Consider the following 115,343-nt stretch of genomic DNA (forward strand, 5'->3'; position numbering starts at 1 on the left):
TCCCGGTCAGTGGAGGCGCATTATAGGGAGTTCCTGACAGCCTGCAACCCCTAATTTGAAAAAACTTTTCAACCGCTGAATCTTTAGTCAAAACGCTGCTAAATTGACAGTTTTTCCAGTGTTGGGAAGCCATAACCCTGCAAAACGGGCAATAAAGCATCAGTGTCTGCGTTCAGCGCCATGCAATATGCAATGTTCTCATCCGTAGAAGAAATGATATTTTCCTGCGAAGAGATAAGCCAAGCCGTCCGACGCGCAATTGCAGCCCCGGAATCGACCATGCGCGTCCCTTCCGGCAACACTTGCGCCAACTCTTCAGCTAATAGAGGGAAATGCGTGCAGCCCAAGACAATGGTATCTGGCGGTTCACGCATCATTAGCCACGGATGAAGGATTTTCTTTAATGCTTCCGCCGCAACCACGCCACCATGCAACTTACTTTCTGCTAGCTCCACCAGCTCAGAGGAACCCAGTAACTCAATTTTGCAATCAGTGGCAAAGCGTTTAATCAAATCCAGGGTATAAGAAGCATGAACCGTGCCGCGTGTGGCCAGTAGGCCAACAACACCATTACGGGTTAGCCGCACTGCAGGTTTGATAGCGGGAACAACACCAACGACCGGGAACGCAAAACGTTCACGCAATGCAGGAAGGGAGACGGTGCTGGCGGTGTTACAGGCGATAACCACTATTGCTAATGGATGGCGCTGCTGCACTGCCGTGACAATTTCCAGAACGCGCTCAACAATAAACTCGCCTGACTTCTCCCCATAAGGGAAAGCGACGTTGTCGAAAGCATATATATAGTGGAGATCCGGCAACAGCTGCCGAATCTCTTGATAAACAGATAGCCCGCCAACACCTGAATCAAAAATCAGCGCTGTCGGGCGAGGAGAAGAATCAGCCTTAGAAGTTATAACTTCCTGTGAGGTAATACTCTCGTCCAGCGGTTTTATAGCCATAAGCCGTTTCGTATTCTTTATCGAACAGGTTAGCAATTCTACCACGAACTGTTAGATGAGAAGTAACCGGATAAGCAGCAGAGACGTCGACTGTGCTGTAACTCGATAATTCACGCTGAGTCGAGTTATACATCGAGGTGCTATTGTCGTAGCGTTTGCTGTAATACTGGTAAGAAACGTCCATATCAACATTGAACATTGTCCAATCCAACTGATACTTGGCCTGCTGTTTAGAGCGGCGAGCTAACACTTCATTATTTAGGTCATTACGTGGGTCAATGTATTGCAACGTGATCTGGTGGTTAAACATCCCGGTATCAAAGTTTCCGGTCAATTCAACACCTTTTATAGTGGCAGAATTCACATTGTAATATTGCCCTTTATACGTCACTGGGTCAGAAGTGTAATCAATCAGATTTTCAATTTTGTTGTGGTAAGCAGACAAACGCCAGTCAACTGGCCCTGTCAGCCCTTCCAGACCGGCTTCCCATTGGCGCGACTCTTCCGGTTTCAGATCACTGTTTGACATAATATCGAAGCGCTGCGAACCATATTGCTGACCCAATGAAGGGGCCAGGAAGCCAGTGCCGTAAGATACTGTCACACGGTAGTCAGGAACAAACTCCCAGCCCGCGGCTGTTTGCCACGTTTCGTGCCAGCCAAATTGCTCATCTTTATCTTCACGGCCAGAAGCTTCTAATGTCACATTGCCGAGCTTTTGCTGGCCGCTCAGATATAAACCGGTGTTATCCCGCTTATAGGTGTCGGAGATAGTCTGGCTAGATGAGGTTAGGCGCTGTTGTTGCCAATCCACCCCTGCGCTCAGCGTCGCACTTTCAAAACTGTAGGTGTTGCCCCATTGCACATTGCGCTGATCCATATTGTCCAGCGTGGTAGCAACTCCATAGCGGCCATACTGGCTACTGAAGTTATAGTCTTTATATTTCTGATAGCTACCGATTAATTGGGAAGAGTAGGCTCCCGACACATAACGTAGCCCGGCATCATAAGTATGATTATAAAGTCGCTCTTCATCGCCGCTGTAGGCCGGAGAAGAGAGGCTGCCCACATCATAATCCGTGTTATTGGTGTAGCCATATCCTCTAACAAAGCCGGATATCTCTTGGTTGAATTGATGTTCCAGACCGGCCCAGAAATTTTTATTACGAAAACCGTCCCGATCACTATCAATAGGGTTTGGCGAGTTAGGTTTGATGTTATAGCCGTTAGTGGTTTGATACCCACCCGCCAGCGTCGCCAAAGTATCACCAAAACGTTGGCGAACACTGCCATCATATTGCTGGTAGCCTTTAGAACCGACGCCAGCATTAATCTGTGCACCTTCTTGGTCAGTTTGGGTAATCACGTTAATAACGCCACCAATCGCCCCAGAACCATAGACGGCAGAACGCGGCCCACGAATATATTCAACTCGCTGCACTAAAGAGATAGGAATCTGATTGAAGTCGACGCTGTTGACGATACCGGTGCGGGCCAGAGGAATGCCATCAATCAATACCAGTACATGCCGAGCTTCAGTACCACGGATGTACATAGAAGAACCCTGACCTAATCCCCCGTTTTGGGCGATATCCACGCCAGGCAACCGGCGCATAACTTCATTGAGGCTTTTTGCCTGCCAGCGGTCGATATCATCACGGGTGACGACATCGGTCGGCGCCAATACCGTGGAAACCGGTTGTTTGAAACGGCTGGCGGTAACAACCATTTCATCTTTATTACCTGTGGTGGTGTTGTCCTGCGCCCATCCAGAAAATGCCGTCACAGAAAGGGCTGTGAGCAGCGTATATTTTTTAATTGTCATTAGAAAAGCATCCAAACTCAAATAGCGGATGCCGCAGTGCCATGGCCGGTAGTACGCGACGACCACGAATATTGCGACGTATACCGGCAGGTCTTCGGGCTTGGGATCTCTGATATCGACTTTAATTACCGCAGTAAATAATACTGAGATGAATAAATAACATGAAACAGAGCGGGCGATGACTTCCCGTCCTTATGGACAGTGTCTGGATGAAACCTATCGCCGTGACTTCCCCTTACCGCTGCGCGTCAGCTCCGGATTTACACCGGATTCCCTTTTAACTCTTAGGTGTTTAAGTAACAGCATGAGGCCGGACCGCAATGCTACGATCAAGTAAAATGGATGTCTAGACTTCTACTCTTGTAACGAGGGATATCGCCAATAAATTTCATGGTGCAGGAAGGGGATAAACACGACAAAACTGGACATCACTTCCACTTTCCCTACAATCCGCAGGAATAAACCTCTTTTATAATGTCCAGACGAGAAGAAACATGACTCCCGACATCCTGCCGACTGACGGCTATGACCACCAACTGGCGGAAAAATCGGCCCGTCTTCAGGCGATGATGTCGCCGTTTCAGGCCCCCGCCCCCGAAATATTCCGCTCTCCAGTTGAACATTACCGCATGAGAGCCGAGTTTCGTGTTTGGCATGATGAAGACGACCTGTACCACATCATGTTTGATCAACAGACTAAGCAGCGAATTCGGGTTGAACAATTCCCAGTCGCCAGTGTGTTAATTAATCGTCTGATGAGCGCATTGATGGCCGCCATCAGGGCCGAGCCTATTTTGCGCCGTAAGCTATTCCAGATTGATTACTTATCTACCTTGAGCGGCAAACTGATTGCATCTTTGCTGTACCATCGCCAATTGGATGAAGAGTGGCAGCAGAAAGCGCTGGAGCTACGTGATCAGCTGCGCGAGCAAGGTTTTGATCTGCAACTGATTGGCCGGGCATCAAAAACTAAAATCATGCTGGACCACGACTATATTGATGAAGTGTTGCCCGTCGCCGGTCGTGAGATGATTTATCGTCAGGTTGAGAATAGTTTTACCCAACCTAATGCTGCGGTGAATATTCATATGCTGGAATGGGCCATTGATGTCACCCAACATGCCAGCGGTGATTTGCTGGAGCTGTACTGTGGCAATGGTAATTTCTCACTGGCATTAGCACGCAATTTCGACCGTGTGCTGGCAACAGAAATTGCCAAGCCGTCAGTGGCGGCCGCGCAATACAATATTGCCGCGAACAATATCGATAATGTGCAAATTATTCGGATGTCCGCGGAAGAGTTTACTCAGGCAATGCAAGGTGTGCGTGAGTTTAACCGCCTGAAAGGCATTGATTTGAGCAGTTATAACTGTGAGACCATTTTCGTTGATCCGCCGCGCAGTGGGCTGGATGACGAAACCGTCAAACTGGTACAAGATTACCCGCGCATCCTTTATATCTCTTGTAACCCAGAGACACTGTGCGCCAATCTTGAACAACTGCAGCACACCCATAAAATCAGCCGGTTAGCGCTATTTGATCAGTTCCCTTATACCCATCATATGGAGTGTGGGGTTTTACTGGAAAAACGAGACTAACAACCCGCAAAAACTATAGGCAAATAAAAGGGCAACGCCATGTTGCCCTTACTATTTCATTGCCAAACTCACTCAATCTGCTGTCGCGAAAATTGACGGCCGACAGTTATTGCGGCTGCTGGTTATCACTATCTGAGTCAGTATCGGTATCAATTTCTGTCTGTGCTGATTTGCGGGTTTTCAGCTTGAATAAAATCCAGAACACCAGCACCACACTCAGGATAGAGGGAACGAAATTGGAACCAATCACCGGATGCTCAACACGTACAATCGCGCTATACAATAAAATGCCGAGTAAGAAACATGCTGAAGCCAGCACTGGCAGACCTTGTGGCATGGCAAAATTGAGATAGCGCTGGTGCAAGCAATAGACCGCCAAAATAAGTGTCAGTAGCGGAAAGACTGAAAAAGGCACAAATGAGCTGAATATCGCATTAAATGAACCATTTATTGCCAAACCAGTAATCAATGCCAACAGTAGGGTGCCGGTTTCACGGCGGGATTGTTCCATCATTTTCCTTACCTTATTAAGCGCGGGACACTGCGAGCTTTTCCTGCTCGCGACGATACCAATAATAGGCACCCTTGGAGATCATCCGCAGTTGTAAGACCAAGCGTTCTTCTAACTGTCGCCGCTGTTCAATATCCACGTCCAGCACTTCTGCACCGGCACTGAAGACAATTGTGACCATGGCCTCAGCTTGAGCTTCGGTGAAGCTACGTGGCATGTGATTTTCCAGCTCTAGGTAGTCGGCCAGCTCAGCAATAAAATGCTGAATTTCGCGCGCCACTGCAGCACGGAATGCAGCAGAAGTCCCGGAGCGCTCCCGCAGCAATAAGCGGAAAGCATTCGGATTATTGCCGATAAATTCCATAAATGTAGAGACAGATGTGCGGATAACACTGCCGCCCTTGGCAATCCGCTGACGTGCCTGGCGCATAAGTTGGCGCAGCATCAGGCCGCTTTCATCAACCATAGTGAGGCCAAGCTCGTCTACATCACGGAAATGCCGGTAAAAAGAAGTCGGTGCGATACCTGCTTCACGGGAGACTTCCCGCAAACTCAGGCTGGCAAAACTCCGCTCAGCACTCAGTTGGCTGAACGCCGCTTCGATAAGGGAACGACGAGTCCGCTCTTTTTGTTGTGCTCTGACGCCCATAATCGTACCCAAGGGATATCCAATTTCTCAATCTAAGACATATAGTCAGCAATATACCAAACTTTATAGTAACAACCGTTATACAAACGTATCATCCCAATACGGAATTGCCGCTTTACAGCACACATCACGGTGATTTACCCATTGTTTATTGGGTTATACTTGGGATGATGTTAATGTACCGTTGTAATTTTGTATAATAATAGGTCTCTCCTACATGCAACAGCACTTCCATTTTGATGCCATAGTTATTGGCTCGGGTCCTGGCGGTGAAGGTGCCGCTATGGGGTTGGTCAAGCAAGGTGCCCGCGTTGCCGTCATTGAACGGTACAATAATGTGGGCGGTGGATGTACCCATTGGGGCACCATCCCATCCAAAGCTTTGCGCCACGCCGTTAGCCGTATTATCGAGTTCAATCAAAACCCACTCTATAGCGACAATGCCAGAACCATCAGCTCTTCTTTTGCTGATATCTTAAACCATGCGGATCGCGTTATTAATCAGCAGACTCGCATGCGCCAAGGCTTTTACGATCGCAATCACTGCCAGATGTTTTCCGGCGATGCCAGCTTCATTGATGCTCATACTATCAATGTGCGTTATGCCGATGGTACCAGCGATACATTGCAGGCTGATAACATCGTCATTGCCACCGGCTCACGCCCCTATCGCCCGGCAAACGTTGATTTTAACCACGAACGAATTTACGACAGTGATACCATTTTGCAACTCAGCCACGAACCACAGCACGTTATTATCTATGGTGCTGGGGTTATTGGTTGTGAATATGCCTCAATTTTCCGTGGGTTGAGTGTCAAAGTGGATTTGATCAATACCCGCGATAGGCTGCTGGCTTTCCTTGATCAGGAAATGTCCGATGCCCTCTCTTATCACTTCTGGAATAACGGCGTGGTTATCCGCCACAACGAAGAGTTTGAGCAAATTGAAGGAACCGTTGACGGCGTCATCGTACATCTGAAATCAGGCAAAAAAGTCAAAGCAGACTGTTTGTTGTATGCCAATGGCCGCACCGGTAATACCAGTGAATTAGGGCTGGAAAATATTGGGCTGGAAGCAGATAGCCGTGGCCTGTTGAAGGTCAACAGTATGTATCAGACAGCACTGCCCCATGTGTATGCGGTTGGTGATGTGATTGGTTACCCGAGTTTGGCCTCTGCGGCCTATGATCAGGGGCGAATTGCCGCGCAAGCGATGATAAAAGGCGAAGCGCAAGTTCATCTGATTGAAGATATCCCGACCGGCATTTATACCATTCCGGAAATCAGTTCTGTCGGTAAAACCGAACAGGATCTGACCGCGATGAAAGTCCCTTACGAAGTGGGTCGGGCCCAGTTTAAGCACCTCGCCCGCGCACAAATCGTTGGGATGGATACCGGTAGTTTAAAAATCCTGTTCCATCGGGAAACCAAACAAATCTTGGGCATTCATTGCTTTGGCGAACGTGCGGCTGAAATTATCCACATTGGGCAAGCCATCATGGAACAGAAAGGTGAAGGCAATACTATCGAATATTTCGTTAATACTACCTTCAACTACCCAACCATGGCGGAAGCCTATCGTGTGGCGGCGCTCAATGGTTTAAACCGCCTGTTCTGACTTTTCGTTTATCACTTCTGCGCTCATGCGTGGTTGCATGTGCTCACGTATCGCCTCGGCGAGTTGCTCATAGCGGCCACGCAATGGGGAACCGGGGCGATACACCAAAGCAATGGTGCGCTTAGGTACCGGCTTGTAGCATTCCAGATAGCAAACGCCATCACGATTTCTTTCGTTCGGCACGGCCAGTGAAGGCAATAGCGTGATACCGCTACCTGCGGCAACCATGTTGCGCAGTGTTTCTAAACTGGTGGCACGGAAATGCGTGTCTTCCTCAGCACCGGCCTGGAAGCAAAAACCCATCGCTTGATCACGTAAACAGTGGCCATCTTCCAGCATCAGCAATTTCTCACCAGCCAGTTCGTGCATTTGCACTTTTTCACGCGAAGCCCATGGATGGTCGCTATAAATCGCCAGTTGCATCGGCTCGTCAAACAGCGGAACTTCAATAAAAGCCTCAGTCTCTTTGACCAGTGCCAGAATGGCGCAGTCGAGTTTGCCACTATCCAATTGAGCCAAAAGATTTTGGGTCTGCGCTTCATGCAGGTACATTTCCAGTTTTGGGAATGTCTGATGCAGCATAGGAATGATTTGCGGCAATAAATAAGGCCCAACCGTAGGAATAAGCCCGATATGCAGCGGGCCAGACATACTCTCGCCCTGCAAACTGGCCATCTCTTTAAGGACTTTCACTTCTCGCAATACTGTTCTGGCCTGTTCCACCAGCAATAGCCCAGCTTGCGTAAACAGAACTTTCCGGCTGGTGCGCTCCAATAACATCACGCCCAACTCATCTTCTAATTTACGAATCTGACCACTTAATGTGGGTTGGCTGACATGACAAGAGTCGGCGGCGCGCCTGAAGTGCCTGAATTCAGCCAGCGCCACTAGGTATTCTAAATCACGAATATTCATCGGTGCTCCGCTTTATGATAGTCATTGACGATAGATAAGATAGCAACCAGTGATTAGAACTATCAAGTGATAAAATGAATAATGTGTCCCAACGAAAAGATACTCAGAAAAATTTAAATATTTTATTTTTTAATTAAGGAGTTACAGATGTTTACTAACCAAGAAGGTAAAAAAATCCCACAGGTGACTTTCCATACCCGTCAGGGCGACCAGTGGGTTGATGTAACTACCGACGAATTGTTCAACAACAAAACTGTGATTGTATTTTCACTGCCGGGTGCCTTTACCCCGACCTGTTCTTCCAGCCACCTGCCACGTTATAACGAATTGACTGGAGTGTTCAAACAACAGGGTGTTGATAGCATTCTCTGTGTGTCAGTTAATGACACCTTCGTCATGAACGCTTGGAAAGCTGATCAGCATGCCGAAAATATTACTTTCATTCCAGATGGTAACGGTGAATTCACCAAAGCCATGGATATGTTGGTAGAGAAAGCTGATCTGGGCTTTGGTCCTCGTTCATGGCGTTACTCCATGCTGGTACGTAACGGCGTGGTCGAAAAAATGTTTGTTGAGCCAAACAAACCAGGTGACCCGTTTGAAGTTTCTGACGCCGATACCATGCTGAAATATCTGGCCCCTGATTTTAAAGTACAAGAATCGGTTTCTGTCTTTACCAAACCGGGTTGTCCGTTCTGCGCCAAAGCAAAACAGATGCTGCAAGATCGCGGTATTCAGTATGAAGAAATCGTACTGGGCAAAGACGCAACCACCGTCAGTCTGCGTGCAGTAACAGGCCGTGGGACTGTGCCACAAGTGTTTATTGGTGGCCGTCACATTGGCGGTAGTGATGATTTAGAGAATTATTTGTCTGCCTAATGACATGAATAAATATGTGCATCAATAAAAACGACGATAACGTGAAGTAACTTGGTAGGCTCCGGCCTACCCTTTTTTTCTGTTAGGAGCAGACATGAAAACCTTAAACGTTGATGTCGCCGTGATTGGCGGCGGTACTGCCGGGCTTGGCGCTTATCGCGCTGCCAAACTATCGACCCCAAGTGTGGTGATGATTGAAGGTGGCGAATACGGTACCACCTGTGCTCGCGTCGGTTGCATGCCATCCAAACTGCTGATTGCGGCGGCTGAAGCTGTGCATCAGATTGAAAAAGCCCCCGGATTTGGTATCCACCTGCAAGGTGAAATTCTCATTAATGGCCGTGAAGTCATGGACCGCGTTAAGCGCGAACGTGACCGTTTTGTTGGCTTTGTTTTGGAAGGCGTAGATAACATTCCAGCCGCAGATAAAATTCAGGGTTATGCACGTTTTATTGATGACAATACCCTGCAAGTTGATGATCACACTCGCATTGTCGCGCAACGCATTGTTATTGCGACCGGTTCTCGTCCAACCTGGCCTGCGCCTTGGAATGAACTGGGTGATAGGCTGATTGTTAATGATGATGTTTTCAACTGGGACGATTTACCAGAATCTGTGGCGGTGTTTGGCCCTGGTGTTATCGGGCTAGAGCTTGGTCAGGCGCTGCACCGACTTGGTGTTCAGGTCAAAATGTTTGGTGTCGGGGGTGGTGTTGGCCCACTGACGGACAGCATTGTGCGCAGCTACGCCGCGAAAACATTGGGTGAAGAGTTCTATCTGAATCCCGATGTGAAAGTTGAAGTGATGCAGCGTGAAGGGGATAAGGTCTTTATTCGTTATCTGGATGAGGCCGGTAAACCACAAGAAATCATGGTGGATTATGTTTTAGCCGCCACAGGCCGTCGCCCTAATGTCGATAAATTGGGTCTGGAAAATACCTCCCTCGTGCTTGACGAGCGCGGTGTTCCATCAGCCGATCGGCTGACGATGCAAACCAGCGTGCCACATATCTTTATCGCCGGTGACGCCAGTAACCAGTTGCCATTACTGCATGAAGCCAGTGATCAGGCTCGTATTGCTGGTGTGAATGCTGGCGGATTCCCTGAAGTGGTGCCCGGTTTACGTCGCAGCCCGATTTCAGTGGTTTTCTCCGATCCGCAAATCGCCATGGTGGGCTCCACCTTCCGCGAATTGTCACAGAAATTCAGTGCATGCGGTTGTTTTGAAATCGGTGAAGTCTCTTTTGAGAATCAGGGCCGTTCACGTGTGATGCTGAAAAATAAAGGTATCTTAAGAGTTTACGGTGAGCAAGGTACCGGACGTTTCCTCGGTGCCGAGATGATGGGGCCAAGTGCTGAACATATTGCGCACCTATTAGCTTGGGCACATCAGCAGCAAATGACCATCGACCAGATGCTGGATATGCCATTCTATCACCCAGTCATCGAGGAAGGTTTGCGTACTGCCCTGCGTGACTTGCAGTCTAAATTGAGATTGGGTACCGACGAGGCTGAGCGCTGTCTGCGCTGCCCGGGTGAATAATAGCTCTCGCTCCTCGTTTCTCATTGATTAAGCCGGGCTTTATGCCCGGTTTTTTTATCTGCTATTTTTGCGTGCCACTTCCACAGATTTCATCGCCTCACTTGGCAAATAAGCCAGCAATGTTCACTGTCTGCCAATACCCACCGCACTAAGCACCCTTACCAGCTCAAGAATTACTCTTGATGTGATATCAATAATGATACTAAAATGGCGGCATTATGAAAGACATGGACAGTCGGGTTGCACGAATGAAAACCAATCCTACAGGGGTCAAATTCCGTGAGTTAGTCAAAATTTGTAATTTCTATTTTGGCTTTCCCAGACATTACTCCAGCAGCCATCATGTTTACAGCACCCCTAGGCAAGGTGACCCGCGGATCAACATTCAAAAGGACAGCAGCGGAATGGCTAAGTTTTACCAAGTAAAACAGGTCATTGCTGCTTTGGCTAAACTTGAGGATATAGCTCATGGTTAATATTGAACATTATACTTACCGTATTACTTGGTCAGCAGAAGATGCAGAATTTGTTGGCTTATGTGCGGAGTTCCCCAGTTTATCGTGGCTGGCAGGATCGCGTGTTGAAGCCCTGACCGGGATCACCGCGCTCGTGGCAGATATCTTGAATGATATGCAAACTCATGGTGAAACCCCGCCGGTCCCGTTGGCAGAAAAGCACTATAGCGGGAAGTTGGTGCTGCGCATGCCACCGGATCAGCATCGTCGTCTGGCGATTAGTGCCTCGGAAGAAGGGGTCAGTCTAAACCGTTATCTATGTGCTCGATTGGCGGTCTGAATAAACCGTCGGCATAAAACTAATAGGGTGAAATATTCATCCACCCTATTAGTCTGTAGCCGCTATCAATGACGCTTACTTTTAATATTAAAGCCAACAGGTAGAGTTAATGTTATCTGCCCCTGAGGGATAAGCTCTGCGGGCGGCTTGGGCAATGGTTGGGCGCGTTTAATCGCCGCCAGAGCCTCCGCATCTAAAATACTGACTCCACTGCTATTAATCAGCTTAGCTGACAACACATATCCATCCTGATTAACCACAAAACGAATCGTGGCGGTGCCTTCCTGACGTTTTTTTCTGGCATCAAATGGGTAGCGCTTAAATTTTGCCAGATGCCCCTGTAAACGGCCTCTCCAGTTCATTTTTAGATTTTGAATATGTAATGAATCACTATTAGCAGCTGCAGCAACTTGGTGACTCTCCCCAGACAAGGGGGTGCTAGTGGCTGCCGCCGGAGGTGTTGAGTGGCTGTGATTATCTGGCATGGACTCAATGACGGCTTGGCGCGGCTCCCTTACCTTCGATTGCAACGGTTTGACTTTAGCTGGCTGCTTTTTAGTGGCGACTACTTTTTTTTCAACAATCAATGAAGCATTAGGTAGCTCCGGTAACGTAATGAAATCATTAACTTCCTCTGGCTGAGCTTCAAACTGCTCTGCCATCGGTTCGTTGAAAGCTTGGGTAATACCCACCGCCGGTTTTTGCTCCAAAATGGGAGTAAATTCTGACTCGGCCGACAATACGACCATAATGGCGATAGGAGAGCCATTGGTATTATCAATGGGTACAAATGTGGTACTCAGCAACCAAATGAGATAAAGATGGAAACCGCCCGTGAGTAAGGCACTGCCCCACCACAGCATCACTGCACCCTTATTTTGTTGTTTTTTCATGAATTAATTCACTGTATTCCTTTATTTTTAATGAGTTAACTCAACATGACTATTCTTCTGCGAAGGCGACATACAAGCGGTCAGTGAGGGGTTTAAACAGATAATTAAGTAACGAGCGTTCCCCGGTGCGGATAAAAATATCAACTGACATACCGGGCCGGATTGCCAATTGATTTTGTGTATTGTCGAGTGCCACAGTTAAGGGATAGTAAGGTTCTAGAGTATGTGGATGCTGTATGCGGTCAGCGCCGATCCGTAATACAGAGCCTTGTAATCTCGGGGTATTACTTTGATTAAAAGCGGAGAAATTGAGATCAACCGGTAGCCCAACCGTGACCTTATCAATTAATGAGACTGGAAGTTGCGCTTCAGCCAAGAGTGCTTGGCCATTGGGCACCAGCTCCATGATGGTTTGCCCGGTGCTCACAACCCCCCCAATAGTGTGTTGAGCCAGTGCAATCACCGAGCCACTCACTGGCGCGAAAATGCGGGTATTATTCAATTCATACTCTGCGACCGCCAAACGCTGGGCCAACTCCTGAGTAGTATGTTGCGCTTTAGCTAACTGTTCACGATTCTCACTTTTAAACTGTTCACGTCGTTGTAAAATATGCTGTTCTATTTCGCTAATCTGCTTATGTAACTCCAAGATATCACTGGAATTTGCCTCTATATTGGCACGCAGTGAGATTGACTGGCGCTCCATATCCAGTAGCTGGCTTTGGGATGCATGGCCATTTTTCGCCAATAGCTGTACCCCCTGTAATTGCCGTTGGAACAAGTCAAATTGGCGCTGGTTATGGCCCCGAATCGTTTGTAGCCCATCCAACCGGCTCTCGTGGCGGGTTATTTGCGCGGATAACCGGGCAACCTCACTCAACTGGGCTTGCCGACGATGCTGAAAAAGCTGTTGTTGCAAAGCAATATTTCGCTCAGCCAAAGGCTTTTCGGGGTGCTGGAGTAATTCCGATGGGAAAATAATGGTAGGCAGGCCATGTTGCTCAGCCGTCAAACGGGATTCCTGAGCAAGGGCATTCAAATACTGCTGCTGGAGATTATCCCGGTGGCTGCGTATCGCGGTATCATCCAAGGTAATAAGCAATTGCCCTTCGATAACTTCATCACCTTCAGCAATATGTAATTGCTGGATGCGCCCGCCTTGTAATGGTTGGATAACTTTACGGTTTTCAGCAACCACAATATGCCCGATAACGGCAATCCCTTTGTCCAAAGGGGCTAACCCGGCCCAAAGCAGAGAACCAATGAAGCCCCCTAAAACCAATAATCCGCCAAGGCTAAGATAGCGCCCACTGTTGGTCTGTAATTGCGGTGGTTTTTGCAGTTGATGGTTTATATTCTTTATTGGGTAACCATCTGATTCAGATGACATCTGTTATCTCTCCATCCATGGGTGTATTAGTTAATGCCACTATTTTTGTGATGCCGTGCGAATTTGAGCCACGCCATATTGCGGCCCACTCCCCCAAGGTTTTTTATTGTTCGCTGTTTTCATTTCAGCATTAACCGTCGATTTATCCTGGCCCTTAATGTTTTGTAAAACGGTCTGCGTGCGATCAAACCATTCCATCCGCCCATTATTGAGGAACAATAAATAGTCGCTCCCTGACAAGAGTTCGGGCTTATGCGTAATCATCACTATGGTGCAGCCCTGCTGTTTGAGCCGAATGATGCTTTCGAGTAAGGCTTTTTCACCTTCTTTATCTAAACTGGCATTCGGTTCATCCAGCACAATCAGTCGTGGCACTCCATACATAGCCCGTGCCAGAGCAATACGCTGACGCTGTCCGCCAGATAATTCAGCTCCTTCATCCCCAAGCTGGGTATCGTAGCCTTGTGGCATATACAGGATTAAGTCGTGTACTCCGGCCATCTGCGCCGCCGCCGTCACTTTTGCCGAATCGATCGGGCCAAAACGCGCAATATTTTCAGCAATTGAGCCACGGAATAGCTGAATATCTTGTGGCAAATAACCAATAAATGCCCCCAAGCGGGTTTTATCCCATTGGGAGAGATCCGCGCTATCTAACCGCACCGAGCCACTAAGCGCCGGTTTACACGCCACCAACAGCTGTGCCAAGGTAGACTTTCCACTGCCTGATGGGCCTAAAACGCCCAATACATCACCGGGCTGCAATTCAAAATTGATGGAAGATAAGACGGGAATATGGGTACCCGGTTTGCAGACGGTAAGCTGCGTCACACTGAGTTTCCCCGTTGGGGCAGATAACGCCATCCCGGTCTGTATTGGGGGGTGCTGAGCTAATAAAGATGTCAGGCGCTGATAAGACAGCCGTGCATGGCTCCACTGTTTCCAAACTGCAATGATTTGATCAATTGGGCCCAATACTCGACCAATTAAAATTGAGCCGGCGATCATCACTCCCGCGGTAATTGCACCGTCAATAACCAGTAATGCCCCCAGACCTAACATCATTGATTGCAAGGCTTGGCGGCTAGATTTGGATACCGCGGTAACCTGACTACTTTTGTCACTGGCGATATTTTGCTGATAGAGGAAGTGTGAATGCTGCTCTAGCCAGCGCTCGCGTAATGCAGTTAGCATGCCCATCGCTTCGATAGCATCGGCGTTACGTAAATTCGCATTAGCCTGTTGCGTGGCTTGTGATGTGACGGTTGATGCTTCTTTCAATGGTTTTTTACATACCCACTGGTTCAGCCAAGCCAGGAAAATCAATACACAAGCCCCCACTGTCGCCAGTGCACCTAACCAAGGATGGAGTATAAAAATCACCAATAAATAGAGAGGGAACCAAGGGGCATCAAAAAAAGCAAATAAGGCATTGCCCGTAGCAAACTGGCGCAAGGAAGTGAGGTCATTTAATGCTTGAGCCGCCGAGGTTTTATGACCTTTAAGTTGGGAGGCAAATGCAGCATTAAACACCCGTTGATTAAGTTGCATATCAATGCGAGTGCCTAAACGGATCACAATCGCACTGCGCACCCACTCTAATAGGCCAATAAATACAAATATGCCCAGCACCAGAATAGTGAGCATCAATAATGTCATGGTATTCGCAGAAGCCAGAACGCGATCATAGACTTGCAGCATATAAATGGCAGGAGCTAGCATCAGCAAATTGATTACCGCAGTAAATAGACCTAAACCCCAAAGGCTTTTTTTATGCTCAGCTAGCACGGAGAGGATAGTGAATGAGGCTGGGATAACTTTGGGTATTTTATATGATTTCATGGCATCCATTTCCATGCTGAAAGCAGCGTTATCATCTGAGTGGATATTCTTCTGTTTCTCGACGCAATGCTTATTGCACCCAACATCAATACTGAAATATAAGTTATCGAAAAGAATGGCGAGGGTATTTTTTATTCAGCCCCAAAATTATTTTCTGATGCCATTTATTAAGCAGCGAGTAATGCTTCGCTTCCCTCAGTAACACCAACAGTATCAATCACAGGAGAGTTAACCGGGGCGACATAAAACTGATTAGCTATAGCCATATCTTTAAGTGGTGTATCCACATCAACTCCTTGGGCTTTTAATTTCGCTAATATGGGCTCTGCATCCCCCCTTAGTAAACTATATACCCCAAGAGATTTCCCACTCGGGCAATGAGGATGTGTCTGCGAATGAAAAAACATATAGAACGAATATTCAATATCATCGGTATTATCTAACCCATTAAATGATAACTGGGTGTTATGAAGCTGGAAATATATTTTATCCCCGCCCGGCGAGTTATCTAACTCACCCTGAGGAATAGGTATAATTTTATCGCCAAATGCCAAACTCCCACTTATACCGGGAATTAGGTGTTGATCAAAATCACTCCCTACTTCAATTTTTGTTTTATATCCCGTCACCATGGCGACATTAACACTTCCCGGCTGTTCACTCTCTTTTACAAATGCGTATACATCACCAGATCCTTCGGCATTATATACTCCGGTTTGAAAAAAATAATCATCACTTGAATCATTGGACATCGATTGTATCATATCGCCAAAATTAGCCGTCCATTTATGCGTGTAGGAAGATATAGATTCATTTTCAATTCCCGCTTGATATCTTATTTCAACTACCATAATAGTATCCTTCTGATTGTCTATTAATATATAATTCAGCGTTGGGTTATATCTATTCTCAGGAGAAATAATAAATCATTTGGAACCACCGCCAGTAAAACAAACTAGAGCAACCAGAGGAAAGGCGGTGGTGATATTTCATTTATATAACCAAAGCATTATTATTTAATCTCTGACATTAAGCGGCCATTAATATTTCGGCACCGTCATATGAGCCGATAGTATCAATGATAGGTGCGTCAGCCATAACATCACTGCTAGCATCAAACTGGCTAGCGATAGCCATATCTTTAAGCGGGGTATCTACATCAATCCCTTTGGCTTTGAGGATATCGAGGAATGGCGTGGCATCGCCGCGCATAAAGCCGTAGGTGGCTTTATGCATCTCGCCTTGTTGGTTCTCTTCTTTAGTTTTGCTGGGATCAAATTCACCAGTAATGTCTAACCCACTGAATTTCAAGTGGGGATCTGCAAGCTGCTTACCTATACCATCAGTATTATTCTCCAATTTATCACCCAATACCAAACTGTCCATTTTCCCGGAGAAAGTATGTTGTGGCATAAAGGAGTATTTTAATTCCCCTTCCACAATCATCGCCTTATCTGCGCCATGGGAACTGGATACTGCATATTGAGTACCATTAAAAGTATCTCCTCCAGCGAAACTTCCATATTGTTTGGCACTTGATGTGGTTATATCACCATTCTCGGTAGCCCATTGCTGGCTGGCAGAAGAGATGGACTCATTAGCATAATTGCCATAATATTTGATAGTAACTGTCATAATAATATCCTTTTAATTAAAAATTACTCCGTGACTCATCATTGAATCACAGTGACCACAGGTGAAAATAATAACCTCACCTGAATTCTTTAAACTTAAAGCATAAAATTCAAAAACACATCATAATTAATATTTATTTAGTAGGTTTAAAATCTATATTCAATACCGCCCTGAATAGTACGACCACGATTAGGTGTCAGTGAAAGTGAATCACCATAATTAACAATATAAGCACGATTAGTTATATTTTCTATTGTTCCACGCAAAGTTAAATCATTCGTTACTTTATAACTAGCATGAATATCAAATAACGTATACTTCGGCCAATCAGCTACATAGGCAGTATTCGGATAACCATCTTTATTCGTCACCGACTTATCTTGATGTCCTTTGTTATAACGGATAGTAGTGCCGAAATCCAGCTTTTGATCAAATATTCTGCCACCCAAAACCAAACTACCTCTATCACCCGGCAAATAAGCTGAAGAACCAAATAAATTACTGGCCTTGTAGCATTCTATCTTATTATTTGCATCATTATCATCAATGGGATATGAACGAACCTTCCAAGAAGCATCCCTAATAATGCCATGCCTTTGCACTCCACCTAACCAAGCTTTTTTTGAACAAACACTATTAACACCAATCATTCTGGTATAATTTACCGTCGTATAAAATAAACCCGCATCATAACTTAATTGATACTCTAGCCCACGAAAATGTGTTGCTAACAAATTATTAATATAGGTTGCATTCGCAAAAGACTCACCACTAAATTTGGGCTTTTGTTTAGATAACTCAAGATTAATATAATTAGTTACCCGGGTATCAAAGTAGGCGAGCTTAGCAACCAGACGGTCTTCATTGATAAACAGACCTGTATGCTGAATATTTAGGCCGGCCTCCCAAGCTTTAGCGTTCTCTGCCGCCAACAAAGGGTTAGGTAAAATCCAACCATGGCCATGTGCACTACCGGTGGCCAGCATTTCAGTCATCGCCGGCGGTCGCCAGGATTTACCGTAGTGACCAAAAAACTCCAACCAAGGAACCCCGGGCTTAATGCCGATACCTGCGGTGGGTGAAAACTGTCTTGCACGGCGATTAACATCCCATGCCATCGTTAGCGGTGAATTAGAAGAACACCGGGTACTGACATGCTCGGACTGCTCATGCACGCTTGAGTCACAAGGATTTTCACGGGTATAAGGGTGGCGAAACCCATTCAGTGGCATCCAGGTATTACCTTGTATGCGAAATTGGTCATGCCGCAGCCCCCCCTCCAACCGCAGCCAATCATTATAATCATAATTCAGTTGGGCAAAGGTGCTGGTAATAGCGCGCAGCCCTGCTGGCGTCAGCCCATTAACCCTTTTATCCACTGGAGTTATAACATCAAGGTAGTCATTAGTCGTACGCCCGCGGGAACGGTCACTAAACCACTCAAGGCCATATTTAATACGTAATTGATAGTGATCAGCAGCAGTCAATAAACTGGTATTTTGTAGTTGTAAACCTTGGGTCGTCAGGCGGGTTTGGGTCCAATATTGTTTGCGGAAAATGGCATTCGCGTTGTGGGTATCGGTGTAATCATCAGTGTCTACGTAATAGATTTTGGCGCTGGCGTCCAACCAGGCAATATGCTCCGGCTTTAGGCTATAATCCAAGCCAATATTACGATTCATTACATCGCTAGTACTGTTACTTAACCAACCATATGTGAAAATATGTGGTGTGGCTCTATCATATAAAAGAGTAAACATACCAGCATTGGGACTCTGTACTTGTGTTTGTAAATAACTGAGGACTAGCCGTTGATCGGTAGCTAAATTCCAACCTATTTTTGCTAACCGGGAGTGCATTTTATAGTGCGTAAACGCGATTTTATTATTCTTAATATCATGGTCAAATTTACTCTCTTTCGTCCCCATGCGTATTTCACCAAGGTAGCCTTTATTCCCCGGCCAATAGTCTTTTAAGTTACGCTCACTGGCGGCTATTAATATATCGCCATCTTCATTACCTAATGCCAGCATGGCACTACCAATAAATTGAGTACCATTATCACCGGTTATAGCACGGATTTTGCCGCCAATTTCTTTTCCCTGTTCAAGGAAGTCGCTGGCATTAATGGTATTAAAGGTTGCAATTCCACCAATGACTCCCGCCCCCCCTATACCGCTGGAGACACCTTTTTCAATGACCACATTACCCAATATTTCCGGATCGATATACATCACCCCATGGCGCTGGCCATGACCACTTTTCATAAAGTTCTGCCGCATGCCATCGATATTCATATTGATACGACCGTAATCTTGTATTCCACGGATATTAACCGAAAGTGCAGGGTCGTTCTGGCTAACACTGGAGTAAACTCCCGGCGTTTGTTCCAGTATATCGGCGGCATGGCGGGCTGGCCGGTGGTCCATTTGTTCGCGCGATATCTCGCTCACTGAGCGAGGTTTATCATAGATCCAATCACCATCATGAGGAGGGCTTGCCCCTTCCACTTTGAGCTCATCTAACACCATGTCATGCTCATTAGATGATTCAGCATTTACGCGCTCTGAATAACCCTGCGCACTGAGGGCCAAAAATAGACTTAAGGCCATTTTATTCATTGGTCTTATTATTGTATCTTTATCTCTAACTATATTATCCATTTATGAGATTTCATCCTTATTAATATAAAAATAATATATATATTAATCATTAGCCGTAGCTTAATGGCCTTTGAAATAAAATTCAGCAATAGGAACATCGCCAAATAATAGAAGTTATCCGGTGAGTGATATTGTGTTATTTTCTATAAATTAAATAAGTTACTGCATCAAATAAATGGAACATTACATTGGAAATAAAGTGCACTACTTTATTAGAGGGCAAGGTAATTTGTTTCAGTAAAATACATCGCTATTTCAGTTAAATTGATTCATTTAATTTTTTAATGCTAGTAGAGGTTTTACTATAGCGCCATTATTTGATAATAATTATCATAATCATTTCTGGTTATAAACTCAACGGCATATTAAAAATAAAACAGCATGTTATTGAGTGCATTGGTTTTATAAGAGAAATAAGTAATAAATAGTAGTTGGCGTTAAATGAATTAAAATTCCCACATAAAGTCGGTAGAAATAAAATATTGTCGAGTAGCTATAACGCAAAACGGGCCACAATAAATGTGGCCCGCTCCCAGTATTAATGAATTACATTAATACTCTGCAAATTAAAATAACCGCGTTTTAGCTTCAGCAATGGCCGATGCCACTTGCTGCGGCGAAACACCGCCTTTAGCGACCCGCTTATCCAGACAAGATTGCAATGCCAGAATCGGATACACATCATCATTGATGACCGCACTGAATTTCTGCAAATCACTCAGCGATAAAGCCTCTAATGCTTTGCCCTGACGAATAGCCTCAACAACCGCCTCACCCACAATATGGTGAGCTTCACGGAAAGGCACACCTTTAGCAACCAGATAGTCAGCCAACTCTGTCGCATTGGCATAACCTTGCTCAGCCGCTTCTTTACAGCGCGGGCGTTTTACTTGAATGCCATCCAGCACCAGCGCTGCCATATGCAGGCAATCAAGCCAGGTATCGAGTGCATCAAACAGCCCTTCTTTGTCTTCCTGCATGTCTTTGTTATAAGCCAGAGGCAAGCCTTTCAGCGTCATCATCATCCCAGTCAATGCGCCCTGTACCCGACCACATTTCCCACGGATTAATTCCAATGCATCTGGATTTTTCTTTTGCGGCATCAGGGAAGAGCCCGACGTAACGCGATCAGATAAGTCGACAAAAGCGGCTTCACCACTGTTGAAGAAGATCAGGTCTTCGGCAAAGCGGGATAAATGCACCATGCCGATGCTGGCATTAGACAGCAATTCCAGCACATGGTCGCGGTCGGAAACACTATCCAGACTGTTACGTGTTGCCGAAGCAAAACCTAACCAGCCCGCCAGTTGTTCACGATCGATGGCATAAGCTGTTCCTGCCAGCGCACCACTGCCTAACGGACTGACATCCAAACGTTTTAGTGTGTCTTGCAGGCGGCTTTCATCGCGGGAAAGCATTTCAGCATAGGCCAGACACCAGTGTGCGAAGGTGACAGGTTGTGCCCGTTGCAAGTGGGTATAGCCTGGCATGACGGCATCTTGGTTAGCTTCAGCAGTGATAACCAGCGCCTGCTGCAACTGCTGCACCGCGGTTTTCAATTCCGTTATCTGGAACTTACACCACAATTTCAGATCCGTTGCCACTTGGTCATTACGGCTACGCCCGGTATGCAGCTTTTTGCCTAAATCGCCCACTTTTTCAATCAGTTTGGTTTCAACCCAGCTGTGGATATCTTCCGCATCGCTGGCCAAAATAGCTTGTGGATCGGCCTGCACTTCTTCCAACAAAACAGAGAGTGCCTGCTCAAGTTGTTGCTGTTCTGAATCGGTCAAAACGCCAACTGTGACCAGTGCTTTCGACCAGGCAACAGAACCGATAATATCCTGTTCAGCCAGTCGGTAATCAAACCGCAGGGAATCATTAAACTGCTTAAAACGCTGATCTGCCGCCTGACTGAACCGTCCGCCCCACAATGCCATAATTTTGCTTCCCTAGATTGTGAATATACCCATCATCTTTAGGGATGATTGGCATTGAAATTGTGTTGATATAGAAAATCATAATATACCCAAAGTTGTTGGAGTTGCAGCAAAGCCGCAACTTCAAATACAGCGGGTATTAAGCCAGAATACGGGTACCAATCGGCACGCCATTAAACAGGGCTGGCAGCTGATCGGCATGACGCCAACTGGCGATATCTACCGGACGACCTAATGAACGTGCCGCATCCAGCGCCGCATTCACTTTAACCACCATACCGTCAGTAATGATGCCCTGAGCAATTAATTGCTCGGCTTTTTGCGCCGTCATCTCCGCTATCCGTTGGCCCTTGCCATCCAGAATGCCACTGACATCTGACAGTAAAATCAAATCTGCGCCCAGCGTGGCAGCCAATGCTGTTGCGGCCTGATCCGCATTCACATTCATTAATTTGCCATCAATAGTGATACCAATAGAGCTGATGATTGGCATGTAATCCGCAGCCAGCAAGGTTTGCACCAAAGCCGGAGAACCCGGTAATGCTTTACCGACATGCCCCAGTTCGGCATCTAATGGCGTAACTTCTACGGTATTGCCATCGCCCAGACACAAACCGACAGCATTGATTTGGTGTTTTACCGCCCAAGCCAGCAGGGTTTTGTTAGCCGTACCGGCCAATGCACCGGTAATGATATCAATCTGATCGGCTGGGGTAACACGCAGGCCGTTTTTCTTCACTACCGGCAAAGCGAGTTTTTTCATCAAATCATCAACCAGGCAACCACCACCGTGCATAATCACCAGCGGGCGCTCATGTTTCTCACGATAGGTCACCAATGCAGTAAACAGGCGTTCCAGCGCTTCTTCGCTGTCCAGCAACACGCCACCTAATTTAATGACTAATGGGTTCATTATGTTTCGCCTCGATGTACCCGTCGTCTTTCAAGTTGCAGGGTTGTTGGCTGCCATCATTCACTCAACTCATTGAGTTCATTCTGTTATCGCCTACCTGCAACTCGAAATCTATTGGGTATAATTAGATTATATTTCTGTATTTTCTGGTTCTGGCTCGGTGCTTTACCCTCTGGCCGCCTACAACAGCGACTGGGTTTCCGCAAAGCCAAAACGTATATTCATGCATTGGACAGCCTGTGCTGCCGCACCTTTTAGCAGGTTATCTTCTGTCGCGACAATAATTAAATGTTCGCCCTGTACAGAGAAACCAATATCACAGAAAGGTAAACCCACCACCGCTTTCAGTGCTGGCACGCCTTGCTGATATAACCGCACCAGTGGCTTATCCTGATATGCATTGTGATAGGCCTCGGCGATATCTTGTGCTGTCACTCCGGCTTTCAAACGGCAGGTGATGGTCGCCAAAATGCCCCGGGCAAAATTCCCCAAATGCGGCGTAAAAATGACCGGCGTGCCAAGGTGAGCAACAATTTCCGGCTGATGACGATGATTAAACAAGCCGTACGGTTGCAAACTCACTTCGCAGAAGCTGTTGCCGATACTGGCTTTACGTCCCGCGCCACTCACACCACTGACCGCGTTAATCACCGGCCATTGTGCTTCATTGAGCAAATCGCCATCGACCAATGGCTTAAGTGCCAATTGTGATGCGGTTGGGTAGCAACCCGGTACGGCAATCAATTGCGCCTGTTTAATCTCTTCGGCCTGCCATTCAGCCAGCCCATAAACCGCTTTATCCAGCCAATCGGCATGTTGATGCTCGAAACCATAATATTGGCGGTAAAACGCTGTGTCCTGAACCCGGAATGCCCCCGAGAGATCAAACACCACGCAGCCTGCTGCCAGGAATTGTGGGGCTAAATCATGGCTAACTTCATGGGCAGTGGCGAGGAAGACAACATCAACACCTTTTGCCGCCTGAGCCACATCCACCAAGGGTTGCAGCGGAAGATCGATAATGCCTTTTAGTTGCGGATGCAGATCAGAAAGTAATTTTCCTGCATCTGCACTTTGCGCTGAAACCGTTAAACCGGTTATGTTCATATGTGGGTGACGATTCAGGTAAGCCGTAAGCTCCGCTCCGGCATAACCACTGGCACCAACAATCAGCGTATTCAACATGGGTTTAGTTTACCTTCTGACTAAATTGTATTTATGCGTTTAAAGACATAAATACTCAAAACCGTTATCCGGGTTCTCAGCAAGGTTTTACTGTTCCCCCACGTGATTGAGCATTGACATTTTCGTAAAATTAAGGGCGCTTTTGGGTTCCCTTACGCTCAAGCTTAATGTATTTTTATTCATAATTACTGCATGAATATTGATACTATCCTAACCAAAGGCTGTCAACAGTGAAGATGAAATTACCTCCATTTATTGAGCTGTATCGGGCATTAATCGCCACACCATCGATCAGCGCAACCGATAGTGCTCTCGACCAAAGTAATGAGTCGCTAATCAACTTGTTGGCCGGATGGTTTGCTGATCTGGGTTTTCGTGTCGAAATCCAGCCTGTACCTGATACTCGCCACAAATTTAATCTGCTCGCCTCTATTGGTGAAGGTCAGGGTGGATTGCTGCTGGCGGGCCACACCGATACCGTCCCCTATGATGAAGGGCGCTGGACGCGCGACCCATTCACCCTGACTGAGCATGACAATAAGTTGTATGGTTTGGGTACCGCGGATATGAAAGGGTTTTTTGCCTTTATTCTGGATACGGTACGCGATATTGATGCCAGTAAACTGAGTAAGCCGCTGTATATTCTGGCAACTGCCGATGAAGAGACCACCATGGCAGGCGCGCGTTATTTTGCCGCGTCTACCCAGTTGCGCCCCGACTTCGCCATTATTGGTGAGCCAACATCACTGCAACCGGTGCGGGCGCACAAAGGGCATATTTCCAACGCCATCCGTATTACCGGCCAGTCTGGTCACTCCAGTGATCCCGCGCGTGGTGTGAATGCCATTGATTTGATGCATGAATCTATCACCCAGTTGATGAAACTGCGCACCACCCTACAAGAGCGTTATAACAACCCGGCGTTTGCCATTCCTTATCCGACGATGAATTTCGGTCATATTAATGGCGGTGATGCCGCAAACCGTATCTGTGCTTGCTGTGAATTGCATATGGATATCCGCCCGCTGCCGGGCCTGACATTAAGTGATCTGGATGAGTTAATGACTGAAGCGTTGGCACCAGTGAGTGAGCGCTGGCCGGGCCGCTTGAGTATTGATGAGCTGCACCCGCCGATCCCAGGTTATGAGTGCCCAACCGATCACCATATGGTGGGCGTTATCGAGAAATTACTCGGTGAGCGCACCGCGGTGGTTAACTACTGCACCGAAGCGCCGTTTATCCAGCAAGTTTGCCCAACATTGGTATTGGGCCCTGGGTCTATCAATCAAGCCCATCAGCCGGATGAATTTATCGATATGGCCTTTATCGAGCCAACCCGCGAGCTAATTGGTCAGTTAGTTGATCATTTCTGTCAGCAGAAATAACCCTAATGGGGTAGTCGGATCAAAATTACCGATTAGCCAGACTGATAACCTGACCTCGGTAATTAAATTTCAACAATATCCCTAAAATTGATGTTTTTTTGCTAAAAATAGTGTCAATTGGGGTATGGAATTGAACGCGGCGAGTGGAAATGTCCATCTCAGCCTTTTGAGTGAAATTAATTTACAAAAAAAACCATAAAAGTTTATACCCAAAGTCATTGGCGTTGCAGATAGGCAGCAAGTGAACAAATCCCGATGAGCTGACACTGGTCAGTGATTCGGGTGAGTGAGCGCCGCTAACAACCCTGCGGCGTCAAGGGCGAAGGGGATATGGGTCAGGGGTCATATGAACGAACAATATTCCGCAATGCGAAGTAACGTCAGTATGCTCGGTAAACTACTCGGGGATACCATCAAGGAAGCGCTAGGCGAACACATTCTTGATCGGGTAGAAACCATCCGTAAATTATCTAAATCTTCGCGTGCTGGTAATGAAGCGAGCCGTCAGGAGCTACTGACGACGCTGCAAAATCTGTCCAACGACGAGCTGCTACCGGTAGCCCGTGCTTTTAGCCAATTCCTCAATCTGACGAATACGGCAGAGCAATACCACAGTATTTCGCCACACGGTGAAGCGGCAAGTAATCCGGAAGCTCTGGCCCAACTGTTCACCCGCTTAAAAGAGAAAAATTTGAGCGAAAAGGACATGCGCAGTGCGGTTGACGAATTATCCATTGAGCTGGTGTTGACCGCTCACCCAACCGAAATCACTCGCCGCACCCTGATCCACAAACTGGTTGAAGTGAATACTTGCCTGAGCCAACTGGATCACAACGATTTAGCCGATTACGAACGCAACAAGATCATGCGTCGTTTGCGTCAGTTAGTTGCACAATCATGGCATACCGACGAAATTCGTAAAATTCGCCCTTCCCCAGTCGATGAAGCTAAATGGGGCTTTGCGGTAGTTGAAAATAGTCTGTGGGAAGGTGTGCCCGCATTCCTGCGTGAGTTTAACGAGCAGTTGCAAAACTCCCTCGATTACCGCTTGCCTGTCGAGGCGGTGCCGATTCGTTTCACCTCATGGATGGGCGGCGACCGCGACGGTAACCCCAATGTCACCGCAGAGATCACTCGCCATGTGCTGTTACTGAGCCGCTGGAAAGCGACCGATTTGTTCCTGCGTGATATTCAAGTGCTGGTGTCCGAGCTTTCTATGTCGGAATGTACGCCGGAATTGCGTGAACTGGCCGGTGGCGAAGAGGTGCTTGAACCTTATCGCGAGCTGATGAAGCGCGTGCGCACCCAGTTGACCAATACTCAGGCCTATCTGGAAAGCCGTCTGAAAGGCGAGCGCGTATTGCCGCCAACTGACTTGCTGGTCAGCAATGATCAACTGTGGGACCCGCTCTATGCGTGCTATCAGTCCCTGAAAACCTGTGGCATGGAAATCATCGCCAACGGCCAATTGCTGGACACTCTGCGCCGTGTACGCTGTTTTGGTGTGCCATTGGTGCGTATCGATGTGCGTCAGGAAAGTACCCGTCATACCGATGCTATTGCTGAACTGACTCGCTATCTGGGCCTTGGCGATTATGAAAGCTGGTCTGAAGCAGATAAACAAGCCTTCCTGATCCGCGAGCTGAACTCCAAACGCCCATTGGTTCCACTGAAATGGGAACCTAGCGCCGACACGCAAGAAGTGCTGGAAACCTGCCGGGTTATCGCCGAAGCGCCGCAAGGCTCTATCGCCGCTTATGTTATCTCCATGGCCAAAGTGCCGTCGGACGTGCTGGCGGTGCATTTGCTGCTGAAAGAAGCCGGTTGTCCATTCACTCTGCCCGTCGCGCCACTGTTCGAAACGCTTGATGACCTCAACAATGCCGACGACGTGATGACCCAGTTGCTGAGTATCGACTGGTATCGCGGCCTGATCCAAGGCAAGCAAATGGTGATGATTGGCTATTCTGACTCGGCGAAAGATGCCGGCGTGATGGCCGCCTCTTGGGCGCAATATCGCGCGCAGGATGCATTAATCAAAACCTGTGAGAAAGCGGGTATCTCCCTGACGCTGTTCCATGGCCGTGGCGGTTCGATTGGCCGCGGTGGAGCACCGGCGCACGCCGCTCTGCTCTCTCAGCCTCCGGGTAGCCTGAAAGGCGGCTTACGTGTTACTGAACAGGGCGAGATGATTCGCTTCAAGTTTGGCCTGCCGGAAGTCACTATCAGTAGCCTGGCGCTGTATGCCGGTGCCATTCTGGAAGCGAATTTGTTACCACCGCCAGAGCCGAAAAAAGAATGGGTTGAGGTGATGGATTTGCTGTCTGATGCATCCTGCGATATGTATCGCGGCTACGTGCGTGAGAATCCCGAGTTTGTTCCTTACTTCCGCGCGGCAACACCGGAGCTGGAGTTAGGTAAATTGCCATTGGGTTCACGCCCGGCAAAACGCCGCCCAGACGGTGGCGTAGAGAGTCTGCGTGCCATCCCATGGATTTTCGCCTGGACGCAAAACCGTCTGATGCTACCCGCTTGGCTGGGTGCCGGTGCCGGTTTGCAGAAAGCGATCGATGCTGGTAAGAAAGAGGCATTAGCCACTATGTGCCGTGATTGGCCATTCTTCTCTACCCGCATTGGTATGCTGGAGATGGTATTTGCGAAAGCCGATTTATGGCTGGCTGAATATTACGATCAGCGCCTGGTGGATAAATCTTTGTGGCCGTTAGGCCAGCAATTACGCGACCAATTAGAAGCGGATATTAAAGTGGTGTTGGCCATTGCCAACGATGATCACTTAATGGCTGATTTGCCGTGGATTGCAGAGTCTATCGCGTTGCGTAACGTGTACACCGACCCATTAAACGTGTTGCAAGCCGAGCTGTTACACCGCTCGCGTCAGCAAGAACACCCAGATGCCCGTGTTGAGCAGGCTTTGATGGTGACGATTGCTGGTGTTGCCGCCGGGATGCGGAATACAGGTTAGAGGTGATACAAGGGGGAGGAAACTCCCCTTTTTCATGGGGTTAAGGTTTCGGTTGCTAATCGTTCAGTGATCAACTTATCTCCACAACCTCAACCGAGTTAAGGCCCATAAGCGTGGGCCTTAACAATCCGCGCTTTTCGCGAGCATCCTTGCTTGCCCACTCACTCTACCCTCCATCCTTGTCGGCAATATTCCTGATTGCACTTAACATCAAAGCCCAAAAACCAAGGTTTTGACCTTAATATTTAAAAGCACATTTGAGCAGCCGAGTGAAGAGTGTAGGCAAGGCAATCCGCCATGGACGGCGGATTGAGGCGTCACGCGGAGGGACCCGCGTAAAGCCGTCCGTTAGCCGAAACGATGAGTTGAGGGCCACCCACGAAGTGGGCGAGCGATACGTGCGCAAGCGCGGGATTGTTAAGGGTGTGCGCTCACACACCCTTGACCGGTTGGGGCGGCGGAGATTAAGTGAGTCGTGAAGCTTTAACAACCGAACCCGATCACTAAATCCATGGAAGACAAAACCAACCTCATCCCCCTAAAAACTAAGGCCTCACCCCGAGGGTATGGCAAATCGCATAACTCAACTCTGCGCGGTTCAAGGTATAGAAATGGAAATCCTTCACCCCTTCACGGCTTAGAATCTTCACCATGTCCATCGCAACAGATGCCCCGACCATTTTGCGCGTCTCAGGGTCGTCATCCAGCCCTTCAAAAATGCTGGTCATCCAATTAGGCACTCGCACATTGGTCATGGTGGCAAAGCGCTGAAGCTGCTTAAAATTAGACACCGGTAAAATACCCGGGACAATCTCAACATCAATACCCGTCGCCACACAGCGGTCGCGAAAACGCAGGTAACTTTCCACATCAAAGAAGAACTGGGTGATAGCGCGGTTAGCGCCAGCATCAATTTTACGCTTCAGGTTAATCAAGTCTGCCTGCGCGCTTTTGGCTTCAGGATGCACTTCCGGGTAAGCCGCAACAGAGATATCAAAATCCCCCACGTCTTTCAGCAAGGTCACCAAATCAGCAGCATACATTTCTGGTTTGCCACTGTTCGGTGGTAGGTCACCACGCAAAGCAACAATATGGCGAATACCGCTATTCCAGTAGTCAGTGGCGATATCACGTAACTGAGTCGGAGAAGCATCAACACAGGTCAGGTGCGGCGCAGCTTCAAGGCCGGTACGCTCTTTAATCCCTTTGATGATACTGTGAGTGCGGTCGCGCTCACCCGAGTTAGCGCCATAAGTTACTGAGACAAACTTCGGCTTCAGAGTGCTCAAACGGTCAATTGAGCTCCACAGAGTGTCTTCCATCTCGCTGGTACGCGGCGGGAAAAATTCAAAAGAAACATTAATCTGACCTTGCAGCTCTGCCAGACTTTGATTCAGCGCTTCCCGCTGGTTTGCGTGAAAAAAACTCATACCCTGTTACTCCATTGCCTATGATTGTCGCTTCGACGACTTATGTTATCTGTCACTGTCCAATTATGAGCGTCTATACGTTTAGACGTCTAAATAGAAAATGACCGAAGTTGGCGAAAGAGTCAACTTTTAAATAAGTTTAGAGCGATGATTAATCTTCACGCGCAATACGCGGAAAATTCATGTAGAGGATAACGGGATATTGTGCCTCCCCTACGTCAGGCAGAGGAGGCAAGTAACAGCAGATTACAGCAGTTGAGACAGACGATTTAAATCCGACTGAATGGCTCCAGCGGTGACATCACGACCCGCCCCTGGGCCACGAATGACCAACGGATTATCGCGATACCAACGGCTCTCAATGGCGAATACGTTATCGCAAGGTAGCAAGGAGGCCAATGGATGGTCAGCGCGAACCGCTTCAACGCCCACCCGCGCCTTACCATTGGCATCAAAGCGGGCGACGTAACGTAATACCAGCCCCATCTCATTCGCTGCTTCTAAGCGCTGAATCATTTGCTGATTCAATGCTTCGCCATTTTCAAAGAATTGATCCACTGAGCCGACATCTGCACCCGCAGGTACCAATGACTCCACTCGCACTTGATTCGGTTCGATGTCATAACCGGCTTCACGGGCTAAGATAACCAGCTTGCGCATGACATCCTGACCCGAGAGATCCACGCGCGGATCGGGCTCCGTCAGACCTTGCTGCCAGGCTTGATCCACCAGCTCGGTAAAGGGCACCGTGCCGTCAAATTGCAGGAACAACCAAGACAGCGTCCCGGAGAAAATACCGCTAATGGCCAAGATGCTGTCGCCACTATCACGCAAGTCACGCACGGTGTGGTTCACCGGTAAACCGGCACCGACCGTGGCGTTATACAGCCAATGGCGACCGGTTTTGGCAAAAGCATCACGGATTTGGCGATAGTTATTGCTGCTTGAAGCACCGGCTAATTTATTGGCACTGATCACATGGAAGCCGTAACTGGCGAAATCCAGATATTGCTCGGCAAGTGACTCGCTGGCGGTGACATCCAACACCACCAAATCATCAAACGGGTGCGCGCGCATCCACAAGAACAGTGATTCTTCATCCTGCTCTTTGGCTTCATCATCATAAAATGCCAGTGTCCGGCTAGCATCCAGCCCGTCATAACTCAGCAGGCTACGACGGCTGTCGACAACCCCGGCTAGCACGAATTCGAAACCACTGCGGGCCGAAATATTTTTTTGCTCACGGGCAAACAGCTCCAGCCAACGAGCACCAATGTTACCTTTGCCAAACAGCATCAAACCAATGCGTTTTTCGGCGCGGAACAGCGACTGATGCAGCCCTTGAATCAAGTGCTCAGTCGGCCCAAGACGCAGCACGGCAACCATGCTGATACCGTCTTCCGCCTGCCAGATAAATTCAACCGGCTGATCTTTCAACTGTTGATAAAAACGGTGGCTGTGTAGCGGGTTTTTACTCACTCCTGCACCAACCAATGCTACCAGAGCCAACCCCTCACGCAGAGATAATTTCCCCGGCAGCGTGGCGTCTTCCAGCACTCTGAGCGCACTGTTAACCACTTCTGAGGTATAGCAAAGTTGCAATAGATTGCGGTCAGGATGGATACCGGTCGCCAGCGGTTTGATTTGCGCACGTTTGAGGAGCAAATCAATTTCTTTCTGTGCCAGCGAGAAATCGTGGTGGCTGGCAATCTGTAATTCGATCAGGCAAACATCATCATGGCTGGTGACAATCTTGGCACCAGACCCGGAGGCCAGTACCCGCTCAATGCGCGTTGAACCTTGCTCCGGCTGATAGCTACAGCGCAGTTGTAAATCAATATCGCTGCCTGAAACCGGCTGTAACGTGCGGGTATGCAGTACCGGGGCCGCCAGCCGGGCTAATTCACTGGCTTCATCCAGCCGCAGTAATGGCAGTAAACAGGCGTCTTTCACTTTACGTGGGTCAGCGCTATATACCCCAGCAACATCACTCCAGATGGTGACGCGCTCGACACCCGCCAGCGCACCAACTTGGGTCGCTGAGTAGTCACTGCCGTTGCGCCCCAACAACACGGTTTCACCGGTGTTATTGCGCGAAATAAAGCCAGTCACCACCAAGCGCTGATGCGGGTGTTGTGCCATCAATTGCTGCAACAACGGGTAAGAGCGGCCTTCATCAATTTGTGGTTGCGCTGCACGTTCCGCGCGCAGGAAGCTGCGGGCATCAAGCCAAGTAGCATCCATATCCAGCTTGTTCAGTACCGCAGCCATCAAACGGGCCGACCAAATCTCGCCATGACCAACCACTTCGGCATAAATAGCATCGTCAACTTTGTTATCCAGCAGACCAGCCAGGCGCTCCAAGTCATGGATAAATTCGCTGATCAGCGGCTCGGCTATTTCTGGTGACAATAAGCCACTAATCAAGTCGTGTTGATAACGACGCAAATTTTGCTGCACCTGATGGGCAGAAAGACGGTCACTTTGACTCAGTTTCAACCAACTAATCAGCTGGTTAGTTGTACTACCTGCCGCAGACACCACCATGAGATCGCCGGGGTGACTGTAGTTAGCCATAATATTGGCCACCCGCAGGTAACACTTCACATCTGCAAGGCTACTACCACCAAATTTATGTAGCTGACGACCAGTAACCGCTGCTGCTACCGCTGTTGCATTCATGCTTACCTCGTTCCCGCCAACTGGAAGGCATTTTCCAAATCGGCAATCAAATCTTCGCTGTCTTCAATACCCGCGGAAATACGCAATAAGCTATCAGTAATGCCTGCGGCAATACGCGCTTCTGCTGCCATGCCGGCATGGGTCATGGTCGCTGCATGGGATATCAGACTTTCGACACCGCCCAAAGACTCTGCCAGAGTAAATAACTCAAGGGCTGAGAGGAAACGGCGCAGTAGCTGCTCATCACCATCGATCTCAAAACTGAGCATCGCACCAAAACCTGATTGCTGACGGCAAGCAATTTCGTGGCCGGGATGTTGTGGCAGGGAAGGATGATACAGCTTTTTCACTAAAGGCTGCTGCTGTAAATAGCGAACAATGTCATCCGCATTACGCTGCTGTTGAGCCATACGTGGCGATAAAGTGCGTAAACCACGTAATAACAAATAGCTATCAAATGCCGCGCCAGTCACACCGATATTATTCGCCCACCACGCCAGCTCAACGGCTAACTCAGGATCTTTGGCAATTACCGCGCCGGCAACCACATCAGAATGCCCATTGAGATATTTGGTACAGGAATGCACGACCAGATCCGCACCTAAAGAGAGAGGCTGCTGCAACGCGGGGCTGAGGAAAGTATTATCACAGACGGTCAGAGCGCCGACGGCGTGAGCAGCTTTACAGATTGCCGCGATATCGACCACCCGCAACAGTGGGTTACTGGGAGTTTCAATTAACACCAGCTTGGGTTTTTCAGCTAATGCTTGGCTCAAGGCGACTTCATCGCCTTGGTCAACAAACAACACCCGATAAGCACCGCGCTTACTGAGGCTATCGAATAAACGGTAGCTGCCGCCGTAGCAGTCGTGCGGAGCAACCAGCAGGTCACCCGGCTTAAGAAATGTGGTGCAAACCAAATGAATCGCTGACATCCCACTGCTGGTCATTACCGCACCAGCGCCCCCCTCCAGTTCAGCCAGCGCGCGCTGCACCACATCACGCGTCGGATTACCGCGACGTGAATAGTCATGGGCGCGTGGCTGATTAAAGTCGATAAAATTATAGGTACTGGAGAGGTGAATCGGGGGGACAACGCAGCCGTATTGCTCGTCATCGTTTAACCCGCTACGGACTGCTATTGTTGCCTGTTTACGCGTCATATGGATTACCACCAGCCGGGATCGAGAAAATGTTACGCCAGAGTAGACGCACAAATTACGGACGTCAATACATCTGGACATCTAAACTTCTTTGCGTATAGATTGAGCAATTGAATAATAACCGCTAAAATTATATGAGTTTTAGCTATCTCAATGATGTCAGTCAGGTTTCGGTGGGGTTTTGTTTAACCACAGAAAATGGCTTAGACCCAATAGATTTCAAGTTGCAGGTAGGAAACAACAGAATAAACTCAAGGAGTTGAGGTAACTCAATGACTTGAGTGAATGAGGGCAAGTAACCCCCTGCGGCTTGAAAGATGACGGGGATAGAAAGGCAATAGCTATCAATAAATAGTAAAAAGGGTTATTTCAGTGACCTTAGTCTAGTAAAATTGACATTTATTTAGTGAGAACAGCGAAGATCGGGCATAATTGGCCGGTTTTCAGAATTTTGTATTTTTCCGACAAATTTAAGGTGTCCCATGGCTGAGTGGAACGGCGAGTATGTCAGCCCTTACGCTGAACACGGTAAGAAAAGCGAACAGGTCAAAAAAATTACGGTATCCATTCCGCTGAAGGTTTTAAAAATCCTCACCGATGAACGGACCCGTCGTCAGGTCAACAACCTGCGACACGCCACCAACAGTGAATTGTTGTGTGAAGCTTTTCTGCATGCATTTACCGGTCAGCCGCTGCCGAACGACGAAGATCTGCGTAAAGAGCGCAGTGATGAAATCCCGGAAGCCGCGAAGATTTTAATGCGTGAGTTGGGTGTTGATCCCGATACCTGGGAATATTGATTCTCGGCAACAACTCGGTTCATCAGTCAACGTGAAGCGAGCTGTAGAAATAAAAAAGGCGCCTAGGGCGCCTTTGACTTATTTAAAGCTGTATTATCTGTGCATATTACTTTCTTATACAAACCGCCAGTCACAAGAATATTCTCATAATATGAAAATAGAGAATTTCCTTATAATTTGACTCACTCTATTTTAATAAAAACTCGGTCTCTCAATTATTATTTTACTCATACGGTTTATTAGGATATAAAGACTTTTCTAATGATTTATCCTTACTGATTAAAAATTAACTCTCGATTGATAAATGGATTTAAAATATGAATGCTAGCCATGCTAAACCCTCCTCTGCATTTACCGCTGCCTCTTGGCTAGCGCTATTAGGTGGTTTTGTTATATTTCTGGTAGGTCTATGGAATGCCGATATGCAATTAAATGAGCGGGGTTACTACTTTGCAGTATTAATACTCGGCCTATTCTCCGCCGTTTCTTTGCAAAAAACAGTACGTGATAAGTTAGAAGGCATGACAACCACTTCAATTTACTACAGTTTATGCTGGGTTGCTTTTATTCTGGCAGTTCTATTGATGTGTGTAGGCCTATGGAATGCAACACTGGCATTGAGTGAAAAAGGCTTTTACGGCGTGACTTTCTTTATGAGTCTGTTTGGTGCTATTGCAGTACAAAAGAATACCCGCGATAGTGCTAACGTCGCCGATTCTGAATCTGTTTCAGTGTTCAATAAAATAAAGGAACCCTTGAAATCTGAGGATTAATCTTTCCTAACTATTGATGACCAGTGGTTAAACTTGATATTCATGTTTAACCATTTTTTCATCCTGTGGACAATCAGATCCTGGAGTGTTTTATATTAAGTACGTCAGAGTAATAATATTATTCCCAGATAAGTCATGAAGAGCGTGCATTAATCATTATTGTTAATTTATCAGCATTACTCATGATGCTATTAAATATACGTTTTATGTTTTCATACTATCTGGTATATCAGTGACACATGATAGTCTTAGAAAACAAAAAAGGCGCCTAGGGCGCCTTTTTCGTCTGACGGGCAATAATTACTTCTTAGCACCCGGCACGCTGAAACGCTTGTTGAAGCGGTCAACACGGCCACCGGTAGCAACATCACGCTGCTTGCCAGTGTAGAACGGGTGGCATTCGCCGCACACGTCCAGATTCAGGTCATGACCAACAGTTGAGTTGATCTTGATAACGTTACCGCAAGAGCAAGAAGCAGTAACTTGTTCGTATTTAGGGTGGATACCTTGTTTCATGGAAAACCTCTATATTTAGGCCGTGTCGCTATCCAGCCCTGTTCCGCCAGACACCACACGATTGATAAATAATTAATTTTATTGATAACTAACTATCGCTGGTAAAATAAGCAACGGCTGTTAACAGAGTTTGATATCGAATTATATCAAAGGCGGCGAATCATACAGAATTTGACCAAACCGCGCAATCGAATCCGCACATTTTGCAGTACGCAGTGTAAACTATCCAATCTTTTTTTATTCAAGCCCATTTCTTTATTCAGGATAACAACACATGTTGGTTGTTCAAGTGGCATTACCCGTACCGCTGAGCCGCACCTTTGATTACCGTTTAGACAGCGCCATGGCCTGCCCGGTAGTGGGTGCTCGCGTCAGTGTGCCATTTGGTAAACGCAAAGCCATCGGGATTGTCGTGGGGATCAGTGATACCAGCGCATTCCCCCTTGAACAACTCAAAACTGTTGATGCCGTTTTAGATAGTCACAGCTTATTTTCACCCAGCCTGTGGCGCATTCTGTGTTGGGCTACCGAGTATTATCACTATCCCATCGGCGAAGTGCTGTTCCATGCCCTGCCCATTTTACTGCGCCAAGGGAAACCTGCGCAATTGGCCCCTTTGTGGCAATGGTTCGTCACTGAGCAGGGGCGGGCCACACCGCCAGAAAGTTTAAAACGCGCACCAAAACAGCAGCAAGCTCTTGCCGCATTATTACAAAAACCAGTCTATCGCCATCAAGTGAATGAGATGGCATTAACCGAAAGCGCATTGCAAGCATTGCGCAGTAAAGGGCTGATTGACCTGCGAGCACAGGAAGTGGCGACCACCGACTGGCGCATTGGCTTCTCGGTGTTAGGTGAGCGTCTGCGACTCAATACCGAGCAGGCCACCGCCGTTGGAGCCATCCGCAGTGAAGATGACCAGTTTGCCGCCTGGCTACTGGCGGGAGTCACTGGTTCCGGTAAAACCGAAGTCTATCTCAGCGTATTGGAAAATATTCTGGCTCAAGGGCGTCAAGCCTTGGTTTTGGTGCCTGAAATTGGCCTGACACCACAGACTATTGCCCGTTTTCGCGAACGGTTCAGTGCGCCGGTTGAAGTGCTCCATTCCGGCTTAAACGACAGCGAGCGTTTATCAGTCTGGCTACGGGCGCGTAATGGCGAGGCCGCCATCATCATTGGCACCCGCTCCGCTCTGTTTACGCCGTTTTCCCGGCTGGGGGTCATTATTATTGATGAAGAGCATGATAGCTCTTATAAGCAGCAGGAAGGCTGGCGTTACCATGCCAGGGATTTAGCCGTATTCCGCGCCCGTGAAGAAAATATTCCTATCGTGATGGGCACGGCGACGCCCGCACTGGAAACATTGCATAACGTGCAAATGGGGAAATATCGCCAGTTAACCCTGTCAAAACGCGCGGGAAATGCCAAACCGGCGGCGCAGCACTTGTTGGATCTAAAAGGCTTACCGCTAAAAGTCGGGCTTTCTCAGCCGCTGCTAAAACGCATGAAAACCCATTTGCAGGCTGACAACCAGGTGATTTTATTCCTCAACCGCCGAGGTTATGCGCCAGCCCTGTTGTGTCATGAATGTGGCTGGATTGCTGAATGCCAGCGCTGTGATCACTATTACACGCTCCATCAGAATCATCGCCAGTTGCGCTGCCACCATTGCGACAGTCAGCGACCGGTACCGCAACAATGCCCGAAATGTGGCTCCACGCATCTGGTCTCGGTGGGTGTTGGTACCGAACAGTTAGAAAATGAACTTGCCCCGCTGTTCCCTGATACTCCGATCACCCGCATCGACCGTGATACCACCAGCCGCAAAGGCTCACTGGAGCAGCACCTTGCGGATGTTCATCAGGGGGGGGCGCGCATCTTGATTGGTACCCAGATGCTGGCAAAAGGTCATCACTTCCCTGATGTCACACTGGTGGCATTATTGGATGTTGACGGCGCACTGTTCTCGGCAGATTTCCGCTCAGCGGAGCGTTTTGCTCAACTTTATACCCAAGTGTCTGGCCGTGCAGGGCGTGCAGGTAAGCAAGGAGAAGTGATTTTACAAACTCATCATCCTGAGCATCCGCTGCTGCAAATTCTGCTACAGCAGGGCTACGATGCCTTTGCCAAGCAAGCATTGGCTGAGCGTAAAAGTGTATTTTTACCGCCTTATACCAGCCATATCATCGTGCGCAGTGAAGACCACGATAACCAGCAATCGGCGCTGTTCCTGCAACAATTACGTAATTTGCTGGAGGCCAGCCCGCTGAAAGATGATGCATTATGGATTATGGGGCCGGTTCCAGCCTTGCAAGCTAAACGCGGTGGTCGCTTTCGCTGGCAATTATTGTTGCAGCATCCTTCTCGGCAATTACTGCAACGGCTGATTAAAACTTCTCAGCCACTTATCAATACATTGCCGCAAGCGCGAAAAGTTAAGTGGACGTTAGATGTCGATCCAATCGACAGCTAAATACCCGGCTTACTTGAAGTTGTTACTGCGGTTATTGACGTAATTTATTGTTTGATTTGCCACTCAAAGCAATCGTTTACCCTGCTTTGTGCGAGCCAGTTCGAAAAAACCTACTTATGTCACACTTTTAATGCAAATTAGGTAACAAATTGCCCTCACTATCTGTATAGAATGACGGAAAGTCTGTTTTTAACCGAAACCACACTGCCATGAAAGGATATGAGCGCGCTTACCGGACATACCGGTTTACGTGTGACAACCCGTTAATATCCTGAGCCATTGGCCACGGGATATCTCAAGCATTAGTGCTGGCTCGGAGCCAGAGCAAGGAGAAGGGCGTTGGAACATAAGAAAGAATTCACGATGGCCACCATGAAAGACGTTGCCGAGATGGCCGGTGTTTCTACTGCGACGGTATCGCGCGCATTGATGAACCCTGAAAAAGTTTCAACAGTGACCCGGCAAAAAGTGGAGCAAGCGGTTCTGGCTGTGGGTTACTCTCCTCATGCTTTATCTCGCAATATCAAACGTAACGAATCGCGCACTATTCTGGTTATCGTCCCGGATATCAGTGACCCATTCTTTGCCGATATCATTCAGGGCATTGAACATGCTGCCGCCCAGCAAGGTTATCTGATATTAATTGGCGATTGTGCCCAACAAACGCAGCAAGAGCGTACCTTCGTTAATTTGATTATCACTAAGCAAATTGATGGCATGTTGCTGTTGGGCTCTAACTTGCCCTTTGATGCCAGCAAAGAAGAACAGCGCAATTTACCGCCGATGGTCATGGCAAATGAGTTTGCTCCCGAACTGGAACTGCCAACAGTACATATCGATAATCTAACCGCCGCCTTTGATGCCGTGCATTATCTGCATGAATTAGGGCACAAACGTATCGCCTGTATTGCCGGGCCAGAGAGTATGCCGCTATGTCATTATCGGCTACAGGGCTATATTCAGGCGCTGCGTCGCAATGGTATTGCCGTCGACAGCGACTATATTATGCGCGGGGACTTTAGCTACGAAGCCGGTGCTGAAACTTTTGCCGCACTGATGGAACTCCCTCATCCACCGACAGCAATATTTTGTCACAATGATGTGATGGCGATAGGTGCGATGTGGCAAGCGAAGAGAATGGGGCTACGTGTCCCGCAAGATGTCTCGGTAGTCGGCTTTGATGACCTAAAATTGTCACAGTATTGCGATCCCCCCTTGACCACGGTGGCACAACCACGTTATCAAATTGGTCAGCAAGCCATGTTACTATTACTTGAGCAGTTACAAGGGCATTCAGTACAAAGTGGCTCCCGCTTGTTAGACACCGAATTAATCGTCAGGGAAAGTACTGCTGCGCCTAAACGCTAGGCAAATATTCAGGGGTTCAGTAACATGACGGACTTATTCCATCATCACGACGCAGCGAAACGATAGTGGCACAAAGAGATTATGTAAGCCGAGGGCGCTCAGGAGCGCGGCGCAAAAGCACCAGCCGAAAAAAACGCAGTGCTCCAGCAGTATCCAAAACCGTGATGGCACTGGCCGTCGCGCTATTAGTGGTATTTGTTGGTGGCCTTTATTTCATCACCCACAATAAGCCGGGTGAGCTTCCGTTACTGCCTAGCCATGACCCACGCACGGGTAACGGGTTACCGCCTAAACCGGAAGAGCGCTGGCGTTATATTAAAGAGTTGGAAAATCGTCAAATTGGCGTGCCGACTCCAACAGAGCCGTCTGCCGGTGGTGAAGTGAATTCCAAGACGCAGCTGACCAACGAGCAGCGCCAATTGCTTGAGCAGATGCAGGCGGATATGCGCCAGCAGCCGACGCAATTATCAGAAGTGCCGTATAACCAAGGGATGCAGGTGCCGCGCTCGGCCGTGACCATCAAACCGCCGGTCACTGATATGCAGCAGCAGCCACTAACGCCACCGCGTCAAACAACCGCGCCGGTACAGCAGCAGGCTCCGACACCACCGCGTACACAGCAGTCTACTGCTCCGGTAACTCCGGCCGTAACACCGCCGAAACCGGAAAAAGAGAAAGAAAAAGCGCAACGTTGGATGGTGCAATGTGGTTCATTCAAAGCCGTTGATCAGGCCGAGTCTATTCGCGCTCAATTGGCATTTGAAGGTATTGAAAGCCGCGTAACTGCCGGTGGCGGCTGGAATCGCGTGGTACTCGGCCCTTACAGTACCAAGGCTGCCGCAGATAAAGCCTTACAGCGTTTGAAAGGCGCTGGTCAATCAGGATGCATTCCCCTCGCTGTGGGGGGTTGAAAAGTAGTAATCCTCCCCCATTTATAATCTCAATATACCTCATACTGTTTTTCTGAAAGACAGTATGGGGACTCATTCAGTCTGCAACGAGGGTCCGCTCGTGACAACAATTGTAAGTGTACGCCGTAATGGTCATGTCGTTATCGGTGGTGATGGCCAGGTCACTCTGGGTAATACCGTAATGAAAGGTAATGCCAAAAAAGTACGTCGCCTTTATAACAATAAAGTCATTGCTGGCTTTGCTGGCGGTACGGCTGATGCCTTTACGCTGTTTGAGCTGTTTGAGCGCAAACTGGAGATGCACCAGGGCCATCTGACCAAAGCTGCCGTCGAGTTAGCCAAAGATTGGCGAACTGACCGCATGCTACGCAAGCTTGAGGCACTGTTAGCTGTGGCTGACGAAACTGCCTCTCTTATCATCACCGGTAATGGTGATGTGGTGCAGCCTGAAGATGATTTGATTGCTATCGGTTCTGGCGGGCCTTACGCCCAATCTGCGGCGCGTGCGCTGCTAGAAAACACCGAGCTGGGTGCCCGAGATATCGTTGAGAAATCTCTGAGCATTGCGGGGGATATTTGTATCTATACCAACCGCTTCCAAACCATTGAAGAATTAACGTACTAAACGTTATTAACATACAAAGCGTAAGGATAGAGTGACATGTCTGAAATGACCCCACGCGAAATCGTCAGCGAACTTGATAGCTACATCATCGGTCAGGATAAAGCTAAACGTGCAGTGGCAATTGCCCTGCGTAACCGCTGGCGTCGGATGCAGCTTAACGAAGAGCTGCGTCATGAAGTTACCCCGAAAAACATTCTGATGATCGGTCCAACCGGTGTGGGTAAAACTGAAATTGCCCGCCGCTTGGCTAAACTGGCTAATGCACCGTTCATCAAAGTTGAAGCCACCAAGTTCACCGAAGTTGGCTATGTTGGTAAAGAAGTGGATTCTATTATCCGCGATCTGACCGATGCAGCGGTGAAAATGGTTCGCCATCAATCAATTGAAAAAATGCGTTATCGGGCTGAAGAATTAGCCGAAGAGCGCATTCTGGATGTGCTGATCCCGCCGGCCAAGAATAACTGGGGCCAGCCAGATGAAACTCAAGAGCCATCCGCTACCCGTCAGGCTTTCCGCAAGAAACTGCGCGAAGGTCAACTGGATGACAAAGAGATTGAAATCGATCTGGCTGCCGCACCAGTAGGTGTTGAAATCATGGCACCTCCGGGCATGGAAGAGATGACTAACCAGTTGCAATCCATGTTCCAGAATATTGCTGGTCAGAAGCAAAAACCGCGTAAAATCAAAATCAAAGATGCATTCAAACTGCTGATTGAGGAAGAAGGCGCGAAGCTGGTTAATCCTGAAGAGCTGAAACAGCAGGCGATTGATGCGGTTGAGCAACACGGGATCGTGTTCATCGATGAAATTGATAAAATCTGTAAACGCGGCCAGACTTCAGGTCCGGATGTGTCCCGCGAAGGGGTACAGCGCGACTTGCTGCCACTGGTAGAAGGGTGCACGGTATCAACCAAACACGGCATGGTAAAAACTGACCATATCCTGTTTATTGCTTCCGGCGCATTCCAGGTCTCTAGCCCGTCAGACCTTATCCCGGAACTGCAAGGCCGCTTGCCAATCCGGGTAGAATTACAGGCGCTGACTACCGATGATTTCGAGCGCATTCTGACTGAGCCAAGTGCCTCACTGACCGAGCAGTACAAAGCATTGATGGCGACTGAAGGGGTGACCGTTGAGTTCTCCCGCGAAGGTATCCGTAAAATCGCGGAAGCGGCATGGCAGGTTAACGAGCGTACCGAAAACATTGGTGCTCGCCGCTTGCACACCGTACTGGAACGTCTGATGGAAGATATCTCTTATGACGCCAGCGAAAGTAATGGTCAATCCATTACTATTGATGCTGAATATGTTGGTAAGCATCTGGACGAGTTGGTAGCAGATGAAGATCTGAGTCGTTTTATCCTATAATTCGCTTTATAAGCCTATGCTGGATAAAATGGTTCGCCAAAATAATATTGAGTGGGAGGCATCGCCTCCCACTGTTATTTTTATCGTATGATTTTTGTAACTCGCCGATAATGGGCGAACCAGACTCCTAAGACCCAAAGTCATTGGAGTTGCGGGTAGGCAGCCACTGATGAGCTAGCCCCCTGCGGCTTCAAGAACTAAGGGTATATAATAAAATGAAGCGGAAAATGAGCCAATCAACCAACACCAGCCAGACCCAGGCTTGGCTGGAAAGCCTGCGGCCACGAACCCTGCCACTGGCTTTTGCCTCTATCGTTACCGGTTCAGCTCTAGCTGTCTGGCTCGATAGTTTTAAGCCCGCCGTCGCATTGCTCGCCCTATTAACTGCTGGCTTGCTACAAATTCTGTCAAACCTTGCCAATGATTATGGCGATGCCATTAAGGGCAGTGATACCGAAGAGCGTATCGGGCCACTACGCGGTATGCAAAAAGGGATGATTACTCGCCACCAGATGAAAATCGCGCTAATCATCACTGTTAGCCTCACTGTCATTTCTGGCATTGCGCTGATCGCCGTGGCCTGTGAGAAACCCAGCGATGTTTTAGGCTTTTTACTGCTAGGGCTGATGGCTATTGTGGCGGCAATCACCTATACCGTGGGTAGCAAACCCTATGGTTACATGGGGTTGGGTGATATTTCCGTATTGGTATTCTTTGGCTGGTTGAGTGTTGCCGGGACTTACTATCTTCAGGCCGGGCACTTTGACAGCATCGTTATGCTCCCTGCCACCGCCTGTGGTTTACTGGCTACTGCCGTTTTAAATATTAATAATTTGCGCGATATCGAAAACGACGCAGCCAATGGTAAAAATACACTGGCAGTGCGTTTAGGTCCGGTCGTTGCCCGTTATTACCATGCCCTGTTAATCGCCGCAGCTATCTTCTGTCTGGCACTATTCAGCATGCTGAATCTACATACCTGGAGAGGGTGGATTTTTATTCTGGCCGTTCCACTGCTGGTCAAACATGCCCTATTTGTGCTGCGTGAACCTACGGCTGCGGGTATGCGCCCAATGCTCGAGCATATGGTTAAAGCCGCTTTACTGACCAATATCCTGTTTGCTGTCGGCCTGATACTCAGTTAATCCTGCCTCCTTCATTCTCCGGGCGACTGGCAATAAAGTCAGCTCGGAGAAATTTAACAATTGATGATTTTGCCAACAGTAGCCAGAAAGGGATATACTTAACATCCCAGCCGCAACCAGACGTTAATCCTATGAAATATGATACTTCCGATCTCTGTGATATCTATCATGAAGAGGTAAATGTGGTAGAACCACTGTTCTCCAATTTTGGCGGACGTACTTCATTTGGTGGCAAGATAACCACTGTAAAATGTTTCGAAGATAACGGCTTGTTGTTTGACCTGCTCGAAGAAAATGGTCTAGGCCGTGTTTTAGTCGTCGATGGTGGCGGTTCAGTGCGCCGTGCATTAATTAATGCTGAATTGGCCGATCTGGCATTGAAAAACGAGTGGGAAGGCATTGTGGTTTACGGTGCTGTCCGCCAGGTTGATGAACTGGCCGAGTTGGATATCGGTATTCAGGCAATGGCCGCAATCCCAGTGGGTGCTGCTGATGAAGGCATTGGTGAGAGTGATATCCGCGTTAACTTTGGCGGTGTGACATTCTTCTCTGGTGACCATTTGTACGCAGACAACACGGGCATTATTCTGTCAGAAGAGCCTTTAGATATTGAATAATATCTATCTAACTGACTAATAAGAAAGGGCGATATTGATATCGCCCTTCTGCTTTTTACCCTAAGTAAGAATCACTTGAAATCACTACATTACAAATTTCTTTAAATAACAGAACGTTATTATATAGCCAAAGTAATTGGAGTTGCGGGTAGGCAGCAAACATACTCATACCGATGAGCTTACTCAAGTAAGTGATTCGGATGAGTATGTGCAGCTAACAACCCTGCGGCTTCAAGTATGAAGGGTATAAGAAATCAGACTTCTTCCATCTTTCCCAACAAAGCCCGCAGACGATCCTGCCAGACATGCTGCTCTTGCTTCAGTTGCTCATTTTCGCGCACCAGCGCTTCACGGCCACCTGCTGCTTCCTGAACTTCTTGGGACAGGGTGTTATTTTTCTCTTTCAGCTCTTCAATTTCCATCTGTAACAGAGTGATGGTATCAATCGCCTGCTGAACTTTAACTTCCAATTTCTCAAATACTTCAAATGACATTCTTCGGTCCCCTTATGGTAGCAAGGCGTACATCTCTTGGTCGCAGTCATCATGCTTAGCTTCAGTGATTATATTAATCAAAACAGCCACTCGCGGATGAAACTGCTGTGAATACTTATCGCGCTTTGTTTGTCGAACTATTGGTCTATCGAACAGGTAACAAGCGCAGGTTTTAGCGCGTCCCTCAAGAGAGGCGGCGCAGCTTAATAAAAACGATGACCTTGTAAAGCGATTGTATGTAGCCAGCCCCCCCCTGTCTAGCGCCATACCGGTCCAAACCACACTCTGTAGCAATTTCGTGTCAGGAACTATCAGTAAAAACTGAAAAACTCTAATAACCAATCCTGTAAAGTTATACATGCCCTTAACAACTGAGAAAGAAAGTACTGGTCTGATCACACTTTCAAAGTCCCTTAACAGCCGCGAATAACGCGAAATCGCTCATTTTTATGACACACCACACACATTTTGATTTCGCTATTTCTCGTTTGTGCTCGTTAACGATAAATTTACATCACTCCCTTCGCAGTCCGAAGGGCAAAAATAAGAAATACCCTATAAATCTCTGTCTCTAGGACATCTACTATGAGCCAAACCGCTAGTTCGACCTTGAAGGGCCAATGTATCGCGGAATTTCTCGGTACAGCTCTACTCATCTTTTTTGGTGTGGGTTGTGTTGCTGCGTTAAAGTTGGCAGGCGCCAGTTTTGGGCAGTGGGAAATTAGTATCATTTGGGGCCTGGGTGTTGCCATGGCCATCTACCTAACAGCAGCAATTTCAGGTGCTCACCTGAATCCGGCGGTGACCATTGCATTGTGGTTATTTGCTTGTTTCGATCGCCGGAAAGTTATCCCCTACATTGTGGCGCAGATTGCAGGTGCATTTTGTGCGGCGGCATTAGTGTACGGCCTCTACTACAACCTGTTCGTCGATTTTGAACAAACTCATCAGATAGCTCGCGGCAGCGTTGAGAGTCTGAATCTGGCCGGTATTTTCTCTACTTATCCAAATCCACATATTTCTGTTTTCCAGGCTTTCCTGGTTGAAACCGTTATTACCGCTATTTTGATGTGCCTGATTCTGGCGCTGACTGACGATGGTAACGGTATCCCACGCGGCCCACTGGCACCGCTGCTTATTGGTATTCTGATCGCCGTTATCGGTGGTTCAATGGGGCCACTAACCGGGTTCGCCTTAAACCCAGCGCGTGATTTTGGTCCAAAACTCTTTGCTTATTTCGCAGGCTGGGGCGAAATCGCCTTCACTGGCGGGCGTGATATTCCTTACTTCTTAGTACCTATCTTTGGGCCTATCGTCGGCGCACTGGTCGGTGCATTCGGCTATCGAGCTCTGATTGGCCGCCATTTGCCATGTGATGTGTGTGTTATCGATGATGATGAAACCACGGTAACGACCACAGAACGCAAAGCGTAAATAATAGATACTTAATAAATATGCCCGATAGATTTCATGGTGCAGGAAGGCGGCAAATGAGGGAACTCGGATGAGCTTAATCAGTCAGTCGGGTGAACAAATACAGCCAGCACACCAGCAACGGGAAAGATGGCGGGTATAAACGGCAACTTAAAAGTAGGCTAATTATGACAACTGAAAATACTACTCAAAAGAAATATATTGTCGCGCTTGACCAAGGAACCACCAGTTCCAGAGCTGTAGTGCTGGACCATGATGCTAATATCGTGAGTGTTTCTCAGCGCGAATTCACCCAAATTTACCCGAAAGCCGGTTGGGTTGAGCATGACCCGATGGAAATCTGGGCAACCCAAAGCTCAACACTGGTCGAAGTGCTGGCCAAAGCCGGTATCAGTTCTGATGAAATCGCCGGTATCGGTATTACCAACCAACGTGAAACGACCATTGTTTGGGATAAAGCGACCGGCAAGCCGGTGTATAACGCGATTGTCTGGCAATGCCGTCGTACCGCTGAAATCTGCGAAAAGCTGAAAAAAGAGGGGCTGGAAGAGTATATCCGCCATAACACCGGATTGGTGGTTGACCCTTACTTCTCTGGCACCAAAGTTAAATGGATTCTCGATAATGTAGAGGGTGCACGTGACCGTGCTGAGCGCGGTGAGTTGCTGTTTGGTACCGTAGACACTTGGCTGGTGTGGAACATGACACAGGGCCGTGTACACGTAACGGATTACACCAACGCATCACGCACCATGATGTTTAATATCCGCACCAAAGAGTGGGATGAGCGCATGCTGAAAGCGCTGAATATTCCGCGCTCCATGCTGCCTGAAGTTCGCCCCTCTTCTGAGATTTACGGCCAAACCAACATTGGTGGTAAAGGCGGTACACGTATTCCAATCGCCGGTATCGCTGGTGACCAACAAGCAGCGCTGTTCGGCCAGTTGTGTGTACAACCGGGGATGGCGAAAAACACTTACGGTACTGGCTGCTTCTTGTTAATGAACACCGGGACTGAAGTGGTTCAATCCAAAAATGGCCTCTTAACCACCATCGCCTGTGGCCCTCGCGGCGAAGTGAACTATGCACTGGAAGGTGCCGTGTTTATTGGCGGGGCATCTATCCAATGGCTGCGCGATGAACTGAAACTGATCAGCGACTCATTCGACTCTGAATATTTCGCCACCAAAGTTAAAGACAGCAATGGCGTATATGTAGTGCCAGCCTTCACCGGTCTGGGTGCTCCATATTGGGACCCGTATGCCCGTGGCGCTATTTTTGGCCTGACCCGTGGTGTGAACAGCAACCATATTATCCGTGCAACACTTGAGTCCATTGCTTATCAAACTCGTGATGTATTGGATGCGATGCAAGCAGATTCCGGCGAACGCCTGAAGGCACTGCGTGTTGACGGTGGTGCGGTAGCGAACAACTTCCTGATGCAGTTCCAGGCCGATATTCTGGGGACTCGTGTTGAGCGCCCAGCAGTGCGTGAAAGCACCGCGTTGGGTGCCGCATTCCTTGCGGGCCTAGCGACAGGTTTCTGGAATGATCTGGACGAAGTACAAAGCAAAGCCACCATTGAGCGCGAATTCCGCCCAGGGATCGAAACCACGGAACGTGACGTGCGCTACAAAGGCTGGAAGAAAGCAGTGGCTCGCGCCCAAGCATGGGAAGAGCACGACGAGTAACAGTTCGCCTGTTTTGTACTGAACGTCTCTTTTACCGCTAACGCGCCATCACCCCCCGATGGCGCGTTTTTTATTCGTGATCCCCTCTGCTCATTCTTCAATGTGTTAGAATTCGCGCTCATATCCCGTTCTTCCATTGTGCAATCAACAGGTCTAACCATGAAACGTGAATTAGCCATCGAGTTTTCCCGTGTCACTGAAGCTGCCGCGCTGGCAGGTTATAAGTGGCTGGGTCGGGGCGATAAAAATGCTGCCGACGGCGCGGCTGTACGAGCCATGCGTATTATGCTTAATCAAGTGAATATTGATGGGCAGATTGTTATTGGTGAAGGTGAGATCGATGAAGCGCCGATGCTGTTTATCGGTGAGCATGTCGGTACCGGTCAAGGCGATGCTGTTGATATCGCGGTTGACCCCATTGAAGGCACTCGCATGACCGCTATGGGGCAAGCCAATGCACTGGCCGTATTGGCAGTGGGAGACAAAGGCACATTTTTACATGCGCCGGATATGTATATGGAAAAACTGGTGGTTGGCCCTGGCGCAAAAGGAGCCATTGATCTTAACCTGCCACTGGAACTCAATTTGCGCAATATCGCCATCAAGCTGAATAAACCCTTGACCGATTTAACCGTTATCACGCTGGCAAAGCCGCGCCATGACGGTATCATCGCCGAAATGCAGCAACTTGGCGTAAAAGTGTTCGCTATCCCAGACGGTGATGTCGCGGCCTCTATTTTGACCTGTATGCCAGAAAGTGAAGTGGATGTGATGTACTGCATCGGCGGCGCACCTGAAGGGGTAATTTCAGCGGCGGTGATCCGTGCACTGGATGGCGACATGCAAGGCCGTTTATTACCGCGCCATCAAGTAAAAGGCGATAACGAAGACAACCGCCGTATCGGTGAACAAGAATTAGTGCGCTGCAAATCTATGGGCATTGAGGCAGGCAAAGTGTTGCTGCTGGGTGATATGGCCCGTAATGACAATGTGATTTTCTCTGCCACCGGGATTACCAAAGGCGATTTGCTGGAAGGTATTTACCGCAAAGGGAACATGGCGACCACCGAGACACTGCTAATCCGCGGTAAATCTCGCACCATCCGCCGTATTCGCTCCACCCATTTCCTTGACCGCAAAGACCCGGCGCTGCATGAATTCTTGCTGTAATCCGGCTCGCACACATTACTGCCATTAATTAAAAACGGGCATCACATTCAAGCGATGCCCGTTTTTATTCTCGGATTCTGATCAATTAAGCACGGTGTTCTTGCGGTTGCATCCGATGAGATAATGGCCACCAGCACAACAAAATCAACACCGCCATAGCAAACATCAGCAGCCCCAAACTGAACTGCCCGGTTTGTGGCAACATGGCTGACAACCAAGTCGCTAAACCTGACCCGACATTCTGCAAACCGCCAACTAAAGCCCCGGCAGCTCCCGCCAGATAAGGGAAAGGCTCCATAGCACCGGTGGTGGCCAGCGGGAACAACATCCCAGCGCCGAAGAAGAACAGCGCCGCCGGTATCACCAATGTCCAAATATTCATAATGCCAAACCAGCCTGGTATCCACATCATTAACCCAGCCAATAAGCAGCTAATCACTGAGTGCCACATCAGGCTATGGAAGGTTTTGCCATCACGACCGGCATACCATGCGCCAAAGAATGCAGCAGGAATTGGCAGAATAAATAAAATACTGACCGTGACCCCACTCAACCCCAGCACCCCGCCCATCAGCACGCCAGCGCTGGCTTCAAAGACCGCAATCCCTGCCAGCGCCCCAATCAGCATCACCAAATAGCAGCTAAAAGCGCGGTCAGATAGCAGCAAACGGAAGCTGGCTAACATTCGCCGTTTCTCAGTTTGCTGTGGCCGGGTTTCTGGCAACCAGCGGAACATACAAAATGCTACTCCGCCACATAAAAAGAGCAGAAACGCATAGCATGCACGCCAACCAAACAGACTGGCCAGTACCCCACCGATAACCGGGGCCATTAATGGGCTAACCAAAATCCCCATATTTAACATGCTATTGGCATAGCGTAGCGCAGTACCTGCATATAAATCTCGCGGCATGGTTCGCGCCATTACCCCCGCAACCCCGGTGCCCATTCCCTGCAAAGCACTGGCGGCCACCAGCATCGTCAAACTACTCGATAGCCAGGCTCCCAATGCGCCCAGCATAAATATCATCATACCCGCCAAAATAACCGGACGACGTCCAACTCGGTCAGAGAGCGGGCCATAGATTAATTGCGAGAAGCCATAGGTCAGCAAATATGCCGCCATCACGCGCTGTACCACACCAGTACGAACTGATAAATCACGGGCGATATCCGCGATAACCGGCACATAAATGGTTTGCGCCATTTGACCAACCGCAACCAACAGAATCAACATAACCAGCAGGTGGAAATTCTCTATTTTTCTCATTATCTTAACTAATTTGTTAGCCGGACTACGTGCCACACTTAAGCGCTAAAAAGCCGTATTTTGCGACACACCTCACTGTTGGCGCATAAGCTAACAAATTTAGATTTTTTAGCGAGTCAGCATGACATATTGCCAAATAGCTAACTGGCAGAGAAAAACACCAAATACGTAAACTAAAGTGTCCAGATTGACAGATGGCATCAAGGAACTCGGGGATAACATTTAATCGATAATACTTTTCAACGAGATCCCCTAAAATACCGTCTGCGCTTTTGGCATCACTGAATAACAGGGACCATCATTATGGCTGAATGGGTTAGTGGCAAGATTACTCACGTCGAACACTGGACCGACGCGTTGTTTAGTATTCGGGTCAATGCGCCCGTCGATCCCTTTACTGCTGGCCAATTTGCCAAGTTGGCATTAGATATTAATGGTGAGCGGGTGCAGCGGGCCTACTCCTATGTCAATGCGCCGAGCGACGATAATCTGGAGTTTTATCTGGTAACAGTACCAGAGGGGAAACTCAGTCCACGGCTGGACCAACTGGCTGTGGGTAGCGAAGTGATGGTCACCAAACAGGCCGCTGGCTTCTTTGTGCTGGAAGAGATACCAGATTGCGATACGTTATGGATGCTGGCAACCGGCACCGCAATTGGGCCTTATCTGTCTATCTTGCAAGAAGGGCGCGATTTAGAGCGCTTCAAAAATATCGTGCTGGTTCATGCTGCCCGCTTTGCCCGTGATCTCAGTTATCTGCCACTCATGCAACAACTTGAGCAACGTTATAATGGCAAGCTGCGTATCCAGACGGTGGTGAGCCGCGAAGAATCCCCCGGCTCATTAACTGGCCGAGTTCCCGCGCTGATTGAGAACGGCTCACTGGAAGCGGCTGTCGGCTTGAAAATTGATGCACAAGACAGCCATGTAATGCTGTGCGGTAACCCGCAGATGGTGCGTGATACTCAGCAACTGCTGAAAGAGCAGCGTGGGATGCGTAAGCATTTGCGCCGCAAGCCGGGGCATATGACTAGCGAGCAGTATTGGTAACAGGCAGTATTGGCAACAAAGCGTAGCAAATATTAAAGGGCGCAATCGCGCCCTCTTATTTTACCGCTGCGCCGTCTTTATTGTGCTTTCTCGGCAATAAACTTCACTGGCACCGCTTCTGGGCCAAAACGGTTATCACCATCAGTCCCTAGAAATGCTCCACAGTCGATAAACATCATGACAATGATAAGCGTGGGAATAAACCGCCCCACCCCCCATTGCCAAATAGGGGCCAACATCAGCCAGTTACCGGCCATCAGCATCCAGGCCAATACGACCAATAGCGCCCACCAACCTGCTTTATTACGATCCTGAAGCCGTTTGACCACCACTGCCGCCGTAGGCCACAGCAAAAAAACGATAGAAAAAGCAGCGGTTTGAATGGGTATCAAGTCCTTCCCTGCCAGAGTAAAAATAACCAGCATTGCCAGTAGCCACAAGCCAATCCAGATCCAAAAATCTCGTCGCCCGATACGGCCTCTAAACGAGAAACACCATTGCTGTATTGTCATCGATGACTCAATCCATATACCTGATATAATTTTGCCAAAGTGTAACCTAACACCCCAACTAACCTATAATCTTTGCAGTGAATTTTGACAATCACCATCGATTACCGCTTTAATCCCCCTATACACTTCGAACCACGGCGTAAGTCATGAGAAATGAAATAACCGCAATGCTGACAATACTGCTGCTGGTCGCAACGGTGAGTCGCGCTCATGCCGATCCCACCGATGGCAGTGCTCAACCAACAGAAGAGACGCAGCCGACGGCCCCTTATTTGCTCTCCGGTGCACCCACTTTTGATTTAACACTGGTGAAATTTCGTGAGCGCTATAATCATGCCAATCCGACACTTCCCATCAGTGAGTTTCATGCTATCACCGTCAAAGATGATGCCCCGCCGCTGACTCGTGCGGCCAGTAAAATTAATGAAAACCTTTATGCTTCAACCGCCTTGGAGAAGGGCACCGGTAAGATTAAGACCATCCAGATTACTTACTTGCCGATCAAAGGAAATGAAGAAAAAGCCGCTCGACGAGTCGCCGTCAATTACATGGCAGCACTAATGCGCCAGTTTGAACCGACACTGACCGTCGAACAAAGCCTCGACAATGTGCAGCAACTGCTGACGCAAGGCAAAGGCTCGTCTTTCTATGCCCATTCTGTCGGCGCAATTCGCTATGTTGTAGCAGATAACGGCGAAAAAGGGCTTACCTTCGCTGTTGAACCGATTAAGCTGTCACTATCTGACGCATAATCTCGCCGCAATTAATGACGAAAAGCAAAGCCATTGCCGCTAATCATCTCTATACTGTTGGACAGGTAAACTGCCTGTCGGGCAGTCATTATTATTGACCCTCGTGTCCCCTTGTTGGAGGAAGAAACATGCGTCATCCATTAGTTATGGGTAACTGGAAACTGAACGGTAGCACTCACATGGTTAACGAGCTTATCGCTGGCCTGCGTAAAGAACTGAGCACCGTTGAAGGTTGTGGCGTGGCTATTGCCCCACCCGCTATCTACCTGAGCCAAGCTAAACATGCATTAGCGGGCAGCCGTATCGCTCTGGGCGCACAGAATGTTGATGTGAATCTGTCTGGCGCATTTACCGGCGAAACCTCTGCTGAAATGCTGAAAGATATTGGCGCGCAATACATCATTATTGGCCACTCTGAGCGTCGTACTTATCACAAAGAAAGTGATGAATTCATCGCGAAGAAATTCGGCGTGTTGAAAGAAGCGGGTCTGATCCCTGTATTGTGTATCGGTGAATCTGAAGCCGAAAACGAAGCAGGCCAAACTGAAGCTGTTTGCGCTAAACAACTGGATGCCGTGCTGAACACCTTGGGTGTAAAAGCATTCGAAGGCGCAGTTATCGCTTATGAGCCAATCTGGGCTATCGGTACCGGTAAATCAGCAACTCCAGCACAAGCTCAAGCCGTTCACAAATTCATCCGTGACCATATTGCTAAGCAAGATGCTGCTGTTGCTGCACAAGTTATCATTCAGTACGGCGGTTCTGTTAATGATAAAAATGCAGCAGAACTGTTCACCCAGCCGGATATCGACGGCGCGCTGGTTGGCGGTGCATCACTGAAAGCGGATGCTTTCGCTGTTATCGTGAAAGCTGCTGCAAAAGCTAAAAAAGCCTAATTTTTGCTTTTAAGTTGCTTATAAAGCCGGGGTTATTGCTCCGGCTTTATATATATGTCTTTCGGCCTGCCTTTCCATACATCAATCCCCCCAGCCCCCACTGAACCGATGAATTTATTTATCTCAACGCTCTTTTCTGCCACCTGATCCACGTTACAGCTAAAATGCGTTCTCTTTTGAGTATCAAGAAAATGAATAACATTGCTGTCTTTAAACTTAATTAGATTACAAGCATGCCCTTGTGTCGCACCTGGTAGCATACGCATTATTGCTGGGCGGCGAATGGCGAGAAGAGTATTGAGTTCATCACTTTTTTTATAATGGCTTAATTGATCGATCAACTCCTCCGTGGATATCCCTTCATGGAGGCGTGTGACCATATTGGCGGCAACAGTGGCTCCCCGCAAATTAGATAGTGCGATCACGGGCATGTTGTTTTCTAATGAATCAATAACAGCGGTGGCACAAGACACACAATTTTGTTGACCAAAACCATGAATCCCAAATAAAGCAAGTAACGCAGCCAAAGGCCGCAATAATAGAGGAGCTTTACCATTACGATTGACGTTTTCTAACAAATAATTCTCTACATAGCTATTTTTACTATTCATTTCCTTGCTCTCTACGTATTTATTTACATTACTTACGTAGTTGCTTAGTTTTACACCAGAGAGAATCTTTTCATTTTCTATTACTACCGGCGGTTTATAGCTCTCAATACTACTCAAATACTCAGATCCTAATAATTCATATGAAGAACCAAGTGGCTCAACTATTTTGCACTCCGTCTGCGTAGTATATCTATCCGGTAATTCGTCTAATAAAGGCTGTTTATCATCACTTTCAAGAATTGAATTTAAGCTGCTATTGCTATTACCGATTTGCATATCCCTCTCCCTATAAAATTATCAACTCAATCAATCGAGATAAACAAATAGCGCATTTAGCTCTGTCTGCCGAATCAGGGAGTTCTTATCTATAAGAATGAGAGAAATAGTGAAAGTAATGAGAGTATTGGTGTAATCAATAAAGGTATTTAATTTGTAAAACAAAACGCCCGTAAGCATTAACCTACGGGCGCTGAGTTAACTCTTAATTAATTTTAACGCTTACTGATTTCATCAAACACACCACCGGTAGCAAAGTGCACCTGCTGTGCTTTAGTCCAACCACCAAACACTTCATCAATGGTAAACAACTTCAGTTGCGGGAATTCATTGGCAAACTTGGCAGCAACCGCGGGATCACGTGGGCGATAGTAATTCTTCGCAGCAATGGTCTGGCCTTCAGGTGAGTAGAGATATTTCAAATAAGCATCTGCCACTTCACGAGTACCGCGCTTATCGACCACTTTATCTACTACGGATACCGTCGGCTCAGCCAAAATAGAGACACTTGGCGTGATTATCTCAAATTGGTCTTTACCTACTTCATTGACAGCCAACAGAGCTTCATTTTCCCAGGCAATCAATACATCACCAATGCCACGTTCAACAAAGGTATTGGTCGCGCCACGTGCGCCGGAATCCAGTACCTCGACATTTTTGTACAGTGTTTTGACAAACTCTTGTGCCTTGGCCTGATCGTTATTGTTATGCTCTAGCGCATAACCCCACGCCGCTAAATAATTCCAGCGCGCCCCACCAGATGTTTTTGGATTCGGAGTAATAACCGAGACTCCCGGTTTCACTAAATCTGACCAATCATGAATTTGCTTCGGATTTCCTTTACGTACCAGGAATACGATCGTTGAGGTGTAAGGCGCGGAGTTATCCGGCAGGCGCTTGATCCAATTTTTATCAATACGACCACGCTCAGCAATAGCATCGACGTCATAAGCCAGAGCCAGAGTCACAACATCAGCTTCAATACCATTAATAACCGAGGTCGCCTGTTTACCAGAACCGCCATGTGATTGACGCACTGTCACCTTATCGCCGGTCTGCTCTTGCCAGTGCTTACTAAATGCCTGGTTATATTCTTGATAAAATTCACGAGTTGGATCATATGACACATTCAACAATTGAATATCTTTTGCCATGGCACCTGATGCCAGCAGCAGTAATGACAGACCTACACCCCATTTACGCATCGACCCGCTCCCCAGATTTATTGTTATTAATCTAATGTTATTAACCTAAATTCTAATCAACCCAATTGGTTGGCTTGATACAGAGCGTGCCAGAAACTTTTCACGCAATTAAAGAATAAAAAAGTTTTGATTATATCAATACGAAATATACCGGGAATTAAATGCAAAAAGCCCCCGCGAGCGGAGGCTTTCTTTTCAGGCTATTTCCTGTTTTAGAACAGTTTTTTCGCCGTGTCGTACCAATCTTCTTTAAATTTACTTTTCTTGTTCTCTGGTGCGATACAAACAGAGATTAATTCATGCACCATTTTCTCGTTCTGTACGCCGACGCAGAAACCGCCATGCTTATAGTCATGATCCTGCAATAGCAGGTCAACCGCATAAGCCCCCATGCGGGAGGCCAGAATACGGTCATAGGCGACTGGAGCACCGCCGCGCTGGATATGGCCCAATACGGTACCACGGGTTTCACGGCCCGTTTCTTTCTCGATATATTTAGCCAGCTCGTCGATATCATCCAGTTTTTCAGTGATGGCAACGATAGCGTGCTTCTTGCCTTTGGCAATACCGGCTTTGATTTCTTCAACCAAATCATCACGTTTGAATTCAACTTCAGGGATAGCAATAAATTCACAACCCCCGGCAATGGCCGCCGCCAGAGTCAAATCACCGCAATAACGGCCCATCACTTCAACGATAGAAATACGTTGATGTGAAGAGGAGGTATCACGCAAGCGGTCAATAGCTTCAACCACAGTACTTAAAGCGGTGAAGAAACCGATAGTGTAGTCAGTACCGGCCACATCGTTATCGATAGTACCTGGTAAACCGATGCAGTGAATGCCGCCTTCTTTGGTCAGCAAGTCTGCACCGGCATAAGAACCGTCACCACCGATAACCACCAGGCCATCGATACCACGGTCTTTCATATTCTGGAGCGCAACTTTGCGTTTTTCCGGATCACGGAATTCAGGGAAACGCGCAGAACCTAAGAAGGTACCGCCGCGGTTAATCATATCGGACACACTATAGCGGTCCAGCTTTCTCATACGGTTTTCGTACAAGCCAAGATAGCCATCTTCAATACCGTAAACTTCTAATCCTGCTGACAAAGCTGCACGAACAACCCCACGAATGGCTGCGTTCATACCAGGCGCGTCACCGCCGCTTGTGAGTACACCGATTTTCTTGACCATGACTACCTCTGAACTTGTAGATGCGATTTTTTAAAATTCTTTATTTGCCGATTATGTCTTGCACAGGTGAACAGTACAGAAAATCAGCTTTATGAGCTTAATATCGAATATTATAGCAAAAACACCAAGCTGAATTGATTCAAGTCATGCCATTTGGCGGTATTTTCTTCATAGCCTAACCATTGTGTAACCACAATTTACCTGCCGCTAATGCCACAATAGTTAATGTAGCAATAATCGATGAAGAAATTATAACTCCCAATGCGCATGACGCTCTTTTGGCACCACAGAGCTGGGATCTTGATGGATAAGTACATCTGCGCCGGGGAAGCGATGCAACAATGCCCGCTCGACCTGCTCCGCTAAAACATGCGCTTCCATCAATGGCAGCATATCTTCCATTTCGAGATGAAGCTGAATAAAGCGGGTCGGCCCCGACTGGCGGGTTCGTAAGTCATGGGCGCCAATGACACCCGGCCATGACATCACGATATCGATAATTTCCTGCCGCTCATCATCAGGTAATGCCCGGTCCAGCAAAGCTTGCACCGCCTCATACCCCATCCGCAATGCGCTGTAGAGGATATAAACACCGATACCCAAAGCGAACAGTGCATCCGCACGATGAAAACCATACCAACTCAATGCCAATGCAATAAGAATAGCACCATTCATCATGACATCAGATTGATAGTGCAACATATCGGCCCGAATAGCCTGACTTTGCGTTTTTCGTACCACCCAGCGCTGAAATGTGACTAATATCAGTGTACTGAATAATGCGACTAACGTTACCCAGATACCTATACTAGGATCTTGCAACGGCTCCGGCGAAGCTAAATGCTGGAAACCGGTCAAGAACAAGAATAGCGCCGAGCCAGAGATAAACATACTTTGCGCCAATGCCGCCAAGGATTCAGCTTTACCATGACCAAAAGTATGTTCTTCATCAGCAGGCTGCAGGGAGTAGCGCACCACAAAAAGGTTTGTCAGAGAGGCTGCCAGATCCACCAGCGAGTCAACTAACGCTGCCAACAAACTTACCGACCCGGTATGCCACCAGGCAAAAATTTTAATAATCAGTAAGATTGATGCCAGCGCAGTGGCACTCAGTGCAGCGGCTTTAACCAGTCGCCCATATTGCGGATCCATAACTCATCCCAAATGATATTTAAGGATGATCAGTATAACGGAAATGGGCAAAAAAAAGCCCCGCCATCATGGCGGGGAAAGACAGGGATGGTGTCTATGGCAAGGAAAACAGGGTATTACTTGGTACTACTGGGTATTACTTGGTACTACTACTTCTGGGCAGAAGCGGGTTGTTCTACTGCTGGTGCTGGCGCCTGCTGCATTTTCTCAATGCGCTGCTGGTGCTTTTGGTTCAGGACAGCTTTTTGCTCTGGAGTGAGCAAGTTAAACATTTGGTTACGGACTTTGGCCATTTCGACCTGACGATCAATTTGGTCTTTGGACATTTTCTCGGCTTGTGCTCTTACCGCGGCTTCATCGAATTTATCGGCGGTAACCAGCTTATGCATGGCTTCTCGGTCTGCCATGTCCATACGAGGTTGGCCTTGACGAGACTGGCGCATTAAGTCGCGCATTTGCTGGCGTTGCTGTTCAGTCAGATTGACGCCATCAAACATGTTATGGTGACCGCGACCGTCTTTCTTGTTCATCATCGTACCGTCACCGTGGCACCAGCCATCAGTGGTTCCGGTTTTATCAGCGGCGAACGCGGCGTGGGAGCCGAGAACTAACATTGACGCCATGATTAACGTTGATACTTTAGTTACTTTGCGCATCATTAAACTCCTGGGTTCTATCTGCTAAGCGATTTGCTGCTATGCGATTCAATGAGAAGCAGTCTATCGGTCCGGCTGCAAACTAGCGTCAGTGGGATGTAAAACTGGAGTCAGGGCATGTAAAGCTAAGTAAAGTCATGGAATACCGGCAATTGATAACGTATTTTGCGTCAAGAGGAGAAACAATCATGCATAAAATCCTATTAGTCGATGATGACCGTGAACTGACGTCGCTGTTGAAAGAATTACTGGAAATGGAAGGTTTTAATGTGGTTGTTGCTCACGATGGTGAGCAGGCATTAAACTTGCTGGATAACTCTATCGACTTGTTATTACTCGATATTATGATGCCACGTAAAAATGGTATCGAAACATTGAAAGAATTACGCCAACACCACCAGACCCCGGTGATTATGCTTACTGCCCGTGGCAGTGAACTGGATCGGGTACTGGGTTTGGAGTTGGGTGCCGATGATTATCTGGCCAAACCCTTTAATGATCGTGAGCTTGTCGCACGTATCCGTGCCATTTTGCGCCGCTCGAACTGGAGTGAGCAGCAACAAAATATTGACCAAGGCGCGCCAACACTGGAGGTTGATTGCCTGCAATTGAATCCGGGCCGCCAGGAAGCGAGCTTTGAAGGCCAGTCGCTAGAATTAACCGGAACTGAATTTACCTTGCTCTACCTACTGGCCCAACACCTTGGTCAAGTGGTATCGCGAGAACACCTCAGCCAGGAAGTGCTGGGGAAACGATTGACACCTTTTGACCGTGCCATTGATATGCACATTTCAAACCTGCGCCGTAAGTTGCCGGACCGCAAAGACGGGTTACCTTGGTTTAAAACCCTGCGTGGTCGCGGGTATCTGATGGTTTCTGAAACATGATTAACAGTTTAACGGCGCGAATTTTTGCTATTTTTTGGTTTACCTTAGCACTGGTATTAATGCTGGTGCTGATGGTGCCCAAACTCGATTCGCGCCAAATGACGACCTTGCTCGAAAGTGAACAGCGCCAAGGAACGATGCTGGAGCAACATATCGAAGCTGAGCTGGCAAGTGACCCGGCCAATGACCTTATGTGGTGGCGTAGGCTGTATCGCGCTATCGAAAAATGGGCACCGCCGGGCCAGCATTTAGTGTTAGTGACCACAGAGGGCCGCGTTATTGGTGCTCAACGTCACGAAATGCAAGTTGTGCGTAATTTCATCGGTCAGTCAGATAACTCAGACCAGCCGAAAAAGAAAAAGTATGGCCGCATCGAGATGGTCGGCCCTTTCTCCATCCGTGATGGGGAAGATAATTACCAACTTTATCTGATTCGCCCAGCCAGTAGTCCACAGTCTGATTTTATCAACCTGATGTTTGACCGGCCGCTGCTGCTATTGATTGCCACGATGCTGATCAGTGCTCCCCTGCTGTTATGGCTGGCATGGAGTCTGGCGAAACCAGCGCGTAAGCTGAAAAATGCTGCTGATGATGTGGCCCGGGGCAATTTAAAACCGCACCCAGAGCTGGAGTCCGGGCCACAAGAATTTTTGGCCACCGGGGCCAGTTTCAACCAGATGATCGGCGCTCTCGATAGGATGGTGGTCGCCCAACAACGGCTGATTTCTGATATTTCCCATGAACTACGTACCCCGCTGACGCGCCTGCAACTGGCTACCGCGCTACTGCGCCGCCGCCATGGCGAGGGGAAAGAGCTGGAACGTATCGAAATGGAAGCGCAGCGTTTAGATAGTATGATCAATGACTTACTGGTGCTATCTCGCAGTCAGCATAAAAGTGAGTTACACCGTGAGCCGATTAAAGCTAATGATTTGTGGTCTGATGTGCTGGAAAACGCGCAGTTCGAAGCCGATCAAATGGGTAAAACACTGGAGGTGACCGCACCACCGGGGCCATGGACGTTATTTGGCAACCCTGCGGCCCTCGACAGTGCGCTGGAGAATATCGTGCGTAATGCACTGCGTTATTCTCACCATCACATTGCCGTGGCATTCAGCTCGGATAATCAGGGTATTACTATCACTGTGGATGATGATGGCCCGGGAGTCAGCCCAGAAGATCGTGAACAGATATTCCGGCCGTTCTACCGTACGGATGAAGCGCGTGATCGTGAATCCGGTGGAACAGGCCTGGGGTTGGCGATTGTCGAAACTGCGGTTAATCAGCACCGTGGATGGGTACGAGCCGAAGATAGCCCATTAGGTGGTTTACGCTTGATAATCTGGTTGCCGCTGCACCCACTCAAATAGCTATCGCCCCTTTGCACTTGAAGCTGTGAGGTTGTTAGCCAAGTGCAAAGGGGATGACCGCCTCGAGTTGCCCGATCATGTTGGATCGGGCAGATCCCCGGCTTTCAAAATTTTTTCAGCTACTCGTCCTGCTTTGCCAATACCACGGCTTCTTGTTCCAATAACCGTTTCTTGCGCTCAATGCCCCAACGATAACCTGACAATGATCCATCCTGACGAATGACTCGGTGGCAAGGAATAGCGACGGCCAATATATTGGCGGCACAAGCGCCAGCAACAGCCCGTACCGCTTTTGGTGAGCCGACCTGCGTCGCAATCTCGGCATAGCTGGCAGTCTTACCCACCGGTATTGCACGTAACGCCTGCCATACTCGTTGCTGAAAGGCGGTACCGCGGATATCCAATGGCAAATCAAGCCCGATCTGAGGGGCTTCGACCAGCCCCACCACTTGAGCAAACCATTGCTCAAACTCGGCATCACCACCAATTAACTCGGCATGAGGAAATTTGTCCTGTAATTGCTGCACCAGTGGCAGCGGGTCATCGCCCAGCAAAATAGCACAGATCCCCTGCTCACTTTTTGCCACTAAAATGGCTCCAAGGGCGCTCTCACCAACTGCAAAATGCAGTCTGACATCACGCCCACCTTTACGATAGCGGGTCGGCGTCATCCCTAATAATTGATTCGATTGCTCATAAAAACGGCCATTAGAGTTATAACCGGCGTCATAAATTGCGTCAGTCACCGAACCTTGCCCCGCTAATTGTGTGCGAACTCGCGCACTGCGAGTGGCAACGGCATACGCCTTGGGGGTAAGCCCGGTGAAGGCTTTAAATAACCGATGGAAATGGAAAGCGCTAAGGCCCAGCTTTGCTGCCAACTCTTCAAGCTTAAATGGTGTTTCAGCTTGCTCAATTAAGCGGCATGCCTGGCTGATTTTTTCGGCATGCTGCTGCTCTTGGGATAACTCAGTGGGGCGGCACCGCTTGCAAGGACGATAGCCCGCAAGCTCGGCGGCATGGTTATCAGCAAAGAATTCAATATGTTCGGCTTTAGCCTGACGGGAGGAGCAAGAGGGTCGGCAATACACTCCGGTGGTTTTCACTGCATAAACAAACTGACCATCAGCCGCCTTATCGCGATTAATCACAGCGATAAAACGCGAGTTTTGCGTAATGTCTAACCATCCTTTCGCTGATTTCATGATGAATACCCCTTTGATACTGACTGTAGCGGCCAGCATATAAAACCACCGCTGCTTGTGCTCTCCGCTCCTTGCTTTTAAATTTTTGTTTTACGGCTCAACCGCTGCACTGCGCGGGGGTTTCTGATATCCTGCGCCCCTTATTATTGGGGGACATATGCTTAATATCGTTTTATTTGAACCCGAGATCCCGCCGAATACCGGCAATATTATCCGGTTATGTGCCAATACCGGTTGCCAGCTCCACCTGATTAAACCTTTAGGTTTCACTTGGGATGACAAACGCTTACGCCGTGCGGGTCTTGATTACCATGAGTTTGCTAACATTAAGCATCACCATGATTATCAGGCTTTTCTTGACAGTGAAAACCTCGATGGCGCGCAATCGACCGGCCCACAATCAGCCCGTTTATTTGCACTGACGACCAAAGGGACACCCGCTCACAGCGCCGTCAGCTATCAGGTTAATGACTATCTGCTGTTTGGCCCCGAAACTCGTGGCTTACCGCCCTTTGTGCTAGATGCATTACCGGCTCAACAGAAAATCAGAATTCCAATGCAAGCCGATAGCCGCAGCATGAATCTGTCAAATGCAGTATCGGTGGTGGTGTATGAAGCTTGGCGACAATTGGGTTATCCGGGTGCGTTACTGAAAGAGTAGCAAGAAAGCAGCAGCCGGGTTAGGAAGCTGCCCATATAAAATATGGGCCAAGTCATTGGAGTTGCAGGTAGGTGGCAAGTGAACCAGTCCCGATGAGCTTACACGAGTAAGTGATTCGGGTGAGCGAACGTAGCCAACCCCTGCGGCTTCAAGGACGAAGGGGTTCAGATACCATCGCCATATTCAAAACCGTGGCTCATCCCATTGAAATGCTGGTCCATATCCAGCGACGGTTTATCGCTCTCCGGCTTGCCAACAATGCGGGCGGGAACACCGGCGGCAGTCGTGTGAGCAGGTACGGCTTGCAACACTACTGACCCAGCACCAATTTTGGCACCGCGTCCAACTTCAATGTTCCCCAAGATTTTCGCACCAGCGCCAATCATCACACCTTCGCGGATCTTCGGATGGCGATCACCACTGGTTTTGCCAGTCCCACCCAAGGTAACGGATTGCAGGATGGAAACATCATTTTCAACCACCGCAGTTTCACCAATCACGATGCCAGTGGCATGGTCTAGCATGATGCCGCAACCAATAGTTGCCGCAGGGTGAATATCCACTCCAAAAGCGACAGAGACTTGATTTTGCAGGTAAATAGCCAGCGCTTTGCGGTCTTGCGCCCACAACCAATGACCAATGCGGTAGGCCTGTAAAGCATGGAAGCCCTTCAGGTACAGTAATGGCGTGGAATATTTGTCAACCGCGGGGTCACGCAACCGTACAGCCAGAATATCGCGCGCAGCAGAGACGATCATCTGTGCATCAGCACGATAGGCATCTTCAACCACTTCACGGATAGCAATAGCGGGCATGATGGGATTAGCTAACTTATTCGCCAGAATATAGCTCAGCGCACTGCCTAAATTTTCATGCTTCAATAATGTCGCGTGAAAAAAACTCGCCAGCATCGGTTCACACTCTGCCAGTGCTCTAGCTTCTGATTTAATGCTACTCCAGACCAGCTCTAACTCTTCTGACGACATTGCATACTCCTGCCCATAAACGAGCCGCTTTGGGGAACGACCAAAGCAACTCATACCCTCTTCATGGGAGCGGCCCCCCATGACATTGGGTATATCATTATTATTTTATTGCAGCTAACCCGCCCAATCTATCAAATGCCGCTTTTCTCATCTTTTTTGGTCCGACCCAATAAAGTCAGCGCCGCTTCACGGGCATTTTTGTGGCAATACAACACCTGATAAATTTGTTCGGTTATTGGCATCTCGACACCATGGCGCTGCGCTAATGCCAGAACTTCCTTGGTATTGCGGTAACCTTCAACCACCTGACCAATTTTGTCCTGCGCTTCTTGTACGCCCAATCCCTGGCCTAGCATGATACCAAACCGGCGATTACGGGATTGATTATCCGTGCAGGTTAGCACCAAATCACCTAATCCTGCCATGCCCATAAAAGTGGAGGGATCCGCACCTAATGCCGCACCCAGACGAGACATTTCAGCCAAGCCACGGGTTATCAAGGCAGTACGAGCATTTGCGCCAAAACCAATGCCATCAGACATCCCGGCACCAATCGCAATCACGTTTTTAACCGCGCCGCCCAGCTGCACCCCGATAAAATCAGGATTACTGTAAACCCGGAAGCTTTTGCCACAGTGCAATAACTGTTGTAGATCTTCGCTAAATTGCACATCAGTTGATGCCAGCGCAATTGCCGTGGGTAGACCCGCAGCCAGCTCTTTGGCAAATGTTGGGCCGGAAATCACCGCCAGCGGGATGGTCTCTCCCAGAACTTCTCGCGCCACATCTGCAAGTAAGCGGCCAGTTTCTGCCTCAAGTCCTTTAGTTGCCCAAACAATGCGCGCATCTGGGCGTAAATGAGGTTTTAACTGGTTTAATACCGCGCCGAAAACATGGCTTGGCACGACCACCAGCACATCACGACTGGCTGCCAGCGCACGGGTGAGATCAGTTTCCAGTAACAGAGTATCCGGGAAAGGAACATCGGGCAGGAAGGCTTGGTTACAACGGTCTTGTTGTAGAACCTGAATGTGCTTAGGGTCATGACCCCATAACACGACTTGATGGCCATTACGCGCCAGCGTAATGGCTAATGCGGTGCCGTAAGATCCGGCACCGATTACAGTCATTGAAGCATGGGTGGTGTTCATCAGGCATCCTGACGTTGTTCAGCACCTTCGCCTTCAGCCTGCTGTTGCAGATAGTTCATGAACAGGGCATCAAAGTTAACCGGTGCCAGATTCAGCTGTGGGAAAGTACCGCGAGAAACCAAGCTAGTGATGCATTCGCGCGCATACGGGAACAAAATGTTCGGGCAGTATGCACCTAAGCAATGCGCCAGTTGGGTGCCTTCGATACCAGCAACAGAGAAGATACCGCCCTGCTGAACTTCACACAGAAATGCAGTTTCTTCGCCCAAAGAAGCCGTTACCGTCACACGCAGTACCACTTCATACACATCTTCAGCCAGCTGACTGGAAGCAGTATCAAGATCAAGTTTAACTTCTGGCTGCCAATCCTGCTGGAAAACCTGCGGAGCATTAGGTGCTTCGAAGGAGATATCCTTGGTGTAGATACGTTGGATCTGGAAAGCCATCTCGGTGTTGTTTTGTTCTGACATGTGTATAGATACCCTAAAGTTAGACGTCCTTATTAAACAGCACTGCCGCCGTGGGCTCTGTCCATTAATTTAATGGGACCCACTGGCGAGTTAAAGCAGCGGGTCAAGCCCACCGCGCGCATCCAGGGCATGTAAATCATCACAGCCACCGATATGCTGCCCATCAATAAATATCTGAGGTACCGTCGTCCGTCCGCTACGAGCAATCATCTCTTCACGTTTAGCCGGGTCATTATCAATTGCGATTTCATGGAAAGCCGCACCTTTGCTGTTCAACAGTGCTTTAGCACGATGGCAGTATGGGCAGGTTGCTTTGGTATAAATCTCAATTTTCGCCATGGGTACACCTCAGTTAAATTTATAATCTATTGATATAGCGAATTATTATAGCAATTACTTACCGCGCGCCAGTGGCAGATTCTCACCACTCCAACCAGCGATACCCTCTTTCAAGGTAAACACGCGCTCAAAACCGGCTTTATTCAGCAGGTCAGCGGAAGCACGGGAGGTTGTCCCGGTGGCACAAACTACAATAATAGGCTGTGCTTTGTGCTTTTCCAACTCGCCCAGACTGCCGTTTTTGATATCACTTGGCAGCAAATTGATAGAGCTGGCGATATGGCCCTTGCGGTAATCATCACGGGTGCGGATATCAACCACAACCGCATCTTCTTTGTTAATCAGACGAGTCGCTTCACCACGGGTAATCTCTTTCACTTTTGACAGTGTCGTTTTAAAGCTGGTGAAAATTACGGCGACGAACAACGCCACCCAAGCCAAACTCAAAACTGGATGCTGGCTAATGAATTGCATAATTTCTTGCAACATGGGGGTAAAAACTCCCGTTAGTTAGGGGATAATATTCAAGGTGACAGAGTATACCTGCGCGTTGCGGCAAATACAGCCAATATGCAAGCGCTATTGCAGAAACTGCGAGCAATCTCGGGAAGTTTTATCACCGCTTTGATGATATTTCCCCAAAACCTCACCCCAATGTTGATCTCTTTGGGCTATTTTTAACCGGTTTTGTAGTAAATTACCGCCTTTCTACATAATAAAAAGGTTATGCAATGTCGAGCACTAAAAAACCACTGGTTCTCACTATCCTGGATGGCTATGGCCACCGTGAAGAACAACAGGATAACGCCATTCTGAATGCCAAAACGCCAGTTATGGACCGTTTATGGCAGCAACAGCCTCACACATTGATTGCCGCTTCCGGTCTGGATGTGGGTCTGCCTGATGGGCAGATGGGTAACTCTGAAGTGGGCCACGTCAACTTAGGTGCGGGTCGTATTGTTTATCAGGATTTGACTCGCCTCGACAAAGAAATCAAAGAGGGTGACTTTTTCACCAACCCAACCCTGACTGCCGCCATTGATAAAGCGGTTAAAGCAGGTAAAGCTGTCCATATCATGGGTCTGCTGTCTGCCGGTGGTGTCCACAGCCACGAAGACCACATTCTGGCGATGGTTGAGCTGGCAGCCAAACGCGGTGCAACGGCGATTTATCTGCATGCCTTCCTCGATGGACGCGACACACCACCGCGCAGTGCTGAATCATCACTGAAACGATTCACTGAGAAGTTTGCTGAACTGGGTAAAGGCCGCATTGCTTCTATCATTGGCCGCTACTATGCCATGGACCGCGATAACCGCTGGGATCGTGTACAGCTGGCTTACGACTTACTGACTCAAGCCAAAGGCGAATTCACCACTGATAACGCGGTTACTGGTCTACAAGCCGCCTATGCCCGCAATGAAAATGACGAATTCGTTAGACCAACCGTCATTAAAGCAGCTGGCGACGCTGATGCTGCCATGAACGATGGTGACGCGTTAATCTTTATGAACTTCCGTGCTGACCGCGCCCGTCAAATCACTCGCACCTTTGTTAATGCTGATTTTGACGGTTTCAAACGCGATAAAGTGGTTAACTTCGGCGATTTCGTAATGCTGACTGAATATGCTGCGGATATTAAAGTCGCTTGTGCTTATCCACCAGCATCACTGACGAATACTTTTGGCGAATGGTTGATGAAGCATGACAAAACTCAGCTTCGTATTTCTGAAACTGAAAAATATGCTCACGTCACTTTCTTCTATAACGGCGGCGTTGAAGAGCCATTTAAAGGTGAAGATCGCATTCTGATTAACTCACCGAAAGTGGCAACCTATGACTTGCAACCAGAAATGAGTTCCGCAGAACTGACCGAAAAACTGGTCGGTGCTATCGCCAGCGGCAAATATGATGTGATCATTTGTAACTATCCAAATGGCGATATGGTCGGTCATACCGGTGATTATGATGCTGCGGTAAAAGCAGTAGAAACACTGGATAATTGCATTGAACAAGTGGTTGCCGCAGTGAAGGCCGTTGATGGCCAATTGCTGATAACCGCAGACCACGGCAACGCTGAGCAGATGCGTGACCCAGCAACTGGCCAGGCACACACCGCCCATACCAGCCTGCCTGTTCCGCTGATTTATGTCGGCAACAAAGAGGTTAAAGCGGTCGATGGTGGCAAACTTTCAGATATCGCGCCAACCATGTTGTCACTAATGGAAATGGAAATCCCGCAAGAGATGACTGGTAAGCCGCTGTTCATCGTGGAATAATCCTTCGTTATGAAGGAAAAGGCGTCATTTGCGATATCAATGGTTACGGCAGATAGCATTGCTGGCAATAAAGAGGTCACTTCTATATTGCCGGCTAAGATAGTGCGTCGTCCGTGGTCAGCACTGTACGCCAGCGTTTTTTGCGCTGGCGTATTGTTGTTGCCATTATCTGGCAATGCCGCTGATGCTCCGGCAGCCGCTAAAGCGGCAGATAACAAAACCCAGTTGAAGACTATTCAGCAGGATATCGCCGAGAAAGAAAAAAGTGTTCAGCAACAGAAACAGCAACGCAGTTCATTGCTCGATCAACTGAAGCAGCAGGAAAATACCATAGCCCAGGCCAGCCGTAGCCTGCGTGAAACCCAAGGTACTCTGACTACACTCGATAAAGAAATCTCCAGCCTTAACGCTTCCATTGCCAAGCTACAAAGCAAACAATCCCAGCAACAAGATCTGTTATCAAAACAACTCGATGCCGCCTTTAAACAAGGCCAGCATAGCGGTTTGCAGCTTATTTTAAGTGGTGAAGAGAGCCAGCGCAGTGAGCGTATTTTGGCCTATTTCAGTTATCTCAATGAAGCTCGCCAAAAATCAATTACCGAGCTGGAACAGACTCGTACCGATTTGTCTGCTGAGAAGAAGACGCTGGAACAAAAGAAAAATCAGCAAAAAACGTTGTTGGATGAGCAAAAAACTCAACAAGAAAAGCTGGAGCAAGCACGTACTGCACGTAAGAAAACCCTGACTTCGCTGGAAGCCTCGCTGGAAAAAGATCAGCAGGGTCTGGCGGAGCTAAAACTGAATGAATCACGTCTGCGCGACCAAATTGCCAAAGCTGAGCGGGAAGCCAAAGCCCGAGCAGAGCGGGAAGCAAAAGAAGCGGCTCGCGTACGTGAACAAGTGAAAGCCAAAGAACAACAAGCCAAGAAAACCGGCTCCAGCTATAAGCCAAGTGAAAGCGAACGCTCATTAATGGCAAGAACCGGCGGTTTAGGGCGACCAAGTGCCCAAGCCGTTTGGCCAGTTCGTGGCAATGTGACCCACCGCTTCGGTGAAGCGTTGCAAGGTGAGCTACGCTGGAAAGGCATGGTGATTTCCGCGCCAGAAGGCAGCGAAGTCAAAGCGATCGCTGATGGCCGGGTACTACTGGCCGACTGGCTGCAAGGCTATGGCCTGGTGGTGGTGGTTGAGCACGGCAAAGGGGATATGAGTTTATATGGCTACAACCAGAGTGCGTTGGTCAATGTTGGTGCGCAAGTGAAAGCAGGCCAGCCAATTGCTCTGGTTGGGACCAGTGGCGGTCAGGGTGAGCCCTCACTCTATTTTGAAATCCGCCGTCAGGGACAAGCTGTTAACCCACAACCCTGGTTAGGAAGATAGGGAACAACGTTAGGGAACATGTATTGCGCTATTTCAACACACGTCGGTTTATCATAGTAAGCACCCTGCTCATCGCCAATGCCGCACAGGCGGGCAAACTTTCAATTGTTATTGATGACTTTGGTTATCGCCCCCAGAATGAAAACAAGGTATTACAGATGCCGCTACCCATTTCGGTGGCAATCCTGCCTAATGCCCCTTACGCCAAAGAGATGGCGGTCAAAGCCCATAATCAAGGGCGTGAAATCCTGATTCACCTGCCGATGGCGCCGCTGAGTAAGCAGCCATTGGAGCGCGATACCTTGCAGCCCTCCATGAACAGCGAAGAAATCCAGCGTATCATTCGTCAGGCGGTGAATAACGTCCCCTACGCAACCGGTATGAATAATCATATGGGTAGCGCGATGACCTCCAGCTTGCCCGGTATGCAGAAAGTGATGCAGACACTGGAACATTATCAGCTCTATTTCCTCGACAGTGTGACCATCGGTAATAGTCAGGCCAGCAAGGCAGCCGAAGGGACTGGCGTCAAAGTGATTAAGCGAAAAGTCTTTTTAGATGACTCGCAAAACGAAGCGGCGATTCGCCAGCAATTTAACCGCGCAGTAGATTTGGCGCGCCGTAATGGCTCCGCGATTGCTATCGGTCACCCACATCCAGCCACCATTAAAGTGCTGCAACAAATGTTGCCCCAGTTGCCTGCGGATATCGTATTAGTCAGGCCTAGCGCACTGCTCAATGAGCCGGTAAGCAATAATAATGGTAGTAGCGGCATCTTACCTGGTAAGACAAAACCGCACTTCCCGGCGAAAAATGAACGTCTGAAAGCTATCAAGCAATGCAATGCAAAAGCCAGCTATGTACCAGAGAAGATCTACGCCGATAGGATGTTTACTATTATTGGTGAGAGCTTGATGCAGAACCCGGCAATCGCCTTTGTGCAGCGCTATTGGCAACAATATTTTCCACCCGCGCCGGTAGTGCCTGAAAGTGAAAAAACAGAGCCACCGGCAAGCAAATCAACACCCCAGAAATAGATACAACAATGGGGCAGCCATCACTGACTGCCCCATTTTGCGCTACTTCAGATGACACTCCAAAGCCATTGGAGTTGCAGGTAGGTGGCGAGCCAACCACCCCAAGTCAGCGGATGGGTGTTAATCCCAACTCAATACCACTTTCCCAGATTTACCTGAGCGCATGGCATCAAACCCTTGCTGGAATTCATCAATAGAGAAACGGTGAGTGATAATCGGGGTTAAATCCAAACCAGACTGAATCAATGCCGCCATTTTGTACCAGGTTTCAAACATCTCGCGGCCATAAATCCCTTTGATAAACAGCCCCTTGAAAATCACCTGATTCCAATCGATAGACATGTCAGACGGCGGTATTCCCAGCATCGCAATACGCCCACCGTGATTCATTGAGTTTAGTAATGTACGGAATGCAGGTGGCGCACCGGACATTTCCAGCCCCACATCAAACCCTTCAGTCATGCCCAGCTCAGCCATAACATCATTTAGATTTTCTTTAGTGACGTTAACCGCGCGGGTCACACCCATTTTGCGCGCCAGATCCAGACGATATTCATTCACATCAGTGATAACGACATGGCGGGCACCGACATGCTTACACACCGCAGCGGCCATAATGCCAATCGGACCAGCACCGGAGACCAACACATCTTCCCCAACCAAATCAAAGGATAACGCGGTATGTACCGCATTACCGAATGGGTCAAAAATAGCGGCTAGCTCATCAGAGATATTGTCGGGGATTTTGAAAGCATTAAAGGCAGGAATCACCAGATATTCGGCAAAAGAGCCCGGGCGATTCACACCGACACCGACAGTATTGCGGCAAAGATGGGTACGACCACCACGGCAGTTACGGCAATGTCCGCAGGTAATATGGCCTTCGCCAGACACTCGGTCACCAATATTAAAGCCTTTAACTTCCTGACCAATAGCGACAATTTCACCCACATATTCATGGCCGACCACCATAGGAACAGGGATAGTTTTTTGTGACCATTCATCCCAGTTATAGATATGCACATCGGTGCCACAAATAGCCGTTTTGCGAATTTTGATCATGATGTCGTTGTGCCCCAGCTCTGGTTGCGGCACCTCGGTCATCCAAATACCTTCTTCTGCTTTCAACTTGGACAGGGCTTTCATAGACGAGACTTTCATGAACCATTCCTTACGCAATAACGTTAAGCTGTTTACCAATACGCACGAAGGCTTCAACAGCCTGCTCAACCTGCTCTGGTGTGTGATCCGCCGACATCTGGGTGCGAATTCGCGCCTGCCCCTTCGGCACCACCGGATAGAAGAAACCAGTGACGTAAATACCCTCTTTCAACAACGCATTAGCAAACTCTTGTGCCAATGTCGCGTCGCCCAGCATCACGGGGATGATGGCATGATCGGCACCAGCTAATGTGAAGCCAGCGGCACTCATTTTCTCGCGGAATAAACGGGCATTGGCCCATAAGCGATCGCGCAGTTCAGCGCCCTCTTCCAATAGCGACAACACTTCAATTGAGGCTGCAACAATTGCTGGGGCCAATGAGTTTGAGAATAAATAGGGCCGTGAGCGCTGGCGCAACCACTCAACCACTTCTTTACGCCCTGCGGTATAACCACCTGATGCGCCGCCCAGTGCTTTACCCAAGGTGCCAGTAATAATATCGACGCGGCCCATCACTTCGCAGTATTCATGAGTACCGCGGCCATTGGCCCCGACAAAACCGACGGCATGGGAGTCATCGACCATCACTAGCGCCTGATACTCATCGGCCAAGTCACAAACCCCCTTCAAGTTGGCAATCACACCATCCATTGAGAACACACCGTCGGTGGCGATCATAATATGGCGCGCGCCGTCAGCTTTGGCTTGTGCTAGCTGGGTTCTCAGCTCGCTCATATCGTTGTTGGCATAACGGTAACGTTTCGCTTTACATAACCGTACTCCATCAATGATGGAAGCATGATTCAGTGCATCAGAAATAATGGCGTCTTCTGGCCCTAATAGCGTTTCAAACAGACCACCGTTCGCATCAAAGCAGGAGGAATAGAGAATGGCATCTTCCATCCCCAGGAAGCTGGCCAACTTCTGTTCAAGCTCTTTATGGGTATCTTGAGTGCCACAGATAAAACGAACCGAGGCCATACCAAAGCCATGAGTATCCATGCCTTTTTTGGCGGCCGCGATCAGCCGTGGATGATTTGCCAGCCCCAAATAGTTATTGGCGCAAAAATTGATTACATGGCGGCCATCCGCCACAGCAATATCCGCTTGTTGGGCGGAAGTAATGATCCGTTCGTTTTTATACAGCCCTTCAGCACGAGTCGTTTTGAGTTGTTGTTCTAATTGCTGATAAAAAGGGTTTCTATCAAAAGACAGGGACATGCGGTTATCTCCAAGATTGGCAGTTTCACCGTACATTTTACTGCCTGACGGGGGAGCTGACGAGAAACCTTGTCTTATATTATAAAAAATGCAGCACATATCACGGTGAAGATTCCTAAACCCGCATAGAAACGTTGAGATTAAGCCCTTTCGGCTGTGCGCTATCCTATGAAATGTTATGATAACGACAAATTAGCGTGGGACATGGTGTCCGACCAAGAAGATTAGCAAGGGTGAACCTGATGATTATCGTCACTGGCGGCGCCGGTTTTATTGGCAGCAATATCGTTAAGGCACTGAATAATATCGGCTATAAAGATATTCTGGTTGTAGATAACCTGAAAGACGGCACCAAATTCGTCAATCTGGTTGATCTGGATATCGCTGATTACATGGATAAAGAAGATTTTGTCGCCAGCATTGTTGCCGGTGATGATATGGGTGATATCGATGCAATTTTCCATGAAGGTGCCTGTTCTTCCACCACCGAGTGGGATGGCAAGTACATGATGGATAACAACTATCAGTATTCTAAAGATATCCTGCATTTCTGTCTGGATCGCGGCATTCCATTCCTGTATGCCTCATCTGCTGCCACTTATGGCGGGCGTACTGATAACTTCATTGAAGATCGCCAATACGAACAACCACTTAACGTTTATGGTTATTCCAAATTCCTATTTGATCAGTATGTGCGCGAGATCCTGCCGCAAGCTGATTCACAGATTTGTGGGTTCCGTTATTTCAACGTTTATGGCCCACGCGAAGGGCACAAAGGCAGCATGGCCAGCGTTGCCTTCCACCTGAATAACCAGATCAATGCAGGTGAAAATCCTAAGTTGTTCTCCGGCAGCGAAAACTTCAAACGCGATTTCATCTATGTGGGTGATGTCGCTGACGTTAATCTGTGGTTCTGGCAAAACGGCGTATCGGGCATTTTCAACTGCGGCACGGGTCGCGCTGAATCTTTCCAGGCTGTTGCTGATGCGGTGGTGGATTTCCACCAAAGCGGGCCGGTGGAATACATTGAATTCCCAGAAAAACTAAAAGGCCGCTATCAGGCATACACGCAAGCTGATCTGACCAATTTGCGTGCTGCCGGCTATGACAAGCCGTTCAAAACAGTCGCTGAAGGCGTCAAAGAATATCTGGCTTGGCTCAATCGCTCAGTTTAAATCACTTGCTGCAAGGAATTGATAAACGGTATGAAAATACTGGTCATCGGCCCTTCTTGGGTTGGCGATATGATGATGTCGCAAAGTCTGTACCGTACCCTGAAGGCCGAATATCCGGCAGCAGATATTGATGTGATGGCACCCGCGTGGTGCCGTCCGCTTTTGGCCAGAATGCCCGAAGTACGTCACGCAGTCCCAATGCCATTAGGCCATGGGGTTTTTGCTTTTGATGAGCGCCGCCGCTTAGGGCTGGCATTACGTGAGACCGGCTATGACCGCGCTTACGTGTTACCTAACTCGTTTAAATCCGCACTAATTCCTTATTTTTCAGGAATTAAGCAGCGTATTGGTTGGCGGGGTGAGATGCGCTATTTCTTGCTCAACGATATGCGCATTCTGGATAAACAAGCTTTCCCAATGATGGTTCAGCGCTATGTGGCGCTGGCCTATGATAAAGAGCGAATCCACTCAGCCGAAGATTTACCGCAGCCTTTGCTATGGCCACAGTTACAGGTTAGAGATGAAGAAATTGCCGAAGTTACCGCATCATTCAATCTCACCGATAGTCGGCCTATTATTGGATTCTGCCCCGGCGCAGAATTTGGTCCGGCAAAACGTTGGCCACATTATCACTATGCTCAATTAGCCCAAAAACTGATTGATGCAGGTTATCGAGTCATCTTATTAGGCTCAGCCAAAGATAATGAAGCCGGTGAAGAAATTCGTCAGGCACTAGACGAAAGCGCTCGCGAGTATTGCCTCAATTTGGCAGGTCAGACCTCGCTGGATCAAGCGGTTGTCATGATTGCAGCCTGTATTGCCGTGGTCAGCAATGACTCTGGTTTGATGCATGTTGCGGCGGCATTAAATAAGCCTTTAGTCGCCTTATATGGCCCAAGCAGCCCTGATTTCACGCCACCGCTATCTGACAAAGCCACGGTTATTCGCCTGATTACCGGCTATCACAAAGTGCGTAAAGGCGATAGCGCACAGGGTTATCATCAGAGCTTGATTGATATCCAACCGGAACAAGTGATGGCGGCTCTTGAAGCACAATTAGCCGCACTTAAAAGTACCGTCAGTGAGGCTGATTAATGCATGTATTAATCGTTAAAACCTCGTCAATGGGCGATGTTTTGCATACGTTGCCCGCACTGACAGATGCAATGAATGCCATTCCCGATATTCGCTTTGATTGGGTGGTAGAAGAAGGATTCAGCCAGATCCCCAGTTGGCATCCGGCGGTAGATAAAGTTATCCCGGTGGCTATTCGTCGCTGGCGTAAGAATTGGTTTGGTAGTGATACCCGGCAAGAACGTTGTGATTTTAAACGCGTTGTGCAGCAGCGCAGTTATGATGTGGTGATTGATGCTCAGGGGCTGATTAAAAGCGCCGCATTGATTACTCGCATCGCCAAAGGGATTAAACATGGCCCGGATTGCAAAAGCGCCCGTGAGCCATTTGCCAGTTGGTTTTATAACTGCCGCCATGAAATTGATACCAAACTGCATGCCGTCGAGCGCATACGCCAACTGTTTGCCAAAAGCCTCGGCTATGATAAACCAGAAAGTCACGGCGATTATGCCATCGCGCAACAGTTTTTAAATCAGCTACCTGCCGATGCCGGTCAGTATCTGGTTTTCCTGCATGCAACAACCCGCGACAGCAAGCATTGGCCTGAAAGCCATTGGTTGAAACTGATTGAGTTGGTCGCGCCCACGGGTTTAAAAATAAAATTACCCTGGGGTGCGGAACATGAATACCAACGAGCGGTACGATTAGCGGCAGGTTTTCCTTATGTTGAGGTTTTGCCTAAACTCAGTCTTCAGCAAGTGGCTGAGGTTCTGGCGGGGGCAAAAGCGGTGGTTTCCGTGGATACCGGCCTGAGTCATCTAACCGCCGCACTGGATCGCCCCAATATCACGCTGTTTGGCCCAACCGACCCCGGTTTGATTGGCGGTTATGGGAAAAACCAAGTAGCTGTTATTTCCGAGCAAAAAAGCATGGATACTATTGCTGCTGAAACCATTATGGCGCGATTGGAAACACTGATTTCATAAGCGGCAATTATTTCTAGCCGGATTATGTGTAGCCAAAAGCTCTGTCAGTTAATATTTGCGGTGTCATCCCAATCAACTCTGCTCATTAACGGGGTTGATTGGTGCTACCACCCAAATAGTTAAGCTGTGCTAATATATTATTCAAGTTATTAAGAGAGTCTGTTAATTCACATACAGCGAATAACCGCTCATTGTTTCTTTACCTGCCCAATTAATTACTCACAATAATGTCAATATAGCCAAAGTAATTAGAAGGAACGATAACACACTGAGGAACCGGATATTATTAGCTAAAAATGTCACTGTTGAATAAACTGTTGGTATCTATGGCTACCTCATTAATTACATCAACACTTAATGACAATCATTCTCACTTTTAAGACAGAAAAATCAATTTTTTGCCCTCTCATTTGTTGAAATTTTATATTCTTTTTTATGAATGGCCTTGCCTTACTTAGGTTATCAAGCGGCCCCAGTGGAAAAGAGCCTTTCTTGTTCAAATATGATATTATTCTTAATAATCCATATAAATGAAATTGATAGAATGTTGCTGCGTTTATATCAGGTATTACTCTACCTTATTCAACCTCTGATTTGGTTGCGGTTGCTGCTGCGTAGCCGTAAAGCCCCCGCTTATCGCAAGCGCTGGGGAGAACGCTATGGTTTCTGTGCCGGTAAAGTTGTCGCTGGCGGCATTATGCTGCATTCAGTTTCAGTCGGTGAAACACTGGCTGCTATTCCATTAGTCAGAGCATTGCGTCATCGCTATCCGTCCTTACCCATTACTGTGACCACTATGACCCCCACCGGTTCTGAGCGAGTTCAGTCTGCTTTTGGTAAAGATGTTCACCACGTTTATCTTCCCTACGATCTTCCCGGTTCGGTGAATCGTTTTCTTGATCAGGTCAATCCTAAGCTGGTCATTATCATGGAAACAGAACTGTGGCCTAACCTGATTAATGCCCTGCATCGTCGCAAAATACCCTTGGTGATTGCTAATGCGCGTCTTTCTGCCCGCTCAGCCGCAGGTTATAAGAAGATCGGTAGTTTTATCCGCAATATGCTGCAGCGCATCACATTAATTGCTGCACAAAATCAAGAAGATGGCGATCGCTTTATCGAATTGGGCCTCCGTCGCTCACAACTGACCGTAACCGGCAGTCTGAAATTCGATATTTCAGTCACACCTGAATTAGCCGCCAGAGCAATCACTTTACGCCGCCAATGGGCGCCGCATCGCCCAGTCTGGATTGCTACCAGCACCCATGACGGCGAAGAGACCATTTTACTGGAAGCTCACCGGCAATTATTGCAGCGCTTTCCAACATTATTACTGATTCTGGTGCCCCGCCATCCCGAGCGGTTCCCTAAAGCAGTTGAATTAACACAGAAAGCTGGGCTGAGTTACACATTGCGCAGCAAAGGCGAAATCCCTTCGGCCAGTACACAAGTGGTGATCGGCGATACCATGGGTGAATTGATGCTGTTGTACGGCATCGCTGATTTAGCCTTTGTCGGCGGTAGCTTGGTTGAGCGTGGTGGTCATAACCCATTGGAAGCAGCGGCTCATGCCATCCCCGTGCTGATGGGGCCACATACATTTAACTTTAAAGATATCTGTGCCAAGCTGGAACAAGCCGAGGGGCTGATTACTGTCACCGATACTCTCTCGTTGGTAAAAGAAATTACCATGCTGCTTACCGATGAAGATTGCCGCCTCTATTATGGCCGTCACGCAGTTGATGTATTGCATGAAAATCAGGGCGCACTACAACGGTTACTACACTTGCTGGAGCCTTATCTGCCGCAACGGAGCCACTAAATGAGTGCAAAAAAACGCCTATCAGTGGTGATGATTGCCAAAAACGAAGCCTCGCTACTGGCGGATTGTTTGGCATCCGTTATTTGGGCTGATGAAATAGTGGTATTGGATTCAGGCAGTGAAGATGAAACCGTCGCATTAGCCCAACAATATGGCGCAAAAGTTTACAGCAACACCGAATGGCCGGGTTATGGCAAGCAACGGCAATTAGCCCAACAGTATGCCACTGGCGATTACATTCTGATGCTAGATGCTGATGAGCGAGTCACTCCTGAGCTTAAAGCCGCGATTGAAGCTGTCTTATTGGCACCAGAAGATGGCGCGGTGTATAGCTGCGCGCGGCGAAATCTATTTTTAGGCCGCTTTATGCGCCACAGTGGCTGGTATCCCGATAGAGTCACCCGGTTATATCCGCACCACCAATACCGCTATAACGATGATTTAGTTCATGAATCACTTGAGAGCGGCACCGCTAAAGTTATCCCGCTGGCAGGTGATTTATTGCATCTGACCTGTCGCGACTTCTTTGATTTTCAACGTAAACAGCTTAACTATGCTCAAGCATGGGCGAATCAGCGCCATCAACAGGGTAAGAGTTGCAGTTATTTTTCAATTCTCAGCCATACTCTCGGGGCATTTTGCAAAACATGGTTATTACGTGCCGGTTTCCTCGATGGTAAACAAGGGCTATTGCTGGCGGTGGTAAACGCGCAATATACCTTTAATAAATATGCGGCTCTGTGGGCATTGAGCCATCAATATCAGAAAAGCGAGAACTCATGACCACTAAAGCCATCTATCCGGGGACATTTGATCCTATTACCAATGGGCATTTGGATTTAGTCACCCGCGCGTCAGAAATGTTTAATCACGTGATTCTGGCTATTGCGGACAGCTCCAGCAAAAAGCCGATGTTTACTTTGGCCGAGCGAGTAGCCTTGGCAAAGCAAGTGACTGCGCCACTGAAGAATGTTGAAGTGTTGGGATTCAGTGAGCTGATGGCAGAATTCGCCAAAAAGCATGATGCAAATATTTTGGTGCGCGGTTTACGCTCAGTTTCAGATTTCGAATATGAATGGCAACTGGCAAATATGAATCGTCACTTGATGCCAAAACTGGAAAGTGTCTTTCTGATGCCATCGGAGAAGTGGTCATTTATCTCATCTTCTCTGGTCAAAGAAGTGGCGCGCCATGGTGGCGACATCACGCCATTCCTTCCAGCGCCCGTCACCAAGGCGCTAATGACCAAGCTGGCTAAATAACAGATAAATAGCGTTAATGCTGGCAGTGACGGCAAAAGAATGTGCTGCGCTGCCCATGTTTTGCAATTTCAATCAAATGCCCACATTGGCGGCATGGCTCACCTGCCCGCCCATAGACCTGCAACTCTTGAGCAAAATAACCGGGTTTGCCATCTGACTGTAAAAAGTCGCGCAATGTCGTACCCCCTTGCTCAATAGAGTGCAATAACACCGCTTTTATCGTGGCCACTAACCGTGCAGTTTCTACTTCGGTTAATGAACCTGCAGCACGCTCTGGCAAGATACCGGCAGCAAATAAAGATTCACTGGCGTAAATATTACCAACCCCCACCACCACTTTGTTATCCATCAACCACTGTTTAACCACAGTGCGCTTGTTGCGTGATTTATCAAGCAGATACTCAGCCGTGAATTCATCGCTCAAAGGTTCTGGCCCTAGATGCGCGAGTACGTTACTGGTTTCAAGGTCTTTCGCCCATAGCCAGGCACCAAAGCGGCGTGGGTCGGTATAACGCAGTATTTTACCGTTACTGATCACCAAATCGACGTGATCATGTTTTTCCGGCTCGGTTTCTTCCGACAAAATGCGCAAGCTACCTGACATCCCCAGATGTACGATAATCCAGCCTGTTTTCAGTTCTAGCAGTAAATATTTTGCCCGACGCTGAACACTTAATACTGGTTGGTCACTGAGTGCGAGGATTTCATCGGATACCGGCCAGCGTAAGCGAGCATTTCTCACCACTGCATAGAGAATGGTCTGGCCGACAAGATAAGGTTCGATCCCGCGTCGGCTGGTTTCAACTTCTGGTAATTCAGGCATGCAACCCCCCTAAACGTATCTCACTGTACTTTATATAATAAAAAACCCGGCCGAGGCCGGGTTTTCTTAATCCACCAAAATTAAAATTATTTAATTTTAGCTTCTTTGTAGATCACGTGTTGACGGACAACTGGATCGAATTTCTTCAATTCCAATTTTTCCGGCTTAGTACGCTTGTTCTTCGTAGTGGTATAGAAGTGACCAGTACCAGCAGAAGAAACCAGCTTGATCTTCTCGCGAACACCTTTAGCCATGATTCAGTTCCTTAATACTTCTCACCGCGGGCGCGAATTTCGGCCAAGACCGTTTCGATACCCTTCTTATCAATAACACGCATACCTTTAGCAGATACACGCAGAGTTACAAAGCGCTTCTCGCCCTCAACCCAAAAACGGTGAGAGTGAAGGTTCGGCAGAAAACGGCGTTTGGTCGCGTTCATTGCGTGGGAACGGTTGTTACCGCTCACCGGGCGCTTGCCAGTAACTTGGCAGACTCGGGACATGTCTATTCTCCAAAAATCAAATCAGCTCGAGCTTCGTATAGGATTTGGCCGCCTCGTCAGGCTTTAGAGCCCATCTCAGCAAATTCACTGAGAAGACTCACTGTCATCAGGTCAGAAACCCCTGTCACCAGGCTATAAACCTGCTGAGATAGGCTCTTCACGCCAAACCCAAGATTCTCAAAGGTGGCGTAGTATACGCTCTGAAGCGTAAGTGCTCAAGTCCCGAACAGCTAAAGATCCCGAAAGGATCAATTATTATTTCGCTAAAGCCATCCGCGTTCGGCAAATGAGACACATTCACCCCGTCCAACCACCAAATGATCGAGCACCCTAATATCCAATAATGAGCAGGCTTTTACGACCTGCGTGGTCATCAAACGGTCGGCTTGGCTCGGTTCAGCCTTACCCGAGGGGTGATTATGCGCCAGAATCAGCGCGGCGGCATTAACCTTCAGCGCTTCACGCACAATTTCCCTCGGATGGACCTCTACGCTGCTGATGGTACCAGTAAACATCTCCTCATGGCGAATAACACGATGCTGGTTATCCAAAAACATGACTAAAAAAATTTCACGCTCGCGGTGAGAAAGAATATTTTGCAGAAATTTTTGGGTGATCTCGGGGTTGAGCAGGACACTCTCCTGCATCAGATGAGTTGAAAAGCAGCGACCGGCCAATTCTGCGATAGCTTGAATCTGACTGTACTTCGAAACACCAATCCCTTTTTTGGTGCATAAAGTGGCGTAATCTGCCGATAGTAACTCATGCAGTGAACCAAACTCTTCAATCAGATACTCAGCCATTTTCATTACGTGCATACCCGGAATACCGGTGCGCAGAAAAATAGCGAGCAATTCGGCGTCAGTCAGCGCTGCTGCACCATATTTCAGTAATTTTTCCCTTGGTGCCACCTGCCCATACCACTCGTCCATTCCCTGGCTCCTGTTATCCCTAAGCAGCGTGAGCAGCATGCCTGAAGGCTTAGGGGCTGACGAGCCAGTAATTGACAGCATGCGTAGCGTCTCGCAAATTTGATGATTGATGGCATCAGGAGATGCCCTGATAGCTAATCTGCCCTGCGGTTATGCTAAAATATCGCCTCTTACGGCTTTCATTCGGACAATCATGATGACGGGACTTTCCGGCAAACATATTGTGCTCGGGATTAGCGGGGGCATTGCCGCGTATAAATCTCCAGAGCTGGTACGCCGCTTGCGCGACAGAGGCGCAGAGGTGCGCGTGGTTATGACCAGCGCTGCCAAAGCGTTTATTACGCCACTCACGTTGCAGGCAGTCTCGGGTTATCCCGTCTCTGATGATTTACTCGACCCTGCGGCAGAAGCGGCTATGGGTCATATTGAACTGGGTAAATGGGCTGACTTGGTGATTATGGCTCCAGCCACCGCTGATTTACTGGCCAGAGTCGCGGCCGGTATGGCAAATGACTTGCTGACAACAGTTTGTCTGGCAACGCCAGCGCCTATTGCTGCAGTGCCTGCCATGAATCAGCAAATGTACCGGGCAGCTGCCACCCAAGCTAACTTACAGACACTCGCCAATCGTGGAATGTTATTGTGGGGGCCAGATAGCGGCAGCCAGGCATGTGGCGATGTCGGCCCAGGTAGAATGCTAGACCCGCTGGAAATTGTCGCTCTGGCGCAAGATTATTTTTCTGCCAAGCAAGATCTGCAACATTTGAGTGTCATGATTACCGCCGGCCCCACACGCGAAGCTCTTGATCCGGTGCGCTTTATCAGCAACCAAAGTTCAGGCAAGATGGGCTTCGCGATTGCTCAAGCCGCCGCCGCCCGAGGAGCAAATGTGACTCTGGTTGCCGGGCCGGTGACACTGCCAACACCCGCGGGTGTTAAGCGTATTGATGTTGTCAGCGCGCTTGAGATGCAGCAAACAGTCCAGAACTTAATCGCCCAGCAGAATATTTTTATTTCTTGTGCTGCGGTAGCGGATTACCGCGCCGAGCAGGTTTCTGACGAGAAAATAAAAAAACAAGGCGATGAAATAACGCTTAAGTTGGTGAAAAATCCGGACATTGTCGCCGGGGTCGCTGCGATGACTAAAAATCGTCCATTTGTTGTTGGATTTGCTGCCGAAACCCAGAATGTGGAAGAATACGCGCGACAAAAGTTAGTGCGGAAGAAATTAGACCTTATTTGCGCTAATGATGTATCACTCGCAGAGCATGGTTTTAACAGTGACACTAATGCCTTGCACCTTTTTTGGCCGACGGGAGAAAAACGCTTACCGCTTAGCGATAAACATCTCCTTAGTCAGCATTTAATAGACGAGATTGTCAGCCGTTATGATGAAAAAAATCGACATTAAAATTCTGGACCCACGAGTTGGCAATGAATTTCCTTTACCAACTTATGCCACAGAAGGCTCTGCCGGTCTGGATTTACGTGCCTGTCTAAGCGAGGCCGTTGATTTACTCCCGGGGCAAACAACCTTGCTGCCTACCGGCTTGGCAATACATATCGGCGATAGCGCACTGGCTGCTGTTATTTTGCCGCGTTCTGGGCTTGGGCATAAGCACGGGGTGGTATTAGGTAATCTGGTCGGGCTTATTGATTCTGATTATCAAGGTCAGTTGATGGTTTCCGTCTGGAACCGTGGTCAACAGCCTTTCACTATCGAGCCCGGCGAACGTATTGCACAAATGGTGTTTGTCCCTGTTGTACAAGCAGAATTCAATCTGGTTGAAGATTTTGACCTTAGTGAACGTGGTACCGGTGGTTTTGGTCATTCTGGGCGCCAATAACCTACCCTAGACCTCGATACCGTAAAAAAGCTATCACATAAGCCGCCGGGGCATGACCTCAGTGCGGCCGGTATTTGGGTTTTTGTTATTAAGTCATTTTTAGCAAGGGTCTACTCGGACATGGCAGAAAAAGAAAATACGAAAAGGAACAGGCGCGAGGAAATTTTGCAGGCTTTAGCGCAAATGCTGGAATCCAGCGATGGCAGCCAACGCATTACTACCGCCAAACTCGCCGCTAATGTGGGTGTTTCTGAAGCAGCGCTTTATCGGCATTTCCCCAGCAAAACGCGGATGTTTGATAGCCTGATCGAGTTTATTGAAGATAGTCTGATGTCCCGCATTAATTTGATTCTGCAAGATGAAAAAGAGACGTTTAACCGTCTTCGGCTAATCTTGCTGCTGATATTAGGCTTTGCAGAACGCAACCCTGGGCTGACCCGTATCATGACTGGGCATGCTCTGATGTTCGAGCAAGACCGCTTGCAAGGGCGAATTAACCAACTGTTTGAGCGTATTGAAGTGCAATTACGCCAAGTTCTTCGTGAGAAAAAACTGCGCGATGGGCAGGGTTTTATCCATGATGAAGCCTTACTGGCAACTCAGTTACTGGCGTTTTGTGAAGGGATGCTTTCACGCTTTGTTCGTTCGGAATTCCGCTACCGACCAACACAAGAGTTTGATGCCCGCTGGCCTCTGATTGTGGCTCAGTTGCAATAAACTTAGTTCAGGGTAGGTTAAAAACTATGTAAAAAGGGCCATTTGGCCCTTTTCGTATTTTGGGTTGAGGAAACCTTAGATACCGTATTTTTGGCGATACTGACGCACAGCAGCCAAATGGTCAGCCATTTCGGGTTTTTCTTCCAGGTAACTGATGACATCTTTCAGGGTCACAATAGAAATCACTTTGCAGTGATAATCGCGCTCAACTTCCTGAATTGCCGAAATATCGCCGCGGCCACGTTCTTGGCGATCCAATGAAATCATCACACCAGCCAGAGTCGCGCCGTGTGCAGTGATAATTTCCATAGATTCACGAATCGCAGTACCTGCGGTTATCACATCATCCACCAGCATGACGCGACCTTGCAGTGGGCTACCCACCAGGCTGCCGCCTTCACCGTGATCTTTCGCTTCTTTACGGTTAAAGCAGTAAGGCACATCGCGCTCATGATGCTCCGCCAAAGCCACAGCCGTGGTAGTCGCAATAGGAATACCTTTATAGGCTGGCCCGAATAAAAGGTCGAACTCAACACCACAATCCATTAATGCTGCGGCATAAAAGCGCCCGAGTTTTGCCAGATCAAGCCCGGTATTAAACAATCCAGCATTAAAGAAATAGGGGCTAATCCGCCCTGACTTCAGGGTAAACTCGCCAAACTTCAACACCTGCTTGTTAAGCGCAAACTCGATAAACTCGCGCTGATAGGCTTTCATTGGTACTTCTCCTCTCCAGATTGTGACCGCTTTCGTTAATCACTTTGTTTAGTTATTTGGTACACCACCAACCTGCTCATCACGATGTGTTTATCAAGGTGATAAGCCTTGGGTTAGCAGGCAAAAAAAAGGCGACTACCAAGTCGCCTAAATCAATTATTGTGCTAACGCTGCTTTCTGCGCCTGGAAGATAGTTTCTATCCCTCCCCGGGCCAAATCCAGCAACGCCAATAACTCTTCATGGCTGAACGGCTCGCCTTCAGCGGTGCCTTGCACCTCAATCATCCGGCCGTCTTCCATCATCACCACATTCATATCCGTTTCTGCTGCAGAGTCTTCTACGTATTCCAGATCGCAAAGGGCTTCACCTTTAACGATACCGACAGAAACAGCGGCAACTAGCCCTTTCATCGGGTTAGCTTTCAATTTGCCGCTCGCAACCAATTTATTCAGTGCATCGGCCAATGCCACACAAGCGCCGCTGATTGAAGCTGTACGAGTACCGCCATCGGCCTGCAAAACATCGCAGTCTAAAGTGATGGTGAACTCACCCAGCTTCTTCAAATCAACCGCTGCACGCAAAGAGCGAGCAATCAGGCGCTGAATTTCTAAAGTACGGCCACCTTGTTTACCTTTCGCTGCTTCGCGGGCATTACGGCTATGGGTGGAGCGCGGCAACATGCCATATTCAGCTGTTATCCAGCCTTGCCCTTGGCCTTTCAGAAAGCGCGGAACACCCTCTTCGACCGTGGCGGTGCACAATACTTTGGTATCGCCAAATTCAACCAACACTGAACCTTCAGCGTGTTTCGTGTAATTACGGGTCAGGGTCAATGGGCGGACTTGTTGTGCTGCTCGGTCTGCTGGACGCATGGGCTTTCTCCGGCTTTAAATCGATATTGGTCGCGCATTATACGGCCTTAGTGATGTAATGCCTATCCTGCCTGCGCCCCGGAGGCTATAATCCCTGCATCTTTTCTTTAAAACGGGTACGCAACAATGATCCGCAGCATGACCGCCTACGCTCGGCGTGACATTAAGGGTGAGTGGGGTAGCGCAGCTTGGGAGCTGCGTTCCGTTAACCAACGCTACTTAGAAACTTATATTCGCTTACCTGAACAGTTCCGTAGTCTGGAGCCAGTCATCCGCGAACGCATCCGTGGCCGCTTAACCCGCGGTAAAATTGAGTGCAATCTGCGTTTTGAACTGGACGCTAACGCACAAAGTTCGTTGATCCTGAATGAAAAACTGGCGAAACAATTAGTTGAAGCCGGTAACTGGGTCAAAATGCAAAGTGATGAAGGCGAAATCAATCCAGTCGATATTCTGCGCTGGCCGGGAGTTATGGCCGCAGAAGAACAAGATTTAGATGCCATCAGTACCGAGCTGATGCAAGCGCTGGATGTGGTGCTGGATGACTTTATTATTTCCCGCGAGACCGAAGGTGCAGCCTTGAAAGCCCTTATCGAGCAGCGTCTCGACGGTGTTAGCGCAGAAGTGGTTAAGGTTCGTGCACATATGCCAAACATTTTGCAATGGCAACGTGAGCGGCTGCTGAGCAAGCTGGAAGAAGCACAAGTTCAGTTGGAAAATACCCGTCTGGAGCAAGAGTTAGTGCTGATGGCACAGCGTGTAGATGTGGCTGAAGAGCTGGATCGTCTGGAAGCGCATGTCAAAGAAACACACAATATTCTGAAGAAGAAAGAAGCCGTTGGCCGTCGCCTTGATTTTATGATGCAGGAGTTCAACCGCGAGTCGAATACCCTGGCATCAAAATCTATCAACGCAGAAGTCACCAATTCAGCCATCGAGCTGAAAGTGCTTATAGAGCAAATGCGCGAGCAGATTCAGAACATCGAGTAATACCTCAAGCAATCTCTAATCGTCCTATCTAGATAAAAAGCCATTATAAATAATGGCTTTTTTGTTTTAGGCGGCCCCACTTTGTATCACTAAGACGCGCTCTTTTTGTATACAGCAGTGGGCTAAGATGATTGGCACATATTCTGATCTATCTCTCGCTAAAGTATGGAAGCAGCCAAAGAGCGAGCAGAATATGCTTGATATACAACCCATTTCATTATGCTGGTTATGATTTTCTGGCCGACTTATTTATACAGCTTAGCGCTCATCATCACTTTATTACCCATACGGGCGCTGATGATTTTGTAACCTGATGCATTCATGTCTTTCGCCTTTTTAGCAATCACCGCTTCAACTGAATCCAGGGTACTGCCTGTAGCAGTCACTGTCTGTGCAGCAGCACCAAAAGCCATCAGGGAAAGAATACTGGCGGAAATAAGAGTGTTAATCGTTTTCATGTTCATAATCCTGTAGATATTATTTAATATATTCATATGGTTAGAAACGCGCTGGGAGAGTTGGCGCATTCCTATTGATTCGATACTATTAAGCATCAAAGTTATTTTTCAGCGCTTCTAGGCCGCCACGATAAATGCCGGAGAACAGCGCTTCAGCTTCTGCATCACTGACGTCGACTGGCGTAAAGCTGCCGGTCCATTCCACTCGGGTAATATTGTTGTCGGCAGTGGTGTGAACCGAGATCGTCGACAAATAATCAACTATCGGGAACGGTGCCTGAATAATGGAGTAACTGTAGCTACGCTGACGGTTATCAAAGGCTTCCAGACGCTCGATAACGGTGCCGCCGTCAGCGGTGGTTAGAGTGCGTACGCGGCCTCCTTCTGTAACGACACTTTTCGGGATGAACGGCAGCCAATCAGGCAGGGAGTCAAAGCCGCCCATCAGTTGCCATACCGTGTCGGCAGAAGCAGGGATTTCAATTGATACAGTCGTATTAGTCATTTTTTTCTCTTAATTTCAGTTAGATAAAATTACATTGTCAGGGTGTCAATGACACCGCCGTCGACCCGCAGAGCAGCACCTGTGGTTGCCGAAGAGAGCGGTGAAGCCAGGTAAACCACGAGGTTTGCCACTTCATCGACATCCGCTGCACGCTGGATGATGGAGCTAGGACGCGCGGTTTTGACGAACTCGTCGGCTTGTTCGCGCGGGCTGAGGCCCGATAACGCGGTGGCATCCGCCAACATCTCTTGCAGACCTTCAGTAAAGGTTGGGCCAGGTAAAATGGCATTGACTGTCACGCCGGTTCCCGCCAGGCGTTTTGCCAAGCCGTGCGACACCGCCAGATTGGCGCTTTTGGTAACACCGTAGTTGATCATGTCAGCCGGGATTGCCACACCTGATTCAGATGAGACAAAAATGATGCGTCCCCAGCCCTGTTCAACCATCCCTTTGGCATAGTGGCGCGACAGCCGTACACCAGAAAGGACGTTGACGTTATAAAAGTGCATCCATTCCTCGTCGGGAACGCTAAAGAAGTCTTTATCGTTGAAGATACCGAGATTATTGATAACGATATCGGCCTGCGGCTCCGCGGCGCACAGAGTGGCAACCCCTTGCTCGGTGCTAAGATCAGCAACGACGCCACGCAGCGACGCGCCCGGTAGTTTTGTGCTGATCGCAGTAATCGCACTATCAACCCCCTGTTTCTGGCGGCCGACGATAACCACGGTGGCACCGGCTTGCGCCAGTCCTTTAGCAATGCCAAGCCCGATGCCGGATGTTGAACCACTGACCACAGCGATTTTGTTGGAAAGATCTAATTTCATATTATTACTCATAGCTTGGAGGGGCCTTCTGACCCCGCAAAAATTAACGAATCGGCAGCGGCGCGTTATCAGCAACCAAATTCTGACGGCGCATTTCATCCCAGAATTCAGCTGGAATAGAAGCTTGCAGTGCAGCCAGATCTTCTGCCATACGGCCTGGACGACTAGAGCCGGGGATAACCGCAGCAACTGCTGGGTTAGCCAGCGCGAACTGTAGTGCAGCGGCTTTCACGTCAACGTTAAAGCGGGTCGCAATCGCATTAATTTGTCCAACCTGCTGGTGAATCTGTGGAGAGGCTTTCTGATATTCGAAGTGGTCACCGCCGGCCAATACGCCAGAGCTATAAGGGCCGCCAACCACGATATCGACATTCTGTTCCAGCGCTTCTGGCATCAGGCGCTGTAAGGCACGTTTGTGATCCAGCAAGGAGTAACGGCCTGCCAGCAGGAAAGCATCTGGTTTTGGCTCGTCGAGTGCCAATGTCAGTTCACATGGCTCAACGCGGTTAACACCCAGCCCCCAAGCCTTAATCACTCCTTCGTCACGTAGACGCGTCAGCGCACGGAAGGCACCGGTACGGGCGATGTTGAACTGCTCCAGCCAGCTATCACCATAAAAATCCTGAGCCGGGTCGTGGATCCAGACGATATCCAAATGGTCTGTTTTCAGACGCTTTAAGCTATCTTCAATAGAACGCAGAGTGCCGTCGGCAGAGTAGTCGTTGAGAATTTTGTTTTTCAGGCCATGCTCAAATAAGCCGCCTTTTTCACCGAAATCGCGAGTGGCCGGGTCTTCCATTTCATCCAACATGATGCGGCCGACTTTGCTGCTCAAGACGAACTGATCGCGTGGATACTGAGAAAGTGCTTCACCCATCCGGCTTTCGGAAAGACCCGAACCGTACAGCGGTGCAGTATCGAAGTAGCGAACGCCCAGATCCCATGCTTCGGTGACGGTGGCGTGTGCTTCTTCTTCAGGAATAGCGCGGAACATATTGCCCAGCGGCGCGCCGCCTAAACCAATGTTGCCTGGAAGAATATTTTTAATACTCATTAAGATGTCCTCAATATTTTTTCCCGTATCGGGAGAGTTCAGTTAGGGTGTTTTTGCTGCCTCCCTGTGACGGCGATCACAATACCTTGCAAGGTTAGGACTTGATAGGACATAATTTGTCTAACTTAAGTCCTTTGAGGTCTAACATGATTGATTTACGCCAACTGAAATACTTCGTAGTGGTTGCCGAAGAAGAGCACGTCGGTCGCGCCGCCGAGCGCTTACATATCTCGCAATCGCCATTGAGCCGCCAGATTGCCCAGCTTGAAGAACGTTTGGGGTTAATGCTGTTCGAGCGCAACCAACAGCGCATTCGCCTGACAGCGGACGGGCAGACTTTTCTTGCGGAAACACGTTCATTATTGACCCACGCCAATCGTCTGGAGTCACTGGGCAAGCGCTTAGGGCGAGGGGAAGACGGGGGGTTGTGTATTGGTTATATCGAAAATGCCATGCACTCAGGTGTGCTCTCTACCGCGCTGCGTACTCTGCGCACCTCGCGCCCAGATGTGCATATTGCACTCTATAGCCAGCCACCAGCCACACAGATTGAAGGTCTGCGCCAGCGCAGTCTGGATTTCTCACTGGTAGATACAACGCCGCCGGAAGGAGAGCAGGATCTTGAGTATATTCAGGTGCTTGATGACCGCATGCTGCTGGCACTGCCGCAAAACCACCCACTGGCGCAGGTGGAAAATATATTACCGAAGCAGTTAGCTGATCAGCAGTGGATTGCGGTGATTCACAATGATGACGCACACTCGCGCGATGATTTTGTCGCCGCCTGCGTCAGATCTGGCTTTAATCCGGACATTCGTCTGGAAGCGGGGGAACCATTGACTGCGCTTGGGCTGGTAGCGGCAGGTCTCGGACTGGCGTTAATCCAAAACAGCTTGCGCCACAATGCGCCAGAAGGCGTTGTGCTACGTGAAATCCCGTGGATGCAATATTCGACCCAGTTGTGGGCAGTGTGGCATAAAGCAAATCAACGACCGCTGGTGATGCATTTTCGCGAAATATTACGGGAGCAATAAGTTATTTGGCTAGCTCAACATTGACGAGAGTGAATAGGCAGCGCCAATAAAAACGGGGTTTTATTGCTCGGATTGCGCTAAATGAATCAGTGGGAAAGGTTTCCCTTCGCCATCCAGTTCTGAACGCCCCGTTTTTATAAATCCGCAATGTAGGTAAAAAGCCAATGCAGCTGGATTTTGCTCATTCACATCGACACTTAATTTTCCCTTTAAATGTTGAGCATGAGCCAGCAGCGCTTTACCAATTCCTTTGCCGTGATAAGCAGGATACACAAACAACATTTCTACTTTATTACCATCAAGGCCAATGAGCCCTACCGCCTCTGCATCCTTTTCAAATAACCAAACCTCCAGTGCAGGTAAATAAATATCCCGTACTTGTGGCAAATAAAATTGAATATCCGCCTCAGTTAAAAACAGATGCGTTTTTCTAACCGCACTTTCCCAAACTTCGATTAAACGGGAGGTGTCCGCAGGTATCGCTCGTCTTATCATTCGTTTTTTACCCTCTCGTGATTGCCAGCTATAGGATAATTATCACTGACTTGTAACGCGTTAAACAAGCCCCGGCGGATATCAAACAACTGAGCACCGGCACTATTTTCTCCCTATTATCTGGAGTATGTTGAGCAAATAGAATCCATCGCCACGATTTTCCAGTAATTCTTGCGGAGTAATTATGATTGCCACATCCACTTTACTGCTGTTTTCTGGTGCTTGTGTTGCACTTGCAGCAACGCCGGGGCCAGATATGCTGCTCATCACTTCACGCAGTATTAGTCAGGGGCGCGCCTCAGGTTTTGCCTCACTAGCAGGTATCCAACTGGGAACTTATTGCCATACTTTGGCTGCCGCATTAGGGCTTTCACAACTTTTTGTGGTCGTCCCATTGGCTTATGATGCAGTGCGAATTCTCGGCGCTTGCTATTTACTTTATCTGGCATGGAAAACATTGGCATCTACTCGTCACACGGCAGCGAAAACAGCACCACAGCCAGCTTCCGCGCATAAGGCATTCCGGCAAGGGCTATTGACCAATCTATTGAATCCTAAAATGGCGCTGTTCGTATTAGCGCTATTCCCACAATTTATCACGCCGCAATCTGGCTCAGTTATTGTGCAAATGCTGTTACTGGCAACCATCCTGAATGCAATAGGTCTAGTTATTAATGGCGGCCTGATTTTGCTAGTCAGTAATATGCGTAATCGCTTTAATACCGGAGCATTCTCAGCGCGCTGGCCTAACTATTTACTTAGCGGCGTTTTTGCCGGATTAGCCTGTAAATTACTTTTCGATAGCCGAAAATAGTCACGATATTGGAATAACACGAGTAAACAAGGAAAAGGATATGCAGTTAACAGTACTGGTTGATAACAATACTTTGATAGATAAATACCTTATCGCTGAGCCAGGCGTTTGTTACCACCTTCAAGTTGATGGAAAAACATTTCTTTTTGATACCGGTTATTCCGATATTTTTTTACGTAATGCAGCAATTTTGGGTATTGATATTAGCAACATTGATAGTGTGATTCTCTCTCATGGCCATAATGACCATAGCTGGGGTTTAACCCACCTTGCACAACATCTTGACCGGATAAATCACCCTAGTACGAATAAAATAAAGCTTGTGGCCCACCCCAATGCTTTTTTACCTAAATACCATGAAGATAAATCAATAGGTGCCAATTTACCGGCTGATAGTTACCCAACATTTTTCGAACGGGTTAATCAGTCAGGCGTCTATTACATTACCGATAATCTGCTTTTTTTAGGTGAAATTGAGCGTGGTAACGATTTTGAAGGTCTGCATCCTATTGGGAAAACCGTCAATTGCTGCGGTCATGAGGTTGATGACTTTGTCATCGACGATAGTGCAATGGTTTATACCAGCCCAACAGGGATTGTGATTATCACTGGTTGTTCCCACTCTGGCATCTGCAATATTGTCGATTATGCTATTAAAATAACGGGTGATAAACGTGTGCGAGCGGTAATTGGTGGATTCCATCTATTAAATACAGAAACAACTATACTCGACAGAACTTCCGACTATTTCCAACGACTTAATGCTAAAGCACTATATCCTTGTCACTGTACTGACCTCAAAGCAAAAATAGCTCTGGGCAGTACGGTTGATATAGAGGAAGTTGGTGTTGGAATGGTACTTAACTTTAAGTAAAGGCATTCGCTAATAAAAGAAAGTACAAGAAATGTCCTATTATTTCATTCCCACAGCATTAGTGAGGGTAAACGTATAGTCAGCCTTTTAAAGCTAATGCATAATCGCTGCCGGAAATTTAACGTTTAAATAAGAAGGAACTTGTAATGCTTAAGAATGTACTTTTTTTTGATGCACTGCTGACACCAAAAATTCTTACCGGTTTATATTGGCTTTTACTGGTACTTATCATTATCTCTGGCGTATTTGTAATGGTACAGACTAGTATCATCGCGGGCTTTTTCAGCATCATTGGTGGTGGTCTGACTTCTCGAATTTGTTTTGAGATGATCATGATTGCCTTTAAAAACAATGAATATTTGAAAAAAATTGCCGAAAAATCCTGATCATGATTTATCTTGGGTATTCTAATATTCATTTAAAATGGAATACCCAAATCGCTTACCACCGGTATGCTTTCATCATTAATCCGTTAAAAAAGACACTTCTCCCTCGTTACCTACATAAGTAAAAAGTTCATCTTCCTTACCACTCCACTTTTAAGACTTTGCCTAAATGAGCATAACAACATAAAAAATTAGTATTTTTTATTTTTTTCATGCTTAACTTTCATCACAATCTGAAAGTAGGAAGAGCATTTAATATGATTATCGCTACTATCTACGATCAGGTATGAAGAAATTACACATATACTTTATTCGTTGAGAGCTCTCGATAGGGTCATGTTCTAGAGACTAGAATTACCATCATGACTGGGAAAGCTAGGGATAGGCTGTTTAAATTTCTGGCTAAGGTAACTAACAGGTACATATACACTTTTAGAGGATCGCATATGTTCGAAGACCAAGACACATCGATCCTTAACACTTATTTTGGCACCCATAGCCCATTTTGGCGGCTTGCTTTTGATAGCCAGGCTTTAGAGTTGTCTGCGATTAAAGAAACACCCAATATTGCAATACCTCTGAATTCAGTTCAAACAATGAAAATTCGGAGCTTAACCGGTATTACTGCCAGTTTAGATATTGAAATTCAAATTTATGGTCATCCCCTTCATTTACATCTTGTGGGCCGTAAAATTAATGACAAAGAGTGGGGCGGAACAGCTTCCGCGTACGCTGATACTGAATCTGTCGCCCGTGATTTAGTGATGGGCCTTTCCTTTGCAGAACAGGTAGTTTCTGAAGCTAATTCAGTTATTGTTATTCTTGATAAAGATGGTTACGTCCAACGTTTTAATCACCTCAGCGAAGAATATACGGGTAAAAAAGAACAGGACGTCATTGGCAAAAATGTCTATGACTTGTTTATGACCGCCAAAGAAGGAGCGTCATCACGCAAAAATATTGAGGGTTTCTTCCAGCGTGGTGCCTCTTATGAGGTTGAGCGTTGGGTTAATACCGTCAAAGGAAAGCGGCTGTTCTTATTCCGTAATAAATTTGTTCATAGTGGCAGTGGAAAAAACGAACGTTATCTTATCTGTTCCGGCACTGACATTACCAAGGAGAGGCGCGCTCAAGAGCGTCTCAGGATTCTGGCTAATACCGATATGATTACTGGATTGCCTAACCGCCACGCCATTCATGAACGTATTAATAGCGCAATCCAAACCCGTGGTGATACCTCGGTGGGTATTATTTATCTTGATCTCGATAACTTCAAAAAAGTGAATGACCATTATGGTCATATGTTTGGTGATCGATTACTGAAAGATGTCTCGCTAGCTATATTAAGCTGCTTGGGTGAGAGCGAAATGCTGGCCCGACTTGGCGGTGATGAGTTTATTGTTTTAGTCGAAAATGCCACCATGAACTCGCTTGAAACGACAACTCAGCGAATTCTAAACCGCATGAAATTGCCTTTCCGGGTAGGGTTGATTGAAGTATATACCGGATGCTCGATTGGAATAGCTTTATGCCCAGAGCATGGTGACACACTGGAAAATATTATTCGCAGTGCAGATACCGCCATGTACACAGCAAAAGAACACGGGAAGCAAACCTATTCGATTTTCTCACAACAGATGAATAAAAAAATCTCAGAATATGTTTGGCTAGATACCAATTTGCGCAAAGGTTTAGAACAACATCAGCTGCAAGTCTATTACCAACCTAAAATATCCACAAAAACAGGAAAAGTGCACAGTGTCGAGGCGTTGGTTAGATGGCTATCACCGGAAAGGGGTTTAATTGCTCCGTTGGAGTTTATCTCATATGCAGAAGAATCAGGGTTGATCAGACCACTTGGCAAATGGGTTCTACAAACGTCGATGCAACAGGCGGTCGATTGGAAAAAACGCGGGATTAACCTGCGAGTTGCAGTGAATGTTTCTGCCCGCCAGTTAATTGATGAGGCTATCGTCACCAGCTTTATTGAGTCCCTTGAAGCCAGTAACCTGGAATGCAGTCTGGTCGATGTTGAATTAACAGAAAGTTGCTTAATTGATGATGAAGATGCTGCCATCAATATCATGAAACAGTTACGGCACTTAGGTGCTCAGGTTCATTTAGATGACTTTGGCACGGGTTATTCTTCACTTTCTCAATTAGCACGTATCCCTATTGATGCAATTAAACTAGACCAAAGTTTTGTTCGCCATATTGATAATAATCCCATTTCACAATCTCTGGTTCGAGCCATTATTGTTGTCGCCGAGGCACTGAAAATGCGAGTGATTGCCGAAGGGGTGGAGACTCAAGAGGAAGAAGCATTTCTCGACTCCATTGGCATTGATGAAAAACAGGGGTTTCTTTACGCCAAACCAATGCCCGCAGATGAACTGGAGCATTGGCTGGTAACACAACACCCTCACCTTTTATTGGATTAGGTGTACAGCACTATATTGCTTTTGGCATTGCCGAAGTATGCCGGTCTTGCAACATGACTAACCGCTCGATATAAGCGATATCTTTTGGTTCAATAGAAAATGCCGAATCTACCCAGTCTTCAGTAATATCCATTAACTCAGAACGTGTTAATTGCAAAACACGCTGACGAACTCGAATCATCGCCCTCATACCATTTAGCTTAGGCCTGATCGTGTCTATAAAGGTGCGAGTTGCAAGATAAGCATCACCTGGCTGAAATAACTTATCAACTAATCCACGGCTCTCATACCATTCCGCAGCATGGGGTTCACCAGTCCAAATCAATTGTTCCGCGACCCTCATACCTGCCTTTCTGGCAACAAGTGAATACCCCCCCATACCCGGAAATAGATTAAAAGCTATCTCTGGAAAACCCATTCTGGCTGTGGTTTGCGCCAACACAAAATGATGAGCCAATGCCGCCTCAAACCCTCCACCTAAAGCACTACCTTCAATCATCGCGATAGATATCGCCCCAGTATCAAAGCCACGCGCAGCGGCATGGACACAATCGACACACGCGCGAGCATATGCCATGAGTGCTTCGCGTTTGCGACTTTTGATCATTTGTGCAAAAAAGCTTAAATCCCCTCCCACATTAAACATATTGGGCACCACTGAGCCAGTTACCCAAAAATCGATGGGTAATTTTGACTCTTTAGCCGCCTGTACTAGCGTCATAATATTTTCAATTAACTCTAGATTAAAACAAGGGCGCGGATGAGCTCGTAGTAACATCCACATGGTATTACGGCCTTCTTCATAATAAGCCGATATTTGAGATAAATGGCCGGCTTCAGTAAAAGGGCGGCAACTAGGCAGATTAATCATATTCATATTCCATCCAATGAGTGAGTTGAACACAGATAGTGCTATCGCCTTATCCTCCTTGAGGAAACGCTACATTTGCCTTAATGACGGCAACTTAAGCTGGCAGATAAATAGTGAGTCACCCAATGGATAAATGACGGGGAATGCAGTAAAAATTTAAACAAGCGGGATGTTTAGGAGACAATTAAAGAATGGGTAGAATATATATGTTCAAGAAGGTTGAATTTCAGATGAAAAAAACCTGCCATTATGGATAAAATGCTGACTGAATTTTTATCCCTAACGGATTTCTTATGCTACAAATTCTCCATTTTCTCTTAGCGCTGATTGCTATTGCGGTCTTGGCTTTACTCGCAAGTCATGATCGTAAAAACATCAAACTGCGCTATATTTTTCAGTTACTAATTATAGAAATTGCCTTGGCATATTTCTTTTTACACTCAGAAAGTGGCTTGGGCGCGATAAAATACTTTGCTGGACTATTCGAATCTTTGATGAAATTTGCCGCAATAGGCACCAGTTTTGTTTTTGGTAACATGAATGAGCAAGGATTAGCATTTATATTCCTCAATGTCCTTTGCCCAATCATTTTTGTGTCCGCATTGATTGGTATTTTACAGCATTTCCGTATCTTGCCGCTCATCATCCGGGTCGTCGGCACATTGCTATCCAAAGTAAATGGCATGGGAAAACTGGAATCTTTTAATGCCGTAAGTACCTTAATTTTAGGGCAATCAGAAAATTTCATTGCCTATAAAGGCATTATTGCTGATATATCGCCACGCAGAATGTACACCATGGCCGCCACGGCAATGTCGACAGTATCCATGTCAATTGTAAGTGCTTACATGACCATGCTCGATCCAAAATTTGTGGTTACAGCACTCATACTGAATATGTTTAGTACTTTTATTGTTCTTTCTATTATTAACCCATACCCAGTCACAGAAGAACCTGAATTAAAACTGAATAAGCTTCATGAAGACCAAAGTTTTTTTGAAATGCTCGGGGAATATATTCTGGCCGGTTTTAAAATCGCCATGATTATAGCTGCCATGTTAATCGGGTTTATTGCTATCATTTCTGCTATTAATGCTTTATTTAGCACTTTATTCAATATCAGTTTCCAAGGCGTGCTGGGATATCTATTTTATCCACTCGCACTACTGATTGGCATCCCAGCTCAAGATGCTTTACAGGCTGGCAGTATTATGGCGACCAAATTAGTAGCAAATGAGTTCGTAGCCATGATTGAGCTGAAAAAGGTTGCAGCCGAAATGTCACCGCGTGGTTTGGGTATTCTCTCGGTCTTTTTAGTCTCTTTTGCTAACTTCGCCTCAATTGGCATTGTTGCTGGTGCCATTAAAGGGTTGAATGAGCAGCAAGGCAATGTGGTCTCACGATTTGGATTAAAGCTAGTGTATGGTTCATACTTTGGTCAGTTTACTTTCTGCCGCGATTGCCGGCCTTGTCTTGTGAGCCAAACTTACTCTAGCCGTACAGAATAAATAATAAGTCGGCCTTTTACCTCTCGTTATTTCGAAGGTAGAAGGCCGGAATTCAGACTCAAAATTTACGCTTAGAAATCAACGCAGACAGCCGCATCAACTCGCATAACGGATTCTTGCGCAAACTGCTGTTTATAACGGGAACGCAGAGTTTCAATCGCATTTTCTTTGTCATCGTTATGAATAAGCACCAACGCCCTGCTGCTTTCTTTGGCGACCTTGCCATCATTCCCCAACCATTGCCCTTTAGCCTCAATAACTGTCAGACCATCTTTAAAACGGCTGGTGACATCATTATCGACGAAAGACTGCCATTCAGTCGATGAAATGGCGGGGCCATGAGGGCGGTTCAAGCCAAAATAGAGTGTCGTTTGTGTCATTGGTTCACCTTTAACACAAACCGGAGCTACAACCTTCACCACTGATTTATTTGCATGGCTAGTGCTATCAATACAACCCGTTAGTAATGCTCCAACGGTAACCACACTCGCTAAAAGTACAGCCCGATATTGGAACGGATTAACCCACTTATCCATGAACAAATCCCACTGAAATAAAAGATAAAATAGAAATAAAAGCTATCATCCGACGAATAACTCTGCAATAAGACGAGATAATCATAAAAGCGCTCAATAGTGTTACCACCCCTCTTCAATAGAGTGGTTTTTCACCTAGAATTATTAATGAATAATTATCACATCATTCATTTTTTATGAATATATATTAATAAGATAGCTAATATTTTGATTAGATTAAGTAATCCTAAATGCATGGCTTAGAAAATCTCAGTCGCATCGTTATCTCTTAGTGACTACTCTGCGGCCTTTGCAGCCACTAAGAAATTTAATTCATTATGCTACTCAGTGTTCTTTATATTATTGGTATCACAGCTGAAGCCATGACCGGAGCACTGGCTGCGGGCCGCCGTCAAATGGATATGTTTGGCGTCATTATTATTGCCTCTGCAACCGCCATTGGCGGGGGTTCGGTCAGAGACATGCTACTAGGCCATTATCCACTTGGCTGGGTTAAACATCCGGAATACATTGTCATTGTCGCCATTGCCGCGATAGTCACAACTTGGATGGCGCCATTAATGAAGCATTTGCGGCATTTATTTCTAGTGCTTGATGCTATTGGCCTTATTGTTTTTTCCATTATTGGTGCACAAATTGCTCTCGACATGGGCCACAGTACGATCATTGCGGCGATTGCAGCCGTGATTACCGGTGTCTTTGGTGGTGTTCTGCGCGATATGTTCTGTAACTGTATCCCGTTAGTATTTCAGAAAGAAATCTATGCCGGTATCTCATTTGCCGCCGCTTGGATCTATATTGCTCTGCAATACACTCCGCTGTCTCATAACTGGGTTGTTATCATTACACTCGTCACAGGGCTGAGCGCACGATTACTGGCATTGAGATTCCGTCTTGGTCTGCCAGTATTCAAATATGAGCACTCTGAGCATTAAGCTAAGCCCGCAGAGGATCACTCTTCGGGCCTGAAACCTGCAATTCCCTGTTGTGATAAAAAATCAGCCAGTGCTTGCACTTCTGGGTGGTGTAAAAAATTGTTAATCTGCTTTGCCCGTACCTGCCCAATCCCCGAAATTAAACGCCATTCGGCAATGCTACGTTGCTGTAGAGAGTGCCACTGAGTACCAACGGGCACTCCCTGTGGGAATCCTAATGCTGGCAACCACTGAGAAAAAGGTTTCTGCTTTGTGCTTTGAAATTGTTGATAAATTTTTTCTGCTCGTGTTGGCCCGATACCAGGAACAGTAGCTATTTGCTCGGCAGTCAGTGATAACCACCCAACCATATTATTAATAAACCCATGATAGACAATCTCTTGCCAGAATTTACCGCCAATACTTTGCATATCCAGCCCGTTAGGGCCACTGAGCCATGTTAAACGCGCTATAAACTGCGGTTGACATTCGAGGGGCGGTAAGCGGAAACAACTCAACTGATGAAATCTATCGGCTATCGGTGGGTTGAATTCATGCCTTTGGCCGACACGCCAAACGACCTTATCGAGCCGCGGAATACCCTGCCCGGCCAATGCGATGGTAACTTGATCTCCAGAGGTAATATTCCACTGCCGCCAGCGCGCCATAGACCCAATATTCACGCGTCGAATCCATTTATCATCAATTTTTACAGGTGAAACCTGTAAAACCACAGTGATCTTACCCGTACGCCCAATGGTAAAATGGATATCTTGGATTTCAGTTAGTTGCTGAACAGGTGGATATTTCCACGCCACCGACCAATTTCCTGATGCTGATCGCCAATAACGCCCTGCGGGTTCCTCTTCTTGGCGGATAACAACACCATCTGTCACGAAAGGCAGTGGCGCTCGATACCAGTGCTCTCGCCACTGAATGACATCCTCACTTGAAGTCGCCAATTTGCTGTATTGAGTAGCCAACGGGAAGCCCATTATTTGCAATCGTGTGGTTCTCTCCAGCATGTTCTTGGGCCCATCCGGCCATGCCCAAATAAATATGCCCAGTTTGCCCAGCAATGGCGATGCAGACTTGCGCATCAGAGCTCCTGCAACTGAAGCTCTGGCATTGACTCCCCCAGATTGCGCTTGTTGGTGGCCTTCCATCTGTAGGAATAGCTCCCCCTGCAAAGTTAATAGAGGGGGAGCCATGGCAATATATTGTGGAATAGCAGAAATGAATGGCGCTTTATCAATCCAACTCTGGCCCTTCAAGCCATTCCCCCGGCTAAGGAGCTGTGTCAGTTTTCCAGCCTGATATACCAGCGTAACTGCAACGCCATCAACCTTAGGTTGTACCCAAAGATTTTTCCTTCCCGACATCCAGTTAGTCAGCGCAGTCTCATCTTTAAGTTTTTTTAATCCGGTATGCGCCACAGGATGAAGCTGTTTCTCATTGCCTGGTATGGGCCTATTATTCGTTTTATCGGGCAGCCCGCGGCACTTCCGCCAACCCCGCAATTTATCCTGCAATTGATCGTAAATATTGTCATCCAGCAGACTAATTCCTTGCTGGTGATAGGCTATATCCCACTTATTCAGTTGTTGATCCAAGAGATTAATTTCATCAGACATTCGTCTTTCCGACCATTCCGGGCAGATAGATTCAGCCCTAACCTCCCAATGGATAAAACCAATAATTATTAGGCTTAACATTTTAAAATTTTGCACATTCATCAGCGCCACCTCCTTGGCAACCAGCAGTAAAACCCGAAATGTTTTATCCGTCGAAGACAAAAAGATTTAAATGCGCGCGCTACCGAACAATACTTTTATGCTTGCTGCAACTCGCTAAAATTACGCAACACTCCCCGCAAAAGCATAAAATCGTGCTGTTTATAGACAAAACATTAAGGTGAAATGCGTTGTAACGCTGCATGACGCGTAGCAGCCGTGTATACTGTGCGGAGATTCACACTTCTGCTTTCTATATACACCCAACATAATTGGCGTTGCAGATAGGCTGTAAGCGAGCAAATCACGGATTCCTGATAACATCAGCGACTCTGGCGAGAAAACCCCGCGAGCCCCACTGTAACTTCAACTAATAAGGGTATATCAACCTAATCAACTGAAACGTCATCATGGTTCAAGGCACGCTATATATAGTTTCCGCACCCAGTGGTGCAGGGAAATCAAGCCTGATTCAGGCTTTGTTAAAAACACAACCTTTGTACGACACGCAGGTTTCTATTTCTCATACCACACGTGCAAAACGTCCAGGGGAGAATCACGGCGAGCATTACTTCTTTGTGTCTAAAGAAGAGTTTTGCCAGATGATTGATGATGATGCTTTTCTTGAGCATGCCAAAGTATTTGAAAATTACTATGGCACCTCACGTCGGGCAATTGAGCAGGTTCTTGCAACCGGTGTCGATGTATTTTTAGATATCGACTGGCAAGGCGCGCAGCAAATTCGCGCAAAAATGCCAACCGCGCGTAGTATTTTTATTTTGCCTCCATCCAAAGAAGAATTGGATCGCCGATTACGTGGCCGTGGGCAAGATAGCGAAGAGGTTATTGCTAAGCGAATGGCGCAAGCTGTCGCTGAGATGACCCATTACGCAGAATATGATTATTTAATCGTGAATGATGATTTCAATCTGGCATTGTCTGATCTGAAAACCATTATTCGTGCAGAACGACTGCGTTTAGGCCGCCAGAAACAGCGGCATGACGCTTTAATCAGCAAATTATTGGCAGACTGAACAGAGTTTCAGTATCATGCCCAGTCATTTCGTCACCTGTGGAGTAGCAGAATTATGGCACGCGTAACTGTTCAAGACGCTGTAGAGAAAATTGGTAACCGTTTTGACCTGGTGTTGGTCGCTGCTCGTCGGGCACGTCAAATCCAGTCCGGCGGTAAAGACGCTCTGGTTCCAGAAGAAAACGATAAAGTTACTGTGATTGCGCTGCGCGAAATCGAAGAAGGCCTGATTACTAATCAGATTCTTGATGTGCGTGAACGCCAAGAACAGCAAGAGCAGGAAGCCGCAGAGATCCAAGCGGTAACCGCAATTGCTGAAGGTCGTCGTTAATTAGACAGCGAGTCTGCTTTGTACCTGTTTGAAAGCCTGAATCTGCTGATTCAACGTTACCTGCCAGAGGAGCAGATTAAGCGCCTCAAACAGGCATATCTTGTCGCACGTGATGCTCACGAGGGTCAGACACGCTCCAGTGGTGAGCCTTATATCACTCACCCGGTTGCTGTGGCCTGTATTCTCGCGGAGATGCGGCTCGATTACGAAACCTTAATGGCGGCATTGTTGCATGACGTCATCGAGGATACCCCTGCTACATATCAAGATATGGAGCAATTGTTTGGGAAGAGCGTAGCCGAGTTGGTCGAGGGTGTCTCTAAACTCGACAAACTGAACTTCCGTGACAAGAAAGAAGCCCAGGCGGAAAACTTCCGCAAAATGATCATGGCGATGGTGCAAGATATCCGCGTCATTTTGATCAAGCTGGCTGACCGCACCCATAACATGCGAACTTTGGGCTCGTTACGCCCGGATAAACGCCGTCGAATTGCTCGTGAAACCCTTGAAATATATAGCCCTCTGGCCCATCGGCTAGGTATTCACCATTTAAAAACCGAGCTGGAAGAGCTGGGTTTTGAAGCGCTCTACCCTAATCGCTACCGCGTCATTAAAGAAGTGGTAAAAGCGGCTCGCGGTAACCGCAAAGAGATGATTCAGAAAATCTTGGCGGAGATTGAAGGGCGTCTGACCGAGGCGGGGATCCCTTGCCGTGTCAGTGGTCGTGAAAAGCATCTCTATTCCATCTATTGCAAGATGAACCTGAAGGAGCAGCGTTTTCACTCCATCATGGATATCTATGCTTTTCGGGTTATCGTTAAAGAAGTCGATACTTGCTACCGTGTTCTGGGTCAGGCTCACAGCCTGTATAAACCCCGTCCGGGCCGCGTAAAAGACTACATCGCCATCCCTAAGGCTAACGGCTATCAATCATTGCATACCTCATTAATCGGCCCTCATGGGGTTCCGGTAGAGGTGCAAATACGTACTGAAGATATGGATCAGATGGCCGAAATGGGGGTTGCGGCACACTGGGCTTATAAAGAGCAAGGTGAGTCCGGCACCACCGCACAGATCCGCGCTCAGCGCTGGATGCAAAGCTTGCTGGAGCTCCAGCAAAGTGCGGGCAGCTCATTTGAATTTATTGAAAGTGTAAAATCTGATCTTTTCCCTGATGAGATTTACGTTTTCACCCCGGAAGGACGCATTGTTGAATTACCTGCTGGCGCAACACCGGTCGACTTTGCTTATGCTGTGCATACCGATATCGGTCATGCTTGTGTGGGCGCTCGTGTTGACCGCCAGCCATACCCGCTTTCTCAGTCACTGAGCAGTGGTCAAACCGTTGAAATCATTACCGCTCCGGGTGCACGGCCAAATGCGGCCTGGCTGAATTTTGTCGTCAGTTCGAAAGCACGCGCTAAAATTCGCCAATTACTGAAAAACCTTAAACGTGATGAGTCGGTCAGCCTTGGCCGTCGGTTACTGAATCATGCATTGGGGAATGGGCGGAAACTCTCTGATATTTCAGAAGAAAATATCAAGCGCGAGTTGGACCGCATGAAGCTGGCTACGCTGGATGATTTACTGGCGGAAATTGGCTTGGGTAATGCAATGAGTGTCGTGGTGGCTAAAAACCTCTTAGGTGACCCATCAACACTGGCAACCTCCGGAGGTACCCGCAATTTGGCAATTAAAGGTGCTGATGGTGTTCTGATTACCTTTGCCAAGTGCTGCCGTCCAATTCCGGGTGACCCGATTATCGCCCATATTAGCCCAGGTAAAGGTTTGGTTATCCATCACGAATCCTGCCGTAATATTCGTGGTTACCAAAAAGAGCCTGAGAAATTTATGGCGGTTGAATGGGATAAAGAGACTGAGCAAGAGTTTATTGCTGAAATCAAAGTCGACATGTTCAATCAACAAGGTGCTTTGGCGAATCTGACGGCGGCAATTAATGCTGCTGAATCTAATATTCAGAGTCTGAATACTGAAGAGAAAGATGGCCGGGTATACAGCGCCTTTATTCGCCTGACTACTCGTGACCGAGTCCATCTGGCTAACATTATGCGTAAGATTCGTATCATGCCAGATGTGGTTAAAGTCAGCCGTAATCGTAATTAACGCCTATGAATCCTCAACGCTATGCGCGGATTTGTGAAATGCTTGCCACCAGGCAGCCGGATCTAACGGTCTGTCTGGAGCAAGTCCATAAACCCCATAATGTGTCGGCGATTATTCGTACTGCTGATGCCGTCGGTATTCATCAAGTACATGCCATTTGGCCAACTACCCAAATGTACACGCGACTTTCTTCTGCCGCAGGAAGCAACAGTTGGGTTCAGGTCAAAACACATTCTCATATTGCTGATGCTATTACCCATCTGAAATCGCAGGGTATGCAAATACTGGCGACTCATCTATCTGATAAGGCTGTCGATTTTCGTGAAATCGACTACACCCGCCCTACCTGTATTTTAATGGGGCAGGAAAAAACCGGCATATCTCAAGAAGCACTGGCACTGGCCGATCAGGACATCATTATTCCGATGATCGGAATGGTGCAATCACTGAATGTCTCGGTCGCCTCTGCGTTGATTTTATATGAAGCGCAGCGACAGCGGCAAAATGCAGGTATGTATCAGCGGGCGCAGAGTGTTTTGCCACAAGAAGAGCAGCAGCGACTCTTGTTTGAAGGTGGATACCCGGTATTGGCGCAAGTAGCCAAACGTAAAGGGCTTCCCCAGCCTTATATCGATGACCAAGGCCAGGTTATTGCCGATGCGCAATGGTGGTCAGCCATGCAATCCACGGAGTCTTAAATGAAAGGCCGCCTGCTGGATGCCGTACCCCTCAGTACACTTTCCGGTGTTGGCGCAAGTCAGGCTGGGAAACTGGCGAAAATGGGTCTGGAGACGATTCAAGACCTGTTGCTTCACCTGCCACTACGTTATGAGGACCGCACCCGGCTCTATCGTATTGGTGATCTGCTGCCCGGCCTTTCAGTGACGGTTGAGGGCGAAGTCATTCGTTCCGACATTAGTTTTGGTCGGCGGCGGATGATGACCTGCCAAATCACCGACGGAAGCGGTGTCCTTACCCTGCGTTTTTTCAACTTCAATGCTGCAATGAAAAACAGCCTGTCTCCGGGCAAGCATGTTATTGCCTATGGTGAAGCCAAACGGGGTAATACTGGGCCGGAAATCATTCACCCTGAATATCGGGTACATGGCGAGAATATTGGTGTTGAATTGCAGGAATCATTGACGCCAGTGTATCCCACCACTGAGGGGATTCGTCAGGCCACCCTGCGAAAACTTATCGATCAAGCGCTGGCAATGCTGGATTCCAGTGTTATTGCTGAGTTATTACCGATAGAACTAAGCCGCTCTCTGATTAGCCTGCCAGAAGCTATTCATACCCTGCATCGCCCACCAGCTGACATTCAACTGGCCGATTTAGAGCAAGGCAAGCACCCTGCCCAGCGGCGGTTGATCATGGAAGAGTTATTGGCCCATAACCTCAGCATGTTGGCGGTCAGAGCGGGAGCGCAAAGTTATCGGGCGCTGCCGCTGCTGGCTGAAGAGCAACTTAAACCACGTTTTCTGGCGGCACTACCTTTCACGCCAACCCGTGCTCAACAGCGGGTGGTGGCGGAAATTGAGCAAGATATGACCCATAACTTCCCCATGATGCGGTTGATCCAAGGGGATGTGGGATCAGGGAAAACATTGGTTGCCGCACTGGCGGCCCTGCGTGCTATTGCCCATGGCAAGCAGGTTGCGCTAATGGCTCCCACTGAATTATTGGCCGAGCAACACGCGAATACTTTCCGTCAATGGCTTGAACCATTAGGTCTAGAGGTCGGCTGGCTGGCTGGGAAACAAAAAGGCAAAGCCCGGTTGGCACAACAAGAAGCGGTTGCCAGTGGCCAAGTTTCCATGGTTGTCGGCACCCACGCCATGTTTCAGGAGCAAGTACAATTTTCTGGACTGGCGCTGGTGATTATTGATGAACAGCATCGCTTTGGTGTTCATCAGCGGCTCGCTTTATGGGAAAAGGGCGAGGAGCAAGGCTTCCATCCGCACCAGTTAATTATGACCGCGACGCCGATTCCACGAACTTTGGCGATGACCGCCTATGCTGACCTTGATACCTCGGTAATTGACGAACTGCCCCCAGGTAGAACCCCCGTCACGACAGTGGCAATTCCTGATACTCGCCGCAGCGATGTTATCCAGCGAGTCAAAAATGCCTGTTTGGAAGAGGGGCGACAAGCCTATTGGGTTTGCACCTTGATTGAAGAGTCTGAATTGTTGGAGGCTCAGGCCGCCGAAGTCACCTGCGAAGAATTAAAAATTGCGCTGCCAGAAATCAAAGTTGGTTTGGTTCATGGGCGCATGAAAGGCCCAGAAAAACAGGCCGTTATGCAAGCCTTTAAACAGGGCGAATTGCAGTTATTGGTTGCCACCACAGTGATAGAGGTCGGGGTTGATGTCCCCAATGCCAGTCTGATGATCATCGATAACCCAGAGCGCCTGGGTTTAGCGCAATTACACCAATTACGTGGCCGTGTTGGCCGCGGAGCTGTGGCTTCGCATTGTGTGCTGCTCTACAAAACGCCACTGAGCAAAACCGCCCAGATGCGCTTGCAAGTATTACGTGATAGCAATGATGGCTTTGTTATTGCTCAGCGAGACTTGGAAATTCGTGGTCCTGGCGAATTATTGGGGACACGCCAGACAGGGAGCGCCGAGTTTAAAGTGGCTGATTTGCTGCGTGATCAGGCAATGATCCCTGAAGTACAGCGGGTCTCCCGCCACCTGCATCAGCAATATCCTGAACATGCTCGGGCATTAATAGAGCGCTGGCTACCTGAGCGAACGCGCTATACCAATGCTTAAGTATTTATCTATTGATGTTGAGGGCTGGCCTATAAACCAGCCCTTAATTTCAATTACCCTGCGACTGCAGGGAAGATTGGCAGCAACAGATAAAGCTTAATGACGATCACGTTGACGATATCAATGAAGAACGCGCCAACCATAGGTACTACCAAGAAGGCTAAATGTGACGGGCCAAAACGGTCAGTAATCGCCTGCATATTCGCAATAGCGGTCGGCGTCGCACCTAAACCAAAGCCACAGTGCCCTGCCGCCAGTACTGCCGCATCATAGTTTTTGCCCATCACCCGGTAAGTGACAAAAATAGCGTACAGCGCCATCGCCAATGCCTGGACCGACAGAATAACCAACATTGGTAATGCCAGCGATGCCAACTCCCACAGTTTCAGGCTCATCAGGGCCATCGCCAGGAACAATGACAAACTGACGTTACCCAATACTGATACTGCGCGATCAAAGACTTTGTAGAAACCTATCGCCGACAGTGTATTACTGAGGATAACCCCGATGAATAACACACACACAAAGGTCGGCAGTTCAAACATTGTGCCCTGCAGCCAACCCGAAATAACTTGGCCCGCCATCAGGCAAATAGCAATCATGGCGATGGTTTCGACCAAGACCAATGAAGTAATCATACGGCCGGCAGAGGGCTTTTCAAAAGCGGAAGGCACTTCGCTGTCCTCTGGCGTACCGTCTGGCGTGGAAGAGTGCTTGACCAGATAACGAGCGACTGGCCCGCCAATCAACCCACCCAGTACTAAGCCAAAGGTCGCACAGGCCATGGCAACTTCAGTTGCATTTTCAAAGCCATAGCGCTCAACAAATACTTTACTCCATGCAGCGCCAGTACCGTGCCCACCAGAGAGCGTGATAGAGCCCGCGAGTAGTCCCATCAATGGGTCTAGCCCCATTAATTTCGCGAGCGCAATGCCAATCGCGTTCTGCACCAGTAGCAAACCGACGACGACAAACACGAAAACACTCAGAGCCTTGCCACCAGCACGTAAACTGGCCAAATTGGCATTCAGACCGATAGTGGCAAAGAATGCCATCATCAACGGGTCTTTTAGTGACATATCAAAACTGATTTCCCAACCAAGGGTCTTTTGCATCAGTAGCAACATCAAAGCCACCAATAACCCACCAGCTACAGGCTCAGGTATGGTGTACTTTTTGAGAAAAGGGACAGTTTTTACCAGCTTTCGGCCTAACAATAAAACCAGACAGGCCGCGACTAGCGTGCCATAGGTATCGAGATGAAACATCTTGGTACTCCATGCGATTAAAATATCGAGTAAAAATATGACGTTAGACATTTCCTTAATAAACGCCAAAGCAGTTAGAGGGGGATTAGAAAAAAAAATGCCGCTAATTACAAGGTTAGTGATAGAAAAACATGAATGAGCGCCCGATAAGAATATTTAAAAAAATACGGCGCAACCGATTGCTTTTGTGAAGCGGATCATTAAAATGCCCTCTTTGCCGATCCGGGAATGCCACTCCATGTCTACGCAATCCGCCGAACTTGATGCCCCACAGCAGGCAACAACTCGCCCCAGCGAACTCATTTATCGTTTAGAAGACCGCCCACCCATCGCCCAAACACTATTTGCTGCATGCCAACACTTACTGGCCATGTTTGTTGCGGTAATAACCCCTGGCCTGTTGATTTGTCAGGCACTGGGATTACCGGCGGAAGATACCCAACGCATTATTAGCATGTCGCTGTTTGCATCTGGTTTGGCATCACTGCTGCAAATTAAAACGTGGGGGCCGGTCGGCTCCGGCCTGTTATCAATTCAGGGCACCAGTTTTAACTTTGTTTCTCCACTGATTATGGGTGGACTGGCGCTGAAGAATGGTGGGGCGGATATCCCTACCATGATGGCGGCACTGTTCGGTACCTTGATGGTTGCATCCTGTACTGAAATCATACTTTCCCGCTTCCTACATCTGGCGCGCCGCATTATCACACCACTGGTGTCCGGTATTGTGGTGATGATTATCGGGCTATCATTGATTCAGGTTGGGCTGACATCTATTGGCGGTGGTTATGGCGCAATGAGCGACCATACCTTTGGCTCACCGAAAAACCTGTTATTAGCCGGTTCAGTACTGTTGGTTATTATTTTACTCAACCGCCAGCGCAACCCCTATCTGCGCGTCGCGTCTTTGGTTATCGCCATGGCTGTGGGTTACTTGCTGGCTTGGACGCTCGGCATGCTGCCGGAAAGCCGCCCAGTCGTCGATACCGCCCTGATTACTATTCCAACGCCGCTTTACTATGGTTTGTCTTTTGACTGGAATCTGCTGGTGCCGTTGATGCTTATCTTTATGGTCACTTCGCTTGAAACCATTGGCGATATCACGGCAACTTCAGATGTATCAGAACAGCCCGTTCATGGCCCACTGTACATGAAACGCCTAAAGGGCGGCGTGTTGGCGAATGGCTTGAACTCAATGTTATCAGCGGTGTTCAACACCTTCCCTAACTCTTGTTTCGGTCAGAACAATGGCGTAATCCAGTTGACCGGAGTTGCCAGCCGTTATGTCGGTTTTGTTGTGGCGCTGATGCTAATTGTTCTGGGTCTGTTCCCAGCGGTGGCTGGATTCGTGCAACACATCCCTGAACCGGTTCTAGGTGGGGCAACCCTCGTGATGTTCGGCACCATTGCTGCCTCCGGCGTGCGTATCGTGTCACGTGAAACTCTCAATCGCCGCGCAATTATGATTATGGCTTTATCATTGGCAGTCGGCATGGGTGTGGCGCAGCAGCCATTGATTCTGCAATTTGCACCTGATTGGGTGAAAACGTTACTTTCTTCTGGGATTGCAGCCGGTGGTATTACAGCCATCGTACTTAACCTCCTCTTCCCACAAGAAAAATAATCTTTTCGCTAACACGTCACAAAAATGGCCGGTCGTAAACGATACCGGCCATTTTTTTATGCTCCGATAACTGATTGTCTATTGAGCTAAGGGACAATTTGCGGCATAAACAGGGTTCCGTATACCGATAGGCGTGGAAAAACCGGATGAAATTTCTCGGGAAAGTGCTGCTAACGTTATTATTGCTGCTGGTGCTGTCTGTAGTGCTGTGCTACGTATTGCTTCAGACCAGTTGGGCTGCCGGCTGGTTAAGCCGTTGGGTCAGTGATAACAGCGAATATCGCCTCTCTCTGGGGAAAATAGATCACTCATGGTCACAGCCCGGGCAAATCAGCTTTACTGATGTCACTCTGGGCCGCGCCAATCAGCCGCCATTTCTTATCGCCCAGCAGGCGCTGTTTGGTCTAAGTTGGCGGCAACTGACAGAGCCGCGCCATCTTCTCAGCCTAACGCTGCAAAATGGTAACTTAACCCTCAACAACAGCACTTCGCCATTACCTTTGCAGGCCGATACCTTACAGCTAACCAATATGGCGCTGAATACGACGATTGAGCCCAAAAGTACCGCGGGTCAGTGGAAAGTTACCGGTCAGCAAGTCAATGGTGGCTTGGTCCCTTGGCAGCCATTGCCGGGCAATAGTCTGGGTGAAAATGCCCAATTTCAGTTTAGTGCAGGTTCGTTGACCATTAATGGCATCACTGCCCAGAAACTTTATCTGCAAGGCTCAATACAGAAAAATGCACTGACGCTGAATAATTTCGGTGCTGATATCGCGCAAGGTGAACTCACGGGTAATGCCAGTCAATCCGCTGACGGCAGTTGGTTAGTTGACCGCATGCGCTTGAGTAATATTCGCCTGCAAACACCAGCAACACTAGAAGATGTCTGGAATACCTTTTTGCAGCTTCCCCCTATTACATTGAAACGCTTTGATTTAATTGATGCGCGTGTTGAAGGGAAAAACTGGGCCTTTAATGATTTAGATCTGACACTAAGAAATATCACGTTTAAGCAAGGTGACTGGCAAAGTGATGACGGGGAATTGTCCTTCAATGCTGGCGATATTATTAAAGGTAATATTCATCTTATCGATCCGATCGCGACATTCACCTTATCGCCCACAGGCGTTGCCATTAGCCAGTTTTCAACTCGTTGGCAAGATGGCCTATTAAGAACTCAAGGCAACTGGGCGCGCGATACTGGTCGTTTACAACTGGATGAGCTGACTCTGGTGGCGCTGGTTTATACCTTACCTGCCGATTGGAAACAGCAATGGCAACAAACACTGCCTCACTGGTTGTCAGAAGTGTATGTCGGCAAGTTAAATGCGAACCGCAACTTGCTGATTGATATTAGCCCAGACTTTCCATTCCAGATTACGTCGCTGGATGCCGCAGGGACTAACTTACTGCTGGCAAAAAATCATCAGTGGGGAGTGTGGTCTGGCTCATTAATGTTGAATGCCGGTAATGCGACCTTTAATAAAAATGATGTTCGTCGCCCATCGCTCGCTCTGAGTGCTAATGAGCAACAAATTACATTTAGTGATTTAAGTGCTTTTACTAAAGAGGGGTTATTGGAGGCCACCGCCAGCATTGACCAAACACCCGCTCGGGCCTTATCTCTGGCTCTGACCGGCCGCTCTGTTGATCTCAATCTCTTACAAAACTGGGGCTGGCCAGCATTACCCTTGCAAGGATTGGGTAACCTGAAATTACAGATAAAAGGCAGCCTGGCAGCAGATACCGCATTAAAATCTACCGTTAGCGGCTCTCTGCAAGCAACTGACAGCCACGGGCAGCAAGTTAACCAAACTATGCAGCATGGTGAGGTGCACGGCGTTACGGGGCAATAAAGAGGCTTACAGAGTCTCTGTTTGACTGATTTCTACATTGGATTGAATAAAGCCGCCGATTACGGGAAATAGCGAACGTAATCGGCATAAAAGATTCTACATAAGTGGAAAAGACCCTGAGTATTCAAAGAAGCTTTGAGGAACATAGTTATCGATTTTGTTTTCATAGCAATACTCTACGGCTTGCCGCCTGTTCGTCACGCCAGCTTTACTGTAGATCTTTTGGATAACATTGTTCACAGTCCCCAATGATAATTGGAGCCTTTTAGCAATCTCACCGCTTGAAAATGCATGCAAAATATAAAAAAGCACCTCCCACTCTCTTTTGGTAAATAAATCAGATGGTGGAGTAAACATGAGGGATGTGGGAACTTTTATTTTATTTAAACGAGATAATATTGTCTCTGTCACAGGGCTACCATGCCAAATAACGCCTTGACATACACCGTTTTCATCTATTAATGGAAATTTATCACAGAAATAAGGTGTGAAATATGAAACTCCATCATATAACTGTATATCAACGGATGTGACGCGATCTTGCAGTAACACTACTTTACTATCTTGCCTCTGAAATTCCTCCTGAAATTCAGCCGCAGGTGTGGGGACTTCACCATCGAGTCTCCCCTCTAAATTATATTTATCTGATAAATTAAATAATTTATTCACTCGGAGATTCGCATAAACAAATCTTGATTGACGATCTTTTACAGCCCAAGGCTCTGAACTACGCTCCCAAAATGGTATTAATAATCTTAGTGATTTGAATAGTGTTTTATCCATCACCATTTCCTCTTTATTTTAATTAATCCTTATCTTACATCAGTGGAAAAGACCCAGAATAGTCAAAGAAACTCTGTGGTACATAATTATGGATCTTGTTTTCATAGCAATATTCTATAACCTGTTTTTTGCTGGTAACACCAGATTTTCTATATATATTCTGGATGACATTATTCACCGTTCGTCGTGATAGATGAAGTTTTTCAGCAATTTCATTACTTGAAAATGCATGTAAAATATAAAATAGTATCTCCCACTCTCTTTTGGTGAACAAATCAGATGGTGGGGTGAAAATCAGTGATGTTGGCACTTTTATTTTATTCAAATGCGTCAATATTATATCGTCTACTGGTCTAACATGAAAAATCGTACCTTGAGATATACCCTCTTCATCTATTAATGGATATTTGTCACAAAAGTTGGGTTTAAAATATGAAAGGCCGTCCCACTCATGTATCTCAACGGATGTGATACGATCCTGTAATAATTCAACTTTACGGTCGTGTTCCTGAAACTCCACCTCAAATTCAGATATTGGTGTAGGAAGCTCACCATCTGAGCGTCCCTCGACATTATATTTATCAGGCAAGTCTAGCAGTTTATTGAATCTATTATTAGCATAGATAAACTTTGATTTATTATCTTTTATCCCCCAAGGTTCAGAGCTATGCTCCCAAAATCGTATTAATACATCAAATGAATCTATAGTTATTTTTCCCATCATGACGTCCCTTTAAAGTTTACTATTCTTTACGATTACATCAGTGGAAAAGACCCAGAATAGTCAAAGAAACTCTGTGGTACATAGTTATTAATTTTTTTCTCATAACAATATTCCACGATCTGGCGTTTACTGGTAACTCCAGCTTTACTATATATTTTTTGAGTAATATTACAGACAGTTCGTGATGAAAGATGAAGTTTCTTAGCAATCTCACTACTTGAGAATGAATGCAAAATATAAAATAGTACTTCCCACTCCCTTTTAGAAAATGACTCAGATGGCGGAGTGAATATCAATGATGTTGGCACTTTTATTTTATTTAAATGGGTTAATATTATATCTTGCACTGGTCTGGCATGAAAAATAAGCCCTTGTGCTACGCCATCTTCATCTATTAATGGGTATTTATCGCAAAAGTAAGGTTGAAAATAAGAACGTCGTTCAAAGGCATGTATTTCAACCGTTGTGGCTCGCTCTTGTGACAGTATCGCCTGCCGATCATGTTCTTGAAACTCAGCCTGAAACTCCGCGGTAGGAGCCGGAAGTTCCCCATCGAATCGCCCTTCTACATTATATTTATCCGGCAAACCTAGTAACTCACCAAATCTATCGTTTGCGTAGATAAATATTGATTTGTTATCTTTTACCCCCCAAGCTTCGGAGCTATTTTCCCAAAAGGGGATTAACATTTTAAATGAGTCTAACAGTGGTTTTTCCATTATGTTTCCCTCCTGGATTTAGTTTTTCCTTATCCTTCTAATTATGGTACATCCGCTATAATCTATAAATCTGCTGGGCCATATCTCTTGAGGGGATATCCCAATAGCTTGCGCAATAATCATTTCTCCTTTTGGCCACGGACGGGTCAGTGCATTAGATAACGTTCCAGGTGAAAGCCCGCTTTCTCTTGATAAAGCAGAAAGAGAACCTTTTTTCTTCCTTATTTCAGCCAAAATCTCTTGTCTATGCCAGTCTTTGTTCATCTTATTTACTCCTATGCCTTATAATAGCAATTAATATAATAATCATTAGGTTTTAATAATTAACATCGAGCCGCAATTAACAACGAACATTGCATCATTAAATAACGAACCCACTCTTACGTCTAGTGTATTATTTACTCTATTTACTCTTTAGACTGTTGTATATGTTATTTTAAAAAGATTAATTGAAAACTTCCCTTATAAAATTAAATAGTGGAGTTCTTATTGCACGGAAGTTTAAGAAATAAAAAATATCGATTTATTAAACTGTATTCTAATGAAAAACGCGTGGATTCTATGATAGCTATTCTGTTGTATAGTCAAAAATTCCCCGTTGTTATGCCCCATTTTATAAAAAATTGCTCGAGTATATTTCTCAATGATTTCGTATTTTTTATTTAGTCTAATACGGAAAATAAATATTAGGCTGATATTATACTCAGAGCCCAGACAGAACTCTGTTTAATAGTACAGTGACAGATGGGAACTAAATACCCGCTTATCTGTTATCAGTAAACGGGCTTGTATAAAAATCAGTTAACCCCATCATTCCCAGCGTCGACGGGCAGAACCATGTAAGTCCCAGAAAATACAGCACCTGCATCTTCATCACCGAATAAATTTACGTCTAATTGCACCCTGGCGCGACGGCCGCGCGCCAACCTGTCCAGATCGCCACTCAGAGAACTTAACTCAGCAACGGCTCTTGGTCGCCCGGTAACCGGTGCACTATAGCGAATGTGGGCATCAGCAAGGATAATCGTGCCACCAAGATGGCGCTCACGCAGTAACAACCAAATCAGCCCCCAGCCTGTCAGGGTCGCCAGCGAGAAGAGGCTGCCAGCGAATAAGGTATGATGAGGATTCTGATTACCGGCTTCCGGCATGGTCGTGACAAATCGTTGGCCAGTGTACTGGCTGATGCGCACTCCCATCTTTTCACTGAGCGGAATATGATCATACCAAGCTTGCTGCAGCTGGCCGCACCAATCGGGGCGATGCAGGATATCATCCATGGTCACCACCGGTTTGATCATTAAGAAGTGGCGTACAGGGGTGGTTTGCGGGGCGGTTATTTCTCCCTGACTCACAAAACCCAGCTTGGCAAAGAAGTCGACGGCATCTTCACGAGCACTACAGACGACCCGCTTGACGCCTT

At 47.7% G+C, this 115,343-nt stretch carries 106 protein-coding genes, 1 pseudogene and 1 riboswitch (1 of these 108 running past the window's edge); of the genes and pseudogenes, 53 read left to right on the top strand and 54 right to left on the bottom strand.

Going from position 1 to position 115,343, the window contains the following annotated elements; all coding sequences use genetic code 11:
- Positions 1-98 precede the first annotated feature (98 nt).
- Positions 99-962 carry a glutamate racemase gene (gene murI / locus FTA96_RS00870; RefSeq protein ID WP_050111142.1) on the bottom strand — a complete coding sequence of 288 codons (864 nt, stop codon included), beginning with the start codon at positions 960-962 and terminating at the stop codon, positions 99-101.
- Entirely contained in the window at positions 907-2,787 is a 1,881-nt protein-coding gene (gene btuB, locus FTA96_RS00875) for a TonB-dependent vitamin B12 receptor BtuB (protein ID WP_145573011.1), read from the bottom strand. Before btuB ends, murI begins: the two co-directional genes overlap by 56 nt.
- A gap of 68 nt (positions 2,788-2,855) precedes the next feature.
- Positions 2,856-3,117, bottom strand: a riboswitch (cobalamin riboswitch).
- Positions 3,118-3,281: 164 nt separating this feature from the next.
- Between btuB and trmA the strand changes: the two genes are divergently transcribed.
- Positions 3,282-4,385, top strand: a complete 1,104-nt coding sequence (gene trmA / locus FTA96_RS00880) for a tRNA (uridine(54)-C5)-methyltransferase TrmA (protein ID WP_145573013.1) — start codon at positions 3,282-3,284, stop codon at positions 4,383-4,385.
- 106 nt (positions 4,386-4,491) lie between these two features.
- Here the strand turns inward: trmA and FTA96_RS00885 are convergent, their stop codons facing one another.
- Entirely contained in the window at positions 4,492-4,899 is a 408-nt protein-coding gene (locus FTA96_RS00885; protein WP_050111137.1) for a YijD family membrane protein, read from the bottom strand.
- A gap of 13 nt (positions 4,900-4,912) precedes the next feature.
- Positions 4,913-5,545, bottom strand: a complete 633-nt coding sequence (gene fabR, locus FTA96_RS00890; protein WP_049563486.1) for an HTH-type transcriptional repressor FabR — start codon at positions 5,543-5,545, stop codon at positions 4,913-4,915.
- Between the two features lie 217 nt (positions 5,546-5,762).
- Between fabR and sthA the strand changes: the two genes are divergently transcribed.
- The gene (gene sthA, locus FTA96_RS00895; protein ID WP_050135742.1) at positions 5,763-7,163 is read left to right on the top strand and encodes a Si-specific NAD(P)(+) transhydrogenase; all 1,401 of its coding nucleotides are present in this window, start codon (positions 5,763-5,765) and stop codon (positions 7,161-7,163) included.
- Here sthA and oxyR read toward each other — a convergent pair.
- Positions 7,146-8,078, bottom strand: a complete 933-nt coding sequence (gene oxyR / locus FTA96_RS00900) for a DNA-binding transcriptional regulator OxyR (protein WP_050111134.1) — start codon at positions 8,076-8,078, stop codon at positions 7,146-7,148. The genes sthA and oxyR overlap by 18 nt on opposite strands.
- A gap of 147 nt (positions 8,079-8,225) precedes the next feature.
- Between oxyR and FTA96_RS00905 the strand changes: the two genes are divergently transcribed.
- From FTA96_RS00905 to FTA96_RS00920, 4 genes are all read left to right on the top strand, one after another.
- Entirely contained in the window at positions 8,226-8,957 is a 732-nt protein-coding gene (locus tag FTA96_RS00905; RefSeq protein WP_145573015.1) for a glutathione peroxidase, read from the top strand.
- A 94-nt stretch (positions 8,958-9,051) separates the two neighbouring features.
- Positions 9,052-10,500, top strand: coding sequence for a dihydrolipoyl dehydrogenase (locus FTA96_RS00910; protein ID WP_050135744.1), 1,449 nt, complete (start codon positions 9,052-9,054; stop codon positions 10,498-10,500).
- A 218-nt stretch (positions 10,501-10,718) separates the two neighbouring features.
- A complete protein-coding gene (locus FTA96_RS00915) occupies positions 10,719-10,976 on the top strand; it encodes a toxin HicA (RefSeq protein WP_050147056.1) in 258 nt (85 codons plus the stop codon).
- Positions 10,969-11,295: a type II toxin-antitoxin system HicB family antitoxin gene (locus FTA96_RS00920; RefSeq protein ID WP_050111131.1), complete on the top strand. Its 327-nt coding sequence runs from the start codon at positions 10,969-10,971 to the stop codon at positions 11,293-11,295. Before FTA96_RS00915 ends, FTA96_RS00920 begins: the two co-directional genes overlap by 8 nt.
- A 65-nt stretch (positions 11,296-11,360) precedes the next feature.
- Here the strand turns inward: FTA96_RS00920 and FTA96_RS00925 are convergent, their stop codons facing one another.
- The 9 genes from FTA96_RS00925 to argC all read right to left on the bottom strand — a co-directional run bounded on the left by FTA96_RS00925 (position 11,361) and on the right by argC (position 23,756).
- Positions 11,361-12,188: an energy transducer TonB family protein gene (locus FTA96_RS00925; RefSeq protein WP_145509026.1), complete on the bottom strand. Its 828-nt coding sequence runs from the start codon at positions 12,186-12,188 to the stop codon at positions 11,361-11,363.
- 49 nt (positions 12,189-12,237) lie between these two features.
- A complete protein-coding gene (locus FTA96_RS00930) occupies positions 12,238-13,578 on the bottom strand; it encodes an HlyD family type I secretion periplasmic adaptor subunit (protein ID WP_186372836.1) in 1,341 nt (446 codons plus the stop codon).
- A 39-nt stretch (positions 13,579-13,617) separates the two neighbouring features.
- Positions 13,618-15,435 (bottom strand): type I secretion system permease/ATPase, encoded by a 1,818-nt coding sequence (locus FTA96_RS00935; protein WP_391592616.1) that lies wholly within the window; start codon positions 15,433-15,435, stop codon positions 13,618-13,620.
- A gap of 152 nt (positions 15,436-15,587) precedes the next feature.
- Positions 15,588-16,271, bottom strand: a complete 684-nt coding sequence (locus FTA96_RS00940) for a heme acquisition protein HasA (RefSeq protein ID WP_145573019.1) — start codon at positions 16,269-16,271, stop codon at positions 15,588-15,590.
- A 178-nt stretch (positions 16,272-16,449) separates the two neighbouring features.
- Positions 16,450-17,055: a heme acquisition protein HasA gene (locus FTA96_RS00945; protein ID WP_050152121.1), complete on the bottom strand. Its 606-nt coding sequence runs from the start codon at positions 17,053-17,055 to the stop codon at positions 16,450-16,452.
- A gap of 146 nt (positions 17,056-17,201) precedes the next feature.
- Positions 17,202-19,718 (bottom strand): TonB-dependent hemoglobin/transferrin/lactoferrin family receptor, encoded by a 2,517-nt coding sequence (locus tag FTA96_RS00950; RefSeq protein ID WP_145573021.1) that lies wholly within the window; start codon positions 19,716-19,718, stop codon positions 17,202-17,204.
- A 566-nt stretch (positions 19,719-20,284) separates the two neighbouring features.
- Complete coding sequence (gene argH, locus FTA96_RS00955) at positions 20,285-21,658, bottom strand: argininosuccinate lyase (RefSeq protein ID WP_050135753.1); 1,374 nt, start codon at positions 21,656-21,658, stop codon at positions 20,285-20,287.
- Positions 21,659-21,797: 139 nt separating this feature from the next.
- Complete coding sequence (gene argB / locus FTA96_RS00960) at positions 21,798-22,571, bottom strand: acetylglutamate kinase (protein WP_050111271.1); 774 nt, start codon at positions 22,569-22,571, stop codon at positions 21,798-21,800.
- 180 nt (positions 22,572-22,751) lie between these two features.
- Positions 22,752-23,756 (bottom strand): N-acetyl-gamma-glutamyl-phosphate reductase, encoded by a 1,005-nt coding sequence (gene argC, locus FTA96_RS00965; RefSeq protein WP_050110455.1) that lies wholly within the window; start codon positions 23,754-23,756, stop codon positions 22,752-22,754.
- 236 nt (positions 23,757-23,992) lie between these two features.
- On the opposite strand from argC, the gene argE reads away from it, so the two are divergent.
- Together argE and ppc are read left to right on the top strand one after the other, a co-directional pair.
- Entirely contained in the window at positions 23,993-25,141 is a 1,149-nt protein-coding gene (gene argE / locus FTA96_RS00970) for an acetylornithine deacetylase (protein WP_050123942.1), read from the top strand.
- A gap of 346 nt (positions 25,142-25,487) precedes the next feature.
- Complete coding sequence (ppc, locus tag FTA96_RS00975; RefSeq protein ID WP_050110453.1) at positions 25,488-28,124, top strand: phosphoenolpyruvate carboxylase; 2,637 nt, start codon at positions 25,488-25,490, stop codon at positions 28,122-28,124.
- Positions 28,125-28,669: 545 nt separating this feature from the next.
- Here the strand turns inward: ppc and metF are convergent.
- The 3 genes from metF to metB all read right to left on the bottom strand — a co-directional run bounded on the left by metF (position 28,670) and on the right by metB (position 33,399).
- Entirely contained in the window at positions 28,670-29,554 is an 885-nt protein-coding gene (gene metF / locus FTA96_RS00980) for a methylenetetrahydrofolate reductase (protein ID WP_050110452.1), read from the bottom strand.
- A gap of 246 nt (positions 29,555-29,800) precedes the next feature.
- Complete coding sequence (locus FTA96_RS00985) at positions 29,801-32,236, bottom strand: bifunctional aspartate kinase/homoserine dehydrogenase II (RefSeq protein ID WP_050135757.1); 2,436 nt, start codon at positions 32,234-32,236, stop codon at positions 29,801-29,803.
- 2 nt (positions 32,237-32,238) lie between these two features.
- Positions 32,239-33,399 (bottom strand): cystathionine gamma-synthase, encoded by a 1,161-nt coding sequence (gene metB / locus FTA96_RS00990; RefSeq protein WP_145573024.1) that lies wholly within the window; start codon positions 33,397-33,399, stop codon positions 32,239-32,241.
- 482 nt (positions 33,400-33,881) lie between these two features.
- On the opposite strand from metB, the gene metJ reads away from it, so the two are divergent.
- Both metJ and yiaA read left to right on the top strand, forming a co-directional pair.
- Positions 33,882-34,199 carry a met regulon transcriptional regulator MetJ gene (gene metJ, locus FTA96_RS00995; protein WP_004392248.1) on the top strand — a complete coding sequence of 106 codons (318 nt, stop codon included), beginning with the start codon at positions 33,882-33,884 and terminating at the stop codon, positions 34,197-34,199.
- Between the two features lie 317 nt (positions 34,200-34,516).
- Positions 34,517-34,972, top strand: coding sequence for an inner membrane protein YiaA (gene yiaA / locus FTA96_RS01000; RefSeq protein ID WP_145573025.1), 456 nt, complete (start codon positions 34,517-34,519; stop codon positions 34,970-34,972).
- 300 nt (positions 34,973-35,272) lie between these two features.
- Here yiaA and rpmE read toward each other — a convergent pair whose 3' ends face one another.
- Positions 35,273-35,488, bottom strand: a complete 216-nt coding sequence (gene rpmE, locus FTA96_RS01005) for a 50S ribosomal protein L31 (RefSeq protein WP_050110448.1) — start codon at positions 35,486-35,488, stop codon at positions 35,273-35,275.
- Positions 35,489-35,762: 274 nt separating this feature from the next.
- Here rpmE and priA point away from each other — a divergent pair, with 274 nt between their 5' ends.
- From priA to rraA, 7 genes are all read left to right on the top strand, one after another.
- Positions 35,763-37,961 (top strand): primosomal protein N', encoded by a 2,199-nt coding sequence (gene priA, locus FTA96_RS01010; protein WP_050110447.1) that lies wholly within the window; start codon positions 35,763-35,765, stop codon positions 37,959-37,961.
- Positions 37,962-38,300: 339 nt separating this feature from the next.
- Positions 38,301-39,329 carry a DNA-binding transcriptional regulator CytR gene (cytR, locus tag FTA96_RS01020; protein WP_050110446.1) on the top strand — a complete coding sequence of 343 codons (1,029 nt, stop codon included), beginning with the start codon at positions 38,301-38,303 and terminating at the stop codon, positions 39,327-39,329.
- A 65-nt stretch (positions 39,330-39,394) separates the two neighbouring features.
- Complete coding sequence (ftsN, locus tag FTA96_RS01025; RefSeq protein ID WP_145573027.1) at positions 39,395-40,240, top strand: cell division protein FtsN; 846 nt, start codon at positions 39,395-39,397, stop codon at positions 40,238-40,240.
- Between the two features lie 100 nt (positions 40,241-40,340).
- A complete protein-coding gene (hslV, locus tag FTA96_RS01030; protein ID WP_004714422.1) occupies positions 40,341-40,865 on the top strand; it encodes an ATP-dependent protease subunit HslV in 525 nt (174 codons plus the stop codon).
- Between the two features lie 36 nt (positions 40,866-40,901).
- Positions 40,902-42,233, top strand: coding sequence for an HslU--HslV peptidase ATPase subunit (hslU, locus tag FTA96_RS01035; RefSeq protein ID WP_004710539.1), 1,332 nt, complete (start codon positions 40,902-40,904; stop codon positions 42,231-42,233).
- A 227-nt stretch (positions 42,234-42,460) separates the two neighbouring features.
- Positions 42,461-43,378, top strand: coding sequence for a 1,4-dihydroxy-2-naphthoate polyprenyltransferase (locus FTA96_RS01040; RefSeq protein ID WP_145573029.1), 918 nt, complete (start codon positions 42,461-42,463; stop codon positions 43,376-43,378).
- 131 nt (positions 43,379-43,509) lie between these two features.
- Complete coding sequence (rraA, locus tag FTA96_RS01045) at positions 43,510-43,995, top strand: ribonuclease E activity regulator RraA (RefSeq protein WP_004714419.1); 486 nt, start codon at positions 43,510-43,512, stop codon at positions 43,993-43,995.
- Positions 43,996-44,249: 254 nt separating this feature from the next.
- On the opposite strand, the gene zapB is transcribed toward rraA, so the two are convergent.
- Positions 44,250-44,489 (bottom strand): septal ring assembly protein ZapB, encoded by a 240-nt coding sequence (gene zapB, locus FTA96_RS01050; RefSeq protein WP_004392238.1) that lies wholly within the window; start codon positions 44,487-44,489, stop codon positions 44,250-44,252.
- A 585-nt stretch (positions 44,490-45,074) separates the two neighbouring features.
- Here zapB and FTA96_RS01065 point away from each other — a divergent pair.
- The 3 genes from FTA96_RS01065 (at position 45,075) to glpX (ending at position 48,784) form a co-directional block, all read left to right on the top strand.
- Complete coding sequence (locus FTA96_RS01065; RefSeq protein ID WP_050110443.1) at positions 45,075-45,923, top strand: MIP/aquaporin family protein; 849 nt, start codon at positions 45,075-45,077, stop codon at positions 45,921-45,923.
- A 167-nt stretch (positions 45,924-46,090) separates the two neighbouring features.
- Positions 46,091-47,614: a glycerol kinase GlpK gene (glpK, locus tag FTA96_RS01070; protein ID WP_050110442.1), complete on the top strand. Its 1,524-nt coding sequence runs from the start codon at positions 46,091-46,093 to the stop codon at positions 47,612-47,614.
- A 159-nt stretch (positions 47,615-47,773) separates the two neighbouring features.
- Complete coding sequence (gene glpX, locus FTA96_RS01075; protein WP_004710530.1) at positions 47,774-48,784, top strand: class II fructose-bisphosphatase; 1,011 nt, start codon at positions 47,774-47,776, stop codon at positions 48,782-48,784.
- 85 nt (positions 48,785-48,869) lie between these two features.
- On the opposite strand, the gene emrD is transcribed toward glpX, so the two are convergent.
- Positions 48,870-50,054, bottom strand: coding sequence for a multidrug efflux MFS transporter EmrD (gene emrD / locus FTA96_RS01080; RefSeq protein WP_050317785.1), 1,185 nt, complete (start codon positions 50,052-50,054; stop codon positions 48,870-48,872).
- Between the two features lie 303 nt (positions 50,055-50,357).
- On the opposite strand from emrD, the gene fpr reads away from it, so the two are divergent.
- Positions 50,358-51,104, top strand: a complete 747-nt coding sequence (gene fpr, locus FTA96_RS01085; RefSeq protein ID WP_050147038.1) for a ferredoxin--NADP(+) reductase — start codon at positions 50,358-50,360, stop codon at positions 51,102-51,104.
- A 77-nt stretch (positions 51,105-51,181) separates the two neighbouring features.
- Here fpr and FTA96_RS01090 read toward each other — a convergent pair whose 3' ends face one another.
- On the bottom strand, positions 51,182-51,616 hold the full coding sequence (locus tag FTA96_RS01090) for a DUF805 domain-containing protein (RefSeq protein WP_134957513.1): 435 nt from the start codon (positions 51,614-51,616) through the stop codon (positions 51,182-51,184).
- A 146-nt stretch (positions 51,617-51,762) separates the two neighbouring features.
- Here FTA96_RS01090 and FTA96_RS01095 point away from each other — a divergent pair, with 146 nt between their 5' ends.
- Entirely contained in the window at positions 51,763-52,368 is a 606-nt protein-coding gene (locus tag FTA96_RS01095; protein ID WP_050110438.1) for a DUF1454 family protein, read from the top strand.
- A gap of 128 nt (positions 52,369-52,496) precedes the next feature.
- Positions 52,497-53,264 carry a triose-phosphate isomerase gene (gene tpiA / locus FTA96_RS01100; protein ID WP_004710520.1) on the top strand — a complete coding sequence of 256 codons (768 nt, stop codon included), beginning with the start codon at positions 52,497-52,499 and terminating at the stop codon, positions 53,262-53,264.
- 32 nt (positions 53,265-53,296) lie between these two features.
- On the opposite strand, the gene FTA96_RS01105 is transcribed toward tpiA, so the two are convergent.
- The 5 genes from FTA96_RS01105 to cpxP form a co-directional block, all read right to left on the bottom strand.
- Entirely contained in the window at positions 53,297-54,151 is an 855-nt protein-coding gene (locus FTA96_RS01105; protein WP_050135769.1) for a hypothetical protein, read from the bottom strand.
- 215 nt (positions 54,152-54,366) lie between these two features.
- Positions 54,367-55,356: a sulfate ABC transporter substrate-binding protein gene (locus FTA96_RS01110; RefSeq protein WP_050110435.1), complete on the bottom strand. Its 990-nt coding sequence runs from the start codon at positions 55,354-55,356 to the stop codon at positions 54,367-54,369.
- Positions 55,357-55,568: 212 nt separating this feature from the next.
- On the bottom strand, positions 55,569-56,552 hold the full coding sequence (pfkA, locus tag FTA96_RS01115) for a 6-phosphofructokinase (protein WP_050110434.1): 984 nt from the start codon (positions 56,550-56,552) through the stop codon (positions 55,569-55,571).
- A 249-nt stretch (positions 56,553-56,801) separates the two neighbouring features.
- Complete coding sequence (gene fieF / locus FTA96_RS01120) at positions 56,802-57,704, bottom strand: CDF family cation-efflux transporter FieF (protein ID WP_050110433.1); 903 nt, start codon at positions 57,702-57,704, stop codon at positions 56,802-56,804.
- Between the two features lie 149 nt (positions 57,705-57,853).
- Positions 57,854-58,360, bottom strand: a complete 507-nt coding sequence (gene cpxP, locus FTA96_RS01125; protein ID WP_050110432.1) for a cell-envelope stress modulator CpxP — start codon at positions 58,358-58,360, stop codon at positions 57,854-57,856.
- Positions 58,361-58,548: 188 nt separating this feature from the next.
- Between cpxP and cpxR the strand changes: the two genes are divergently transcribed.
- Both cpxR and cpxA read left to right on the top strand, forming a co-directional pair.
- The gene (gene cpxR, locus FTA96_RS01130; protein WP_004710507.1) at positions 58,549-59,247 is read left to right on the top strand and encodes an envelope stress response regulator transcription factor CpxR; all 699 of its coding nucleotides are present in this window, start codon (positions 58,549-58,551) and stop codon (positions 59,245-59,247) included.
- On the top strand, positions 59,244-60,617 hold the full coding sequence (gene cpxA, locus FTA96_RS01135) for an envelope stress sensor histidine kinase CpxA (RefSeq protein ID WP_050110431.1): 1,374 nt from the start codon (positions 59,244-59,246) through the stop codon (positions 60,615-60,617). Before cpxR ends, cpxA begins: the two co-directional genes overlap by 4 nt.
- A gap of 119 nt (positions 60,618-60,736) precedes the next feature.
- Here the strand turns inward: cpxA and ada are convergent, their stop codons facing one another.
- Positions 60,737-61,822 (bottom strand): bifunctional DNA-binding transcriptional regulator/O6-methylguanine-DNA methyltransferase Ada, encoded by a 1,086-nt coding sequence (ada, locus tag FTA96_RS01140; protein WP_391592617.1) that lies wholly within the window; start codon positions 61,820-61,822, stop codon positions 60,737-60,739.
- 157 nt (positions 61,823-61,979) lie between these two features.
- Between ada and trmL the strand changes: the two genes are divergently transcribed.
- Positions 61,980-62,483 carry a tRNA (uridine(34)/cytosine(34)/5-carboxymethylaminomethyluridine(34)-2'-O)-methyltransferase TrmL gene (trmL, locus tag FTA96_RS01145; protein ID WP_050110429.1) on the top strand — a complete coding sequence of 168 codons (504 nt, stop codon included), beginning with the start codon at positions 61,980-61,982 and terminating at the stop codon, positions 62,481-62,483.
- A 164-nt stretch (positions 62,484-62,647) separates the two neighbouring features.
- Here trmL and cysE read toward each other — a convergent pair whose 3' ends face one another.
- The 5 genes from cysE to FTA96_RS01170 form a co-directional block, all read right to left on the bottom strand.
- On the bottom strand, positions 62,648-63,469 hold the full coding sequence (gene cysE / locus FTA96_RS01150) for a serine O-acetyltransferase (RefSeq protein WP_050101084.1): 822 nt from the start codon (positions 63,467-63,469) through the stop codon (positions 62,648-62,650).
- 131 nt (positions 63,470-63,600) lie between these two features.
- Positions 63,601-64,620, bottom strand: coding sequence for an NAD(P)H-dependent glycerol-3-phosphate dehydrogenase (gene gpsA / locus FTA96_RS01155; RefSeq protein WP_050110428.1), 1,020 nt, complete (start codon positions 64,618-64,620; stop codon positions 63,601-63,603).
- Positions 64,620-65,090, bottom strand: coding sequence for a protein-export chaperone SecB (secB, locus tag FTA96_RS01160; protein WP_050101086.1), 471 nt, complete (start codon positions 65,088-65,090; stop codon positions 64,620-64,622). The genes gpsA and secB overlap by 1 nt, the downstream gene beginning before the upstream one ends.
- Positions 65,091-65,180: 90 nt before the next feature.
- Positions 65,181-65,429: a glutaredoxin 3 gene (grxC, locus tag FTA96_RS01165; RefSeq protein WP_050110427.1), complete on the bottom strand. Its 249-nt coding sequence runs from the start codon at positions 65,427-65,429 to the stop codon at positions 65,181-65,183.
- A gap of 54 nt (positions 65,430-65,483) precedes the next feature.
- Positions 65,484-65,918 (bottom strand): rhodanese-like domain-containing protein, encoded by a 435-nt coding sequence (locus FTA96_RS01170; protein ID WP_050110426.1) that lies wholly within the window; start codon positions 65,916-65,918, stop codon positions 65,484-65,486.
- Between the two features lie 242 nt (positions 65,919-66,160).
- On the opposite strand from FTA96_RS01170, the gene gpmM reads away from it, so the two are divergent.
- Genes gpmM through FTA96_RS01185 form a run of 3 tightly spaced genes read left to right on the top strand, consistent with a single transcriptional unit; the run spans position 66,161 to position 70,125 of the window.
- Positions 66,161-67,708: a 2,3-bisphosphoglycerate-independent phosphoglycerate mutase gene (gpmM, locus tag FTA96_RS01175; RefSeq protein ID WP_145536315.1), complete on the top strand. Its 1,548-nt coding sequence runs from the start codon at positions 66,161-66,163 to the stop codon at positions 67,706-67,708.
- Positions 67,709-67,717: 9 nt separating this feature from the next.
- Positions 67,718-69,088 (top strand): murein hydrolase activator EnvC, encoded by a 1,371-nt coding sequence (gene envC, locus FTA96_RS01180; protein ID WP_050135777.1) that lies wholly within the window; start codon positions 67,718-67,720, stop codon positions 69,086-69,088.
- A 23-nt stretch (positions 69,089-69,111) separates the two neighbouring features.
- Entirely contained in the window at positions 69,112-70,125 is a 1,014-nt protein-coding gene (locus tag FTA96_RS01185; protein WP_145573033.1) for a divergent polysaccharide deacetylase family protein, read from the top strand.
- Between the two features lie 120 nt (positions 70,126-70,245).
- On the opposite strand, the gene tdh is transcribed toward FTA96_RS01185, so the two are convergent.
- A complete protein-coding gene (tdh, locus tag FTA96_RS01190; protein ID WP_050110457.1) occupies positions 70,246-71,271 on the bottom strand; it encodes an L-threonine 3-dehydrogenase in 1,026 nt (341 codons plus the stop codon).
- 25 nt (positions 71,272-71,296) lie between these two features.
- On the bottom strand, positions 71,297-72,544 hold the full coding sequence (gene kbl / locus FTA96_RS01195) for a glycine C-acetyltransferase (protein WP_391592618.1): 1,248 nt from the start codon (positions 72,542-72,544) through the stop codon (positions 71,297-71,299).
- Positions 72,545-72,750: 206 nt separating this feature from the next.
- Between kbl and rfaD the strand changes: the two genes are divergently transcribed.
- The 6 genes from rfaD to coaD all read left to right on the top strand — a co-directional run bounded on the left by rfaD (position 72,751) and on the right by coaD (position 78,827).
- On the top strand, positions 72,751-73,683 hold the full coding sequence (gene rfaD, locus FTA96_RS01200) for an ADP-glyceromanno-heptose 6-epimerase (RefSeq protein WP_032911468.1): 933 nt from the start codon (positions 72,751-72,753) through the stop codon (positions 73,681-73,683).
- 30 nt (positions 73,684-73,713) lie between these two features.
- Positions 73,714-74,778, top strand: a complete 1,065-nt coding sequence (gene rfaF / locus FTA96_RS01205) for an ADP-heptose--LPS heptosyltransferase RfaF (RefSeq protein WP_050110422.1) — start codon at positions 73,714-73,716, stop codon at positions 74,776-74,778.
- Entirely contained in the window at positions 74,778-75,743 is a 966-nt protein-coding gene (gene rfaC, locus FTA96_RS01210) for a lipopolysaccharide heptosyltransferase RfaC (protein ID WP_145529235.1), read from the top strand. The genes rfaF and rfaC overlap by 1 nt, the downstream gene beginning before the upstream one ends.
- A gap of 544 nt (positions 75,744-76,287) precedes the next feature.
- A complete protein-coding gene (gene waaA, locus FTA96_RS01215) occupies positions 76,288-77,565 on the top strand; it encodes a lipid IV(A) 3-deoxy-D-manno-octulosonic acid transferase (protein WP_050110420.1) in 1,278 nt (425 codons plus the stop codon).
- Complete coding sequence (locus FTA96_RS01220; RefSeq protein ID WP_050110419.1) at positions 77,566-78,348, top strand: glycosyltransferase family 2 protein; 783 nt, start codon at positions 77,566-77,568, stop codon at positions 78,346-78,348.
- Positions 78,345-78,827, top strand: a complete 483-nt coding sequence (gene coaD, locus FTA96_RS01225) for a pantetheine-phosphate adenylyltransferase (RefSeq protein ID WP_050123955.1) — start codon at positions 78,345-78,347, stop codon at positions 78,825-78,827. Before FTA96_RS01220 ends, coaD begins: the two co-directional genes overlap by 4 nt.
- A gap of 13 nt (positions 78,828-78,840) precedes the next feature.
- Here coaD and mutM read toward each other — a convergent pair whose 3' ends face one another.
- The 4 genes from mutM to radC form a co-directional block, all read right to left on the bottom strand.
- Positions 78,841-79,650 carry a bifunctional DNA-formamidopyrimidine glycosylase/DNA-(apurinic or apyrimidinic site) lyase gene (gene mutM, locus FTA96_RS01230; protein ID WP_050110417.1) on the bottom strand — a complete coding sequence of 270 codons (810 nt, stop codon included), beginning with the start codon at positions 79,648-79,650 and terminating at the stop codon, positions 78,841-78,843.
- Between the two features lie 86 nt (positions 79,651-79,736).
- Positions 79,737-79,904, bottom strand: coding sequence for a 50S ribosomal protein L33 (gene rpmG / locus FTA96_RS01235; protein WP_004392084.1), 168 nt, complete (start codon positions 79,902-79,904; stop codon positions 79,737-79,739).
- 11 nt (positions 79,905-79,915) lie between these two features.
- Positions 79,916-80,152, bottom strand: a complete 237-nt coding sequence (gene rpmB / locus FTA96_RS01240; protein WP_005164747.1) for a 50S ribosomal protein L28 — start codon at positions 80,150-80,152, stop codon at positions 79,916-79,918.
- 263 nt (positions 80,153-80,415) lie between these two features.
- A complete protein-coding gene (gene radC / locus FTA96_RS01250; RefSeq protein ID WP_050123957.1) occupies positions 80,416-81,084 on the bottom strand; it encodes a RadC family protein in 669 nt (222 codons plus the stop codon).
- A gap of 193 nt (positions 81,085-81,277) precedes the next feature.
- Between radC and coaBC the strand changes: the two genes are divergently transcribed.
- The 3 genes from coaBC to slmA all read left to right on the top strand — a co-directional run bounded on the left by coaBC (position 81,278) and on the right by slmA (position 83,648).
- The gene (coaBC, locus tag FTA96_RS01255; RefSeq protein ID WP_050135781.1) at positions 81,278-82,495 is read left to right on the top strand and encodes a bifunctional phosphopantothenoylcysteine decarboxylase/phosphopantothenate--cysteine ligase CoaBC; all 1,218 of its coding nucleotides are present in this window, start codon (positions 81,278-81,280) and stop codon (positions 82,493-82,495) included.
- A complete protein-coding gene (gene dut, locus FTA96_RS01260) occupies positions 82,473-82,931 on the top strand; it encodes a dUTP diphosphatase (RefSeq protein WP_050101102.1) in 459 nt (152 codons plus the stop codon). The genes coaBC and dut overlap by 23 nt, the downstream gene beginning before the upstream one ends.
- A gap of 120 nt (positions 82,932-83,051) precedes the next feature.
- Positions 83,052-83,648: a nucleoid occlusion factor SlmA gene (slmA, locus tag FTA96_RS01265; RefSeq protein WP_004710465.1), complete on the top strand. Its 597-nt coding sequence runs from the start codon at positions 83,052-83,054 to the stop codon at positions 83,646-83,648.
- Positions 83,649-83,723: 75 nt separating this feature from the next.
- Here the strand turns inward: slmA and pyrE are convergent, their stop codons facing one another.
- Together pyrE and rph are read right to left on the bottom strand one after the other, a co-directional pair.
- Complete coding sequence (gene pyrE / locus FTA96_RS01270) at positions 83,724-84,365, bottom strand: orotate phosphoribosyltransferase (RefSeq protein WP_050123959.1); 642 nt, start codon at positions 84,363-84,365, stop codon at positions 83,724-83,726.
- A 156-nt stretch (positions 84,366-84,521) separates the two neighbouring features.
- Complete coding sequence (gene rph, locus FTA96_RS01275) at positions 84,522-85,238, bottom strand: ribonuclease PH (RefSeq protein ID WP_050110110.1); 717 nt, start codon at positions 85,236-85,238, stop codon at positions 84,522-84,524.
- A gap of 126 nt (positions 85,239-85,364) precedes the next feature.
- Here rph and FTA96_RS01280 point away from each other — a divergent pair, with 126 nt between their 5' ends.
- The gene (locus tag FTA96_RS01280; RefSeq protein WP_145573035.1) at positions 85,365-86,228 is read left to right on the top strand and encodes a YicC/YloC family endoribonuclease; all 864 of its coding nucleotides are present in this window, start codon (positions 85,365-85,367) and stop codon (positions 86,226-86,228) included.
- Between the two features lie 245 nt (positions 86,229-86,473).
- Here the strand turns inward: FTA96_RS01280 and FTA96_RS01285 are convergent, their stop codons facing one another.
- The 4 genes from FTA96_RS01285 to FTA96_RS01300 form a co-directional block, all read right to left on the bottom strand.
- Complete coding sequence (locus FTA96_RS01285; protein ID WP_050110124.1) at positions 86,474-86,686, bottom strand: YdgH/BhsA/McbA-like domain containing protein; 213 nt, start codon at positions 86,684-86,686, stop codon at positions 86,474-86,476.
- A gap of 88 nt (positions 86,687-86,774) precedes the next feature.
- Positions 86,775-87,191: an SRPBCC family protein gene (locus FTA96_RS01290; RefSeq protein WP_050110125.1), complete on the bottom strand. Its 417-nt coding sequence runs from the start codon at positions 87,189-87,191 to the stop codon at positions 86,775-86,777.
- Positions 87,192-87,220: 29 nt separating this feature from the next.
- Positions 87,221-88,018 (bottom strand): SDR family NAD(P)-dependent oxidoreductase, encoded by a 798-nt coding sequence (locus tag FTA96_RS01295; protein ID WP_050135806.1) that lies wholly within the window; start codon positions 88,016-88,018, stop codon positions 87,221-87,223.
- Between the two features lie 43 nt (positions 88,019-88,061).
- Positions 88,062-89,072: an aldo/keto reductase gene (locus FTA96_RS01300; RefSeq protein ID WP_050147011.1), complete on the bottom strand. Its 1,011-nt coding sequence runs from the start codon at positions 89,070-89,072 to the stop codon at positions 88,062-88,064.
- A 146-nt stretch (positions 89,073-89,218) separates the two neighbouring features.
- On the opposite strand from FTA96_RS01300, the gene FTA96_RS01305 reads away from it, so the two are divergent.
- Positions 89,219-90,106 carry a LysR substrate-binding domain-containing protein gene (locus FTA96_RS01305; RefSeq protein WP_050110127.1) on the top strand — a complete coding sequence of 296 codons (888 nt, stop codon included), beginning with the start codon at positions 89,219-89,221 and terminating at the stop codon, positions 90,104-90,106.
- Between the two features lie 60 nt (positions 90,107-90,166).
- Here FTA96_RS01305 and FTA96_RS01310 read toward each other — a convergent pair whose 3' ends face one another.
- Positions 90,167-90,601 carry a GNAT family N-acetyltransferase gene (locus FTA96_RS01310; RefSeq protein WP_050123964.1) on the bottom strand — a complete coding sequence of 145 codons (435 nt, stop codon included), beginning with the start codon at positions 90,599-90,601 and terminating at the stop codon, positions 90,167-90,169.
- 184 nt (positions 90,602-90,785) lie between these two features.
- Between FTA96_RS01310 and FTA96_RS01315 the strand changes: the two genes are divergently transcribed.
- From FTA96_RS01315 to pdeR, 4 genes are all read left to right on the top strand, one after another.
- The gene (locus tag FTA96_RS01315; protein ID WP_050152096.1) at positions 90,786-91,415 is read left to right on the top strand and encodes a LysE family translocator; all 630 of its coding nucleotides are present in this window, start codon (positions 90,786-90,788) and stop codon (positions 91,413-91,415) included.
- A 40-nt stretch (positions 91,416-91,455) separates the two neighbouring features.
- Positions 91,456-92,289, top strand: a complete 834-nt coding sequence (locus tag FTA96_RS01320; RefSeq protein ID WP_050110130.1) for an MBL fold metallo-hydrolase — start codon at positions 91,456-91,458, stop codon at positions 92,287-92,289.
- A gap of 146 nt (positions 92,290-92,435) precedes the next feature.
- Positions 92,436-92,675, top strand: coding sequence for a DUF4282 domain-containing protein (locus FTA96_RS01325; RefSeq protein WP_050110131.1), 240 nt, complete (start codon positions 92,436-92,438; stop codon positions 92,673-92,675).
- 446 nt (positions 92,676-93,121) lie between these two features.
- A complete protein-coding gene (pdeR, locus tag FTA96_RS01330; protein ID WP_050123967.1) occupies positions 93,122-95,116 on the top strand; it encodes a cyclic di-GMP phosphodiesterase in 1,995 nt (664 codons plus the stop codon).
- Positions 95,117-95,126: 10 nt separating this feature from the next.
- Here the strand turns inward: pdeR and FTA96_RS01335 are convergent, their stop codons facing one another.
- Positions 95,127-95,993 (bottom strand): crotonase/enoyl-CoA hydratase family protein, encoded by an 867-nt coding sequence (locus FTA96_RS01335; protein WP_050110133.1) that lies wholly within the window; start codon positions 95,991-95,993, stop codon positions 95,127-95,129.
- A 287-nt stretch (positions 95,994-96,280) separates the two neighbouring features.
- Between FTA96_RS01335 and FTA96_RS01340 the strand changes: the two are divergent.
- Positions 96,281-97,466, top strand: a pseudogene (locus tag FTA96_RS01340) (NupC/NupG family nucleoside CNT transporter).
- A 100-nt stretch (positions 97,467-97,566) separates the two neighbouring features.
- Here FTA96_RS01340 and FTA96_RS01345 read toward each other — a convergent pair.
- Positions 97,567-98,031 (bottom strand): DUF3574 domain-containing protein, encoded by a 465-nt coding sequence (locus FTA96_RS01345; protein ID WP_145573037.1) that lies wholly within the window; start codon positions 98,029-98,031, stop codon positions 97,567-97,569.
- Between the two features lie 317 nt (positions 98,032-98,348).
- Between FTA96_RS01345 and FTA96_RS01350 the strand changes: the two genes are divergently transcribed.
- Positions 98,349-98,966 carry a trimeric intracellular cation channel family protein gene (locus tag FTA96_RS01350; RefSeq protein WP_004710431.1) on the top strand — a complete coding sequence of 206 codons (618 nt, stop codon included), beginning with the start codon at positions 98,349-98,351 and terminating at the stop codon, positions 98,964-98,966.
- 17 nt (positions 98,967-98,983) lie between these two features.
- Here the strand turns inward: FTA96_RS01350 and ligB are convergent, their stop codons facing one another.
- Complete coding sequence (ligB, locus tag FTA96_RS01355) at positions 98,984-100,681, bottom strand: NAD-dependent DNA ligase LigB (protein ID WP_050110136.1); 1,698 nt, start codon at positions 100,679-100,681, stop codon at positions 98,984-98,986.
- Positions 100,682-101,088: 407 nt separating this feature from the next.
- Here ligB and gmk point away from each other — a divergent pair, with 407 nt between their 5' ends.
- Genes gmk through recG form a run of 5 tightly spaced genes read left to right on the top strand, consistent with a single transcriptional unit; the run spans position 101,089 to position 106,946 of the window.
- The gene (gene gmk, locus FTA96_RS01360) at positions 101,089-101,712 is read left to right on the top strand and encodes a guanylate kinase (RefSeq protein ID WP_004710427.1); all 624 of its coding nucleotides are present in this window, start codon (positions 101,089-101,091) and stop codon (positions 101,710-101,712) included.
- 54 nt (positions 101,713-101,766) lie between these two features.
- Positions 101,767-102,042 carry a DNA-directed RNA polymerase subunit omega gene (rpoZ, locus tag FTA96_RS01365; RefSeq protein WP_004392061.1) on the top strand — a complete coding sequence of 92 codons (276 nt, stop codon included), beginning with the start codon at positions 101,767-101,769 and terminating at the stop codon, positions 102,040-102,042.
- Between the two features lie 18 nt (positions 102,043-102,060).
- On the top strand, positions 102,061-104,166 hold the full coding sequence (gene spoT, locus FTA96_RS01370; protein WP_004710426.1) for a bifunctional GTP diphosphokinase/guanosine-3',5'-bis pyrophosphate 3'-pyrophosphohydrolase: 2,106 nt from the start codon (positions 102,061-102,063) through the stop codon (positions 104,164-104,166).
- Positions 104,167-104,171: 5 nt separating this feature from the next.
- The gene (trmH, locus tag FTA96_RS01375; RefSeq protein WP_050110137.1) at positions 104,172-104,864 is read left to right on the top strand and encodes a tRNA (guanosine(18)-2'-O)-methyltransferase TrmH; all 693 of its coding nucleotides are present in this window, start codon (positions 104,172-104,174) and stop codon (positions 104,862-104,864) included.
- The gene (gene recG, locus FTA96_RS01380) at positions 104,865-106,946 is read left to right on the top strand and encodes an ATP-dependent DNA helicase RecG (protein ID WP_145573039.1); all 2,082 of its coding nucleotides are present in this window, start codon (positions 104,865-104,867) and stop codon (positions 106,944-106,946) included. It abuts the gene before it with no gap.
- Between the two features lie 53 nt (positions 106,947-106,999).
- Here recG and gltS read toward each other — a convergent pair whose 3' ends face one another.
- Complete coding sequence (gltS, locus tag FTA96_RS01385; RefSeq protein WP_050110139.1) at positions 107,000-108,214, bottom strand: sodium/glutamate symporter; 1,215 nt, start codon at positions 108,212-108,214, stop codon at positions 107,000-107,002.
- A gap of 238 nt (positions 108,215-108,452) precedes the next feature.
- Here gltS and FTA96_RS01390 point away from each other — a divergent pair, with 238 nt between their 5' ends.
- A complete protein-coding gene (locus FTA96_RS01390; RefSeq protein WP_050110140.1) occupies positions 108,453-109,838 on the top strand; it encodes a uracil-xanthine permease family protein in 1,386 nt (461 codons plus the stop codon).
- Between the two features lie 146 nt (positions 109,839-109,984).
- Positions 109,985-111,694 (top strand): AsmA family protein, encoded by a 1,710-nt coding sequence (locus FTA96_RS01395; protein ID WP_050123972.1) that lies wholly within the window; start codon positions 109,985-109,987, stop codon positions 111,692-111,694.
- 96 nt (positions 111,695-111,790) lie between these two features.
- Here the strand turns inward: FTA96_RS01395 and FTA96_RS01400 are convergent, their stop codons facing one another.
- From FTA96_RS01400 to fabY, 5 genes are all read right to left on the bottom strand, one after another.
- Positions 111,791-112,477, bottom strand: coding sequence for a helix-turn-helix transcriptional regulator (locus FTA96_RS01400; RefSeq protein WP_050123973.1), 687 nt, complete (start codon positions 112,475-112,477; stop codon positions 111,791-111,793).
- A gap of 34 nt (positions 112,478-112,511) precedes the next feature.
- Positions 112,512-113,198 carry a helix-turn-helix transcriptional regulator gene (locus FTA96_RS01405; RefSeq protein WP_145573046.1) on the bottom strand — a complete coding sequence of 229 codons (687 nt, stop codon included), beginning with the start codon at positions 113,196-113,198 and terminating at the stop codon, positions 112,512-112,514.
- 35 nt (positions 113,199-113,233) lie between these two features.
- The gene (locus tag FTA96_RS01410) at positions 113,234-113,920 is read right to left on the bottom strand and encodes a helix-turn-helix transcriptional regulator (protein WP_145573042.1); all 687 of its coding nucleotides are present in this window, start codon (positions 113,918-113,920) and stop codon (positions 113,234-113,236) included.
- Positions 113,921-113,938: 18 nt separating this feature from the next.
- On the bottom strand, positions 113,939-114,184 hold the full coding sequence (locus tag FTA96_RS01415) for a helix-turn-helix domain-containing protein (protein ID WP_050110145.1): 246 nt from the start codon (positions 114,182-114,184) through the stop codon (positions 113,939-113,941).
- Positions 114,185-114,717: 533 nt separating this feature from the next.
- Positions 114,718-115,343 carry the 3' portion of a fatty acid biosynthesis protein FabY gene (gene fabY, locus FTA96_RS01420; RefSeq protein ID WP_050110147.1) on the bottom strand. The gene runs 298 nt beyond the window's last position, so only the last 626 of its 924 coding nucleotides appear in the window; its start codon lies beyond the right edge, outside the window; its stop codon occupies positions 114,718-114,720.

The organism is Yersinia alsatica (assembly GCF_902170305.1).
In the GTDB taxonomy this organism is placed as follows: domain Bacteria; phylum Pseudomonadota; class Gammaproteobacteria; order Enterobacterales; family Enterobacteriaceae; genus Yersinia; species Yersinia alsatica.

What these genes read in the sequence shown, in the direction of transcription:
- murI (WP_050111142.1), bottom strand. Translation starts at nt 962, where the DNA reads ATGGCTATAAAACCGCTGGACGAGAGTATTACCTCACAGGAAGTTATA.
- btuB (WP_145573011.1), bottom strand. Translation starts at nt 2,787, where the DNA reads ATGACAATTAAAAAATATACGCTGCTCACAGCCCTTTCTGTGACGGCA.
- trmA (WP_145573013.1), top strand. Translation starts at nt 3,282, where the DNA reads ATGACTCCCGACATCCTGCCGACTGACGGCTATGACCACCAACTGGCG.
- FTA96_RS00885 (WP_050111137.1), bottom strand. Translation starts at nt 4,899, where the DNA reads ATGATGGAACAATCCCGCCGTGAAACCGGCACCCTACTGTTGGCATTG.
- fabR (WP_049563486.1), bottom strand. Translation starts at nt 5,545, where the DNA reads ATGGGCGTCAGAGCACAACAAAAAGAGCGGACTCGTCGTTCCCTTATC.
- sthA (WP_050135742.1), top strand. Translation starts at nt 5,763, where the DNA reads ATGCAACAGCACTTCCATTTTGATGCCATAGTTATTGGCTCGGGTCCT.
- oxyR (WP_050111134.1), bottom strand. Translation starts at nt 8,078, where the DNA reads ATGAATATTCGTGATTTAGAATACCTAGTGGCGCTGGCTGAATTCAGG.
- FTA96_RS00905 (WP_145573015.1), top strand. Translation starts at nt 8,226, where the DNA reads ATGTTTACTAACCAAGAAGGTAAAAAAATCCCACAGGTGACTTTCCAT.
- FTA96_RS00910 (WP_050135744.1), top strand. Translation starts at nt 9,052, where the DNA reads ATGAAAACCTTAAACGTTGATGTCGCCGTGATTGGCGGCGGTACTGCC.
- FTA96_RS00915 (WP_050147056.1), top strand. Translation starts at nt 10,719, where the DNA reads ATGAAAGACATGGACAGTCGGGTTGCACGAATGAAAACCAATCCTACA.
- FTA96_RS00920 (WP_050111131.1), top strand. Translation starts at nt 10,969, where the DNA reads ATGGTTAATATTGAACATTATACTTACCGTATTACTTGGTCAGCAGAA.
- FTA96_RS00925 (WP_145509026.1), bottom strand. Translation starts at nt 12,188, where the DNA reads ATGAAAAAACAACAAAATAAGGGTGCAGTGATGCTGTGGTGGGGCAGT.
- FTA96_RS00930 (WP_186372836.1), bottom strand. Translation starts at nt 13,578, where the DNA reads ATGTCATCTGAATCAGATGGTTACCCAATAAAGAATATAAACCATCAA.
- FTA96_RS00935 (WP_391592616.1), bottom strand. Translation starts at nt 15,435, where the DNA reads ATGGAAATGGATGCCATGAAATCATATAAAATACCCAAAGTTATCCCA.
- FTA96_RS00940 (WP_145573019.1), bottom strand. Translation starts at nt 16,271, where the DNA reads ATGGTAGTTGAAATAAGATATCAAGCGGGAATTGAAAATGAATCTATA.
- FTA96_RS00945 (WP_050152121.1), bottom strand. Translation starts at nt 17,055, where the DNA reads ATGACAGTTACTATCAAATATTATGGCAATTATGCTAATGAGTCCATC.
- FTA96_RS00950 (WP_145573021.1), bottom strand. Translation starts at nt 19,718, where the DNA reads ATGGATAATATAGTTAGAGATAAAGATACAATAATAAGACCAATGAAT.
- argH (WP_050135753.1), bottom strand. Translation starts at nt 21,658, where the DNA reads ATGGCATTGTGGGGCGGACGGTTCAGTCAGGCGGCAGATCAGCGTTTT.
- argB (WP_050111271.1), bottom strand. Translation starts at nt 22,571, where the DNA reads ATGAACCCATTAGTCATTAAATTAGGTGGCGTGTTGCTGGACAGCGAA.
- argC (WP_050110455.1), bottom strand. Translation starts at nt 23,756, where the DNA reads ATGTTGAATACGCTGATTGTTGGTGCCAGTGGTTATGCCGGAGCGGAG.
- argE (WP_050123942.1), top strand. Translation starts at nt 23,993, where the DNA reads ATGAAATTACCTCCATTTATTGAGCTGTATCGGGCATTAATCGCCACA.
- ppc (WP_050110453.1), top strand. Translation starts at nt 25,488, where the DNA reads ATGAACGAACAATATTCCGCAATGCGAAGTAACGTCAGTATGCTCGGT.
- metF (WP_050110452.1), bottom strand. Translation starts at nt 29,554, where the DNA reads ATGAGTTTTTTTCACGCAAACCAGCGGGAAGCGCTGAATCAAAGTCTG.
- FTA96_RS00985 (WP_050135757.1), bottom strand. Translation starts at nt 32,236, where the DNA reads ATGAATGCAACAGCGGTAGCAGCAGCGGTTACTGGTCGTCAGCTACAT.
- metB (WP_145573024.1), bottom strand. Translation starts at nt 33,399, where the DNA reads ATGACGCGTAAACAGGCAACAATAGCAGTCCGTAGCGGGTTAAACGAT.
- metJ (WP_004392248.1), top strand. Translation starts at nt 33,882, where the DNA reads ATGGCTGAGTGGAACGGCGAGTATGTCAGCCCTTACGCTGAACACGGT.
- yiaA (WP_145573025.1), top strand. Translation starts at nt 34,517, where the DNA reads ATGAATGCTAGCCATGCTAAACCCTCCTCTGCATTTACCGCTGCCTCT.
- rpmE (WP_050110448.1), bottom strand. Translation starts at nt 35,488, where the DNA reads ATGAAACAAGGTATCCACCCTAAATACGAACAAGTTACTGCTTCTTGC.
- priA (WP_050110447.1), top strand. Translation starts at nt 35,763, where the DNA reads ATGTTGGTTGTTCAAGTGGCATTACCCGTACCGCTGAGCCGCACCTTT.
- hslU (WP_004710539.1), top strand. Translation starts at nt 40,902, where the DNA reads ATGTCTGAAATGACCCCACGCGAAATCGTCAGCGAACTTGATAGCTAC.
- FTA96_RS01040 (WP_145573029.1), top strand. Translation starts at nt 42,461, where the DNA reads ATGAGCCAATCAACCAACACCAGCCAGACCCAGGCTTGGCTGGAAAGC.
- rraA (WP_004714419.1), top strand. Translation starts at nt 43,510, where the DNA reads ATGAAATATGATACTTCCGATCTCTGTGATATCTATCATGAAGAGGTA.
- zapB (WP_004392238.1), bottom strand. Translation starts at nt 44,489, where the DNA reads ATGTCATTTGAAGTATTTGAGAAATTGGAAGTTAAAGTTCAGCAGGCG.
- FTA96_RS01065 (WP_050110443.1), top strand. Translation starts at nt 45,075, where the DNA reads ATGAGCCAAACCGCTAGTTCGACCTTGAAGGGCCAATGTATCGCGGAA.
- glpK (WP_050110442.1), top strand. Translation starts at nt 46,091, where the DNA reads ATGACAACTGAAAATACTACTCAAAAGAAATATATTGTCGCGCTTGAC.
- glpX (WP_004710530.1), top strand. Translation starts at nt 47,774, where the DNA reads ATGAAACGTGAATTAGCCATCGAGTTTTCCCGTGTCACTGAAGCTGCC.
- emrD (WP_050317785.1), bottom strand. Translation starts at nt 50,054, where the DNA reads ATGAGAAAAATAGAGAATTTCCACCTGCTGGTTATGTTGATTCTGTTG.
- fpr (WP_050147038.1), top strand. Translation starts at nt 50,358, where the DNA reads ATGGCTGAATGGGTTAGTGGCAAGATTACTCACGTCGAACACTGGACC.
- FTA96_RS01090 (WP_134957513.1), bottom strand. Translation starts at nt 51,616, where the DNA reads ATGACAATACAGCAATGGTGTTTCTCGTTTAGAGGCCGTATCGGGCGA.
- FTA96_RS01095 (WP_050110438.1), top strand. Translation starts at nt 51,763, where the DNA reads ATGAGAAATGAAATAACCGCAATGCTGACAATACTGCTGCTGGTCGCA.
- tpiA (WP_004710520.1), top strand. Translation starts at nt 52,497, where the DNA reads ATGCGTCATCCATTAGTTATGGGTAACTGGAAACTGAACGGTAGCACT.
- FTA96_RS01105 (WP_050135769.1), bottom strand. Translation starts at nt 54,151, where the DNA reads ATGCAAATCGGTAATAGCAATAGCAGCTTAAATTCAATTCTTGAAAGT.
- FTA96_RS01110 (WP_050110435.1), bottom strand. Translation starts at nt 55,356, where the DNA reads ATGCGTAAATGGGGTGTAGGTCTGTCATTACTGCTGCTGGCATCAGGT.
- pfkA (WP_050110434.1), bottom strand. Translation starts at nt 56,552, where the DNA reads ATGGTCAAGAAAATCGGTGTACTCACAAGCGGCGGTGACGCGCCTGGT.
- fieF (WP_050110433.1), bottom strand. Translation starts at nt 57,704, where the DNA reads ATGGATCCGCAATATGGGCGACTGGTTAAAGCCGCTGCACTGAGTGCC.
- cpxP (WP_050110432.1), bottom strand. Translation starts at nt 58,360, where the DNA reads ATGCGCAAAGTAACTAAAGTATCAACGTTAATCATGGCGTCAATGTTA.
- cpxR (WP_004710507.1), top strand. Translation starts at nt 58,549, where the DNA reads ATGCATAAAATCCTATTAGTCGATGATGACCGTGAACTGACGTCGCTG.
- cpxA (WP_050110431.1), top strand. Translation starts at nt 59,244, where the DNA reads ATGATTAACAGTTTAACGGCGCGAATTTTTGCTATTTTTTGGTTTACC.
- ada (WP_391592617.1), bottom strand. Translation starts at nt 61,822, where the DNA reads ATGAAATCAGCGAAAGGATGGTTAGACATTACGCAAAACTCGCGTTTT.
- trmL (WP_050110429.1), top strand. Translation starts at nt 61,980, where the DNA reads ATGCTTAATATCGTTTTATTTGAACCCGAGATCCCGCCGAATACCGGC.
- cysE (WP_050101084.1), bottom strand. Translation starts at nt 63,469, where the DNA reads ATGTCGTCAGAAGAGTTAGAGCTGGTCTGGAGTAGCATTAAATCAGAA.
- gpsA (WP_050110428.1), bottom strand. Translation starts at nt 64,620, where the DNA reads ATGAACACCACCCATGCTTCAATGACTGTAATCGGTGCCGGATCTTAC.
- secB (WP_050101086.1), bottom strand. Translation starts at nt 65,090, where the DNA reads ATGTCAGAACAAAACAACACCGAGATGGCTTTCCAGATCCAACGTATC.
- grxC (WP_050110427.1), bottom strand. Translation starts at nt 65,429, where the DNA reads ATGGCGAAAATTGAGATTTATACCAAAGCAACCTGCCCATACTGCCAT.
- FTA96_RS01170 (WP_050110426.1), bottom strand. Translation starts at nt 65,918, where the DNA reads ATGTTGCAAGAAATTATGCAATTCATTAGCCAGCATCCAGTTTTGAGT.
- gpmM (WP_145536315.1), top strand. Translation starts at nt 66,161, where the DNA reads ATGTCGAGCACTAAAAAACCACTGGTTCTCACTATCCTGGATGGCTAT.
- envC (WP_050135777.1), top strand. Translation starts at nt 67,718, where the DNA reads ATGAAGGAAAAGGCGTCATTTGCGATATCAATGGTTACGGCAGATAGC.
- tdh (WP_050110457.1), bottom strand. Translation starts at nt 71,271, where the DNA reads ATGAAAGCCCTGTCCAAGTTGAAAGCAGAAGAAGGTATTTGGATGACC.
- kbl (WP_391592618.1), bottom strand. Translation starts at nt 72,544, where the DNA reads ATGTACGGTGAAACTGCCAATCTTGGAGATAACCGCATGTCCCTGTCT.
- rfaD (WP_032911468.1), top strand. Translation starts at nt 72,751, where the DNA reads ATGATTATCGTCACTGGCGGCGCCGGTTTTATTGGCAGCAATATCGTT.
- rfaF (WP_050110422.1), top strand. Translation starts at nt 73,714, where the DNA reads ATGAAAATACTGGTCATCGGCCCTTCTTGGGTTGGCGATATGATGATG.
- rfaC (WP_145529235.1), top strand. Translation starts at nt 74,778, where the DNA reads ATGCATGTATTAATCGTTAAAACCTCGTCAATGGGCGATGTTTTGCAT.
- waaA (WP_050110420.1), top strand. Translation starts at nt 76,288, where the DNA reads ATGTTGCTGCGTTTATATCAGGTATTACTCTACCTTATTCAACCTCTG.
- FTA96_RS01220 (WP_050110419.1), top strand. Translation starts at nt 77,566, where the DNA reads ATGAGTGCAAAAAAACGCCTATCAGTGGTGATGATTGCCAAAAACGAA.
- coaD (WP_050123955.1), top strand. Translation starts at nt 78,345, where the DNA reads ATGACCACTAAAGCCATCTATCCGGGGACATTTGATCCTATTACCAAT.
- mutM (WP_050110417.1), bottom strand. Translation starts at nt 79,650, where the DNA reads ATGCCTGAATTACCAGAAGTTGAAACCAGCCGACGCGGGATCGAACCT.
- rpmG (WP_004392084.1), bottom strand. Translation starts at nt 79,904, where the DNA reads ATGGCTAAAGGTGTTCGCGAGAAGATCAAGCTGGTTTCTTCTGCTGGT.
- rpmB (WP_005164747.1), bottom strand. Translation starts at nt 80,152, where the DNA reads ATGTCCCGAGTCTGCCAAGTTACTGGCAAGCGCCCGGTGAGCGGTAAC.
- radC (WP_050123957.1), bottom strand. Translation starts at nt 81,084, where the DNA reads ATGGACGAGTGGTATGGGCAGGTGGCACCAAGGGAAAAATTACTGAAA.
- coaBC (WP_050135781.1), top strand. Translation starts at nt 81,278, where the DNA reads ATGATGACGGGACTTTCCGGCAAACATATTGTGCTCGGGATTAGCGGG.
- dut (WP_050101102.1), top strand. Translation starts at nt 82,473, where the DNA reads ATGATGAAAAAAATCGACATTAAAATTCTGGACCCACGAGTTGGCAAT.
- slmA (WP_004710465.1), top strand. Translation starts at nt 83,052, where the DNA reads ATGGCAGAAAAAGAAAATACGAAAAGGAACAGGCGCGAGGAAATTTTG.
- pyrE (WP_050123959.1), bottom strand. Translation starts at nt 84,365, where the DNA reads ATGAAAGCCTATCAGCGCGAGTTTATCGAGTTTGCGCTTAACAAGCAG.
- rph (WP_050110110.1), bottom strand. Translation starts at nt 85,238, where the DNA reads ATGCGTCCAGCAGACCGAGCAGCACAACAAGTCCGCCCATTGACCCTG.
- FTA96_RS01280 (WP_145573035.1), top strand. Translation starts at nt 85,365, where the DNA reads ATGATCCGCAGCATGACCGCCTACGCTCGGCGTGACATTAAGGGTGAG.
- FTA96_RS01285 (WP_050110124.1), bottom strand. Translation starts at nt 86,686, where the DNA reads ATGAAAACGATTAACACTCTTATTTCCGCCAGTATTCTTTCCCTGATG.
- FTA96_RS01290 (WP_050110125.1), bottom strand. Translation starts at nt 87,191, where the DNA reads ATGACTAATACGACTGTATCAATTGAAATCCCTGCTTCTGCCGACACG.
- FTA96_RS01295 (WP_050135806.1), bottom strand. Translation starts at nt 88,018, where the DNA reads ATGAAATTAGATCTTTCCAACAAAATCGCTGTGGTCAGTGGTTCAACA.
- FTA96_RS01300 (WP_050147011.1), bottom strand. Translation starts at nt 89,072, where the DNA reads ATGAGTATTAAAAATATTCTTCCAGGCAACATTGGTTTAGGCGGCGCG.
- FTA96_RS01305 (WP_050110127.1), top strand. Translation starts at nt 89,219, where the DNA reads ATGATTGATTTACGCCAACTGAAATACTTCGTAGTGGTTGCCGAAGAA.
- FTA96_RS01310 (WP_050123964.1), bottom strand. Translation starts at nt 90,601, where the DNA reads ATGATAAGACGAGCGATACCTGCGGACACCTCCCGTTTAATCGAAGTT.
- FTA96_RS01315 (WP_050152096.1), top strand. Translation starts at nt 90,786, where the DNA reads ATGATTGCCACATCCACTTTACTGCTGTTTTCTGGTGCTTGTGTTGCA.
- FTA96_RS01320 (WP_050110130.1), top strand. Translation starts at nt 91,456, where the DNA reads ATGCAGTTAACAGTACTGGTTGATAACAATACTTTGATAGATAAATAC.
- FTA96_RS01325 (WP_050110131.1), top strand. Translation starts at nt 92,436, where the DNA reads ATGCTTAAGAATGTACTTTTTTTTGATGCACTGCTGACACCAAAAATT.
- pdeR (WP_050123967.1), top strand. Translation starts at nt 93,122, where the DNA reads ATGTTCGAAGACCAAGACACATCGATCCTTAACACTTATTTTGGCACC.
- FTA96_RS01335 (WP_050110133.1), bottom strand. Translation starts at nt 95,993, where the DNA reads ATGAATATGATTAATCTGCCTAGTTGCCGCCCTTTTACTGAAGCCGGC.
- FTA96_RS01345 (WP_145573037.1), bottom strand. Translation starts at nt 98,031, where the DNA reads ATGGATAAGTGGGTTAATCCGTTCCAATATCGGGCTGTACTTTTAGCG.
- FTA96_RS01350 (WP_004710431.1), top strand. Translation starts at nt 98,349, where the DNA reads ATGCTACTCAGTGTTCTTTATATTATTGGTATCACAGCTGAAGCCATG.
- ligB (WP_050110136.1), bottom strand. Translation starts at nt 100,681, where the DNA reads ATGAATGTGCAAAATTTTAAAATGTTAAGCCTAATAATTATTGGTTTT.
- gmk (WP_004710427.1), top strand. Translation starts at nt 101,089, where the DNA reads ATGGTTCAAGGCACGCTATATATAGTTTCCGCACCCAGTGGTGCAGGG.
- rpoZ (WP_004392061.1), top strand. Translation starts at nt 101,767, where the DNA reads ATGGCACGCGTAACTGTTCAAGACGCTGTAGAGAAAATTGGTAACCGT.
- trmH (WP_050110137.1), top strand. Translation starts at nt 104,172, where the DNA reads ATGAATCCTCAACGCTATGCGCGGATTTGTGAAATGCTTGCCACCAGG.
- recG (WP_145573039.1), top strand. Translation starts at nt 104,865, where the DNA reads ATGAAAGGCCGCCTGCTGGATGCCGTACCCCTCAGTACACTTTCCGGT.
- gltS (WP_050110139.1), bottom strand. Translation starts at nt 108,214, where the DNA reads ATGTTTCATCTCGATACCTATGGCACGCTAGTCGCGGCCTGTCTGGTT.
- FTA96_RS01390 (WP_050110140.1), top strand. Translation starts at nt 108,453, where the DNA reads ATGTCTACGCAATCCGCCGAACTTGATGCCCCACAGCAGGCAACAACT.
- FTA96_RS01395 (WP_050123972.1), top strand. Translation starts at nt 109,985, where the DNA reads ATGAAATTTCTCGGGAAAGTGCTGCTAACGTTATTATTGCTGCTGGTG.
- FTA96_RS01400 (WP_050123973.1), bottom strand. Translation starts at nt 112,477, where the DNA reads ATGGATAAAACACTATTCAAATCACTAAGATTATTAATACCATTTTGG.
- FTA96_RS01405 (WP_145573046.1), bottom strand. Translation starts at nt 113,198, where the DNA reads ATGGGAAAAATAACTATAGATTCATTTGATGTATTAATACGATTTTGG.
- FTA96_RS01410 (WP_145573042.1), bottom strand. Translation starts at nt 113,920, where the DNA reads ATGGAAAAACCACTGTTAGACTCATTTAAAATGTTAATCCCCTTTTGG.
- FTA96_RS01415 (WP_050110145.1), bottom strand. Translation starts at nt 114,184, where the DNA reads ATGAACAAAGACTGGCATAGACAAGAGATTTTGGCTGAAATAAGGAAG.